Here is a 99,750-nt window from a genome sequence, read left to right on the forward strand (position 1 = left end):
TATGGTGGCGAAAATTAAGAAAGAACCTGGACAGTTTTACCAGGTTCTTTTACCTTGCACAAAAACAAACACGACGCTATAATCGGATTACGACTGCGCCTTCGTGTAATATCATAGATATCCTATCTTACATTCTAAATGTACCACGGCAGAAAGCTGGCTGTCAAATTTTTTTGAAGGAGAGATACTGAATGAGTTCTTTGGTTCTCAGTTTTCAGGAAATGGACAAAACACAACTTTTTCTCGTCGGCGGAAAAGGATTAAATTTAGGGAAATTATCAAGACTTGAAGGAATACAAGTACCAGAAGGATTTTGTGTGACAACAGTGGGATATCAAAAAGCCATCGAAAAAAACAAAACGTTTCAAGCACTGCTGGATCAACTAACACTGCTAAAAGCACAAGATCGAGATCAAATTGGTGAAATCAGCAGGAAGATTCGACAACTCATCATGGAAGCAGAAATTCCTTCCGAGGTTGTGAAAGCAGTTGCTCACTATCTCTCCCATTTTGGCGATGAACATGCTTATGCAGTGCGTTCTAGTGCGACTGCTGAAGATTTACCACATGCCTCTTTTGCAGGTCAACAAGATACCTATTTAAATGTCATCGGGAAAAGAGCTATCTTGCAGCATATTAGCAAATGCTGGGCTTCCCTGTTTACGGATCGTGCTGTAATTTACCGAATGCAAAACGGATTTGACCACCGCCAAATTTCTTTAGCTGTTATCGTTCAAAGGATGGTTTTCCCACAGGCTTCAGGGATTTTATTTACCGCCGATCCGATTACTTCACACAGAAAGTGGCTGTCAATCGATGCCAGTTTCGGACTTGGAGAAGCACTGGTCTCTGGCTTGGTATCTGCCGATTGTTATAAAGTACAGGAAGAGAACATCATCGATAAGAGGATAGCAACCAAAAAGTTGGCTATCTATGGACGAAAAGAAGGCGGAACAGAAACACAGCAGATCGCTCCTGAGCAGCAAAACACTCAGACACTTACTGACCGACAAATTTTACAACTGGCACGCATCGGAAGGCAAATCGAAGCTTTTTTTAGTTGCCCACAAGATATCGAATGGTGTTTGGCTGATGATACATTTTATATTGTCCAGAGTCGTCCAATCACTACTTTATACCCCATCCCTGAAGCGAATGATCAAGAAAATCACGTCTATGTATCTGTTGGTCATCAACAAATGATGACCGACCCCATGAAACCATTGGGATTGTCTTTTTGGCTTTTAACGACCCGGGCACCCATGCATACTGCTGGTGGAAGATTATTTATTGATATTACATCTATGTTGGCTTCACCTGCTGGCAGAGAAACTTTAGTAAATGTCACGCTGGGAAAATCCGATCCACTCATAAAAGACGCACTTACAACCATCATAGAGCGGGAAGATTTTATTAAATCGTTACCGGATGATAAAAAAGAATCCGGCCCGGGTGAAAGCAATAAAGCTGTGTCGCCTGCGAATTATCAAACACTAAACGAATACGATCCAACAATCGTTGCTGATTTGATCAAGCGAAGCCGAACGTCAATAGAGGAGTTAAAGCAAAATATCCAAACCAAATCGGGATTGGATCTGTTTGATTTTATCCTGGAAGATCTGCAGCAATTAAAGAAGATCGCATTTGACCCACAAAGTTTTGGTGTGCTTATGACGGGTATAAATGCTTCATTCTGGATCAATGAAAAAATGAACGAATGGTTAGGTGAAAAAAACGCTGCAGACATTCTTTCTCAATCTGTGCCTAACAATATTACTTCTGAAATGGGCCTGGCGCTGTTGAATGTCGCAGATGTGATTCGCCCTTATCCGGAAGTAACCGATTACTTGCAACACGTAAAAAATGATAACTTTTTGGGTGAACTTGTTCAATTTGAAGGTGGAAAGGAAACTCAGGACGCTATTTATGCTTACCTCGACAAATATGGAATGCGGTGTGCCGGTGAGATCGATATTACAAGAACCCGCTGGAGTGAGAAACCATTAACACTTGTCCCCGTGATTCTCAGCAACATCAAAAACTTTGAGCCTGATGCAGGCAACCGGAAATTTGAGCAGGGGCGACAGGAAGCTTTGAAAAAAGAACAAGAGTTACTGGATAGATTGAAGCAATTGCCGGATGGTGAACAAAAAGCCAAAGAAACAAAACGGATGATCGACCTGATCCGGAATCTCAGCGGTTATCGTGAATATCCCAAATACGGGTTTATTAATCGTTACTTCGTTTATAAGCAGGCTTTACTGAAAGAAGCCGAACAACTCGTACAAGCCAATGTTATTCATGAAAAAGAAGAGATCTACTACCTCAGTTTTGAAGAACTTCGCGAAGTAGTACGCACAAATAAACTGGATAACCAAATCATCAGCAAACGAAAAGATGAGTACAAATTATATGAAAAATTAACTCCCCCTCGTGTTATCACATCTGATGGTGAGATTATTGCCGGTAAGTACAATCGGGAAGGTCTCCCTGCCGAAGCTATTGCAGGTATCGCAGTTTCTTCCGGAGTTATAGAAGGACGGGCACGTGTTATTTTAAACATGGAAGATGCTGATATAGAAGATGGAGATATATTGGTTACCATCTTTACTGACCCCAGTTGGACAGCCTTGTTTGTTTCGATAAAAGGCCTGGTAACCGAAGTTGGCGGACTAATGACCCATGGAGCAGTTATCGCACGTGAATATGGCTTACCGGCAGTTGTGGGGGTGGAGCATGCTACCAAGCTGATCAAAGACGGACAGAAAATCCGGGTGAATGGAACGGACGGATGTGTAGAAATACTATAAATCACGGGGATAATCCAGACGGATTACTAATGCTTATATAATCTTTATGTTTAATTAATTCCTTTACGGGTCAAAGGTTGTTCACACATGAACATCTCTTGTGCCAAAAACGAAGGGCTTCGCATAGCTTTATTTGACTTAATAAATTGAAAATCAACTAATTAAAATGGTGGCAACGCATTTGTTACGATTTGTTAAATCTTTCTCTCATGATCACCAGTTATTTCAAAAGACGGGCCCGATAAGTATAGGTTGGCAGGCATTTTCTTGATTATAACGATCGTTTCATGGATATTGAGATACAAGAATAAGTTGGAATAGCGGTGTAACATATCCGGAATGGACTTGGTAGCGTTCTGATGCTTTCGGATAAAGCCGCACACCTGTTAAGGGCATTAATCAAGAGGGATCAGCCCTGGCTATATAATACCATTTTCAAATATACTGCAGCATTGCTTTTTCATGGTATTAGTTTTGTAATGAAAAACTGAACGCCCATGAAAATCATATTCATTGTTACACTATTTGCGGCATCTTTAGCAATTGCCCAAAACAAACCCATCGCTATGGAAAATAAAAATTCAGAACAACAGCAAAATATAGTCGCCGTGCGTTACATCGTCCATGATGTAGATTCCGCCATATCGTTTTACACCCGGCTATTAGACTTCAAAGTTAATCAGCACCCAGCTCCCGGCTTTGCCGATATTTATCGCGGGAACCTGCACCTGCTGCTTAATAAACCAGGCGCCGGAGGCGCGGGTCAAACTATGCCCGACGGCACAGTACCCGCTCCCGGTGGATGGAACCGGATTCAAATCCAGGTGGAAGACCTGACTGCTACGGTTGATAAATTAAAAGCTTTGGGCGCACAATTTCGAAATGATCTTGTTAATGGTATTGGCGGCCGGCAAATCCTGTTAAAAGATCCTTCAGGCAATTTGATCGAGTTGTTTCAACCCAAGTCTTAACGGGATGCATAAGGTACCGGTAAAGCAGCCGCGCAGTCAAAGTACAGCGTTGAACAGACGTAAAAAATTAATCCTATGAAAAGCAACGAAACCCAACAGCAGAAACAAGCGGGGAACCGCCGGGATTTTTTAACCAAAACCGGGATTTTAGTAGCTTCCGGGCTGGCCGTTACAGGCATTGTCTCGTCCTGCGGGTCGGAAAAAGGCGGCGACGAAGATGTCACGACGAATGAAGATCTGATGCGGGAGCATGGTATACTCAAACGGATATTATTAATCTATGATGAAGCTTCCAGCCGTTTAACGACCGGAAAAGACCTTAACCTCGCACTGGTGGGCCAGTCGGCTAACCTTATCAAGACGTTTATAGAAGAATACCATGAGAAACTGGGGAAGACCATTTGTTCCCGCGCTTTGAAAAAGCGGGGCAATTGACCGACCTGACCAAGGTTCTGCGCCTGCAACATCAAAAAGGGCGGTTGCTCACCCAGCGCATTATCGCCAATGCGCAAAAACCTAACCCGACTGATGATGAAAAAAAGTTAATGGTACTTGATATGCAGGCTTTTGTACGAATGTACAGCCCGCATGAAGCGAGGGAAGATACGATCCTTTTCCCGGCCCTGCACAAACTCATTTCCAGGCATGAATATGATTCACTTGGTGAGGACTTTGAGAAGAAAGAGAAACAACAATTTGGCGGGGACGGTTTTGATATGGCAGTTGACAAAGTGGCCGGTATTGAAAAGGCGATGAATATTTACGACCTGAATTTATTTACCCCTAATATTTAAGCGGATGAAAAATGCTGCATTCTAAGGATCGGTTTAGAAGAATTATAACTAAAAAAGCTTTCAAATTTCTTCAAGGGCTTTACCTTTTCCGCGGACCGGACGGGACTCGAGCCATTGTGCTATGTGCCTAATTATCAACAATTTGAAATTTTCAGAAATCCAAAGGCAACCGATCAGGTAGCCCAATAGTTTGATTTTTTTTAATTTAGTTTGAAAAAACTAAATTAAAAAAAATGAAAATTCAAATGAAATAATTAACGATTTTTCTATCGCATAAATTATTTATCTCTCACAATAAAAAATAAAAAATCCTGTTTTAATTTGAAATAAAACAAAAAGGTTTTAGTTTTACTTCACGTCCTAAACAAGTCACAGATATGAGAAAATCGACAAATAATTTTTTAACAATAAGATAAAATCAATCCCGCGTATGCCATGGGCTTGAGTATCTGTTAATTTTTTTTCATAAAATAGTTTTTTAAGAGAGAAAATTAATCATTGGGAAATGTTTAATTAACAAGAGAACCTGAACTTTGATAAGGCTTTCCGCCTTGGGGCTATAAACCTGAACTAAAATATTTAACCAATAAAACCTATTCCTTAATCATGGATTTAAGCGGCTTAACTTCGGTGACCAATAAAGACCAGCTTGCTGCCTGGATGGCAGAAAATTTAATTACGCCTGTATCGCCGGCTATATCGGCTTCAGACCTTGGGACCATTATGCAAAAAATGGTCGACATCCTTGGCTCAGGAAGCGGCGGGGGCGGAGGGCTGGTTATGTATGACGTAAAGAGCGGCAACTACACATTGGCGCTTACCGATAAGGCTATAGACATGAATTTGTCGGCCTTAAACATGGTGACTATACCTGCCAATTCGGCCGTAGCCTTTCCGGTTGGGACCCAGATACTGCTCACACAATCAGGCTCCGGCCAAACCACTGTCGGGGGCGATACCGGCGTAACCATCCACTCGGCCGGCGGAAAAGTAAGTTTACGTACCCAATATAGCTGGGCCAGCCTGGTAAAACGTGATACGGATGTATGGTGGTTAAGCGGCGATCTTGGAGACACTGAAGTGCCGCCGCCTGCGCCAGATGTCAAGATTAACCTCACCTACGGATCGGCTACCACAATCTCAGGATGGAATAATTTCTTGTTAGGTAGTTCCACAACCCCAATGTCGCTTGATACGGCCGCAGGCGGCGTCTCGGGACTGACTATTGTGCGGACATCTGACGGGACTGATGGCGCTAATGCCGCTACTATCTCAGGCAGTTTCGGAAATGCTGATTTTCCTGACGACGTCCTCGCTACACAATGGTACGTGCCTGGTCACACTGATACGCTTAGCCTTACAATTAGCGGGCTGACGGTAAGTAATCAATATACCGTAAAAGTGTGTACAGCGGAAACAGACGAAAGTAACAGCACCACCATAATAGTAGTTGGAACTTCACCAAACCAGTCGAGCCATCCGATGGAACCATACCCGGGAGCTTTTGAATATGATTTTACGCAGGTAGTCTCTGACGGTAGCGGGAACCTGCTCATACAATTTCATGGTGTGACGGACACAGTGAAGGCAGTGCTGAACGGCATCATCATTTCTGAAAGCTAATTAAAGAAATCATTTTAAGGAAAAACAGTGTTCAACACTATCTAATTATAAATAAATATGCCTCAAAGTCCAGCATTTACCATCAGCGGCAGGCGTGTCTTTGGCGACAATACAGCCAGTTTCCAGCTAACGTTTACCAACCCGGACGACCAGGCGCTGGTGCAGGCATATGAATGGTACCTTGACGGCATATTAATAATAGAAGCGGAGGACGATAGCTTTGCCGAGCAGGTAACTTGCGGTACACATACAATAAGCGTAAGGGTTTTAAGTAATAACACCTGGTCGGGTACGCAGGAGCTTGGGTTTGAAACCTGCAAGGGCGCCGGCATATTGGTAGTTGATTTATTTAATAATGCCACCCTGAACGTGATCGGGCTTATTGATAATGCAGAGGTGGCCTATAGTCACGTGGCGGCCTATGCCGGCGTAAATATTATCCCTGCCGGCGCGGAACCGGCTAATGCTTTGGTTCTTGCATCTGATTTTATTGATCAACCCACGTTAAACTGGCGGTTTGAATTTAACATTGCCAAACTGCTTACTAATTATCCCCAATCAACAAGTTTTGTATTTTATATTGATGGAAGGGCAAGCGCCCCGGTCGCCGTATTCGGCGCGTTTATATTAAAAACCTTTGCTTCGCAAATGACACTCATTGGGAGCGCAGGGAGTTATATCCCTTCAGTAAGTGGGAATAATTTGGGCTCGAGCGTAAGCTTCACAAGCGATCTTGTGGGAGGTGCCGACGGCAGCCATACGGAGGCCGACCTTACCATGATCATTAAGCTTGTTTATGACGTTGCCAGTGCCACCATATCCTATATCACCCGTAAAAGCATACCAATTGACAGCGATTTTGATTTTATGACCGTAAAGTATGCCTGGGATCATGGCGGAACAGACCTCGATATTATGGTAGGGTTTGAAAATAACGGGACGACGGACGACTTTATATACGTTGGATACGGACAGCCCAATGCTACTGTACCCGCAAATACAGTGCCTCAAACCGATGCCTATTTATGGTGGGGCTCGGATAACACCACAATTGCCGGGAACGAGAATGTTTTGATAGGGATAAACCAATTTGTAGCGGGCCATGGCGGGTTGCCCGATGTAGTTGAAGTGGGCTTGTATGCCGTTTGGTTTGGCCAGCCCGCAACGGGTGATTTTACCGTTCAGCTGGTTACTTATAAAGGCGGCACCATGAGCCAAAGCGGAACCGATTTCGTAAATACCGGCGGCACCCAGGTTTCATCCGTTACAATAAATGCAAATACGCAAATACATAACAGCTTGTCTACCCCGGCTAACGCTTATAAGGTAGGCACATTAAAATACACCAGATCGACGGCAACGGCGGTGATTGTGATTAATTGAGGGGAAGGGAAAAGACAGATAACTAGCTGGTGTTTTTTAGAAAAAACAATGGTAAAATTATATGAGCGAAGCTTCTGAATTAACCAATTTTTGAGATAAAGGGAAGAAAATAAATCTAAAAGCACTCATAAAAATAATTTAAAAATGGATGTTGAAAACGTCAATTAAGATTTAAGTCATGCCTCTATACTTTTTTACACAGCCAGATTTACTACAGGCTCAAGCGCCTGGTCAACAATTTGGGCCCATCGCTGGTCAAGAGCAAACTAATTATAGAGTTTGTAGCTTACATTCATTTTCCAATTCTGCCAATGCTTATGCTATTACAAATGGTGAGGTAAAAGTCCAGCCAATTGGGGGCGATGCTGGAACACTGGTGAATTTAATTTTAAAACCAGAAAATATCCAATTCCTTTCTGGATTCGAAATAAAATACATCATTTATCGGGGTATACTCAAGTCTTCAATTATTGTAAATAGCGCAATTGCGCCTGCCACAAATAACGCTTTGACCCAAAAAATCTGGACCCAACAAGCTAATTTGATTAAGGCGACTGCAAGTACATCTACCCCTATAACAGGCGATCCATCATCAGATATATTAGGTTATAATTTACAAACGCTTCCAGATACTGGCAGGATTGATCAACTATTCAATGTTAATCCGAATATGACCGCAGCAAATGTCGCAACAGGCGATACAATAGGCACTTTCACGGCTTCAGGGGGCGGTCTTGAAATCGTAATGGATGGTTACTTTCTTGATGACACCTTAGCATCAGTTCGAAAGCTCGATCATGTTATAACCGCGCCCAATTTCGACAATTCGTATACGAATAAGTCTATTAGGGAACAAGTGGTGAACTATTTAGACCCATGTGCATTTTATGGCGCGAGTGTGACTGGAAGCGTTCAGGTGATGGATTCCACCGGAACTCAAAACTCACCGATTAAAACAAACTTTTTTAAGGATGTTCTTTTTCCGAAATTTTTAAATAATGGCATCCTATACATTGACATCAGAAATGAGAATTATATTTCGTTTGTTTATAATAAAGATCAATACGGTTATAATATTTTAAACTTTGGTTTTAATTCACAAACAAAAACCCCATCCGCCAGTTACGCGGTAAATACATGGCCTATATTTAGTATACAGACCAAGGGTTTGTTCAATAGTTCTTCCCATATAGGCAGCGGGACTTCATTTGTTAAATTTCAATTTGGGTTTAGCAAGGAAACCTATGAGAAAGAGGTGGTGTTGTATTTTCCTAATGCACAGAATATTATCAATTCAAATAATATATTGGCTTTTTTCGATTCCACAACGAAATACAATGGGACTACTCCTGTTACGTTTTCCAGTAATAATGATAGTGTATTCTTTGGCGGTGACTGTTATGTAATGTTAGATTGCTATCCCGCAGATGGCCAATCTATTACAGACTACTATGTGATTTCAACTCTTTTATCCGTATCCTATTTAAAAAAAGTTGACAATAACGCAACCGGTGCGGGCAATGCTGTCTTTCCCACTATTTCTGCATTTGACAACTTATTTGTATATAGAGATTTACCTTTATCCGGGGTTATTCCTGCGAACGGACTGATTATTTATAAAACAGGTGTTACCAATTATCTTACTTATAGTTTCGATGTAAATCAAAATGGAAATGCGGACATAGGCAAAATCGTGGATCATCGTAAATTAACAGGAATTTTCGAATCATATATCGCCTTTGAAAATTCACGGGTTACACTTTTTGCTATGCTTAAGGCTGTAAATAACTACAAAGGAAACTTTATAGAACCCAACAATATTCCCGACGGTGAAAAAAGTATTGCGAGTATTTTTCAATTTATTCAGAGTAGATACAAATCACAGGTAATACTTGGCAAGCATCAGATAGAGATGAATACTTTTACAGCTACCTTCCTAAACTACAGTCAAGTTTTGGATAAGAAGACCTCTGTTGCAGAAGCATTTATCGTTTTTGGATTATCTTTAACAACATCCGAGTATCAGCAAATAGTTTCAAGTGTTTCTTCAAACAATTTAAATGAAGCTTTTTATCCGGTTTTTGTACAGCTTGGGAACATTACAAATACCCAAGACAACAACCAGGTTTATTTTAATCAATCACAGGTTAATTTGAGAGGTATTACAGGCTCTGGCAATGTGATAAATCAGCTTTCATCCCCTCTCAATATAAATGTTTATTCAGTGGACTATTTATTTTGCTCATCCGCAGCTGCGAACGCAGAGCCAGGTGATGTTACGACTTATGACACAAACTCTTTTCTTTCGATAGATGTTGTAATAAGTGATGAACTACAAACCGCTTTAACTGATCTGGGCCCGGTAAAGCAAGACGTATTTAATCAAATAACAAAATTGGATGCTTTTAAAGATTATCTTAAAATCATAGCGGCAGCTGCTGTTACGAAAAAGCCCGTTATTAAAGCCCACTCTTTAACATTCAGCGTTAAAGCACTTACCGGGGCTTTGGGTTTAACATCGCCGGATGTCAAGGGGCTTGTTAATGGATCAATAACAGGGTCTTTTAGTGTAACGATTTACTTAGACTCTACATTTTTGGTGGTGTGTTCCACGATAGCTTTAGTACATACGGTAATGCATGAACTTATTCATGCGGCAATTGCTTATCAGTCGGTTCAACTTGTTGGTGGGACTTTAGATTTCGTAAATCTAAAAATTGACAAACTCGTGGCGCAAAGATTGCGGGCCAGTAAAAACCCGCATGGAAAAGCCTTTGGTGATCTATTTTGCACATTTGGTAACGATGACGGGCCAAATCCGCCGCTTCCCCACGATAATGTTAACGAGCGACAGGCTGATCACAATTATATGTCACTGTACGGCCGACCAGCTATAAGCGGCGCTTGTAAACAATATGAAGAAAATAACCAAATCGTTAGATCTGATTTAAATGTTCTGATTACTGACGTTTTCGCACCAGACCCAACCGTCAAAGTTCCCCAAGTTATTACATCTCAAAAAATATATGACGCGCTTGCATGGCAGGGAATCGAACGTACACGCGAATGGCGTAGATTAGCCGGCATCGACAGTTCGTCTAAACAATTATTTCAATTATATGAGTTGATTTCTTCGGCAGAAAGTAATGGCACTCAAATTGTAGAACAACCATCCTTTTATCCCGCCATTAATGATAAAGAATATTATCTACCAGTAACGACACCAACAACACCGATATGTTAAATAAGCTCTCTATGTTGTTATTTTGTTGGCAGGCACTGTTTGCGTGCTATGGGCAGGTTTCTAATCGAAACTATTTCTATGAAAAAGAACAACAACAATTTGTTCTATCCGAAAAAAATAAAACTACTGGCTCCTTTGATAGCTTAAATAGCCTTTTTATTTGGAAAAAAGACACTGTTTATCGGATAATTTTCGAATACGAAAATAAAAAAGGCGTGAAGTTTAGCGAATATAATCGGAGTTGTCACTTTTTTTCACTGCTTAGTTTCCTTAATAAAGCAGGTCATATCAATTTATATGATAATTTAAACGAATTAAAAGACAGATACAACCAGTATAATGCTTATCGCCTCTTTGGCAAAAAATCCGACCTTGTTGAATTCACAAAAAAAGAAGTTGATGATGGTTGGGCATATACAGTTAAATTAAAAGTTCTGATCAATAATTGGAATATGAAACATAATGCCATGGCTGATAGACTGGCATCAATCATAGCGCTTGATGGAAATGGTGAAATTATGTTAAAAAATGCAAAAAGAAAATCCGCCTATCATAATGATTTCCCACTTGCCTTTAGCTTACCCGGCACTGATAGCCTTTATTTTACAAGAGTTTACCTAATAAATATTTATAAAGCCTCAGGCAATATTAGCTCCGGTTTGCAAAGCAAATATTTAAAGGAATATAGGTTAATCTCGTCGGTCAATTTTGATACTGGTGAATTTAGCTCGCCCAGTAATTCTAATCAAACTAGTTTAAGAGACAAAACATTAGCTTATATTTTTAAATCAACATTTCCGGGTGATACCACTCAGTTGTTTAGCCGACTTTCCTCATTCGGCCTCTCTAAATTCAATCAAGAATACGAAGAAGACTCAAATTTGGAAAGAGCAAAACCAATTGAAATAAGACCGTGGAATCAGTCTTCATACAATAAAGGCGACACATTAGTGCCTAAAAAGCAATTGATAATTCAAAATAAAAATCTGCAAGACGAAAACGGTTTAGCCGAATATTGCAAAGAATGCTATGACGCGGCGAAGTCAATAGTCTATCGAATATCAAACCACTGTCCGGTCAATATCAAAACGTCTGCCGATCTCCAATCTCAAAATTGGCGCTACAATTTCAGTGAACAAGGTTTACATTTTTTTAGCGTCGAAAATCCTATTCGACGATTTAATGAGCCATCTTGGACGAACAATCAAGAATTCGAACATCTTCAAAGTATCTGGAACTGGCAACTGATGAGCCCCGGAATAGGTTATTGGTTGTCAAGTTCTGAAATATTCGGGCTTAAATATAAGTTTTCGCCAACTGACTATTATATAAACGGTAGAAAAATTAATTGAGTAGTTATGGTCTCAACCTATTATTTCCCTGCACTTTCCTCAATATTTGATTTTGATGATTTGCCTGATTCATTATCTTTTCTAAAAGACATAGACCATGATCTTTTGGATGCTATTCTTCTCAAGAAGAAGCAGATCACAGTAAATAGCAGAGGGGATACATATAGCTACAACCTTGGAATAATTGTTTTTCAGAGGTTACAATGTCAATTATTTGACTCCGGATTATACCTTGTGCTGAATCCTCAGGAATATGAAAATCCGCCTGGTACCACAGAGTTTGACATTAATATCGATGTTAAATTTCCATTGCTATCTTATCTACGAGGCCTCAATATACAGAACCTTTCATTGAGTTCTTTACAAATTTTGGATTTTGGCCTTAGCTTGTTGAACGTTCAAATTGATGATCTCTTATTTACGGCCATACAGCAATTTGAATACTCAGATATACAGCGATGTGTTAGTAGAATAAACTCAACTTATAGCTTATCACCGGAAATTGCTTTAGATACATCGAGTTCATTGTCGCAAGATGATGTTGATACGCTAATTGGTATAATCGAGACTAATGAACAATTGATTGCTGACAGCATTGGGACACTTGAAATAATATATAACTTTTATTTAGACGGCTCTGACGGGGTAAATACTTTTGATGCGGTTGATATACTTTTACATCAGTGGCTTAATGGTTCAATAGTCGATCGGATAAAAGCTTCTCTATTGCCTACTATAACCGCCTCTCTGACAGTAGGATTTGGCTTGGAAATCCCGCGCTCGATGTTAATTCCCGTCGACAACACAACTTTTCAACCAATACCAATTACCGATCCGGATAATCCTCCAATAACCACGCTTCTATTCGATCGAAGTTCATTTACTTTCAGCACGAATGGAGGATTTGGTTTTGATACCGATGTTTCTTTAACACTAACGCCTACATATTCTCAAATCGGAAATACTGGTATAATAATTAGTTTCACAAATGCCAAATTGGATTTAAGTAGTGTGACTAACATTTTGGAAGCAGATGCAGCCGGTTACCCGGTTGATTTTGTCGGTGTGTACATCCAAAGCGCGTCAATCTCCTTTGGTAAATTCGGCGTACAGGACCCGGATCCGGCCAAGCCCAGCGCTTCCATAACCGCCACCAATATGCTCATCGGTACTGGCGGCATTTCCGGAAAAATTACCCTTGAAGATAATGGCATCCTCAACCGCAAGTTCAATAGTTTCTCCGTTGCACTTGATGCCTTTTCGTTAACATTTCTTCAAAATACAATTACAGACTGCAATATTACCGGCCACATCACCCTTGACAAATACACCACCAACAACCAGCCTTCAAAAATTGCTATTCAGGTACACATCAAGGACGCCGGCGATTTTTCAATAACGGCGTTGCCGTCGGCCAATTTTCCGCCGATCACGTTTCCGGGGGTTTTTACATTAAACATCCGGTCGTTAACTTTTGGCGAGCAACAGCCCAAAGGCTTTTATATAGAGGTTGCGGGAACGTTGGATTTTATTGCCAATATCCCGGTATTAGGGGAAGTGTTACCAAAAGGCATCAACATCACCAAACTGCGGATCTGGGACGATGGCGACATTGAGTTTGCCGGCGGCGGGCTGGTGTTGCCGAAAGCTTTCACGATAAAGATAGGCCCCGTAAAAATGGAAGTATCGCATCTTTCGGTTGGTAGTTATAGCAAAACATTAAATGGTGTGGAACGCCGCTACCGTTACATCGGTTTCGACGGTATGCTGAATACAGGGAGCGCGGGGGTATCTGTTGCCGGCAACGGGATAAAATATTATTTTACAACCGATGATGGCCCGGGTAAGCCGTTTGATAACTTCATCCGCATCGACGGTATCGACATCAATATCATCGAGCCGGGTAATGCCTCGCCTGAAGATGCCACGTTTATTTTAAAAGGGCACCTTAGCGTGAGTACCCCGGACCCGAATGTGTCGGATTCGACAGCCGGAACCGAATATTTTGGTTCAGTAGCGATGAGCCTTCCTAAGCTTGGCATATCCGGCAGCGCCGGCATGCGGCTCGATCCGGCTATACCGTCGTTTGTGGTGGATATCGGCCTGGAATTTTCGACGGCGCTACCGCTGGGGCCTACCGGCCTTGGTATTTATGGCTTCCGGGGCTTGCTGGGGAAACACTACCTGCCTTCAAAAAAGGCTGCGGGGCTCACCGACGATGCAAGCTGGTGGGATTATTATAAGGCGCCGAACCATCCGGATGGCCTGGAGGGGGTAGAGCTTGATAAATTTGCCATCAGGGACGGCCTGTCATTAGGCGCCGGTATAACCATTGCTACTGAATTCGACGCGGGCTTTACTTTTTCGTGCAAGCTTTTCCTGCTGCTGGGCCTGCCGGAAGTGTTCCTGCTACAGGGACAGGCAGGTGTCCTGCGAACCAGGATCGGGCTGTTTGATAAAACCGACCCGCCTTTCAGCGCGCTGATTGCAATCGACAGCAAGTCGTTTACCGGCAACCTGGGTGTAAATTACCACCTGCCGTCCGGCGGCTCCCTCGATGGCAAAATTTTCACGTTACAGGGAACGCTGGCGATGGCTTTCTTCTTTAATAATGCATCGGGCTGGTACCTTAACCTGGGCCAGGACCAGCCCGAAAGCCTGCGGATACAGGCAAAGATACTCACGCTGTTTAAGGGCTATGCCTATGTGATGATATCGGCCAAAGGCTTTAAAGCCGGGGCGGGGGCAGGGTTTAATTTCGATAAGTCGTTTGGCCCGGTTGGCGTAAAACTTGCCGCCAGCCTTGATTTGGGGGCCATGATCAGCTTTAAACCGATACAGATTGGCGGCTTTATCCAGTTTGGCGGTGAGGCAGGCCTGAAGATATTCTGGTTTAAAATAGGCCTTGCAGTACAGATTTACCTTGGGGTTGAGGCGCCGCACCCCTTCAACATTACAGGAAGCCTGAGTGTGAAGATCCATACGCCATGGCCGCTGCCAAACATCCATTTCACGCTTAGCGTAAGCTGGACCATCAGCAGTGATAACAGCCCGCTTTTGGCCCCCATAGCTGTTTTGGATGAGCCGGATGCAACTGCAGGGTATTTTCCGGCAACCGCCCTCAACATCATGTCGGGCGAAACCTTCCCTATTAACTATGTAACCACTAAATACCAGGGCAGCTACACCATCCCTGCGCCCAACTCATCTTTGTGGAAATACGACTTTACGAACGCTACTGCAGTGATGCAGGTGACCGTTCCGCTCGACAGTTATATCGATATTGAGCTGTTGAAACCGGTTGCGCCGGGCCAGGTGTTCCTGGGCGGTTCGGGCAGCCAGCTGCCAATGGGCAACACAGAGATGCTGCCGCCGGTAAAAGGCATCAGCAATCCGGTGAAGCACAGCTATTCGATCACGGAGCTCGACATTCACGCATGGAATGCCGGTTCAGGTTCGTGGGTTCCCTACCATGTTTACGAAGCAGTTACCGCTATCGTAAACAACAACACAGGCGATAACTTTACTGAACTTGACAAGCTGCCCCCGGGATACTGGCAATTTACGAAGCCGAACACCTACAACAAGATACGGCTGCTATCGCAAACGATGTTTGCCTTTACTAACAAGAGCGATAGCAATACCACCAATCTTGACGCGCTTAATTTTAAACGAAGAGATATTTTTTGCTTCGACGCAGTGACCAAATGGGCTTTTGTAACCTGGCTTTCCGAAGCGTCGGGCACCAACTATGACGAGGGTGATATGGTGATGGTCGGCGGGGTATCGTTTGGGTTTAACGGCCTGGCGGGCAGTGTAACAGATGGTCCGGGTTCCAAGGGTCTTTCCATATCAACTTTCAACGGCAAACTCCTGATCGAATTTCCGGAAGCTGTCACTATGTTCAAAATTCATTTGGGCGCCAATAAAAACAGCCTCGCTGTTCACCCGATAGCTGCTATCCATGAATTCCTGGGCGACCTTTTTGGCCGAACCATTTCGGTGGATGTTAAGCTTACGCCGATGCTGGTTTCGCCCTCGCAGGAAGAAATAATTATCAGCTACGACAATATTAACCAGCCCGTAAAAAAGGTGCAGATTGAATTTACTACCGGGCAGCCGCTCGATTTTAACGGGAACCTGGTGATGGGCGGCTATTGCCAATTACCCGACCAGTTTTTACCGGTAACTACACCACAGTTCCACCATGAATATGACGCCGGGAAAACACTGATGTATGTGTCACTGTTCAACAAAAGTTTCTCGCAGGAAGAAGTTTTGCAAAAGCAATACAGTGATATCGATGGCATAGTGGGCCAATGGCACCTGAATTCTAACCTGGATTCTGCCGGGACTTCCAATGCTATTATCAGTGGCAGCCCCGATCCGGTTCCGGGGTATTATCAGCGAAATGGCAGCCAGCCGCTTTCGCTGCAAAATATTTATTCATACACGTCAAATACCGATGGTCTGGTGACGCCCTTCAACTCCGTGCTAAAGGTGGAAAGCGGCAGCTTTGCATTTGAAGTGACGGCTATATTTAATCCATACCAGCCGGGTATCAGCACCCTGTTGTCAAAAGTTAATACCGATCCGGTTACCGGTTTCCGGAAAGGTTACGCCCTGCACTTTTACCAGCAAACACCAGGTGACCTGTCACAAAGCTATACCGACCCGGCTACTGTTCCCACTTTTGATATCTGGTTCACCTGTTACGATGGGCTCCAGGTTTCAGGGATAAAAGCATCAGCCCTTTATACCTTAGACTTCACCAGCTCCAAACTGCTTGCCAGCCAATACAAACATATATTGGTTTCGGTTGACCGCACTGCGGGCGTCGTGGAAATTTATGTCGACCGGCTGCTGATCGCCAGCGCGGCGATCCCGGCCGAGCTGGCCCCGCCTGATTTACAGCCGAAGGCCACCCAGATCATCGAGATCGATTATCTGACGGAAGCGCTGCAAGCCAGCCAGGAGGATAATAATATTACCGCGCAGGGTGTCGAAAATGAAGTGGAGATATTAGGTAATAACCTGAACAAAACCATCCAACCGGTTTGGAGGCCGGATACCACTTTTGCCATTACTATATCTACCACCGACACCGTTAATAGTAACCAGGGCAGTGCCATCAATTACACACAAATATTCGGGTTTCGCACAGCCGGACCGATCGGGCTTTTCCAGCAGCAAAGTGCGATTTATCAAAATCTTTTGCAGCAGGACCGCGCCGACGAATTTAAGGTGGCCAACCTACGCGGTTATATTGACTTTGACCGCTCTTTTCCCGATGCGCAGGGCAGATATAATTTAAGCAAGCCGGTGCTGTATCATAGTCCGCAAATCAGCCTGTTCTTTACCCTGCCTTACATCAACGCGATGTACTCCAATTGGGACAGCTACCAGGGGCTATCTGCCGTTCAAAGCAGCCTGCAGGTAACCCTGCTCGATCCTTTTGAAAACGCGATAACGCCCGAGCTGGTATGGAGCACAACCAGTGAAACGATAGACGATACAAATTATACTACCCTGCCGCAGGATCAGCAATTACTGTACCTGATGCAGGCGGCAACCGAGTATGGCTGCAATGAACACCAGCTACTCCTCACCCGGAACATCAAAAAGGGGGCCTGGCAGTTTCCTGACCTTTCCCCGGGGAAATTATATACCGCTATTTTTAATGCGGTGTACCAACCGGCGGGGCAGGATGAGCAGACCGCAGAGGTGCATAAATACACCTTCCTGTCGTCAATCTTCGCCACCTTCCAGGAACAGGCGGCCAGCTTTATTCTTGACGCCACGCCAGGGGCTGAAAAATATGCACTGTATCCGATCAATGTAGCCTTTACGGCCGATCAGATCAGCCAGGATTTAACCCCGCTGTTGAACAGCAACCCGGATGGTGATTCCCCTTTAATTGCGCAATATGCTGTTCAGTTCGACAGGATTATTTATGGCGGCTTGAAAATAAAGGCGTTTGAGCCATCTGCAAATACCATTATTAACCCTGTTATCAACACCGACCCTGAAAGCGGAAGTGTTACCATACTCGGAATTATCATCAGGAACCCGGAACCATTTAACGATCCTAAAATGCCGGCCGACAAATTGGCGGATACCATCCAGGCTACTATAACACTGCCCGACAGCACCGTTATTACCCCTGACCAGCTTATCAATATTTATTCGGGGGATACATCAGCCGTATTGATTACTAATGCTCAGATGCAACTAAGCACAGGAAGCCTGCAAGTTTATTTTCGCTACAAAATATACAACGGCACCGACTACGATACGGTTTACGAGGATTATAGGAGTGACGGAATTGAGATAACAGCAGGATAAGTGACGAAGAAGCGTAAGGAAAATTGATTTATAAATGAAATAACAATAGCAAAAATGCCACCGGAAACAAATTTTAATGCGTTGTTCGCTGACTATCGCGACATGGCCAAATGCCTGTTTGCAATCCAGGGATTATCCGACAGCGGGGCATTTTCCGGCCACCCGGAAGTGCAGCAGATGCTCCGCGTATTCGAGCAAAATACTTTGCTGAAGCTCTATATCCGTGCCATTACTATTTTGCAGAGAATAGATGGCATCGTGCTGCCCCCAAATTTTCCTTCCGGAGATTTTGACTATATCGATTTTGCGGATTACGATTTTAATGACGGTGATGTTAACGTGGCTGGCGATTTCTCGGCCCTTGAGTATACAAACGACTTTCTGCTCGCCTATTTCGATACCACCAATAACAGCTTTAGTTCCTTTTTTCAGACTATCCTGAATATTTTATACGAATTGCAGCGGAAGATTGATCAAATAACTCCTAATGAGCTCACCGGCCTTGATAATGCGCTGGTGGATGTCATCGATGCATTTGAAACCATTAAGGCCTATTTGATCACCATAGGATTAAGTCCCTGCCTTCCTTCCGGAACACTGTATGCGAATAACTCGCCAGAGCTTTACCTGCAAGCGGCCGGGTCTACCGGAGCTGACGGGGCCGCCCCGGGAATACTCCTGCGCTGGGCCCTTTCGGGTGAGCTGGGGTTAAACCATCTCCCGAAGGGAAGTGCGGACGATGCTATTGCAACACCGGCTCTTTTTAACCAGCCAGATGATTATGTAAGGTTATACCGGACCCCCTATGTTCAACCGGCGCCTTGCACACTGGATTTCACAGCCGTTAGGCCATCGATAAATTATGCATTAAAACGCTGGACCTACTTCATCAATACATCAGTTAATGGCAAAGCCCTTAGCAGCAAGTTAACGTTAACCTTTACCGATGCCGCCATATACGATCAACTGGCTGTTAGTGTAAATCCGGTAACCAATTATTTTAACTTTTTAAAGGCTTATTCCGGAATTATACAAATCGAGGTGGCCAACAAAACGCTGTTTGCTGCCAGCTTTGAGGTTGTCAATGATCTGGCGGCGCCAAGGGGGTACATCAAGATTGAGGCGCAATGCACGCCCGACCTGGATGATGCCGCAGCGGAAAAGGTTTATGCCAGGAAGAGCGATAAAGTTTCTACCGGCGCCACCAAACAGGTGAATATAACGGCCGAGAACATTCAGACACTAAAAGTGCTGATGTCGCCCGGTTGCTATTTCACGAGCTTTACTTACGAAACCTATAACGACTTCCAGGCCGTTACAAATGCCGGAGACTGGACAGAGGTTGGCAATGGCTTTGCTCTTTCGCTGACAACAGACGAGGTGTTTACACGGCTGGAATCTCCTGATTACCCGGTTGATCACCTGTGGCACCAGTACAAAGGCGGTACCACGGTAAATGTGGCCAACTATAAAGATAAGTGGAGCAATGGCGACGAGAACGACCCGTCAATCTCTTCGGTTGTAACCGACTATTTCTCGCGCAGCGAAACTGACCCGCGCGCAATGATAACTTTGCCGGATTCGAACACAGACCCGGGAGCGTCCGGGCTCCAGGTCAGTTTGGTTGACATGCTCAACATGGTCTCGACAGACTACCATATAGCACGAATGCTGGGACTGGGCTTTATCGACGCGACAGCACCAGATGAGTTTTATATTTACCGGGCGTCCTATACCAACCGGGCGGCCCTTAACAACCCAGGCGCTCTTACCCGGTCATATATGACATTGCCCACAGCGAGATTCAACGACCGGCTACCACTACAGCCTGAAATACGGCCGGTAAGCTATGGCTTGCCTGTGTTGGACAACCTGGTTTCCACCGCCTTTGACGTACACGGGTATGCCCGATATGCACAAACCAGGGCAATTAACATAGGGCGCCAGCTATTTAACGATGAGATAGACGGATATGACTTTTTTGCCGACCTGACCCAGTCCGACAATACCAATATTTTTATCAATAGCCGGCCAGTTAGTTACGGCATCAGATACCGGGCGGCGGCTGATCTTAATTTTCAGAAACCTGAAATTACTCAAAGCTTAGCGCCCGGACCATTATACTATGCCTACGACCCCGATTTTCCTGTAACAGGCGTTCCGGAAACCGTTCCCGTTCCCGACAATGAGGTTAGTCTCTACGTCCACCTGGAGACGAACCCCGGCGTTCACTATTATGCAATTTATGGGATAAACTGGTTTTCAAGAACCTCTGCGCCCAGCGTCGAGGTAGCCACGGATGATACAGAATTTTCGCCGCAAAACAGGCTGCTGTCGCCTACAGATGTTGCTGTACAATACATCCAGGATGAAGACACGCTGGTGTTCACAACCACGCAGGAACAGGAATGGCTCGCCGGTAGGGCAACCACATTTCCGGGACAGGACATCAATTTCACAAGGATAGTATTTAACTGGCTTGATATTGTCGACATCAGTTCATTGCCCGACATTCTTCCGGCTACGCTCGCCAAGGCGATCAGGCCGAATACCGTAAATGTATTTTTTGACCCGGATCTGCCAATAGAGGTACAGGGGATGGTCAAAAATATTGCCGCTGTTCCGGGCCAGGATGGCCAGCTACAATTATATACCGGTACTTACACCCAGATTGACGGGACTGTACTTTCGCCCGTGATTGACACTTCGGCATTTTTCCGGTTCAATAATAGTTTATTAAACACGCCGCAGGGGCAGTTTGTGGTAACAGGCATCACGGCGGGCACAGATGGTCCGGTTATTACGGTAAATAAGATTGTTCAGAATAATTTACAGGAGGACGCGCAGCTACAAGGAAGCTACGGATTGGTGCGGACTTATCAATCCCCGCTGATCGGCAGCCAGTTCTCTATGGTCGAGAACCTCAGTAACGCCGCCAACTGGCAGCCCGTTACCGAACAGATATCACTGCACAGTTTTGCCGATCCGGAGGCGGTAGTTATTGAAGATTTCACAGATTCCGGGGGAAATTACACTAAAAACTGGATCGGCGGCCTGTCTTGGGATGCTGTTATTACCCCGGTGCTGTCAAACGATAGCCCGCCAGCCATCCTCGCCGGATATTACCAGTTGGCCTTCACCCAATCATTGGCGCCAAATCCACAGATCAACACCCCGTTTGATTCTTTACACCCGGACAATAATGCACCCGGCACCCTTCATACTCCGCACGTGGAATGGTATAAAGGCTGGTGCAGGATTGATACCGTATCAGGCAGCGATAAAAAGCAGCTCGAAGTATTACGGATAGTACAGGCGGACCCGCTGGTGCTGATAATCTATGATCCGGCTTACCTTGATGATCCGATACCTGTTTCCTCGTCAGGGAGCGACGGCATTCTGGTAAACTTTCACCCGGGGTACCGGGCATATGTTTTTGCTGAACCGGCACCCCATGCATTTAACGGCTCAAACATTTTGCCCGCCGGCAACCAGATTAGCCTGAAGACAATGATAGGCCTGCAAACAGCAGACACCAGGCCCGGCGGCAGTGGCTTTACCTCCACTGTATCCTCACCGGCTATCCTGCTGGCGCGTTTGATTGTGCAACCAGTGAAATTGGCACCGCCGGTTATCTCCTTTTTTGTGGTAAGGCCCAACGCTACCGGTAAAGCCGCACTTACTTTTGATATTACAGTGCCCCCGACAGCGGACCAGTCGGCACGAAGCCCATTCGGATTTAAGTTTTGCCGGACATCAGAGGAAGATGTGTTGCACGCGTTGTATATACCTTCAACGGTTAGTGAGATACTGGCCAGCCTGGCTGGGTTGACGGATGATCCGAATTATAACCGGCGTTATTGGGAATTGGTTAACCTTGAATTTGATCCGGAGAATCCCGGGGCATTCAGGGTGTTTAATGCAACACCCAATTCTTATGGCTTCCCGGTTCCGGATAATTTCCCGCCGTCTGACCCGCCCGATTCACTGGATGAAAAAACACAGAAATACAGCCTGGCGATACAAGGAACAATTTTACCACTGACAGCTACTACACCGATTTTTATATTTATAAAAACAGGTTTCCAGACAGAGAACAGTCAGCCTGTGATAAGGGATGCTAACGGAAAACTGCTGGATCCTTCCGATCCCGCCTTTGACCCATTCCCCATGATCCGGCAGTATACAAAAAATGATGTTCCGAATACCTCCTATGTCAGGTTTACTGACTATACTTTAAATGCCTCTTCGAGAAGCTTATATTTTTACGCGGCTGCGGAAGTCACCAATCAGCTTGTTCCCGGACCCCTCAGTGGGTTTGCCGGGCCGGTTACCATAGTAGATACTACACCGCCCGAACCGCCCGTGGTAAGAACATTTTCGATAGTTCCTTCGGCTGCAGTCGTTACCAGCCCGATCAGTATTGTGTTCCAGGTATCGCCAACGGCTCCCTACGATAACATCGCCAAAATGCGTTTTTACAGGACTACCGATATCACGCTTACCGGTGCATTGGCAACCATGGGGATGCCGGCTGAAGTTGAAGTTTCAGATCCTGATCAAATGGGCTACGTGCTGACGGATACTTTATCGGACATTGTAAATATCCCTTTTGGCCAGCCGCTTTACTACAGGCTGGCCAGCGTCAGGGCGATCATCAACGAACTCAACCTCCCTGAAGAAGTGGTTTCGATCGGGGCTGAAGTTTTAACCATCAACCTTATCGATACGGTAAACCCTGCGGCGCCCCAACTTACTTATAACGGTTCAGACAATTCATTGAGCTGGACAACCAATGTGAATAAAGGAACTTATTACCTGTACCAGCAAAATGCCAAAGGGAACTGGACATTGCTGCATACTGACCACACATCGCAACCAGGCCAGGTGGTGCATTTTACACCTCCCGCGTTCGTTACAACTGATGGGGACGGCAACAGGATTTACAACCGGTTTAAAGTGCGCGTACAAAATGCGTCGGGGTTATTCAATTTGACAGACAATATATTAACCGTATGATATCTTATTAAAAACAATTAATCATTGAAGCCATGCCAACAGGACCAATAACAGACGCTTACATTGACAGCATTATCAATGCGAACGATCCCTATAATCCCAACCTGAATAAAACACAGGGTGTGCAGCTGCGTGCATTAGTGAAACTTTTACGGGATAGTTTGGAACAGCAGATAGCAGATTCGGCAGCTTTGCTGGCACCGCTGAATAGCCCGGCATTAACAGGAAGCCCAACTGCGCCAACGCAATCCACAACGGATAATAGCATTCTGTTAGCCAATACCAACTTTGTACAAAACGCAATAACGGATAATTTTCTTAAGCCCAATAATGGATTAAAAAAGATAACAACAGGAAGCGGACCGACAGCATTAAGGTATATCGAATTAGGAGAAGCGTTAAATGCTGCTACTGATATTGATACCGGCACATCCTATCGTTTCAGGGTTGGGAACATATCGGGCAGTGCTGCCCTGGTGAATGTTGACCCGGGCAACGCGCAAACACAAGTAATTGGAGGAGCAAGCCAATTAAACCTGCAACAAGATAATGTTGAACTTTTTATGGCATCGGCTGTTTACGGGGCCATAAAATCGCTATTGATTACCGATGCAGTGATGACCATCACCGATACTATCAATACTAAGGGTTTAGAAAATGCCGGTGATTATGAAGTGAATTTTACCCCGGGTTCATTGGCAACAAAACAGTACGTGGATGGCGTAAGAATTAACAGGGTATTAACCTTATCGTCTAATTCAGCAACGCCGGGCGTAAATACAGACGATTACAACGTTGTTCATATAACCGGGCAAACTGCAGCAATAACCGGGCTCATCATGTCGGGGACCCCGTTGGATGGCGATACGCTCCGCATTAGCATAACATGTTCCGCGTCGGTGCCATTCACCTTAGGGAGTTGGTTTGAGCCGAGCGCAGGGATAGCATTAAGCACAACAACCAACGGAACAAACAGGTTAGACATGGGCTTCGTGTGGAAAACAGAAACATCTAAATGGAGGCAAATAGCAGTAGCATAATGTGGGAAAGAGACAGCGGCGACCCGATTTATAACCGCTTCGGGATGCGAGTGCAAAATGCGCCAGGACTATTCAGCATAACAGATATATCTTATTAAAACAATTAATTATTGAAGCCATGCCAACAGGACCAGTAACAGACGCTTACATTGACAGTGTTATCAATGCGAACGAGCCCTATAATTCCAGCCTGAATAAAACACAGGGCGTGCAGCTGCGTGCCCTGGTGAAACTTTTGCGGGACAGCCTTGAACAGGAAATAACCGATTCGGCAGCTCTGCGGGCACCGCTGGATAGCCCGGCATTAACAGGAAGCCCAACTGCGCCAACGCAACCCGCAACGGATAATAGCACCCTGTTAGCCAATACCAACTTTGTAAAAAACGCAATAACCGCTAAATTTCTTACGCCCGGTAATGGGTTAAAAAAGGTAACAACAGGAAGCGGGCCGCATGCATTAAGTTATATCGAATTGGGAGGGGCGTTATTCGTTGCTACTGATATTGATGCCGGCACATTTTATCCTTTCAGGGTTGGGAACATATCGGGCAGTGCTGCCTTAATTAGTGTTGATCCGGCCAACGCGCAAACGCAAGTAATTGGAGGAGCAAGCCAATTAAACCTGCAACAAAGTAACGTAGAGCTCCTGATGGCAACGGACAATCCGCGCATGTTCAGATCGCTATTGATGAACGATGCAGTGATGGCCGTTACCGATGGTGTGAATAATAAGGGTTTTGAATATGCAGGAAATTATGAAGCTAACTTTACTGCGCGCTCGCTGGTAACCAAGCAATATGCGGATGCCTTGAAACACAAGCAGGTATTAGCCTTATCGTCAAATTCGCCAACACCGGGCGTAAATACCGACAATTACAATGTTGTACATATAACCGGGCAAACGGCAACTATAACCGGCTTCGTTATGTCGGGGACTCCACTGGACGGCGATACGCTCCGAATTACCATAACGGGTACTGCATCGGTACCATTCACATTGGGGAGTTCGTTTGAACCGAGCGGAGGGGTACCATTAAGCACAACTACCCATGGAACAAACAGATTAGACATGGGCTTCGTGTGGAACACCGAAACATCAAAATGGAGACAAATAGCAGTAGCATAACCAGATAATATTATGGCAGCAAGATTTTGGGTCGGCGGGACCGGCACTTGGGACAATTCAAGCACTACGCATTGGGCGGCAACAAGCGGCGGCACCGGGGGCGCGTCTGTACCAGGCGCTTTAGATACTGTTACTTTTGATGCAAGCAGCGGGGGAGGGATTGTTACCCCGAACTACGATATTTCGGTTGTCTCAATTACCATGGGCGCTTTTTCCGGTACTTTGGATTTTAGCGCGAATAATAACAATATTACGATTTCTATATTCAATGCGAGCGGCAGCGGGGTTAGAACATTAAAGATGGGCGGTGGCATATGGTCAATAACAGGTAATAATACGACGGTATGGGATACTACCAATTTTTTTAACCTAACAGTTAACGCCGGGACGTCCACGCTTCAATTTACCTATTCAGGTTCGACCGGTACGAGGACGATAGCTACCAGCACAAGTTCAATGACATTTAATAACGTTATCATCAGTGCCGGTTCAGATATTTTTAGTCAAACCGGTATTTTAAACATTATTGGCAATTTTTCTACTTTAGGTTTTACCGGAACTTACAGTAAAACAACAAACGACTTAAACATAGGCGGAAGTTTTACGTTAGGCACAGGTTCAACCTGGTCATCTACCGGAGGCACCGTTACATTAACTTCGTCGGACACCGTAAACATCAATACCAATGGCGTTAATTTTAATCAATCGCTTACAATAAATGGCACTGGTTCATTTACACTGCAGAATAACTTAGATTGCTCAGGAAGTATAGTAGCTACCTTAACAGTTACGCAAGGCACTTTTAACGCTAATAATTTTAATATAACAGTTGCGCTATTCAACTCGTCCAACGCTAATGCCCGGACGATAAATATGGGCAGCGGGACGTGGGCTATTACCGGCAACAGCGCCACTGTTTGGACCATTAGTACTGCAACGAATTTAACCCTTAACGCTGGAACATCTACCTTGCAATTTACTTATTCAGGCTCAGCCGGCACCAGGACAATTTCTACCGGTTCAAGCACAGTTGCATATAATAACGTTACTATTAGCGCCGGATCAGATACGGTTAGTCAATCTGGTGTTTTTACCATTAACGGTGATTTCTCTACTTCCGGTTTCACCGGCACTTACAGTAAAACAACAAGTACTTTAACCATAGGTGGAAGTTTCATTTTAGGCGGGGGGGCAACCTGGTCATCTACTGGAGGTATTGTTACTTTAACCTCATCGGGTTCTGTCAACATTAATACAAATGGGGTTAATCTCAACCAATCGCTTACTATAAATGGTACAGGTTCATTTACACTGCAAAATAACTTAAACTGTGCAGGAAGTGTAACCGCTGTGCTAACAATCACTCAAGGTACCTTTAATGCTAATAACTTTAACATAACTGTTGCAACCTTCAACTCATCTAACACTAATGTCAGAACGATAAATATGGGTAGCGGGACGTGGACTATTACAGGCAACAGTACTACTGTTTGGAACATTAGCACCGCAACTAATTTAACATTTAATGGAGGAACATCTACTGTACAGTTTACGTATTCAGGCTCCACAGGGACAAGAACTCTTAGTGCAGGCGTGGTGACTTATAATAATTGGATAATATCTGCTGGTTCTGATACTATATCACAGTCAGCTACTTTTGTTTGTACGGGAAATTTTTCCACTTCCGGTTTTTTAGGCATATTTAGTAAAGGCAGTGCGAGCCTAACAATAGGCGGTAACTTTATTTTAGGCTTAGGTTCAACCTGGGCATCTACAGCTGGTAGTATAATTTTGACCTCATCAAGTTCTGTTAACATTAATACCAATGGGGTTAAACTCAACCAATCCCTTACCATAAATGGTACAGGGTCATTTACACTGCAAAATAACTTAGCCTGCTCAGGAAGTATCATATCTACATTAACCGTTGCCCAAGGCACTTTTAATGCTAATAATTTTAATATAGCTGTTGCAATCTTCAACTCGTCTAACACTAATGTCAGAACGATAAATATGGGTAGCGGCACGTGGACTATTACAGGCAGCGGCACTACCGTTTGGACCATTAACATTGGCACAAATCTTACTTTTAACTGTAACACCTCTTCCCTTCAATTTACTTATTCCGGTTCAACCGGAACCCGGACTATAGGAACCGGGTCAACATTTGTTTATTATAATTTCTATATTACCGGCGGAGCAGATACAATTTCCATAGCTTCACTTTTTTGCAACAATTTCAATACCTCTGGTTTCACTGGCACCTATAGCAAAACTACCAGTAGTATAACTGCATCGGGAGATTTTGTAATAGGAGCTGGTTCCACCTGGTCGTCTACATCGGGCACAATAACATTAACATCGGCGGGAACAGCTAACATCAATACCAATGGCATTACTATTAATCAATCTATTACATGTAACGGAACCGGAACTTTCATCCTCCAAAATTCCCTGGATATCAGTGGCTCTGTCGTCGGCATATTGACATTGACGCAGGGCACTTTAACGGCAAACAATTATAATTTAACATGCGCAAGATTCGGCTCGTCAAATACTAACCCCAGAACACTTAATATGGGAAATGGCACATGGAGTATCACCGGGAATAATGCTGCTGTATGGAATATGGGAACCATTACGAACCTTACATTCAACGCAAACAGCTCTACCGTAAACTTTACCTATTCCGGGTCGGTAGGTACCCGAACTTTTACAAGTGGCAGCCTTACCTATAATAATTATTCCGTATCCGCAGGGTCTGATATATTTTCTTCCACAGGTACGTTAATGTTAAATGGCAACTTCTCAACAGTCGGTTTTACCGGGACATACAATAAAACAACCGGTTCAATTACTTGCAGGGGTAATTTTAGCCTCGGTGCGAATTCCTTATTTTCTTCTACCGCCGGTGGGATAACAATGGCCTCAACAGGCAGCGTAAACATTGCTACAAACGGTGTAAATATGAATATCAGCCTCACTATAAATGGAGTTGGAGGAACGTTTACCCTTCAGAATGACCTGGATCTATCCGGCAGTGTTAATACCACATTCATTATTACAGCCGGTACTTTTATTGCAAATAACTTCAACATAAGGGCTGTACTTTTTTCGAGCAGCAATAGCAACACCCGTACCATTAATATGGGCTCCGGCACCTGGACGCTAACCGGCACAGGTTCAGCCTGGAATTTAAGTACTATCACAAACCTGACCCTGGTTTCCGCAACTGCGCCTATTCTGTTTACAGGCAGCGCGGTCACCTTTACGGGCGGCTCAACTACGTACGGTAATGTTACTTTTACAGGCGGAGGCGTATGCAACGTGGCAGGTGTTAATACTTTTGCTATTTTAACTTATACTGGCATAGGGCCAACTGATGTTCTTATGATAGCCCAAACAGTTATTACAGGAACCCTTACCGTAACCGGATATTCACCTGCAAACAAAACAGCTGTAAAAACCGGCACTGCGGGCGCGTTGAAGTCCATTACCTTTGGAACTGCAAGTTTAAGCAACGTGACGTGGACGGATATTTCGCTCAGTCAAAACGGTTCGGGAGCATGGGACCTAACTGAGGATTTAATACTGAATAGCGCTACAAATATTCCCGTTCTTACTATTACCCAGGGAACTTTTTCAACAAACAGCTTTAATGTTAGTACCGGGAATTTCAACTCGACAGGGACGGCTACCCGCGCTATTAATATGGGAAGCGCAACCTGTACATTAACCGGTGCATCGGGGGGCGTCAGTTTAAGTGCTACAGGTTTGACCTTTAATGCCGGTACATCTTCTTTTATATTTACAAATGCCGGTTCAGGAACAGTAACAATAACTGCCGGCGGCGGAACAATATTGTTTAATACGATTTGGTTTAACAGGGGTGCCAGCACCGGTGCAAATGTGGTAGCAGGTAATCTAAACTGTAATAATTTTATTGATACAGGTACCGCAACACATACAATAATAGTAAATGGCTCAAATGCCCTAACGGTAACTACTACCTGGGATGTAACAGGATCGGCCGGCAACCTGACAACTCTCACAAGCTCGACGCCGACAACGGCTTCATTTCAACTAATCAACATGAGTGGAGCGCCTTTCAGTAGTGATTACCTGAATATACAGCATAGCGTAGCAACGCCGGGTAATTACTGGCTGGCCGGTTTAAATAGTGTAAACAATCAGGACGTGCTTTCACCGGGATATGGATGGGCCTTTAGCAACCAGGCAGTTATTCAGGCCAGTTTCTTTTCATGTATGTAATTAGCAGCAATGAATGAAATCGCAAGTCGACTTTGATCAAAAAAATGCTGAGAAACGTCAAAAATGATTGATAATGCTGGCGCCTTTATTCACGGCCTCATCAATTATGTCTGCTAAATATTCCGGTTTAGATAGCTCTGCCATCGGTGTTATTCCGCCCCCTTCGTCCACCGCATCCCCGGTTAATTTCCCGACCCGCTTTTGCCGAAGTTCAGCAACCGTTTGAACGATATACCTGGTTTCGGCGTTTGCGGCGCACAATACTTCCAGTTCGGCCAGATCCTGTAAACTGGCTTTGCCGGTCATCTTTTTTTCCAGCAAGATCCAGAGTTTGTATTCGGTTCCGTTTTTCTTTTCGAAAGCCATCCATTTTCAGCCGTCTTAGGTAAAGGGCAAACCTTCTGTCATAGGCTAGAGCGTTGAATTTCAATTCCATAGGGGCGTCATAAAATTAGCGGTGTTCGTTTCCGATACAAGCGATGTCCGTTTTAGAACGGGCATGAGTTCCATGACAAACGCCATTCAAAACCGGACAGGCGATGTCCGGTATCGTTACAGCAACTAGTGTAAGTAAAACGTAATTTGTTACATATCAGAAAGTTAGTAAATTGGAATAGGGATTGAAGCAATAAAATTACTTGAATGCATATACTTTCCATATCACCCCCTATGACCTGGCCTTCCTGGGAACGATATTTATCGGGCTGACTTTTACACTGCAGTTATGGTTCGCCAAAAGGATCAATCGGGCCGCAAACCGCTTTCTTAGCCTGGCCCTGTGCATCATCGTTTTGCGGATGGTTTGGGTGTTGGGCATTGACATCCGGCTGGGGAGTTACTTTCCCCGCTGGAGCTGGCTGCCACTGCAACTTTCGCTGGCACTTGGCCCCCTGATCTATTTTTATGTGCTTAAAATGACCCGGCCGGAATGTAAATTCCGCTGGAAAGACCTGCTGCATTTCAGCCCCTTACTACTGGAACAGGCTGTTTTGGTATTGGAAGTGAAGGAGAGTCTCAGGACAGGCGCTGCGACTTATGATACGCTGATCTTTCGGCAGTTGCACCCCGCAATGCAATTGCTGGCTTTTATTTCGGTCTTCATATACTTGTATTGGTCTTTCAGGTTAATAGAACGTTTTTACCAACGGCTGAAATTCAATGAGGTGAGTGACCGGTACAGGTACGAATTGCGCTGGCTGCAGCGTTTCCTGTTGAGTTTCGGCGGACTATGGTTATTGTGGGCGTTTTATTCAGCCGTTAATTATTTCGATGACTATCATCAGTCAGATGTTTACATGTGCTATCTTCTGTACCTGCTTTTGGCGATCGTACCGATCCGGATCGCAGTGAAGGCCCTTTTCAGGACGGAAGCCGGAGTTTCGGTCCAGGTGACGCCGGTTTTTAAACCGTTGGCTCCGGCGGTGCTGAAGCAAAAAGGTATCTGGCTGAAGAAAGCCATGGAAGCGGGGTTGTTTTACCAGGATGCGGAACTCAGTTTACGCTCCCTGGCGGAAACGCTGGACCTGCAGCCTAATGAATTGTCACGGATCATTAATACCGGACTGGGGAAAAGCTTCAATGATTTTATCAATGAATACCGTATCCGGGAGGTAACCCGGAAAATGCAGGACCCGGCTTATGACCGGATCACGCTGCTGGGTATGGCACTGGACGCCGGCTTCAATTCCAAATCCACCTTTAACCGCACTTTCCGGCAAATGACCGGGAAAAGCCCGGTGGAATACAAGAGCAGGCTGGAAAAAGAGCGCCCATCTTACACTTTGAGACCTTATTCTCCTGCTGCGGCGGTAATTTTACGTCACAAAGCCACTCCAAAGTGGTCTTATGAGAAATTAAACCGCAATTATATGTTTCGTAATTACCTGAAAATGGCGTGGCGCAACACGCTGCACAACAAAGTTTACAGCACGCTGAATATCGCAGGCCTGGCGGCCGGTATGGCCGTGGCGCTGCTCATCGGCTTATGGGCGGCTAATCAATATTCTTATGACCGTTTCCTGCCCGGATATCAGCAATTGTACCAGGTTGAGATGAACCTGACCTCGCAGCACAATGGCACAAGCACGCAGACATCTATAGCGCTGCCGCTGACCGACGTTTTGCGGAAAGAAATACCGGGCGTAAAATATGTGGCCGAAGCTGACAATATCGGCAAGATGAACCACGGCCTGTTGGTCGGTGATAAAAAGCTATACCTGGGCGGAGGGGCGGTTGGACCGGATTTCTTTAAGATATTTCAGTATCCGTTTGTAAAAGGCAATGCCAATTCGGCGCTGAAGGATATTTATTCGATAGTCATAACCGAATCGACAGCCAAAGCATTGTTTGGCGATGCCGACCCGATGGGGAAAAATGTGCGGGTTGATAATTCGCAGAACATGACGGTAACAGGTGTTATCCGCGATGTCCCTGCAAATGCTACGCTGCAATTCAATTACCTTGTGCCTTTTGCTTACTCAGAAGCGACCCAGGGCTGGATCAAAGATGGACGTACCAAGTGGACTTACAATTCATTCTCTGCCTACGTGGCGCTGGAGCCGGGCGTGACTTACGAGCAGATCGCTCCTAAGATCAGGGATATCGTCAATAAAAGAAGCCCGGAGATGCAGTCGTTAAAGCCCGAGGTGATCATGCATCCACTAGCGGACTGGCATTTATATAACGACTTTAAAAATGGCAAAGCTGTTGGCGGCTTTGTAGAATATGTGCGTTTGTTCAGCATTATCGGTATTTTGGTGCTGGCTATCGCCTGCATCAATTTCATGAACCTTTCGACAGCGAGGTCTGAGAAGCGGGCAAGGGAGGTTGGGGTGCGCAAGGCCATCGGCTCGGCTCGGATGGATTTGGTTTACCAATTTCTGACGGAGTCTGTCCTGGTCACTTTTATATCGTTCCTGCTGGGTTTGCTGCTGGTTCAGCTGGCTTTGCCGGCATTCAATACGCTGACGGGTTCTGATGTCCATATTCCTTATGGCAATATCGGTTTCTGGGGTATCATGATCGTGTTTGTGCTTTTCACGGGTTTGATAGCGGGGAGCCGGCCAGCGTTTTACCTGTCCTCGTTCAACCCTGTTAAGGTGCTGAAGGGCAGCATCCAGCTGGGCAGGTGGGCATCCATGCCGAGGAAGGTGCTGGTGGTGGTGCAGTTTACCTGTTCCATTGCATTGATCATTAGTACCGTGATCGTTTACCAGCAGATACAGTATGTGAAGAACCGGCCGACAGGTTACAACGCCGACAGGCTAATGATGACCGACATGAACAGTGACCTTTCCCACCAATATGAGGCTCTGAAAAACGATCTGCTATCTTCAGGACTAGTGGAGAGCGTGGCCTCATCAACTTCGCCGGCGACACAGGTGTACAGTCATTTTTCGCTGGAGAAATGGCCGGGCAAAAATGCGGGCGACGAAAATGTGAACATCGGCGCGATATGGGTGTCTGACGACTATTTTAAGACTTTGGGGATGACCTTTGCCGGGGGGCACAATTTCACGGGCGACTGGAAAAGCGACACGCTGAATGTGATAGTGAATGAAGCGATGGTCAGGCGTATCGGTTTGAAAGACCCTGTTAATCAACTAATAACCATCAATTTTAACAAAAAACCGGTAAGGATCATCGGCGTGGTGAAGGATGCGCTGATGGAATCGCCTTATAGCCCGGTGGAGCCTGCCGTTTTCGGACATAATCCCTTCGGGTTTGTGGTGACGTACCGACTGGCGAAAAACGCCGGTACGCATACCGCGATAGACAAGATTGGCAAGGTGTTTGGAAAATATAACCCGGCTTACCCCTACCAGTACAAGTTTGTGAACGACGAGTATGAGCACAAGTTTAACCTGGAGGTGCTTGTGGGCAAACTGGCGGGCGTGTTCGCCGGGCTGGCCATATTTATATCCTGCCTCGGGCTGTTCGGGCTGGCCGCTTACGTTGCCGAGCAGCGCACGAAGGAGATCGGCATCCGCAAAGTGCTGGGCGCATCTATAGCGCAGGTTTGGCTGCTGCTATCGCGTGATTTTATCGTGCTGGTGGTCATCAGCTGCGTTATCGCCTCGCCGGTGGCGTTTTATTACCTGCACAATTGGCTCCAAAAGTACACCTACCGCGTCAGCATCGGCGGAGGGGTATTTATAGCTTCGGGGATAGCGGCTATCGTGATCACCCTGCTCACCATCAGTTTCCAGGCTGTCAAGGCAGCGCTGGCAAGCCCGGTAAAGAGCCTGCGGAGTGAATGATCGAGCAACCTGCCAAAAGAACTTAGGTCCATCAACGTGCGATCTGAGGTTTAGTTGAAACACTTAGGTGGTGCGTTTCCGGGTGAGATACGGAACGCATTTTTATATCAATTACTTATGCCAATACGCCTTGCTGCAACAGCAAGATGAACCACTGCTCAACCTGTGCAAAGGGTTACGGGCCAAACTGCAAGGATTATTGCAGCAAAACCTGCAAGGCGTCCGGTAATTGCAAGATCCTATGAGAATCTCCACTAAATGAGCTGAAGCCACCCGCCGGGTTAAAAGAAAGCCTGGCAATTAAATATTTCTGGTAAGATTAATGTCAGAGTTTTAGCTCGATTACAATGTTTTTATTCCAACCCGGAATGAAGGTCTTTTAGGATGATGCGTTTCAATTCTTCTTGGTGGGTATCCCCCCATTCACCTAACATAGTAATTACCGGTATTAGCGATTGTCCAAGCTCAGTTAAATTATACTCTACTTTAGGAGGTATTACCGGATAAATGACCTTGGAGATCAACTGGTGCTCTTCCAGTTCCTTAAGCTGCGAATAGATGACCCGTTGCGAGGCATCTGGAATTTTCCGCATGATCGCACTTGGGCGTTTGTGACCCTTGCTGATAAAATATAAGATCCTGACTTTCCATTTCCCATACAGTACTTCGCCAACAACGTCCAGGCCGCAATCTAATGTTAATGGGATCTTTCTGTTGTTCATGTTCAAATTTACTTATATGTAGCTTGTTTATAAAGAACTAACCCACTGAAAGAGAAATAATCTTATCATTACTGATCTTAAAATGGAACCTGGCGGGCAACGGACTACCATCGAAAGTGCCGGACATTAGAATTGTCAGTATTATTTCCTGACCGTCTATAGCCAATTCCAAAGGTTCCATCTGTGTATGGCATTTTGCATTGGTTGCTTCATTCCATTGTTTGATCTGGACGGAGCCATAATAATTGTTGCCTTCATCATGAACAATGGCATCCGCTGCAAAAGCCTGCACAAATGCCTCTGTATCATACTTGTTTTGTGCTTTCAGGAATTCAGTCAGAACGGACGGCAGTTCTTTATCATTTAACATATCGCTTTATTTTATGGTAATGGTCTTAAACTGTAGGGATTGTTCCTCCGTCAATTACGAATTCAGTGCCGGTAAGGTACGCTGCACGGGGAGAAACCAGAAATACCACTAATTCCGCGACCTCTTCCGGCTCGGCAGGGCGGCCCATCGGGATACCACCAAGCGAGTCCATAACACCCTGAGTGGCCTGTTCGACTGTAATTTTTGAGGTTTCGGCTATCCTTTCCATCATCCTGACCGCAGCCGAAGTTTTGATCCAGCCGGGTGATACAGTAAGGACACGAACACCCTTTGGTGAAACTTCATTGGATAGACTTTTACTGTAATTGATCAGCCCCGCCTTTGCCGCAGCATAAGGCAAGGTAGCATCATATAAGGGAAGTTTTCCCTGGATAGAAGCGATGTGAATGATAACGCCCTCACCCTTTTTTATCATGCCAGGCAGCAATCCCCGGTCCAGTCGCGCCGGCGCCAGCAGATTGGTTTGGATAGTTTGCTCCCAATCATGATCTGTCAATGCCTCAAAACCACCACCTGGCGTTTCCGACCCGCCAAGATTGTTGACTAATATATCAATCCCGCCAAAAGCTTCCCTGATCTCATTCACTACTTTTTCCGTTCCGGCGGCGGTACTTAGGTCGGCGCTAATAAATTGCAGTTGTGAATTAAAATCATCAGGCTGGTTCCTGGCGGTTACAACTACCCGCGCTCCATATTCCAGCAGTTTTTCAGCCATTGCTTTTCCCGCGCCCTTTGTACCGCCTGTTACAAGGGCGACTTTTCCGGCCAATTCATTTTTTTGATCTGTCATATTTTCCTTCTTTATTCTTTGCAAAATTCAGCAGTATAATGTTTTACCGCAAGTACTGGCAACCGAATCAGATAGTGCTGAATATATCAGTATGCCGAAAATGCCACCATTGGTGCAAAAATTATTTTCAAGCGGACAATTCTTTCTATATTAGAACTCCCGTCGAATCAGTATGAATGCTATTGAAATAAAAAATCTGAGCAAATCTTACGGAAATATTCAGGCTTTAAATGGTATTGACCTGGAAGTTCCCGAAGGTTCTATATATGGTCTCATTGGTCCGAATGGATGCGGAAAAACAACCCTTATAAAAACCCTCGTTGGTACTTTAAAGCCCGATACCGGTGAAATAAAAGTTCTTGGGGTAAATCCCTTAGCAGGCAGATGGAAAATCAGAAAGCATATTGGTTATATGCCGCAGTCGCCAGCTATTTACGACGACCTTTCTGCCCGTGATGTTTAATGCACCTATCAAAATCGTATGGGAGGCCTGGACCCGGCCCGAACACATCGCCCAATGGTGGGGGCCGAAAGGCATGGAAACCAAGGTGGTTGAACACGACTTTCGCGTAGGAGGCCGCTGGAAATATACGATGCAAATGCCGGACGGAAACGAGTTCCTTTCTTTTGGCGTATATTCCGTTATCGTTGAGCCCCAAAAAGTGTTTTCATCAGCCAACTTCATACCCATGACCGAGGGGGTGGAAATACAGGCCTTGTTTGAAGAAAATGGTAATCAAACACAATTTACCTTTCATGTGATTCATCCAACGAAAGCCTGCCGCGATCAGCAGGAGCAAATGGGCATCTATAACGGCTGGGGTTCGGTTTTTGACCGGCTGCAGACGCTGGTAGCCACTTTAAACCATAAATAACGATAGCTATTTGTGCTGATCAACTAATGGTCATTGTCCTTTCCATTTTGTGTGAGGGCTGACCAATAGCCAACTTAATAAAAAATTGAACAGAATTTAACACATCATAGCATTACAAACGCCCTTGAATTAAACGCAAATCAGCCGGTATCGATACTGAAATAAATACCAGCGTAAACTGCGCCTCCCTGATTTAAAAAATGTGGTTCCAGTTCACCATCGGTTGCAGGTAACCGGTTTGATTTCATGAATTTAAAAAGACTTGATCACTGTTGTTTTACTGCTGACCGTTTGCGCGCTGAAATAACCGATACATCCTCCGGTGATATTGGAAGTTGGTGTCGCAGGCACCGCCAGGTTGGCGTTATCGTAGGCAACAGCCTCGGCCTCCTTCAGGAAATTAAATGCGCCCGCGTCGAGGCCGACCAAGTCAGCCTTGACCATGTCGCCATGGTGAAAAGTGCCCGTGTCGCAATCCAGCTTATCCCGAATATACCTGCCGCCAGACAGGCGGTCATCAAAGGTTTGAAAGTGGTGCACATGCACACCGTTCCTCTTCATTGAATATTTATAGTAATTCTTCTGATCCGCCGGATCCTGGTAATTGGCTACCGGCCTGAAGTTATTATTGACAGAGTAGTCTACAGTTACCGAATCCAGGGGCACCGGTTTCGGCATGGTAGACATTGCCGTGTACGTTTTCCCATCAAGCATCACCTTTAATTGGTACGCATGCCCTGGTGTGCCGGTAATGGCATGGGTAATATAGTCTCCTACCGAGGCTTCCGTTAAAACATCCGTTATGTTTGCCGTAACATCGGTGATCACTACGGTTGCCCCCGAAACTGTCGGATAAACATTATCCGAATAAAAATCTGCTGTTTTTGAAATATTGACATGGTAAGGGCCTGTTGTATCGCTGACCGCTCCTTCAATAACCAGCTGTGGCGTATTGTTAAGCGGAGGCGTAATGGTTTTTGTGCAGGACGAAAAAGCAACAATAAGGCTTGCTAATATTAAAAATGCGCGTATATTTTTCATTGGATTAAAATTTAAAGTTGTAAGTAACGGATGGAACCATTTTAAAAAGTGAGGTTTGCTGAACCTGTGTCCTGTTCATATTGTTTGGATCGGTCTGGAAAATGATGGAGTATGGATTAGACTGGCCATAAACATTATAGATGGAAAAATTCCAGCTGCTTTCTATCTTCCTCGTCTTTTTTACATACAATGTCGCGCCCAGGTCAAGGCGGTTATAAGCGGACAGCCGCTGGCTGTTCCGGTCACCATAGGCATATACCGGTGAGCCGTCTACCGAAAGTTTGCCGTCCGGGTAGGTTACCGGAGTGCCGGTGCTGTAAACAAAGTCCGCGGAAAATGTCCACTTTTTACTGGCCTGGTACATGCCGACTACGGAAAGGTGATGGGTTTGATCCTGTGATGAAGCGTAATAGTTATTGTTATTGATGCCGTTTATTTTACGTTCTGATCTGGAAAGCGTATAGCTGACCCAGCCGGTAAGTTTGCCATATTTCTTTTTGAGATAGGTCTCCCACCCATAGGCGCGCCCGGTTCCGAAAAGCAAGTCAGCTTCGATATTTTCATTGCCGACCAGATTGGCGCCATTCTTATAATCGATCTGGTTCTGCAGGCTCTTATAATAGATCTCTGAGCTGAACTCTATGCCATTCTGGTGAAAGGTGCGGTAATATCCCATAGAAACCTGGTCGGCAATTTCCGGCTTGACCACATTCGTGCTGGGCAGGTAAACGTTGGTGGGGGAAGTTGCTGAAGAATTGTTCAATAAATGGATATTCTGCACATTTCGGTCATAGGAAAGCTTAACAGCACTGCTGTCATTCAGCTGATAATTTAAGGCGATTCGCGGTTCAGGATTAATATAGCTTTTTACAACTTTCCCGCCGCTGTAATAGGTGTTACTCAATGTATTTCCGGCCGCGTCATACGTGTAGAAATTACCAGGTCCTAAAACCGCCAGGTCACTTACCCGTAAACCATAGGTCAGCTTCAATTTATCGGTTGCCGTCCATTCATGGGAAATATAAACTGCGCTTTCCAGGCTGTATTTTTTTTGCAGGACGACGCTGTTATAGTTCGAGGTTTGGCCGGCGGTTGCTGCCCCGGGCTGGGTCACATGGTAAATACTTTCCAAACCAATATCCAGCTTGTTGGTCGAGTTTAGGTAATAATTGAAATCCTGCTTCAGGTGGTAATCGGTAATGGCCGACCCTACATTGATATTATTGGTACTGCTTCTAAAATGCGTATTGTAATCGAAATTATTATAGATCAGCGAAGTATTGGAAAACAGGCTGTTGTTGAAGATATGGTTCCAGCGTAACGTACCTGTCGAGTTTCCATAATCAATCCCGTTATCCTGCTTTAGCTGCAGGTAGTCTTTTCCAAAATAACCAGAGAGAAATACACGGTCATTTTTACCCACCTGGTAATTCCCTTTCAGGTTAATATCATAAAAGTATATTTTGGTCTTTTTAATCGTGGTATCCGAGGCCAGCCCGGTAAACAGGTCTACGTAGGTCCTCCGGCCGCTCACGGTAAATGAGCCTTTATGATCAAACAAGGGGCCCTCTACGGTCAGCCTGGAGGCAATAAGTCCTATGCCGCCATTTACGCCGAATTTCTGATTATTGCCATCATTCATATGGATATCTTCGACAGAAGAAAGCCTGCCGCCGTAATTCGCGGGCATCCCGGCTTTATAGATCTGGATATCCTTGATCGCATCCGAATTGAAGACCGAAAAGAAGCCCAACAAGTGAGAGGCATTGTAAACGGTGGCCTCATCCAAAAGGATCAGGTTCTGGTCGGCATCGCCACCCCGTACCGAAAAACCGGCTTTCCCGTCACCCGCAGCCACGATCCCGGGCAGGAGCTGTATGGTTTTTAAGATATCTTTTTCCCCTAACAGGACCGGGACATTTTTGATATCATTGACGGTCAGTTTTTGAACACCGGGAGGCGCGGTTAAAACATTGCCACTCCGGGATGAGCTGCTGCTGATCTTGACTTCTTTCAACTGGCTGGAAGCAGCTTCCAGGTTGATGTTGTGCTGCAGGTTGCCTTTTAAGTCGATATGCAGCGTGTCTGTATGGTAACCGGTGTAGGTTGCTACCAGCGTATAGCTCCCTTCAGGAATGCTAACGGAGTAAAAACCGTAAGAATTGGCGGAAACGCCCACTCCCGATAATTGCAGAAAACTCACGGTTGCGCCCGGCAGGGTTTCCCCTGTCGCTTTGTCCTTTATGGTTCCTGATATCGTTAAGTGTTTGCTTTGCTGAGCCAAAGACAATCCGGGTAAAAGAAAGACTGACAGGATGATAAAGCAGTTTATTTTAAGCATTTTATGTGTTATAAAGGGTGTGGTAATCTGGAGTAATCACTGTTAATGGTTGCATTAATCAAAATATTAACGGATTTCCTTAATCACTTTAAAGAGATGGAAGGTTTGGGTTATTCCGTCATCTACCCGTTTAAACACCAGGTCCTGCTCTGTTAATTTGATAATTGTAACTGCTGATTTTTCGTTGGTACCGCTTATCAAACTCACTGTTTTGCCATCAGTGCCCGTTGACCATTTTACCTGGTGCCCTAAGTAGAATAAATTACCATCCGCACTAAAAATAAAAGTTGTTTTCTTTAATCGCCCGGCAAGCTCTTTCATGTCAGCTTCGGCAGCCGGCCTGGCTTTACCGGTCATTGTTGCAGGATATTCCGGGGTGAAACTTTTTAGCTTCCACGTGCCTGTTAAAAATTCAGAATGGTTTACCTGGAAAGCACCCAATAAGATAATTGCCACAATGGCGAGCATGTAATTGCTAATCTTTGTCTTCATTGCTTAATTTTTTAGTTAAGCAATGATAGGCCTGAAGACTTTAAATATCAGCCGGTTTGGAATGAAGCGGAAGTAAAGTGTTATGAAACGTCGTTTTACCTGTTTAAAGGAAATTACCTGTTAAGCCACAATTTGAGGTAATGTGCTTTTTCCTTACTAACAACAATTCCGTTTTCCATTTCAGGAGTCAGGTATACTTTAAGTTTACCATTGAAATAATTGTGAACGGACCCAATAGCGCTGAAGGAAGTGATATACTGCCTGTTCAGCCGGAAGAAAAGATAAGGATCGATCAGTTTTTCGAGTTCATCAAGCGTATGATCCAGCATATATCTTTTCAGTTTTGTAGTATATAAAAAGGTAAGTTTATCTTCAAAGCAAAACCAGGCAACTTCCGGGGTTTCAACCGAAACGAACTGAGCTCCGGACCGGATCAAAAACCTGCTTTTAAAAGTCGGCCGGGCATCCGTGTCCTTCATTTGGCTGAGCAGCAGGGATTCCATAATTTCCCGGAAATTTCCAGGTGACTGGCTGATAAAGCGATATTTGTTCAGCGCCTGTGCTAATAGCAATGGTTCTATAGGTTTTAACAGGTAATCAATACTGTTTACTTTAAAGGCCCGTATCGCATATTCGTCATAAGCGGTGGTGAATATGATGGGAACCCTGACTTCTACATGTTCAAATATTTCAAATGACTGCCCGTCTGCCAGCATAATGTCCATAAATATCAGTTCGGGGTGGCGGAAATTCTTTAACCACTGCACCGCGTCTTCTATGCTGTCAATGATACTGATGACTTGTATGGTCGGATCGTGGCTCTCTAATAACTGCTGCAACCTGCGTGCTGCAGGCGCCTCATCTTCAATAATCAATACTTTCATCATTCACTATCATAAATAAGGGGAAGCGATACGCTGAAATTTGCTGTATCCGCAACAACTTCAACCAGTTTGTTGGTCAGCAATTCGTACCGGTTAATGATATTCTGCAAGCCAGTGCCTGTGGATTCCACACCGGAGGTTTTTATCTGCAGGTTGTTTTTCACCACAATAAAATTTCCGGTTTTACTGATAATAATGGTAAGCGGTTTTTTACCGGAAACAATGTTATGCTTAATGGCATTTTCAACCAGCATTTGCAGGGTAAACGGGATCACTTTTAGCTGCTCCAGGTTTCCCGGGAGTTGGTACACAATATGTAAGTTTTCACCAAAACGCATTTTGTTCAAAAAAATATAATCATCCAGGAATTTTAATTCCGTTTCCAGGCCGATCACATTTTTTTCATTGTAGTTCAACACATGCCGGTATACATTGGAAAGCCGCTGGATGAACAGCACGGATAATTTAGGATCTTCAGGGACCAGGGTGATCAATGCATTTAAACTGTTAAATAGAAAATGCGGACTGATCTGATTTTTTAACAGTTCCAATTGAGAGATCAAGCTTTCCTTTTTTAAACGTTCCGACTCGTACAGGCTATGTTCCCAGCGCCCAAAAAAGTAAGCACATTCATAAATAACCGTCACGATCCCCAGCAAAACCAGGCTTTTCCGGATAATATCTTCGTACTCCGTTAAAAATGGTTCCCTGTTGCCGTTAGGATACGCATAATTGATCCCTCCTATAATCAAGCCGGCCAGCAAAATAAATACGGACATGACCACGCTTTGAACCACAATTCTTTTAGCCGTTTCTTTTAAATGCGGGAACCTGTTGCGCATATACAGAAATATAAAGCGGCTGCATTCCCAGTAAAAGGTAACGTACACCACATATTTGGCAATACTGACAACCAATATTTTGGATGAAGTACTGATTCCGCGGTTGTCACTCAGGAAGACCAATAAAACAACAATAACCGGTATCCCGATGAGTCTTGCCCATTTGTCATTCAATCCATTTTTCTTTGCAGCAATCATCAAATATTTCCCGGTTTCTGGTAAGCAGTTCAAATATCCGTTCCTTCTAAAGAAAGGTTATGCAATATTTATATAAACATCCTGAATTATATTTATGGAAACAACTGATGTGAAATGAAATGGAAAATTTAGCATTTAAAACGGCCATAAACCTGTTCTAAAGTTATACAATTCTATTTTGAGGGGAAAATCACATCGCCTTATTTTTGACTGGCCGCTACCTTATCCAGCAAAGCATGAGGGAAATGTCCGAACTGTTTTTTAAACGCGTAGGAAAAATGCGAGAGGTTTTCGAAACCTACTTCAAAATATACATCAGATGGTTTTCTCTTTTCCTCGAAGATCTGGTGATGCGCCAATTTCAGCCGTTTTTGCGTAAGCCATTGTCTTGGCGGAGCCTTAAAGGTTTTTTGGAAATCTTGCTTAAAGATAGTCAGGCTCCTGCCGGTTAAGTACCCAAAAAGCGCTCATTTAAATATTGTCTAGTCTATCATTATGTGAGGCAGAAAACGCAGGATTACAATATGGCACATCGTAATTTTGCTTATCGTTTTCTGCTTCAACACAGTGACTCGTCCGGAAAAAACTATACAGCGTTATAAAAGCGTCACCAACCGTTCAGTTCCGTACGATTAGCATAATTTTTAATAGTCTAATTTATTGATATGAACATATTTAAGTAAATGGCACGTAATTTATAGGCGTTGTCTTGTTAAAATTACTTCAAAGCAATTTATAGCCTATGAACACAGCGGATCGTGTTTGGGACCTTGCAACAAAAAAACTGATGAACGAGGCATCGGAAGAAGATCTGAAGGAATTAGATCTGCTACTGCTGGAAAATCTACACCTGAAAACTACAATAATGCCCCTGTGTGACTGGTGGGAAGATGAGCCGGCAAATCACCAACAGTTGCTTGCTTTGAAAAGTATAAAACCTGTAGACGAGGATACCAGGCAAAATACAATTAACGTTCAGTCTCACCCCCTGCCAGATTATATGAATACAAAGAAATCAATATATAAAATTACTCTTTAATTAGCACCGGTATGCTCAAAAGTTATATCAAAATCGCGCTCCGAAATCTGCAAAAATAGAAGGCAATCTCTTTTATAAACGTTTTCGGATTATCAGTAGGTATCACATGCGTTAGCCTGCTTTTATTGTGTACAGCAAATGAATTCAGCTTCGACAAATTCCATAAAAACGCTCCTGATATTTATAGGGTTTATGCCGTTTGGAATCAGTCAGCGTGGGGGAAAACCACCAATGAGCGCGAGATTGACTATACGGAATACAATTCACTGAATAAGCAGAAATTGGCAGAAGCGATGAAGCTACAGCTGCCGGATGTGGTGAACTATGTCCAATTGCAGTTACCCTGGGGGCAAAACCTGGTGCGGGCTAACAATAAAGTACTCTATGCAGAAGTTGGGTTTGCCGACCAGTCATTATTTGGTCCTTGATCTTCGCGTCTTCTTTGAATTTGTATTAACCGTACTGCTGTGATAATTTTGCTATTTCATTTGATATTGATTAGTCTTTTGATGTGTTTAAATTTGTTCTCCTGGTAAACAACGCTAGTAAAGTGCACAGGCCGGCCAATAAAGAAAAGGCGGCAGCAAATGCGAAAAAATAAATATATTCAATAATGGCCATCAATAACAGAAATACCGATAATAGCGGCAGTAACTTCGCCGACAGCCGGTTGTTTATTTCAGCAGCTAATAACCATAGCAGCACACTGATCAGCAGCAGCACCAGGATCATCGTGTAGCCGTATCCCTCGAAAAAGGATGCCAGCGTTGTTGACCGGCCCATAAACTCGAAATGGTTTTTCTGCATCCCGGAGATCACTTGCCCGACGGACGGATTAGGCGCGTTTTTCCAGCTAAGCGCGCCGAAAGTATGTCCGACAGTATGCAGGAACATCAGGATGGCGGAGATCCGCAATAAAAGTTTAGGTTTCATACGCTCTTTCTGTATAGTTCTAAAATATCTCCCCAGCCCTTGTCCATGCTTTCAATGGCCTTGCCTCCGCCAAGCCGGTTTAGGTTTTTATGTTCGAATTTTACTTTCGTTGTTTTAGGGCCTTCTGCTATAAAGTGTACCTCAACCTCCGTTATCAGATCAGGATCGTATTGAAAGTCGCCGTTGATCTGCCAGGCGAGAATGAGCAGGTCATGTGGCAGCCATTTCATTACATAACCGGCATCCGCTTTGCTGCCGTCCTCATGTTTGGAATACCAGCGGCCATTTAACATGGGCTCGAGTGCCATCTCAGTCATAGGTGACTTACCGATATGATGGGTACGCGGCCACCACAAATCCATTTTTTCGGTGAATACTTTAAAGGCTGTCGCTTGTGATGCTTCTACAAGGAGTTCTTTTTTAATTGATTCGATATTCATTGTTGATTCCATATTCAGTTGATTATTGTTCTTCCTTTTCTGTTTTTTCTGCGGTTGATTTGAATGCGGCCAGTGCTTTATCCCAAAACTTATCCAGGTAATTACGCATTGCCAAAACGCCTTCCCTATCAATCTGGCAAATGTTTTTAGTCCCGTGCTGATGTATGCTGATCAGTTTGGCCTCTCTTAAAACTTTAAGATGCTGTGAAACTGCCGGTCGGCTGACTGGTAGCCCGTCGGCAATGTCAACAACTGCCAGCGGGCGGTCACGGAGTTTTTCAAAGATCAATCTTCGTGTCGGATCCCCTAATGCATTAAAAGCTTTTTCGCAAACGCTCATATTTTAATAGTAAGCATAAACTTACCGTAAGTGCAAACTTACCATTAATTTTATAAATGCAAATAAAAATTTCCGGGTAGGATAACTTGATGCTTTATTCAAAAAATCCGGTATTTTTCTTCGAAAGTCCCCGTAAAAATCCCATAATAGAATCAGGGTTGTTGCAGCGTAACCTATTGGGTACTATTAGGGATAATAAATTTATATCACAACGAATTCCTGGAAGTAACTTTAAATGGAATGGCAATGTGCTCCTTGCCATTATTCAGTACCATTTCAGCCGCTTTTTCACCCATCAGCTTAAAATCTGTTGATATAGTTGTGATGCCATTCAGAATGATCTTTTTCAGCGGTGTTTCATTATAGCTTATTACGCCAATTTCCTCGCCTATTTTTAACTTATCACCAATAATTTTTTCTATCAGCTCAACCAGGTCGTCCTCCATTAAATTAATGTACACGGTACCGGGTTGCAAAGGCTCGTTTTTAAGGTGATGGATAATATCATACTCAAAAGCGTACTGGCCGCAAAAGTTTAAAAAACCGGTCAATATTTCTTTGGAATAATAGCTATTTTCGGGGAAGATGATCTTTAACGTGTGGTATTTGCTCAGCTGCTCTACCAGTTGTTCAAGCGCATAATAAATATCCTGTTCAAAATTTTCAAAAACAGCACCAAAATTGCCGGTCACTCCATCGGGCAGCTTATCCATTAAAATCAGCTTATCTTTAGGTAATTCGTTAATTACAGCGAAGGCATTTTCGGCGTTTTCTATAAAATGGGGGATAACTATTAACTTTGAGTAATGCGCTGTATTGTTAGCCAGCAGCTTTTTAAAAACATTAAAATCGTTATTGTAGATGTAAAAATCAATAGCCGCATTGCTTCCAAGGGTTTCGGCAAACGCATCATAAATGATCTTTTTATGGCTGCTTAGCTTATTAAACAGTAATAAAACTTTTACCGGCTGATTAAAGGATGTATTTGAAATAAAATAACCTTTGCCGGCTACTGAGGTGATAACATTATATTGCTTCAACTCTTTATAAGCGCGCTCAATAGTGTTGCGCGAAACGTCAAGGGCAACACTCAGGTCATTTATTGAGGGGAGGATATCATCCTTATTAATATTCCCATCCTCAATACCCCGTAAAATGGAATTGCTTATCTGCAGGTATTTAGGTGTGATAGAGTATTCATCTATTTTAATAATTTTTAAATAATTTTTCATCCTACCTAAAACCTGCTGCTATCTTAAAAAGTTAAAACTAAAAAAATTACGTGAAAAACCCTTTAGATAAGACAGTACAGGATAGTTAACTAAAAGCAATTTCATTATCTTGCCTAACCAATTTGAATATATCCACATCCTAATTAATAAAGATGAGAAAGATCCTTATTCTATTTTTTGCCCTCCTCCTGACAAGTACTTGTTTTGCGCAGGTTAAGGTGCAGTATTTATTAACAGAGAATGCTATTAACCCTATCAGCATAGATGCTATAAATCCGCGGCTCAGCTGGCAGTTAAATGCCGGCGATAAGCGTGGCGTAATGCAAACCGCCTATGAGGTAAAGGTAAGCAGCCTGGGTAAAGGTGCACAGGAAGTTTGGAAAACCGGGAAGGTAATGTCAGATCAGTCGATGTATATAACTTACAAAGGCAAGCCGCTGGCAGCGGGGAAAAAATATGTATGGCAGGTGCGGATTTGGGATAATACAGGCAAAGCTACCACCTGGAGTGAGCCTGCCAGCTGGCAGATGGGTTTGCTTACCCCTGGCGACTGGAAAGCCAAATGGATAACTCCCGGCTTTTCTGAAGATTCAGTAAACAGGCCAAGCCCGTTATTTCGTAAAGGGTTTTCATTAACAAAAAAGGTAAGGTCGGCGATGGCTTATATTACTTCTCATGGTTTATATGAGGCCCAGATAAATGGCCACAGGGTTGGCGATGCCTTTTTAACACCGGGCTGGACAAGCTTTAACAAACGCCTGCAATACCAGGTTTATGATGTTACCAATTTATTGCAGCCGGGGGCAAATGCAGTTGGTGCAACACTTGGCAGCGGTTGGTATCGTGGTTATTTCGGATATGATCCTAAGCCAAACCTTTATGGTAAAGATATTGCCTTATTATTTCAAATGGAGGTAACTTATACTGATGGTACAACGGAAACCATAACAACTGATGAGAGCTGGAAATCATCAACCGGGCCGGTTAGGTTTGCTGAGATCTATTATGGCGCAACTATTGACGACCGCATGCAGCAAAAAAGCTGGTCGACCGCCAACTTTGATGATAAGTCATGGTCTGGCGTAACCGTAAAAGACTTTGCAAAAGATATTTTAATTGCTACCTACAATGAGCCTGTTAAAAAGCATGAGGTTTTTAAACCGGTTAACATATTTAAAACACCAAAAGGCGAACAGGTAATTGATTTTGGGCAAAACCTGGTAGGTTGGGTACAAATGAAAGTTAAAGGTAAAGCAGGCGACACTATAAAGATCTCTCATGCCGAGGTAATTGACAAGCCGGGTAATTTTTATACCGAAAACTTGCGCACAGCAAGGTCCCAGGATATTTACATACTTAAAGGCGGAGAAGAGGAAACTTTTGAGCCGCAATTTACCTGGCAGGGGTTCAGGTACATAAAGGTTGAAGGTTATCCCGGCGATTTAAAACCTGAAAATTTCACAGCGGTTTCGTTGTACTCAGATATGAAACCGGCCGGAACATTCTCATGCTCCAACCCGCTCCTAAACCAGTTGCAGCATAATATTCAGTGGGGACAAAAAGGCAACTTTTTAGATGTGCCTACAGATTGTCCGCAGCGTGATGAGCGTTTAGGCTGGACAGGCGATGCGCAGGTTTTTTCGCGCACGGCATCATACAATATGAACGTGCATAACTTTTTTACCAAGTGGCTTAAAGATGTTGCCGCCGACCAATACCCCAGCGGGAGCATCCCTTTTGTAATACCTAATGTACTAAGGGCAGGCAGAGGCGAAATGGGTGGCAGTACAGGCTGGGCAGATGTTTCGACAATTATTCCGTGGAACATGTATTTGGCCTACGGCGATAAGCAGATCCTTGAAAATCAATATTCCAGCATGAAGGCCTGGGTTAAATACATGCAGGATAAAAGCAAAAACGACCTGTGGAACACCGGCAACCATTTTGGCGACTGGCTTTTTTACAGTGTAAACGATGATACCGATGGCAGCTCGGCCATTACTAACAAATATTTGATAGCTCAATGTTTTTATGCCTATTCAACCCAATTAATGATTAATACGGCTAAAGTTTTAGGTAAAAAAGATGATGAAGCTTATTATACTGATCTGCTGGCTAAAATCAAAAAAGCATATATCGGCGAATATGTAACGCCAAACGGGCTGATCTCTTCTGATACGCAAACCGCCTATGTACTGGCACTTGAATTTGATATGCTGCCCGAAAACCTAAGACAACAGGCCGCACAACGATTGGTGAATAATATCAGCAGATATGGCAACCACTTAACCACCGGATTTTTGGGGACACCGTATTTATGCCATGTGCTCAGCAGATTTGGGCATGCGGATGTAGCTTACAGGCTTTTGCTGCAGGAAACTTACCCGTCATGGTTATACCCTGTAAAAATGGGCGCCACAACTATTTGGGAAAGATGGGACGGCATCCGTACTGATGGCTCATTTGAAGCGCCATCAATGAATTCCTATAACCATTACGCCTACGGCGCTATTGGCGACTGGATGTACCGCGTTATAGCGGGCATTGACACCAAAGAGGATGCTCCGGGGTATAAACAGATCATAATAAAACCAACCATTGGCGGGAATTTGGATAATGTAGCCGCTGATTATGAAACAAATTATGGGAAGGTAAGCTCGCACTGGAAGCTGGATATCAGTAACCTGTTGCTTGATGTGGAGATTCCGGCCAATACAACGGCCACCATATATATCCCGGGCAATAGTAACAGCACTATTTTAGAAAGCGGTAAAGCAGTTGCAACAGTGCCGGGAATAAAAGTGGGCGAAGCAGCAGATGGCTATGTAGCATTAAATGTGGGGTCGGGAGTGTATCATTTTAGCACTGCAAGACAGTGAATTAAACAACCGTAGGGGCGTATCGCATACGCCCAGCGCTGATAGGAATTGATCGACAAGCGCGATTCATCAATTTTAATAAGGGTAAAATAGATACGCAATGCATTGTGTATCACGCCAGGAAGACATGAATAACAAAAATGTGATTAATGGTTAATTAAGCCGCGATGCATCGCGGCTCTACAAAACAAACCTAGTCAACTAATCCTATGGGCATAATCTTTGGCGTTTTTTTTCATTTCCTCGGGGGGTTTGCTTCAGGAAGTTTTTACATCCCGTATAAAAAAGTTAAAGGCTGGGCCTGGGAAAGCTTCTGGATTGTGGGGGGCATATTTTCGTGGCTCATTGTGCCGCCATTGGCAGCATGGCTTACAATCCCGGGCTTTGCAGAGATCATAAAAAGCACCGGAACTGATGTGTTGGGATGGACTTACCTGATGGGCCTTTTATGGGGAATTGGTGGCTTAACTTATGGCCTTGGCGTACGTTACCTCGGGGTATCACTAGGCAGCACCATTATTTTAGGGCTTTGTGCAGTTTTTGGTTCCCTTGTTCCATCACTTTATTATAACTTCTTTCCTAAAGAGGGCAAAGATACCTTCACCACGCTGCTTACCTCGCATTGGGGGCAATTGGTACTGCTTGGCATAACAATTTGCGTTATCGGCATCATTATATGCGGAAAGGCAGGCACTATGAAAGAAGCAGACCTCGCCAAAAATAGTTCTGCAAAAGCAGAGAATAAGGAATATCGCTTTGGGCTGGGGATCTTTGTGGCCATTGTATCAGGTATTTTAAGCGCCTGTTTCAACTTCGGGCTGGAGGCCGGCAAATCAATGGCCGATACGGCAAACGCCATTTGGGTAGTGGCGCATCCGGGCCAGGGCAACTTTCTGTTCAGGAACAATGTGGTTTATATTATAGTATTGTGGGGCGGCCTAACCACCAATTTTATATGGTGCATGATCCTGAATGCACGCAATAAAACCTTTGGTGATTATGTAAATCCGAAAACCCCGCTGCTGAAAAATTATTTATTTTCGGCCCTCGCCGGCACTACCTGGTTTTTGCAGTTCTTTTTTTATGGGATGGGCGAAAGCAAGCTTGGCAACGGCGCCAGCTCATGGATCCTGCACATGGCCTTTATTATTCTTATAGCCAACATTTGGGGGCTTATTTTAAAGGAGTGGAAGGGCGTAAGTAAAAAAGCTTTTACTACAGTTATTATAGGAATAGCTGTAATTATTTTATCAGTTCTTGTAGTTGGCTACGGGAACGCTATTAAATAAAGAGTCAGGATACAAGAGATCAAGAGTCAAGATAAGAGCGTTTATTCTTTCTTGATTCCTGGCTCTTGAATTCTTGATTCTCCTTAACAAAAACAATATGTCTGTCAGAGAAACAAATTTTAAGCATGTAAGCTATTTATGGGACGATGCCAAAGCCGCAGAGCTTGCGGGCGATGAGGTAGCATTGCTCATTTACCGTTCAAACCTTTTAGGCGCCGATTTGCGGCTTACCAATTATGGGGGTGGCAATACGTCATGCAAGGTTACAGCAAAAGATCCCTTAACAGGAGAAGATACCGAAGTAATGTGGGTAAAAGGATCAGGCGGTGATTTGGGCACCTTAAAGAAAAGCGGGCTTGCGGCATTATATGTAAACCGGCTGCGCAGTCTTACTAATGTTTACCGTGGCATTGAGCATGAGGATGAAATGGTTGAGCTTTTTAACCATTGCATTTTTGATCTGAGCTCAAAAGCGCCGTCAATAGATACGCCGCTTCATGGGTTTTTGCCCTTTAAGCATATCGATCACCTGCACCCTGATGCTGCAATTGCTATCGCGGCAGCAAAAGATGGTAAAAAAATTACGCAGGAGCTGTTTAAAGGAACAATAGGCTGGGTTGAATGGCAAAGGCCGGGTTTCGACCTTGGCTTAAAATTGAAGCAATGTCTTGATGAAAACCCAGGCATCCGCGGGATTATGCTGGGTTCACACGGCTTATTTACCTGGGGCGATACAGCTTATGAAAGCTATATGAATACCCTTGAGGTAATTGAGAAAAGCGCCGGATATCTTGAACAAAATTACGGAAAGAAAGACCCGGTGTTTGGTGGCAGTAAAATCACAAGTCCGGCAGAAAACACCCGCAGAAAACAGGCTATTGCAATAGCGCCAATACTTCGCGGTTTTTGCTCTGGCAATGTACGCATGGTTGGCCATTTTACCGATGACAGCCGTGTACTTGAATTTACCAACTCAAACGATTTGGATAGGTTAGCGCCAATGGGTACCAGTTGCCCCGATCATTTTTTGCGGACGAAGATTAGTCCGCTGGTTTTGGAGCTTAAGGCTGAAGATGACCTGAGCGACACCAAAGCAATAAAAGAAAAGCTGGCCCCGGCATTTGAGGCTTACCGCAAAATGTATGCAGCTTATTACGAAAGCTGCAAGCATTCAAACAGCCCCGCAATGCGCGATGCCAACCCGGTAGTTATCCTGTACCCCGGCATAGGTATGTTTACCTTTGCAAAAGATAAGCAAACTGCCCGCGTAGCAGCCGAGTTTTATATCAACGCCATCAATGTAATGAAGGGCGCAGAGGCCATCTCTGAATATACCTCATTGCCGCGCCAGGAGGCTTTTAATATTGAATACTGGCTGCTTGAAGAAGCCAAACTGCAGCGCATGCCAAAACCAAAATCGCTTTCGGGCCGTATAGCGCTGATAACAGGCAGCGCCGGCGGAATAGGAAAAGCAATAGCCAAAAAATTTGCTGATGAAGGTGCCTGCGTAGTTATAAATGATAATGATGCAAGTCGTTTAGCCCAAGCCAACGAAGAGTTTTTAAAACAATATGGCAAAGATGTTTACACAACTGCACTAGTGGATGTGACTGACAAGGCCGCTATTGCCAAAGCTTGTGAAGCTGCTGTTTTAGCATTTGCCGGGGTTGACCTGGTGGTTAATTGTGCAGGCTTATCTATCTCAAAACCAATTGAGGACCACACTGAAAAAGATTGGGACCTGCTTTATGATGTATTGGTAAAGGGCCAGTTTATGGTTACACAGGCTGGCGTAGAGGTTATGCGCAAGCAGGATACAGGTGGAGATGTAATAAACATAGTAAGCAAAAATGCATTGGTATCAGGCCCTAATAATGCGGGCTATGGATCTGCCAAAGCCGCACAGCTGCATTTAAGCAGGCTAAACGCTGCTGAGCTTGGTAAAGATAATATCCGGGTAAACGTGGTAAATCCTGATGCAGTAATATCCGACAGTAAGATCTGGGAGGGCGATTGGGCCGCAGGGCGTGCAAAAGCTTACGGCGTAACCGTTGAAGAACTGCCGGCCTATTATGCCAAAAGAACTTTATTAAATGAGATCATCCTGCCGGAAGACATTGCCAACGCCTGCTTTGCTTTAGTAGGCGGCTTACTTAATAAATCAACCGGAAATGTATTAAATGTGGATGGCGGAGTTGCGATGGCGTTTGTGAGGTAATAATATAGATATCCTTTTTCATTAGTGCTTATTTTGAAAATAAGCACTAATTGTCTCCTCTTCATCAAAACCAGACGGAAGTTTAATTACTCCCGCTATTTTTTTTATTTGGGAGAAAGTTGACCTTTTTTCATGATGCGTTTCAATAAGTGTTTCAAGGTGACTTTCAACTAACTCAGACAAATTTCTTTCCATATATTTAGCATAGGATTTAGCCTTTTTTATAGTGCTATCTTTTATCGTTACTGTCAGCCTTGTTTTCATAATAGGTGTGTTTTAATAAAAATACATGTTGATAAATAAAATTCAAAAGCAAATTTTTAAATCCTGCAAACAATTGTTAACCAATTTAAATTCTTTCTTTTATACTGTTTTGCAAAATAATGAGTATTAATAGTAGTTTATAATATTAAACCCCTTAATATTCATGAAAAAAAAGCTGGTCCTTTTAAATATATTCTTCTTTACCCTCTCTGCTGCAATGGCTCAAAGTAATTGGGAACTTAAGAGAAATGAAAATGGCATTGCTGTTTATACACGCAAGCCCGCAAGCGGAAATTTAAAGGAATTACGGGTTGTTTGCGAATTGAATGCAACAAAAGCTCAGTTGATAAGCACATTGCAGGATATTGGCAATTATAACGATTGGGTATATTCAAACAAAAAGTCTGAAATATTAAAAAGCTTTAATCCGCAGAAGATAATTTATTATACCGAATCGCGTTTACCCTGGCCCATTAAAGATCGTGATCTTATTGTACAGTTGGATATTAATTCAGGACCTGAAATTTTAGATATCCAGGCAAAAAGCCTCCCTGAATACCTGCCTCAAAATAATAAATTTGTACGTGTTCCTTATTCATTAGCAAAATGGAAAGTAACCCAGGCTGATGATAACAAATTAAAGGTCGACTATACCTTTAGCGTTGATCCGGGTGGCAGCATCCCATCATGGCTTGTTAATGCCACAATGGCTATAGGTCCGTATAATTCGTTTGTCAAGCTAAGGGAGTTGCTGAAGGAAAAGAATAGCAAATGAGTTTAGCCATAACTAATATTTGAAGCCTGGAAAAACTATATGAAAGATGCTCCACCAGCCATTTTCATTGGATAGATATAATTTAAAGCCTCCTTGTATAGCAACAGATTCTCCGTTTTCTAAAACAGCATCATATTTTACACCACCCTCGGCATGGCCTAAGCCACCGTTTTCATTCAGCTCAAATTTTATTTCTTTAATAAAATAATCCTCGTTAATAAAAGCTTTATAGGCATCAAAAATATTTTTCAGCTGGGCTATAATATCTTTTTTGCTCAATATTCTTCTGTCGGGTAATATAAAGCTATTTGCCAGTTCCCAGCTGTACTCATTAAAGCTTTGCTTAAACCATTCAGATAAAAACTCCAGCGCGCGATTTTCAATATCTTTTTTATGATTGGGATGAAATTCTTCATAATCAAAATTCACGGTCATCCCCGGGATCATAAAATCGTCGGTTTCCTTTTCAAACAATTCTTCAGTAATAAAATTATACCGGGTACTGATATCGCACTCTTCATCAAAATGCACTACGATATTTTTTTTTGATAGAAGATCTATTACTTCCTGCAGGGCGGCCTTAATTGAGCTATCATCTAAATCTTCGGCCTTTTTAAACACGGGCTTCCCAATAAAGTCGTAAATTTTAACGCGTTTGGCATTTGTGTAACTCTGCTCAAAAGCAAATATATTTTTAAGAAACTCGTTCTCAATTTCAGGGGGAAGATTGCCGGAACTATGTGATTGACCACCAAGCTCGGCCTGTAACTTTAGGCGCAGCAATTCATTTTCCATCCGCAGGTTTTCTTCGGGATCGTCGCTTAATGGTTGGTCGGGCATATCATCATTGTTATTAATCATATTGATAAGGTATTAGCAATCAGTACGTCAAATTTAATTTATATAGGTTTAATTACAAATATTAAAATTACCATTCATAAAAAGACAATGTACAACCGATGAAGGGTGTCCCTACGAATAATAGGTAGTTTTCATTGTGCACCCGCTTCATAAAGCACTATATTTGGCTATGTCCAATAATAGACCTCCTGCTATCGGAAGATATATCGATCCATTAGTTGACTTCGCTTTTAAGAAGATCTTTGGCAGTGAGCCTAATAAAGATCTGCTGATTGCTTTTTTAAATGAAGTATTCCGGGGTCGAAAACATATTGTCGATCTGGTGTACAATAAGAATGAGCATCATGGCGATTTGAAAGATGAAGGTGCTGCTATATTTGATTTGCTTTGTACCGGCGATAATGGCGAACAATTTTTAATTGAAGTGCAGCGTGGCAGGCAGGGCAATTTCAAAGAAAGGGCTTTATTTTATACATCCAGGCTTATAAGTGACCAGGCCCCAAAAGGCAGGCGCAGCGAATGGGCTTATAACCTTACCGAAGTTTATTTGGTTGCTTTACTGGAAGATTTTACCTTACAGATAAGCGATGGTAAAGAATACCTGCATGATATTTGTTTATGTAACAGGGAAACAGGTGAAATTTTTTACGATAAGCTAGGTTATATTTATTTAGAATTGAATAAATTTGTAAAAGCGGATACTGAACTGGACACTGATTTAGACAAATGGCTTTATGTATTAAAAAACATGAGCAAGATGGATAAGATTCCCATGTACCTGCGGAAACCCATATTTGAGAAACTGTTCAGTATTGCTGAATATACTAATTTGACAAAGGAGGAGAAAACCATGTACGATAGCAGCATGAAATATAAATGGGACAATAAAAATGTATTGGACTATGCAATAAAAGAAGGCATAGAAAAAGGCAAGTTAGAAGGGAAATTAGAGGAAGCGAAAGAAATCGCCCTTGAAATGAAAAAGGACGGACTGCCGTTTGAACAAATTTCAAAATTCACAAAACTAACTATCAAAGAGATAAAAAAGTTGTAGCTTCCATTTAACAATACCATCGTTAAACATACAGCTGAAGTAAAAATTTTGTTGTGTCCGGCAAGCCAGCGCTTATTGCATAAACACAATTTCACTTATTATCTAAATTGCCCCTTTTAAATCACCAGAACTTCCCGTAATAGCATAAACAGTGAATAAGGGAAAATCCCTCTTCTTGTAAAAAACTTGTTTCAATTATAGCAGGATAAAAAGTATTGATGTTAAATTCACATTTATTTGTTTAATTTTAACTTCTTATAAACCAATTATAACGCTCATTACTGTTTTATTTTATGCGGCGGAAATTATATTTACTGGGGGTGGTGTGTGTGGGAGGTGTTACAGCTATGTTTAATGCCTGTGGTAATTCTGCGTCAAATATTGAGGATCAGATCCCCGATACCATAAGCTATAATTTTAACATCCGCCCTATCCTTTCTGATAAATGCTACAAATGCCATGGGCCCGATGCCAGTAAAAGACAGGCAGGTTTAAGGCTTGACAAACCGGAGAGTGCTTTTAAAGCATTAAAGGATAACCCGGGTGCACATGTTTTAGTTCCCGGAAGTCCGGAAATGTCGGAGCTGTTCAGGCGGGTATCAACCAATGATACTTCCGAAATGATGCCTCCTGCAAATTCAAATTTGAAGCGTTTAACCCCGCATGAGGTTGACCTGATAAAAAAGTGGATAAAACAGGGAGCCAAATACGAAAAGCACTGGGCCTTTGTGCCACCAAAATTATTACCCGTACCTGATGTTAAAAACAAAGAATGGCCTAAAAATCCAATAGATAATTTTATCCTGAAAAAACAGGAACAATACGGCATTAAACCAAATCCCGAAGCAGATAAAGAACATCTTTTAAAACGTGTAAGCCTGGATTTGACCGGCCTGCCACCAAGTCTTGAGATGCAGAACAGGTTTTTGGCTGATAAAAGTCCGGATGCCTATAACAAAGTGGTTGATGAACTGATGAAAAGCCCTGCCTATGGCGAGAAGATGGCTTTGCATTGGATGGATGTTGCCCGCTATGCCGACTCGCACGGTTACCAGGATGACAATTACCGCACGCAATGGCCATGGCGCGACTGGGTGATCCATGCCTATAATGAAAATTTACCTTATGATAAATTTATATCCTGGCAGCTCGCCGGCGACCTGATGCCAAATGCTACCAAGGAACAATTGCTGGCAACCGGCTTTAACCGCAACCACAAAATTACCGAAGAGGGTGGGGTAATAGATGAAGAATATCGCGTGGCTTACGTTACTGACCGCACCAATACCTTTGGCAAAGCGCTGTTAGGAGTTACCATGGAGTGTGCACACTGCCACGATCACAAATATGATCCATTTTCGCAAAAGGAGTATTACCAGCTTTTTTCGTTTTTTAACAGCGTAAAAGAGCCCGGCATACAATCAACAGTTGGCGGCCCTGAAACCTATGCCAAACGGCCGATGATGCAGATTACCAATGATGATATAAAAAGCATTTTAAAATTTGTAAACAAGCAGGACACCGGTAAGCTCATTGTTTCCGTTATGGGCGATAGCGAGGCTTACCGAAAAACCTACGTACTCAGGCGCGGCAATTATGACACCCATGGTGATGAGGTAGAACCAGGTACTCCCAAGGCTATTTTGCCTTTTGACAACTCGCTCCCAAAAAACAGGCTTGGTTTGGCTGAATGGCTTTTTGATAAAAGAAACCCGCTTACCGCCAGGGTGTTTGTAAACCAAACATGGCAGGAATTATTCAGCAAGGGTATAGTAAAAAGCTCTGGCGATTTCGGTATGCAGGGCGACCTGCCTTCGCACCCCGAGCTGCTTGATTGGCTTGCCGTTGATTTTATGGATCATGGATGGGATATGAAAAGGCTTGTAAAACAAATGGTGATGTCAGCCACATATCGCCAATCGGCAGTTATTTCCCCCGATAAAGTGAAGATCGATCCGGATAATATTTTGCTCTCCCGTGGTCCGCGTTACAGGCTCCCCGCTGAATTAGTGAGGGACCTGGTTTTGGCAAGCAGCGGATTGTTAACTAAAACTATTGGCGGGCCAAGTGTAAATCCATACCAGCCACCGGGCTTATGGGAAAACGCTACATCGGGGCGCGGTATATTGGCCAGCTATAAGCAGGTGCATGGACCTGACCTTTACCGACGCGGCATGTACACGCTGATAAAGCGGACCGTTCCGCCTGTTGAAATGGCCATATTTGATGCCAGCAACCGCGACCAATGCGAAGTAAAAAGATTAAGGACCAATACTCCTTTACAGGCCTTGCTAATGGAAAACGACCCTACGGTATTGGAAGCTGCAAGGGTTTTGGCGGCCAAATTGTTAAGAGATAACAGCCCGGCAAATGATAAGATCAAAAAAGCCTTCCGGTTGATTATGTGCCGGATGCCAAATGAAAAGGAACTCGGGATCTTAACAGGATATTATAACGATCAGTTAAAAACGCTAAACATAAAGGATGCGCAAAAAGTGCTGAGCGTGGGTGAATATCCCATTCCTGAAAATATAGATAAAGTTACGCTGGCCGCTATAATGAAAACGGTTGATACAATTTATAACTTAGAGGAAGCGATTACAAAAACCTGATGGCAATGGAGAAAGATATTTTAGAGCATCGCCTCAATATAAACAGGCGAAGGTTTTTATCAAGATTAAGCCTGGGCATAGGAAGTATCGCTTTAGGCTCACTGCTTATACCCGATCTTTTTAGTGGCAGCGGCTCTGAAAGTGAAGCCGATTTTATACCTGGCATTCCCAATTTTGCGCCAAAGGCCAAACGGGTGATTTACCTCTTCCAGGATGGCGCGCCCTCACAATTGGAATCTTTTGACTATAAGCCGAAGTTACGGGAAATGATGGGCCAGGAATTGCCGCCGTCTGTTCGCGGCAGCCAGATCTTAACCGGGATGACTGCCAACCAGGCATCGTTCCCGCTGGTAGGCTCATTTTATGATTTTAAACAATACGGCGAGTCAAAGGCTTGGATCAGCGACCTGTTTCCACATATAGGAAAAATAGCTGATGATATTTGTATCATTAAATCCATGTACACAGAGGCTATTAATCATGACCCGGCATTAACATTTTTTCAAACCGGCGCACAACAGGGCAACCGGCCAAGTATGGGCTCGTGGGTGAGTTACGGTTTGGGCAGCGAAAATAAAAACCTGCCTGCGTTTACTGTGTTGCTCTCAAAGGGAAAAGGTAATGGGCAGGGCGTGTATTCAAAACTTTGGAGCAATGGCTTTTTAGATTCTATTCACCAGGGGGTACAGTTTAGCAGCGGTGAAAACCCCGTGCTTTACTTAAATGACCAGCCCGGAATTAACAGGCACGAACGCCGCAAAATGCTGGATAAGCTCGCGGAATTAAACGACATCAGCTATAAAGAATTTGGCGACCCTGAGATCTCGGCTAAGGTACAACAATATGAAATGGCATATAGAATGCAATCTGCTGTGCCTGAAATTATGGATGTTTCAAAAGAATCAGATGATATTGTAAAAATGTACGGGCCGGATTGCCTGGTACCCGGCACCTATGCCGCCAATTGCCTGCTGGCACGCAAGCTCTCGGAAAGCGGGGTTCGCTTTGTGCAGCTTTACCACCAGGGCTGGGACCAGCACAGCAACCTGCCGCAGGAAATGGCCGGCCAGGCTATGGATGTTGACCAGGCATCGGCAGCATTAGTAACCGATCTTAAACAACGCGGCCTGCTTGACGAAACTTTAGTAATTTGGGGTGGCGAATTTGGGCGAACCAACTACAGCCAGGGCAAACTGGAGAAGGCCAATTATGGCCGCGACCATCATCCGCGCTGCTTCAGTATCTGGATGGCAGGCGGTGGTATTAAGCCGGGGATAGTTTATGGAGAATCGGACGAGTTTGGGTATAATATAGTAAAGGATCCTGTTCACGTACATGATTTCCATGCAACCATATTAAACCAATTGGGACTCGATCATACAAAATTAACCTTTAAAAGCCAGGGCCGCAGGTACAGGCTAACAGATGTAGCCGGCAATGTGGTAAAAGGGATAATTTCTTGATTTTGATTTCACCGATTTCGGAATGATTTCACAGATTGATTTATGTTGACAAAAGATGTCTCTAATTCAACCCAAGTCGATGAAATCACTTAAGAATCGGTGTAATCAATTTTATAAAATCGGTGAAATCAAAAATAATAATATGGAAAGAAGAAAATTCATCAAGCAATCAGCCGTTTTTACAGGAAGCTTTTTTATAGCAAAAGATCTGTTGGCAAAAAATGATGGTCCTGTTTACGGGCATGGCAATATGCGCTACAAAATGGACAATAATTGGAGCAAAGCGGATCCGATGAAAAACCCGGTGAATGATTGCCATGAGATGGTTCAGGATTCAAAAGGCAGGATCTTGCTGCTCACCAATGAAACGAAGAACAATGTGCTTATCTATAATAAATCGGGCAAGCTGCTGGATACCTGGGGGCATGAGTTTCCGGGAGCACATGGGCTTACGTTAGTTAACGAAAATGGCACAGAGTTTTTGTTTATAACCGACACGGTAAAGCACCAGGTTTATAAAACTACCATGGATGGCAAGATCCTGATGACCATTGATGTACCGCTGGAAACTGGTGTTTACAAAAAGCCGGAAGATTTTATCCCTACTGAAACCACGGTTGATACAAACGGCGATTTTTTTATTGCTGATGGTTATGGGTCGCAATACATAATGCATTATGATAAAAACGGAAAGCTGAAAAGTTTTTTTGGCGGGCGTGGTGATGGCGACGAGCATTTGGATAATGCACACGGGATAACTATCGACAGGCGTAACGCAACACCAACTTTAATAATAACCGACCGTACCCGCAATTGCTTTAAACGCTTTAGCATGGATGGTAAGCTGATGGAAGTTATAAAGCTTCCCGGCGCCTGTGTATGCCGCCCTGTTATAAAAGGGGATCACTTATATGCAGCGGTGCTTCGCTCGCCCAGTCTGAACAATGAGAATACTGGTTTTACCACCATTTTGGATAAGAATAACAAGGTAGTATCAAACATTGGCGGTACCGAGCCTATATACAAGGACGGGATATTACAACCTATGGCACAGGCCGAAAAGATCTTTTTAAACCCGCATGATGTGCTGATTGATAATGATGAGAATTTGTATGTTGCACAATGGGCATCGGGCAAAGTTTATCCTTATAAATTTACGAGGGTGTAAATTGAATAAATCAAGCGTTTGGAGTTAAAAGTTTTACCACGGAGAGCACAAAGCAATGAACAGAGAACACTGAGATTTAAAATTGTTTTATATAGTTTGCATTGGAGAATAACTTAAGAAACTCCGTTCTCTCTGTGTATTCTCTGCGAACTCTGTGTTAAAAATCTGCCTTAAAGTTTGCAAAAAATAGAAGATTAATAAAAACCTAAAAATTAAACTATCCGAATAGATGATAAAAAGCAAGCACAAAGGCTTTGCCGAGAACCTGTTATTTGCCCTAAATATTTTTATCATCTTTTTCCTGTTATTTGGTTCGGGAATAGTTATTCCGCAATGGCTGCAGCCGGTTGGCAGGCTGCACCCCCTCATCCTCCATTTTCCAATCGTGGTGCTGATAATGGCCATGGTCCTGGAGTTTTTTCGCTTCAGAGAAAGGTTCAGCACAGAAAAACTATATCATGATTTCACTACGTATCTGTGGTTAACGGGAGCAATCTTCGCTGCACTCACAGCTATTATGGGCCTGTTTTTATCCAAAGAACCTGGCTATGAAGGCGGCACTTTGCAATGGCACAAATGGCTGGGCGCTGGTGTTGTTTTTGTGTCGACGGTTATTTACTGGTGTCGCAGCGCCGGGTGGTACAATGTAAAAGCAGCAAGGCTTGGAGCCACTGTTGTGGTGCTGTCGCTGGTATTTACAGGCCACTTTGGCGCTGATCTCACCCATGGCAACAACTTTGTTTTAGCCCCGGTTTGGCATCCTGAAAAAAAATTAGTCCCTGTTGATAAAGCCCTGGTTTTTAAGGATGTTATCCAGCCCATATTTGAAAGCAAATGTATCAGCTGTCACAATCCTGATAAAATAAAAGGCGGCCTGATGCTGATAAATGAAAAATCGATTTTAAAAGGCGGCAAAGATGGCAAGCTGATTGTTCCCGGGCAACCGCAAATCAGTATGCTGTTGAAGCGCATTCACCTTCCCGCTGAAGACAAAAAACATATGCCCCCATCCGGCAAACCACAGCTAACACCTGATGAGATGAACCTGCTTTACCTGTGGGTAAAAGAAAATGTGGATTTTAAGAAAAAGGTTATTGACTTGCCCGCAAAGGATTCATTACGGTTAATCGCGTCAACCTACTTAAAACCCGCTGAAGAAATAGAGGAGAAATATGATTTTGCTGCCGCTGATGATAAGCTTATTAAAAAGCTGAATAATAATTACCGGGTTATTTATTCGTATGCAAAAGAGTCGCCGGCGCTTGGTGTAAATATTTATAATAAAAGTGCGTATCAGCCTAAAGCTTTGGAAGAATTGAGTCCGATAAAAAAGCAGGTGATCTCGCTCGACCTGGATAAGATGCCCGTAAAGGATGCTGAACTAAAAACCATTGCCCAATTTGAAAACCTGCATGTGCTTAACCTCAACTTTACCGATGTTACGGGCAGCAGCCTAAAAGAACTTGCAAAGCTCAAATATTTAAAAATGATCTCGCTTGCAGGTACTCCGCTTAATGCTGCGGCAATTAAACAGATCAGCTCCATAAAAAGCCTTACAAAAATAACCTTGTGGAATACCGGCTTAACTGATGCCGAAATAAAAGACCTGCAAGCCCATAACAAAAACATTGAATTTGTTAAAAGCTTTAAGGATGATGGCAAAGCTATCAAGCTGAACGATCCGCAGCTAAAGAATACCACGCTGGTGTTTGCTAAGTCGATACCATTACAGTTAAGTCACCCGATAAAGGGGGTGGAGCTGCGATACTCCACCGATGGCACCAATCCCGATAGCATAAAATCTCCCGTTTATAAACCCGGCCTTGAACTAACGCAGAATACAGGCGTAAAGGTAAAAGCCTACAAAGCCGGCTGGCTCAGCAGTGATGTGATGCAGTTTAACGTATTTAAAAGTACCTACACGCCCGATAGCGTTAGTTTTATAGCGCCACCAGATACTAAATACAGCGCAGATGGTGCAAAGTCCTTAGTGGATAAGGATCTCGGCGGAACAAATTTTGGCAACAGTAAATGGATAGCGGCTCAAAAAAACATAGTAATCTATATGCAATTTACCAAACCGGTTGATCTGCACACCATCACCTTAAATTGTTTACGAAATATAGGCAGCCAGATCTTTTTGCCAATTGGAATTGAGATTTGGGGCGGCGCGGATGTAAATCACATGAAATTATTAAGTAATGTTATACCACCCGCTGCAAAAAAGAATGATCCTGCTATGGCGATGGGCATTGATTGTAAGTTGAATATAGCCAAACCAATTACCTGCTTAAAGATCGTAACAAAAAATATTCAGAAACTGCCATCGTGGGATCCGGTAAAAAAAGGACCGGAATGGGTGTTTATGGATGAGATATTCTTAAATTAGAAGATAATAAACCAAATATAAAAAATCGCGTCATTGCTTCGTTCCTCGCAAGGACGTTTAGATTATTGTTTTATGGATAATAAAAACACTTACGATGCCATTGTGGTAGGCTCTGGCATCAGCGGCGGCTGGGCTGCCAAGGAACTTTGTGAGCTTGGGGTAAAAACCCTCGTGCTTGAGCGTGGGCGCAATATTGAGCACCTGAAGGATTATCCAACGGCTACCAAAAACCCATGGGATTTCCCACACCGGATGCAGGAGCCAAAGGCTGTGCTGGATGAAAACCCCGTGATCAGCAAATGTTATGCCTTCGGCGAGGACACGCAGCACTTTTTTGTTAAAGATAAGGAGCATCCCTATATACAGGAAAAGCCTTTCGACTGGATCCGCGGATACCAGGTTGGCGGCAAATCAATTACCTGGGGGCGTGCCTGCCAGCGTTGGAGCAACTTTGAGTTCAGCGCCCCGCAGCGCTATGGCTACGCGGTTGACTGGCCCATACGATATGAAGATATTGCCCCATGGTACAGCCATGTTGAGAAATTTGCAGGGATCTGCGGTGGTAAAGACGGGCTGGAAGCTTTGCCGGATGGTGAATACCTGGAGCCTTTTGAAATGAGCGCTGTGGAGCAGGAGATCCAAAAGAAGATAAGTGCGCATTATAAAGACCGTTTTATGGTGCGTACCCGCTGGGCACATCTAACCAAGCCTGAGCCTATCCATCTGGAGCAGGGTCGTGGCCAATGCCAGGCGCGCGACCTTTGTACAAGGGGTTGTCCGTTTGGTGGTTATTTCAGCTCCGTATCATCAACCCTGCCCTGGGCAAAAAAGACCGGTAACCTTACCATCAGACCACATTCGGTAGTGCATTCCATTATTTACGATGAACAAAAAGGCAAGGCTGTAGGCGTAAAAATTATTGATGCACTGACCAACCAGGAAGTTGACTATTATGCCAAAGTGATATTTTTAAACGCGGCTTGCTTAAATACAAACCTAATATTGCTCAACTCAAAATCACACCGCTTTCCGAACGGATTAGGCAATGATAATGGCTTGCTGGGCAAGTATCTTGCCTTTCAAAATTACCGGGCGAGCGTACATGGCACTTATGATGGGCTGAAGGATAAATATTATTTCGGTAGAAATCCAACCAATCCCATCATTGCCAACTACCGTAACCTGCATAAGCAGGATACCGACTTTTTGGGCGGATACCTCACTTTTGTATATTCAAACCGGAGCCCGGAGTTCAGGAATGGGCTAAATGATGGAATTGGCGGCGATTATAAAGATTTGCTAACAGAACCCGGTCCATGGCGCGCAGGCATGTTTATGCAGGGCGAAACCATCCCGAAGGAAGAAAACCACGTACGTTTGAGCGCCGGCCATAAAGATCCATGGGGAATTCCGCAGCTTATAACCTCGGTTGGTTATGATGATAACGATGAAAAAATGGTTGCTGACTTCTTAACCCAAAGTGCTGAAATGCTTGAAATAGCCGGCGTAAGGGACATTCAAAAGATAGATACCAAACAGGCTCCGGGTCTTGACATTCACGAAATGGGCGGCTGCCGGATGGGTAACGATCCCAAAACATCATTACTAAACAAATGGAACCAGCTGCATTTGTGTAATAACGTGTTTGTAACAGATGGCGCCTGCATGACCAGCACCGGCAATCAAAGCCCATCAATTTTATATATGGCTTTTGCTGCAAGGGCAGCGCATCACGCGGTAGAGGAGATGAAGAAGGGAAATTTGAGTTAAATTTTAATTTTCAATCTCTGCGGACTCTACTGTTTTTTCTGTATCTCCGTTGTTAATTAACCACGGAGGGCGCTAAAAAAGCACAGAGGTTATAGAGGAAAAAAGAAAAACAGAAATATGATAAACCAGCGAATGAAATTTAGATTAAATTATCATGTTTCTGAAAAGACTATTCTGGAACCAGGTGTCATACTTCAAAATATTCAATTGCATCTAAATTATAAAAAGTACGATATCATTAGCGCTGCTGATAATATTGTAAAGTTTAAAACTAATCCTTGGGAATTAAGATGGCGTCATAGTCCAACAAAACTCGATGGAGGGGAATTTGAACTGAATACATCTAATGATTGCACTACGATAACATTAAATTATTATGATAATATTTTGCTGACGCTGCTTCTTGTCGTAGGAATGATGATTAGTTTAATTTCTGAGGGCGATTACGAACCCATCCCATTTTTTATCGCCTTTTTTTTAATTACAGGCCTTATCCATATTATCACGTTAAAAAGCAAAGCCAGGGAACTATTAAAGAATATATTAAAGGATATGAATCACGATATCTAAACTCAATTAATACCTATAATCAAACCATGACAGATAGAAGATCATTTCTAAAAAACACAAGCCTGTTAACCCTTTCCATCCCATTATTAAAAACCGGATTATTCGCCGCGCCATTTGCGCGTAAGCTCCCTGCATTAGGCATCCAGCTATACATGGTAAAGGAAGATATGGAAAAGGATCCATCGGGAACCTTAAAGCAAATAGGCAAAATGGGCTATACCCAAATTGAAAGCTATGGTGGCAACAAGGGTGTTTTTTGGGGGATGAGCAATAAGGAGTTCAGCAAGCTGGCAAAGGATAATGGTTTAGATGTAGTATCAACCCATTATGCAGGCAACAACGAAGGCTTTGAGAAACTGGCGGCCGAAGCGGTGGAGATTGGCATGAAATATTTGACCTACCCGTGGAAGGGTCCGCAAAAAAGTATTGATAACTTTAAAAGGATAGCCGATGAGTTTAACGGTTATGGCACCATCTGCAAAAAGAACGGACTGCGCTTCGCCTATCATCCGCATGATTATCCTTATAAACCGGTAGATGGACAGTTGCCTATTGATGTATTGCTTGCCGGTACAGATAAAGAACTGGTAGATTTCCAGATGGATTTTTATTACACGGTTACCGAGGGACAGGACCCCGAAGCATATATAAAAAAGCACAGCCCGCGTTTTCGCTTGTGCCATATGCGCGATGTGCTGAAAGTGCGTCTTCCAAAAGGCAGTGAAGATGAATCCGCCTGTGACCTTGGAACCGGGATCATTAACTACCCACACCTGCTCTCAACTGTTTTAGATAATGGGATGGAATACTTTTTTGTTGAGCAATCCCGATTTTATAATGAAACACCTCTGCAAAGCGCTGCAATTAATGCTGCCTATTTAGAGACGCTGAAACTTACGTAGCTTTACCCGCATGAACGAAGAACAACGATTACGCAAACGAATCAGGATTTGGGTGTGGATCTTTATAGTCGGCCTGGTGTTAAGCGGCGTAACAGCATTTCCTATTGAAACCGAACTCGCCTTTATGGTTAATCATTCATCCATATTTCCGGCATTTATGGCGCACTGGGTAGAAACTATTTATGCAGCGGTTAAAGATACCAATACCCGCTATCCATATTTAGCTTACGGAACAGACTGGCTGGCATTTGGGCATATAGTAATTGCTACCGCGTTTATTGGTCCGCTGCGCGATCCTGAAAAAAACATTTGGGTGATCCAGTTTGGCATGATAGCCTGTGTAATGGTTTTACCGCTGGCATTTATTGCCGGCCCAATCCGCCATATCCCTGTTTACTGGCGGTTGATTGATTGCTGCTTTGGTGTTTTCGGGATCATCCCGCTTTACGTTTGTTATAAAAGTATCAGGAAGCTGGAAGGATTGAAAGGCGTGTAAAATCACCCCGTCTTTACTTTTAAAGGAGGTTTTATGCATAAAAATCAACAATGACCCGGAGGGTTTACCCCTTTGTAGAAAAATATAATAACAAATAGATTGCCTCATTAGAGGCTACCCTTAGCCCGCAAGATCTTCAGATGGATGAAGGGTAGCCTCTAATGAGGCAAAAAAGATTGGACCTGGTGTTTCTACAAAGGGGTGGACCCTCCGGGTCATAGCTTAAGCAGGGATTATTAAAGGGATTCCGCCTTAATTACTGCCAACTGCCCACTCAAAACTGCCAGCTGATTTTCTACCTTTGCACACATGATTGAGGTTATATTAAAGAAGGGTAAAGAAAAAGCAGTTTTACACCGCCACCCCTGGGTGTTTTCGGGCGCCATTGAAAAGGTAAAAGGGAACCCCGCAAATGGCGATATTGTAAAGCTGATAGATGCCAAAGGCGCTTTTATGGCCTATGGCTTTTATAACGATCAATCGAGAGTTGCATTGCGTTTGTTGGAGTGGGATGAAGCTGTTGAAGTTAATGAGCAATGGTTCAGAGAAAAAGTAGCAGTGGCAGTAGAGGGTCGCAGTAGTTTGCTGGCAGATGGAATAATCAACACCTGCCGCTTAATATTCAGTGAGTCTGATTACCTGCCCGGCCTGATAGTTGATAAATATGCCGATCACCTGGCTGTGCAGGTGCTGACATCAGGCATAGAAAAAATGATGCCTTGTATTATTGATGAGTTGCAGCGTTTGCTAAAACCGGAAAGCATTTTTGATAAAAGCGATGCATCATCCCGGAACCACGAAGGATTGCAAACCCAAAATGTTGTACTTGCCGGCAATCACCCGCCTGAAAGAGTTGAGGTTATTGAAAACGGGATTATTTATAACATAAACATAGCCGAAGGGCAAAAATCCGGTTTTTATTGCGATCAGCGCGATAACCGAAAAATTGTGGCAGCATACGCTAAAGGGAAAAAAGTGCTGGATTGCTTTTGCTATACCGGCGGCTTTACATTAAACAGCTTGCAAAGTGGCGCTGCTGCGGTTACCACAGTCGATAGCTCGGTATTGGCAATTGATACCCTAAAAGAGAATGTGCTGCTGAATAAGTTTGATACAACTAAAGTAACCGCCATACCATCTGATGTAAATAAACAGCTCCGTAAATTCAGGGACGAGGGTGAAATGTTCGACATTATTGTGCTCGATCCGCCTAAATATGCGCCATCGCGGTCGGCATTGGATAAGGCATCACGTGCATATAAAGACCTTAATCGTTTAGGAATGCTATTGCTTAATAAGGGCGGTTTACTGGCAACCTATTCCTGTTCGGGTGCTATGGATATGGAAACCTTTAAACAGGTGCTGGCTTGGGCAGCGCTGGATGCCGGTAAACAGGTTCAGTTTATCCACCAGTTTTGCCAGCCTGAGGATCATCCAGTAAGATCATCATTTCCTGAGGGTGAGTATTTGAAGGGGCTGCTTTGCAGGGTGTTTTGAGGGACAGAACCAAGAGGTCAAGAATCAGGAATCAAGATATAAGAAGTAAGAATTTAGACTTCAATAAAATAATTTTCTATCCTTTGTCCTGTTCTTAAAACATTATTCGTCATTGGGGTATAAACATTAAAAAACTAAGTATCATGAAAGATTTCCTTCTCGTTTACAGAAACGATTACAAGAACCAGCCAGTTGGCTCACCAGAAGAAATGCAGGCTGTCACCAAAAAATGGATGGACTGGATCGGCGGTATTGCTGCCCAAAACAAATTAGCCAACCAGGGAAACCGTTTAGGCTCTGAAGGTAGGGTAGTTAGGCCAAACAATGTTGTTACTGATGGCCCTTACACCGAAATTAAAGAATTGATAGGCGGATATTCTATTATCAATGTTGAATCGTACGATGAAGCTGTTGAGATAGCAAAAGGCTGCCCGATTTTTGAATTTGGTGGAAACGTAGAAGTAAGGGACATTAACCCCATGTAAATGATTAATATCGAACCATGAATGATGAATAACGAAATGACTTCAGCGTTCGGGATCCGGCGTTCATGGTTCGATATTTAAACTTTTTTACTTAAGCCTTTGTATTATTGCAGAGGCTTTTTTTATTATGAAACAACAAGAACTTATACCGCATTTATTCAGAACGGAGTTTAGTAAAATTACGGCTGTACTGGGTAAACTATTTGGTTTTGAGCACATAGAAATTGCCGAAGATATTGCCAGCGATACTTTTTTATTGGCATCAGAAACCTGGAGCATAAAGGGCCTGCCCGAAAACCCGGTGGCCTGGCTTTATACCGTTGCAAAAAATAAGGCAAGAGACTATTTAAGGCGCAATAAGCTGTTTACCGAAAAGATTATAGCAGAGGTACAACATAATAATACCGAATTACACGAGATAGACATCGACTTATCCGATAATAATATTATTGACAGCCAGCTGCAAATGATGTTTGCCATCTGTCATCCATCCATTCCCGCCGAGGCACAGATCGGCTTGTCGCTGCGGATCCTATGTGGTTTTGGGATTGAGGAAATTGCAAATGCTTTTTTAAGCAATAAAGAAACGATCAATAAACGCCTGAGCAGGGCAAAGGGGACTTTACGGGAGGAGAAGGTAAAAATAGCCTTCCCTGCAAGTTCTGAGATTGATAAAAGATTGAAGAACGTGTTGACTACCTTATACCTGCTGTTTAACGAGGGTTATTATTCTCTCTCGCAAAATACAAGTTTGCGGAAAGATCTTTGCCTTGAGGCCATGCGTCTTAATTATTTGCTTACTGCAAATGAGGCTACAAATAAACCCATGGTAAATGCGCTGTTAGCTTTAATGTGTTTCCACGCATCTCGGTTTGACGCCAGGATAAACCAGGACGGCGAACAGGTTTTATATGATGACCAGGATACCAACCTTTGGGATAATGAACTGATAAAAAGAGGGAAATATTATTTAAATACCGCCGCAGAAGGTAACGAGGTATCAAAATACCATCTTGAAGCCGGCATAGCCTGGTGGCATACCAGTCGCAACGATACAGCTGAAAAATGGGAAGGTATTTTGCAGCTGTATAACAAGTTGCTTATAATTGAATATTCGCCAATGGCTGCATTAAACCGAACCTACGCCCTTGCCAAAGCAAACGGCAAACCAGCAGCTATTGCTGAAGCTGAAAAACTAAAGCTGGTGGATAATCATTTGTATTATTCCCTGCTGGGCTATTTGTATACCGGTGTTGATAATGAAAAAGCTGTTGAACATTTAAAAACAGCGTTGAAACTGGCCAAATCAGAAACGGACAAGGTGACGATAGAGAAGAGTATAAATAAGATATTGACTAAAAATTAAGATTTAGTCCATTAAAACGAGCTTCTTTAAATTCCTAAAATGATATTCTTGAACCCGTCTATTGTAACAATATTAATCTTTGGGAAGTCAATTGTTTTTAATGGATTAAAATGCTTGTCGTTCGTAACCAGGTAATCGGCACTTCCAGTATCAATAACAGCAATCATCAATCATTGCTGTTTAGCATTTCATCAAAGTCCATTTGCGTATATCCTTTTTTATCTAAAACATCAGTAACTTCTTCTTTCAATAGGTCAGAGAAATGGTTAACCAGTAGTCTTTTTAAGGTTAAAGTATTCTTTTCAGACATTGGCCGATTAAATAGCCTGAGCAAGCTAACCTGTATTGCATTAAGTTCCGTATGTGATTTCTGAGCTATTGCCATAATTTTATGTTAACTTATAACAGATTTACGGAATTAGTAATTACATATCAATAATTTCAATATACTGATATCTACAAACTTACAGTTAATGCAAGTAGATTTATTTAATGGATAAATAACATTAGAGCCTTAGAGAATTTAAAAACTTTTTAAGGCTCTAATGAAACGCCAATTCGTGAAAATTCGTCTTAATTCGTGAAATTAATGTTCATATCATTCAAAGTTCACTCCGCCATAGCTGGTATTAATAGTTACCCTTACATCTGAGTTGCCTTTACCAACATGGCCTTTATAATTACGGGTTGTGCCTATATGCTTGCTGCCGTCAGGCGGGTTTTTGCTGGTGATAAATACGTTGTTATCATTGTAGTTGAAGCCACCATAGCTTGTTGTAATATCAAACTCAAAGTTGCTGTTTGGCGAAACACCTATGGCCGCACCTGAATAGGAGCTATTTATATTCAGCCTTTTTAGCGAGCTTGCAGCTTCACCTATTTTGAAGCCACCTACATATGATAGGTCAAATTCGCCGATGCCCTTTAGTTTACCCAATTTAAATGAGCCGTAGCTCAGATCGGCCTTTAGGTTATTACATTCTTCCATATCAACGCTTCCGTACGAAAAATCAAGCCTTCCGCCATTCATCGAACCAACTTTTAAGCTGCCATAGCTTCCCTCAATCTCATTCGATGGGTTTGATAAGCTTTGTACCGAAGTGCTGCCATAAGATGTGCTTATTTTCACCTTCCCATCCAGGTCAGGCAATTCAATTGAACCATAGCTTGCCTCAACATTCAGATCTGTTTTGGCAGGCATGTAAACCACATAATTTATGGTGAGTTTTTGTTTTTTATTTCTTCCGCCAAAATTAAAGAGGCTCCAAAAACCATCATCATCCCGCGATATATTAGTTTTAAATGATACCTGGTCGCCAATTTTGTTGTCGCCTATATGTACACCGTTTATCAGTTTCTGGGCATCGTCGTCATTCCTGGCTTCGGCTTTAATCTGTATATCAACCTTAACTTCACGCCTGTCCCAGGTGTTAACGGTAATTTTACCGTACTGGTTGCTCAGTTTTATCCTGTCATTAGCATCAAGAGGGTAACTCTTACTGTAGTTTTTTACCTTTAAGCTTTGATTGCTGCTTTCATTTTCTTCATTATTATCAGAAACATTAATATCAAGGTTATTTAGCAGGTTGCCCAGATTAAGCTCAATTTTTGGATCAACATCAATTTCTTTAGTGTCATCAGAATCATTTACATTAATGCTTATGTTTGATGTAATGTTGTTGATTGTTGCAGACAGGTTTTTGCCAAAATCCTTCATTCCGGCCTCCAAACTTTTGCCAAGGCCATCCATTTTTACCTGGAAATCCTCATCATTAAAATTTGTTGTAATACTAATAACCGGCTTCTTTTTAGCTGAGGCAGATTTTTTTTGTGCAAAGCCGGCACTATTAACAACTAACAGCGCAGTTATTACAAGTAGTGCCGGTTTATATATTTTTGATCTCATTGTTTTGTTCTTTTTTTGATTTGTTCAACTGCTCAATAACATTCAATTGCTGATTAAGCACCTGTGTCTGAATCTGCAAGTTCCGGATCATCGCCCGTAAAACACGCTCCTGGTTAGGACTGCCGGCTAAATCGCTATTTAGTTTTTTATATGTTGAATCCATTTTAGCTATCTCGCCGCTAAACTCTTTATACAGCTCAGGGTCGGTTTTTGAAATTGCCTTTAGCTCGGTACGCTTTGTTTCAATTAATGAAGCGTACTGAATTTGTTGCTGTGCATATAGCGGGTTAATAGCAGCAAGGTCAATCGGTTTCTTTTCCTGGTTGTGCAGGTATGCAGCAAAACCTATCCCCATTACTACAATGACTGTTGCCGCTACCCTTAGCACAAAGCCAAGCGAAAAAGTTTTTGTTTCATGCTTTTTTAATTCGCTTTCCTGTGGTGGTAAATGTTTTTCAATCCTGCTCCACAAATCTGCCGATGGTTCAAGATCGTCAAACTCTTCCCTGTTCATTTTCATAAAATCCTCTAATCGCTTGCTCATGATGTTATCCCTTTTCTTTTTAAAATTTCCAGAAGTTTCCTTTTTGCCCTCAAAAACTGGGTCCGCGAGGTATTTTCCGAAATATTCAATATTTGTCCTATTTCCTCGTGGTCATACCCTTCAAGCAGGTATAGTGAGATCACTAACCTATAGCCATCAGGTAAATCCTTCATTGCTTCTTTAACCCTTGCCGCCTGGTATTGTGTTTCTTCTTCATCCTCAAATTCTTCGTCGGCAATATTTTCCAGTTGTTCGCCTTCCAGGTCTACCAGTTCAAGCTTACGTTTGCGCAGCAGGTTGATAGAGCGGTTAACTACTATTTGTTTAAGCCATAATCCAAAGGTGGTTTCCTGTCTAAAATCCTTCAGCTTGCTAAAAGCATCAACAAAAGCTTCCTGCAAAACATCTTCAGCTTCGGCAATATTTCCCACTATCCTAAAGGCAACGTTTAACATTGCTTTAGAATACAGTTTGTACAGCTCATAACAGGCTTTTTTACTGCCTTGTTTGCATTCAACCACCAGGTTATAATGCTTGTCAATATATACGGCTTCCAAATTTTGATCAGCTTGCATGTTATATGACGCAAAGGTTTTTACAACGTTGCATGAAGGAGGAATTTATTTCAGATTTCGGATGTTCGATTTCGGAATTATTATTTTCTGAGTCAGAATTTACAGAATTTTAGAATTTCCAAGATGCGCGTCAAATTCTGCTAATTCATTAATTCTGTAAATTCTGATTCAGACAAATTCCTCTACCGCCGCAACCGCACTTTCATACCTTTCTGGCCCTATGCCAGATATTATTACATAACGGGCATTCAATTCCTGCAGTTCTTTTTCCCATACTTCCATAAAATGTTCGCGCATATTGGGGAAATCACGGAGCGGGTCCTCTTCCCATGGAAGATCAATGTTTAGCAGCAGGTAAAGGTCATAGGGGTGTTTGGGCAATTCATCCAGTACTTCCTGCGGCGATTTGCCAAACACGTATTCGCTCCAGATCTTTACCGTGATAAACGTTGTATCACAAATAAGCAGTTTGTTTGCCTTTGGCAAAAGCTCCGCTTCAAGCGCTACCTGCCCGTAAAACATATTGATCTCATCCTGCCAGGTAGGCGGTTCGGTCAGCTTTTCGCAATAGCCCCGTGCGTATTCGGGCACCCAAATGGTATTATAATGAGCTGCCAGGTAAGCCGACATGGTTGATTTTCCGGTAGACTCAGGACCTACTACGGCTATTTTTATTATTTCGGATGTTTGATTTTCCATTTCGGATTTTCTTTACGCTGCTCAGAATCGACAAAAAAACTAATTTAATTATCATTTCCGCAATAAACATTCCGCACTCCGCATTTAATTACTCCGGCGGCATATAGGCTAACCGTTTTTTAAAATAGGCATCCCAGCTTTGCTGCTGGGTACGGTTTTGCATGTGCTGCGTATCTGCATCATAATCCAGGTTCAATTGCTTGTACTTGGCATCAATCCGGTTAAAAATATTTTGCGCAGCAGATTGATAATTGGCATAAAAAACAGTTTTTTCTACGGTTCTTAACAGTTCCTGCTGCTCCATGTAAGCAATAAGATAGTGTCCCTGTTCGTGTTTTAAAACCTCGGCAAGCATTCCGTCAGATGTAATTCGCTTTTTATCCATCCACGATACACAATCATTTAGCGTAAGATGGATATCAAAGTTCAGCAAGTAGTAGTTTCTTTCCCGATGTGCTTCGTACCGAAAGCTGATGGAGCAATTAGTATAGGCAACGGTATTTAAATTCGTATGCGGAACGCCCTTAAAATCGTTAGCAGTTAGCTGGCGGACAGCCTGGGCCGAAACATTATTTACAGCCAAAAGCCATAACACAGCAAGGCAAATCAAGCGCGCAAATCCAAATTTCATTAGCTGGTAAAAGTAAAATTTTACTTTTTGACTTGCACAGCATGCATTTGGTTTAACGCCATCATCTCTTTCATGGTTTGCTGCATGGCTTCGGTTGAGCCATCAAGGAAAATTACGTTGCCCTGCGAGTTCTCGGCAAAGTGCTTTATGGATTCAGTCCACATGGTAAATAATATTACCGAGGTATCCATGTTAGCTTCCTTCATTTCCTTAGCAGCTACAGTCATACCTTTTGCCACTTCCTCGCGGAATAAAGCGACACCTTGCCCGCGCAATTGCGATGCCTGGCGCTCAGCCTCCGCCGAAATTTTAATAGCATTACCTTCCGCTTCTGCGGCTTTTGTTTTAGTGATCAATAGCGCCTGACCTTCATTTTCGGCAGCGGCCTTAAGGTTATTTGAAGCCACTACCTGGCTCATTGATTTCATTATCACTTCATCAAAAGTGATGTCATTCAGCTGCAGATCCTGTAAATGATAACCCCAGCCTTCTAATATCACATCCAGCTGCTCTTTAACATGCTCAACAATGTCGCGCCTTAATATCAGCACCTCTGATTGTCTTTTGGTAGCAACAAATGCACGGATAGAGCCTTCAACCGTGCGGATAAGCGCCTGCATCAGGTTCCGCTCGTCAACAAACTTAAAGGCAACGTTTTTAATGGTTTCTTCCTGCTGGTCCAATACCGAATATAACAGCATCGCCTTAAAATATACATTGGCCTGGTCAAAAGTTACCGCCTGGAACTCCAGCTCAACCGAGCGGTTTTGGATAGATATTTTTGAATAGATATTTTCGATAAATGGAATTTTGAAATTTAAGCCCGGTGTTAATATGCGGCGGTACTTGCCAAACACTGTAATTACTACTATAGTGCCTTGTTTTACAGACACAAAAGAAGAAAGCAAAATCACCAGAAAAATAAAAGCAACAACTAAAAAGCCTATCTGAGGGGTCATAATCAATAAAGTTTAATAATCTAAATATATAATTAATTATTGGTGTGCTATTTGTTTTTTAGGAAATGCTTAACAAAAAAGCATTACAGCCATGAACTTAAAACGAACCTTCGGAGCTATACTTACCGTACTGGGTATTATAGGCTTAATTTACACCGGTGTTGAAATAATTAACCATAGCGGACAAATAACTACTCTTGTGGTGATAGGCATTATTGCCATCCTGTTTTTCTTTACAGGCATTAGTTTAGTACGCACTACTAAGGATGAGGTGTGACCGTTGATTTTAATGATTAAGTGGTTTCGCTGATGAATGCAAAATCCCAATCCAGGCGTCTTTGGCCCGGTGGATAGCGGTGGTGGGGAAGTTTTATACTATTGATTAACTAATGTAATCATCCCGTTATCACCAATCTTTAACCCCGATTCCGGGAAATCCGCTTCTGTTAGCTGTTTTATGCGGATGGCGGCTTTGTTTAAAGTATCAACCTTAATCCCGTCGTAATGGGTCTGCGTGGCCGAAATGATGCGTCCGCTTAAAAATTCGCCCTGTTTATTTACGTACACTTTAAGGATAGGGGCAAGGCCGCAAATACCGGCAACGCTCACGCTTTTGTAGGTGCAAAAATTACCCAAGCTATAGGCTATCAGCCTTTCTTTATATACTTCCATGGCACGGCAAACATGGGGACCGTTCCCGAAAACCAGGTCGGCACCGGCATCAATGGCAGCATGGGCAAAGGCATTTACATCGCCACGCTTTTCATTAACATACGTTTCCATTTCAAAGGGCACATGCTCAAAATCAATCCCCTCGCCACCACCGTGGAAAGACACGATAACTACATCACACCGCTTTTTAAGGTTTTGGATGACCCTGCCTGCGCCTTTCAGATCGAGGATAGATAATGTGTACCCGTTAGGTGCAAATGCACAAAACCCATAAGTTACACCGTTTACTTTAAAAATTGATGTGGGATGTGTTACCTGCCCGCCATAATAAATCCCCAGGCTGTCAAGCACCTTCATGGTACTGGTGCGGCCTGAATTATCAAAATCACCTATGTGATTATTTGCCAGGCTTAATACATTAAAGCCGGCATCTTTTAAAATGCCGCCATAACTTACAGGCATCCTGAAAAGATATGGCCGGCTCAGCTGGTGCAGCCTGTAATTAGCCGGGGCGCCTGTATCAAGCAATGTGCCTTCCAGGTTGCCCATAAGTATATCCGCACTGCGCAAATCATTCAAAACATTTTTAAAGCTTCCCTTTGCACTATCAGGAGGCAGGGTTTTATTATCCGGATAGGAAGTCCCCAGCATGATATCGCCAACGGCAGCAATACACAATGAATCTTGCTGCGCGGTATCTTGTTTTAGCTGTGCAGTATCATGCTTTATAGCTGCCTGCTTTTTTATTGGAGCATGATATACTGCCCGCTGCGATTCCTGCAGATTTTGACAGGCAGAAAATAACAGGATCACACCCATACAAAGCAATAAGGAGTTTCCTGCTAAATTCACTGATAATTTTGTGTGGCGCTTATTATTCAATGGGGCAATTGCTCTTTATGGTTACAACTAACATAAACAATTTTATTTATTTACAGGATGATTGCCGATAATGAAACAAAAAAATCCTTTCTGGTCAGGAAAGGACTTAGATTAATCAGGTTTATAATAAAGTTTTAGTTGTTGTCTGTACTTGTACTGCTATTATCCGTGCTTTGTTTCTCCAGCTCGGCCTTAAACGATTCCAGCATACGGCCTCCACGGTAAAAATATCTGCGGTAATAAGCATCGTCAAGGCTGCTGATGGCGACACCTCTTGATGACGCATGCGCAAATCTGTTGTTGCCTAAATAAATGCCTACATGCGAGATGCGGCGGCTGTGGATTTTAAAGAAAACCAGGTCCCCTTCTTTCAGGTCGTCCCTTCTAACGGGGCTAACCATGCTGAAAATATCGCGTGAGCTGCGCTGGATATCCATGTTGAATACCTCGCTGTATAATTCTTTTGTAAATGCTGAACAATCAATCCCTCTTCTTGAGCTTCCGCCAAAACGGTACGGGGTACCAATCCAGTCGTAAACAAAGTGAAAAAGTTTCATATTTGATGTTGCCGACATTGCAACACCCATTATCTGGGATAAATAATCTTTGGCTAATGATTCCTGATCGTCAGGATTTTTGTCGTCCGTTGGACCTGGACTGATTTTTGTTTGAGCTTGAACAGCTAATATGCTGAAAAATAACGCAATAACGATAGTAACTTTCTTCATTTAATCGATTAGTTTGTTGTATTAGGCCAACAAATTGTTTATTAAATTGGACACCCTGTCTATTGTCGGTTACAAAACTATTTAAATTTTTTAAAATTGCAACAGAATGACTATTTTTTTTCAACATTTGTCTGCAATTGTTAATTAGCAGGGGAATTATTTGCAAAATTTCAAATTCCGGAATTTTATATAATTCTTCTAATAAGAAAAAACGGCGTTAGTTTTACCCTCCATTTTGTTTTTTAACGGTAATATTAACAAGGATATTGAAAATATTACACATCTTTTTGATAAAATCATCATTTAACACCCTCATTGCAGTTTCTATATTTCATAGATATAATTAGATTTGCGCTTTATAATAATTGATCGTTTAATAATACATGAGTTCAATCGAAATAAATAAGGACACTTACCTGATGTGGTACGAGTCAATGCTTTTGATGCGAAAGTTCGAAGAAAAAGCCGGACAATTATACGGACAACAAAAAATAAGGGGTTTTTGCCACTTATATATAGGCCAGGAAGCTGTATTAGCCGGAGCAATGTCTGTACTTAAACAGGAAGACAGTATGATAACCGCTTATCGCGATCATGCACATGCCATTGCTAAAGGTGTTACCTCTAATTCTATAATGGCCGAACTGTATGGAAAAGCTACCGGATGCTCAAAAGGCAAAGGTGGATCTATGCACATGTTTGATAAAGAAAAACATTTTTATGGTGGTCACGGTATTGTTGGCGGACAGGTACCTTTGGGTGCAGGTATTGCCTTTGCCGAAAAATATAAGGGAACCGAGTTTGTGAACGTAGCCTACATGGGTGATGGCGCCGTGCGCCAGGGTGCATTAACTGAAACCTTTAATATGGCGGCCCTTTGGAAGCTGCCTGTAATATTTGTTTGCGAAAACAATGGTTATGCTATGGGTACTTCATTAGAGCGTACAACTGCACAAACCGATATCTATAAATTAGGCTTGCCTTACGGCATCCCTTCATCACCGGTTGATGGTATGGACCCTGCTGCTGTACATAAAGCTATGGACGAAGCTGTTCAGCGTGCGCGTGCAGGAGAAGGGCCAACCTTCCTTGAGATGCGTACCTATCGTTATAAAGGCCACTCCATGTCTGATCCGCAAAAATACCGCACTAAAGAAGAACTGGAATCATATAAGGCAAAAGATCCTTTGGAACTTACTAAGCATACTATACTTTCAGAAGGCTATGCTGATGAGAAATGGTTTGAAGAGATTGAAGCTAAAATAAAGGCTGAGGTAGATGAATCAGTAAAGTTTGCAGAAGAGTCGCCATGGCCGGAAGCGTCAGAACTGTATACCGATGTGTACGTTCAAAAAGATTACCCTTATATAATGAGCTAATCGTTATATTTAAATTGTATTTATAAGAACTATTGAATCAAATAATATATGGCCGAAGTAGTTAGAATGCCTAAAATGAGCGATACCATGACCGAAGGGGTATTGGCTAAATGGCATAAAAAAGTTGGTGATAAAGTAAAATCGGGCGATGTATTGGCCGAAATTGAAACTGATAAAGCCACAATGGATTTTGAATCGTACCAGGATGGCACTTTACTTTACATCGGTGTTGAAGAAGGCCAGGCTGTTCCGATTGATGCACTGATTGCTGTTTTAGGAGCCGAAGGCGAAGATTACCAGGCTGCTATTGATGCAAGCAAAGCTGAAGCACCTGCTGCAGAAGCTTCAACTGAAGCTGAAAAAGCCGAACCTGTTTCTGAAAAACCTGAAGTAGCTGCCGAAAACGGAAAAGCAAAAGCTCCAAAAGCAACTGAAGATAAAAAACCGGCTGAAGCTGTTGAAACCAAGCCTAAGGTTGATAAAAGCACTATCCCGGCAACGGTTATCCGCATGCCCGCCCTTAGCGACACCATGACCGAAGGTGTTATAAACAAATGGAACTTTAAAGTTGGCGACACTGTAAAAAGTGACGACTCACTGGCTGATGTAGAAACTGACAAAGCCACTATGGAAGTTGTTGGCTACGAAGCAGGCACCTTATTATATATAGGCCCTAAAGAAGGCGAAGCGGCACCTGTGAATGGTATTATTGCAATCGTAGGTAAAGCCGGAACTGATATTACACCATTGTTATCTGACGATGAAGCTGCCCCTGCTGCAAAAGCTGAAGAGGCTCCTGCTGCGGAAGCTAAAGCTGAAGAAACAGAGTCAGACAGTGCCGCAGATGCTACGTCGACAGACGACAGCCGGGTTAAAGCATCACCGCTTGCCCGAAAAATAGCAAAAGATAAAGGCATCAACCTTAATGATGTAAAAGGATCTGCCGAAGGCGGCCGTATTATTAAGAAAGATGTTGAAGAATATGTTCGGTCTGCTAAACCAGCTACAGTAGCAGCGGAAAGCAGCAGTAAAGAAGCTGCACCTTCACAACCTGCTACTGCCGCTCCTTCAGCGCCACTGCCGGAATATACAGGGGAAGAAAAATATACGGAAAGGAACGTTAGCCAGATGCGTAAGGCAATCAGCCGCCGTTTAAGCGAAAGCTTGTTCACTGCGCCGCATTTCTACGTAACCATGAGCATTGACATGGACCAGGCTATTGCAGCCCGTACCCGCATTAATGATGTTGCCCCGGTTAAGATCTCGTTTAATGATTTTGTATTAAAAGCCTGCGCTGTTGCCTTAAAACAACACCCGGCTATTAATTCATCATTCATGGGCGATAAGATCCGCACTAATGAGCATGTGCACATTGGTGTTGCCGTAGCCGTTGATGAAGGTTTACTGGTACCGGTTATAAAATTTGCCGATGGCAAATCATTAAGCCGCATCAGTGTTGAAGTAAAAGAGTTTGCCGGCAAAGCAAAAGCCAAAAAACTACAGCCAAACGAAATGGAAGGCTCAACTTTCACCATATCAAACCTTGGAATGTTTGGTGTTGATGAGTTTACCGCTATTATAAACACACCTAATGCCTGTATCCTCGCCGTTAGTGGCATCCAACAGGTTCCGGTTGTTAAAAACGGGGCAGTAGTACCAGGCAATGTAATGAAGGTAACCCTAAGCTGCGACCACCGTGTGGTTGATGGCGCAACAGGTGCCGCATTTCTGCAAACATTAAAATCAATGCTGGAAGAACCGGTAAGAATGCTTGTTTAAGGATTTCGGAAGTCGGATTTTCGATTTCGGAATTAGCATATTTAACAGCGATGAGTTTTAGGATTCGTCGCTGTTTTTGTTTGAAAAAGACTAATTTGTTACCATGACTAATAAGGATTATAAAGGAAAAACTTATAAGCAATTTGTATTTATTTATCGCTTTACACTTCTTTTATTAGTAGGGATGGGCATCTATTATAACTACACCGGTAAAACCACCGGAGGTGTACTATATGGAAAATATGGGGGTTCCACGACCGTTAGTTATGGGGGAAATGGCTTTTTTATAATGGCAGCAGCTCTGTTATTTGGACATTTTTTTATTTGGCTATTTACAAAAACACCCGGCCGTGATTCGTGATAAAAAATTACATCGTTATCTGCAAGTGTATCTAAATCAAGCCATCCCTTAATCAAGCGGATCATGGTTCAAAAAAGAGAATCTTAAGCAGCCCCCAGCCTTGGTAATTCCTTCCCCCTACGCATCATATACAAACCATAACATGATGTAGCCACAGCAAGCCCGATACCTATAAAAGCTAAAACGTTAGGTTGGGATAATGTATGATTTAAGCTGAATGTAATACCTAAAATGGCAATCACAGTGCTCCAGGTAGCCAGATAGTAATCAATTGTACGCTTAAATACGCGGGCCATAGGGTAAAAGTGCAGTCCTACTACCAGGGCAATCACCGGGATGGTTAACTCGGGGTGCCCGATGTTGGTTACAATGTTTATGGCTATAAAGATCAATAGTCCCTCGGCGCCAAAAATTATCCCGAACCACATGCCCGTCTTTTTCCCTTCGGTCTTGTCTTCTTCCGATTCAACTTTTGGGAAATATTTGGCTATCCGGAATAGTGAGATACCCTTAACTATAAAGGCTATAGCAAGTACAGGGAACACAATTAATGTCCATACCAGGATGCTGTTATATAAACCACCGTACGCAATACCCGCCCATATCAGGGTAAAAAAGGCCATCATCAGCAAGCCGCTTGCAATGCCTTTTACCGCTGCGGCGGGTATCAGGTGCGGTTGGTTATCCATTTCTTTAAGCTTAGGTTAGGTAATTATTTTTCAAGTTTGGGTACCCTTTTAGGCGTATCCTTACCCGAAACTATGCCTCTTGAGCTTAATGCAATAGCCCTGATAGTTGATGTGATATTTGCTACATCCAACGTGCTCAGTTCATCGCCAACGGTATGGTAAAACTTATCTATGTCTATCTGATCAGTTGAGATAGTGTGGGCCGGCACGCCTACTGCGGCCAATGAGGCATTGTCGCTGCGGTAAAACAGGTTTTGCTCCGGGTATGGATCCGGATAAAATTTAAAGGCTGTGCCTTCCAGGTTCTTTTGCAGGATGGTGCCAAAGTCCGACCGCTCAAAGCCGGTAATAAAGGCCGAGTTCTCGCCAAATTTTGAGGCCTTGCCTATCATCTCGATATTAAACATCGCCACTACCTTGTCAGGATCGACAGTTGTCGCAAAATGCTGCGAGCCATACTCGCCTATTTCTTCAGCAGTAAATGCAACAAAAATTAATGTGCGTGCATTGTTATTTAGTTTTTTATAGTATTTGGCAAGCGTGATAACTGCGGTGGTACCTGATGCATCATCATCGGCGCCATTGGCAATACTATCGCCTTTTACGGGTTTAATTATCCCCAGGTGATCATAATGCCCGCCAAATATTACATACTCGTCAGGTTTTGTTTTACCGGGGATCATGCCAGCTATATTAAACAACGGCAACTGCTCCGACTTGCCGGTATAGCTTACATCAAATGATTTTATATCATCGTGATTGCCCAGCACAAAAACTAGCGCCTGGTCGTCATTGGTATTCTTGGTAACCGTTCCTTTTGCCGAGCGGCCTTTCAAGCTTTGAAAAATGGCGGTAAACTGCGGATCAACGAGGATCAGTAGTTTCTTGCCGCTTTTTATATAGCTCATGTATTCTGTACGGAAATTTTTATCCGCACTTAGCTTAACAATTTGCACCTCGCTGTTGTTGCTCCAGTTTAATGATGTTGCGCTTGTGTTGGCAAAAACGCTATCCTGCGGAATTAACTTTCCATTAATATTTACTAGTGTTTTAACAGCAGTAATGCGGGTCATGGCAAAGTTTTGACGAAAATCCTTATTGCCTGCCAAAGGAACCAGGCCGGCTTGTTTGTACTGGCCCTCGATGTATTGTGCAGCTTTTTCAATGCCGGGTGTAAACGTTGCACGGCCCTGCATATCATCTGCAGATAAAGTTTTGATAACCTGCGCTACCTCGTCCTGGTTAATCAATTTATTTACATCCTGCCCAAAGCTGGAGATGGTTGCAGCCAATAAGGCTAATGCTAATATGGTTTTTTTCATGTTTGTTTTTATTTGACCTTTGATGAGAGCCAATTGTTACGGAATGTTTGCTGTTCTTTTGTTAACTCTTTACCCGCCTTTTCATAGGTAACCACTTCAAGTGCCGGGTTTTCTTCTAATATTATGGTAGTTTCATGCTCGCCGGTACGGTTTTTATAGTTAACCACCAGCTTATCGCCTATATTTTTTGTTGCGACGATATCAGTAAATGATTTTGCATCAGTAACATCTTTTCCATCCGCTTTTAAAATAATATCACCGGCATCCAGTCCTGCTTTGTAAACCGGGGTTCCCTGTACGGTGCTTGCCTGTATGGGTAGGCCAACAGTTCCGGTAGTGCGGGCTACGCCAGAGCGGCCGCGGTTTTGCGTAACAGCAAGCGGCCCTGCCCATGCTTTACCCGCATCGGCCTTGCGCAGTATCAATCCTGCTTTTGCCAGCAGTGCTTCGTAATCGTTTTTATCTAGCCCGTAAATAAATTTGCTGAAAAAATCAGCAGCAAATTTGGGATTCTTTGTTACCTGGGCAAGGTCGGCCTGCAGGTCGGGAATGGTATATGGTTTCATCACCTTGCCGCGGTTAAGCCAAACGGTACGCATATAGTCATCCAGCGCCAGGTTGAAATCGCTGCGCAAACGCAGGTCAAGCGCAAGGGCTATTGCACCGCCATAAAAATAGTAACTGGTGAAAACATTGTTGTTGTTATTTGGGTCGATAGAAACACCGGCATCAGCAAATACCGAGTAACGGCTCATTTGCGGCGCCGAATATTTTTTTGATGCTGGTTTATTCAACACCGAGTTAACCAGGCCTGCAATAACATCCGTATAGTCGTCAACATTCCGGAAGCCGGAGCGCATTAGCAGCAATTCGCCATAATATTGCGTAAATCCTTCGGCAAACCAAAGCTCGCTGCTCATATTGGCATGCTCAAAGTTAAACGGCTCCAGTGATTTTGGGCGGATGCGCTTCACATTCCAGCTATGGAAATACTCATGCGAGAATGTACCCAGAAGGTTAACTTCATTTCCTTCAACCTTAGGAGCCGGCTGTACAATACAAGTTGAGTTGCGGTGCTCCATGCCATCACCCGATACGGTTGGGTGTACATCATCCAAAAAAGTATATTCGCCATAATCATAGGTTGGCAGTTCGCCATATACCGCTTTTTCTTCGAGTACCATTTTTTGCACCATCTTGCTAAAATTATCAATCACGGCCTGGCTATCGTCTGAGTGCACGGTTAGGTTTATCTTTTCAGTTTTTCCATCCGTGTTCACCACATCCCAGCTGCTGATCTTATAGTCAGAAAGCTCCGTTGGGCTGTCCATCATGTATTGCATATCGGGTGCGCTATAAACTTTGCCACTCTCGTGTTTTAGCTGGGTGGCAACCCGCCATCCGTATTTATCAAGGTCATTAAACTCAAATTGTATCGGGCGCTTTTCAAGACCGGGGATCCACATAAAGGCGGCCGGCATGTTCAGGTGGGCATGGCTGGGATCTATGCCTGCATAAGTACCGTCGGTAAGGTTGGCAAACAAAGTATAGCTTATTTTAACCGTTTCGGGGTGTGAGCCAACTTCATATACATCGCCCTCAATTTGTTTTATTGGGAGGATTTTTCCCTTCGCATCCGTTGCTGTAACATTATAAACGTTTTTGCCAAACTCGTGAGTGGCATAACGGCCGGCTGATGAGCGGCTCATCCTCACCTTAAAATTTCCATCGGGAGCCTGAGGAACAAACATTACAATTTCTGCTTCGTGATGGGCCGCATTAGGGAACGAAACGGAATAAAATATAGGCCTTACAACCTGCTGGGCAATTGATGCGGATGTTATAAAACAGATCCCCGCTATTAGTAGTAATTTCTTCATGTATATAAATTAACAGCGATGAAATTACTATTAATATGGGAAAACTTGTGCAATAAAGTTGATTGGTTGATTAGGTTAGATTGGGTTGATTAGATTATGACCGCTATGGATATACGAGGTACGACGTAGGGGCTTATAGCATAAGCCCTCGCCGATATTCGAGCTGCAATAGTTCAATAGGGCTTATGCGATAAGCCCCTACAACATCTTTACAACTTCATCAAACTTAAATTCAACATTCCATAATCGGCATATTGGGCCTGCTCAATGCGAATAACATGTTTGCCATTTAGTTTAATAATAGCATCCTTATGATTATCCTCATCATATTTTAACTTAGCAGGATCCCAGTTTTCAATAACTAATTTGTCATCAATATAAAGCTTAACAATTTCTGATGCGCTTATTCCTACCCTGTACACGCCATCAGGCACATCAATTTCACTGGTTGAAATTGTTGCTATTTTTTCTTTGGCGATGTTTTTGCCAAATCCTTTTCCGAAAATGCTGCCTATTTCTTTCCCTTCCGTAACCTTAACCGGTGTGCCACTGATCAGCTTTTTAAATTGTACTTCGTTCTTTAAGGGGTCATTGGTTGAATCAAAAGCAAACCATTTCATTTGCCATTGATACGGGATCTCAAACTCACGGTAATGAAACGGATACGCACTGCCTGCCTTATATTTTATACCGAATGGTGAAGTAACCGCTTCCCCTTTATATTCCAGTTCAATATCAATATCTGCCAATGCGCCGGTACCTTTTTGTACAACCAATTGAGCCGGGAACTCACCTGACAATGCAGAAGGTTTTGATGCTCCCTTAATTTTAATAATCTTCCATTTACCTGCAGGACCCATCACGTCAAAATACATTTTACCGGTGCTATCAGTTTTTGTTAACCAAAGCATGGGGTATTTAAAACTGTATGGTCCCCACTGGGTCATCATAATATATTTTCTTCCTTTGGGATGATTAGCGGGCAGCATTGCATTTTGCCCGGCTGTCATTCCCTTCAGTTTCGGGAAACAGGTGCTGTCAGTAACAGGTTTTACCTGGTCGCCTGTTTTATCAAAATAAATATTGCTTACGGTCGAGTCAAGCTTTTGCTGCATGATGCTACCGGTAATTTTATTATTAACTATGCTGATATCGCTCGTGTTATTAATATTAAAAACATTTTTAACATTGGTAAAGGTGTTATTGCTAATAGTGTAATTCATGCTCCGGGTATCCCGTTTCTGAACAAAACCATAACTTTTAGCCATTTTAGGGTTCGACCATAGCTCAATACCAACTTTGTCACCATTAAGGGAATTCTGAGTAATAATATTGTCTTTACCATGCTCAATAGCAATGGTTGACATATTGCCCGAAAAATCATTGTTGGCAATAATGGTATCGTAACTAAAGCCCGCCCAGATGCCATGCCAGCAGTCGTGGATGATATTATTAATTATCTTATTGCGACTAAAAGTAAGCTCAACCCCATTGGTAGGCGCGTAAGAAAAATCATTAGCATAAAGCAGGTTATCATTACAGCCACCATCGCCGGTATCCATGGTGGTTTGCCCCGCCCAAAGGAAAAATCCATCGCCGGAATGGGTTACTGAATTCCAGGCAAACGTGTTGTTATTGCATTGCTCAAACACCAAAATCCCTGCCGAATCCTGACCGCGATAGTAAACGCCATCGCTGTAGCCGCGTACATTCCAGTCCAGCTTATTGTACATTACTCTGTTTCTGCTGCTGCGGTACATGCCAATGCCAAGTCCTGAATTAAAGGAAAAATCATTGTTATAGATCAATCCATCATTACAATTGGTCATCATTAACCCGCACTGGCCTTCGGTAATGGTGTTATTATAGATCTCAATATTATCGCAATCCCGCAAATAAATACCTGCACCATAACGGAGCCATTCATCCTTTTCGTTGTGGTGGTAGCTCTGCCAGTCGGCCAGATCTTCCCTGTCGCGGGTGCTGTTTAAATGTTGTCTGAAATTATTGCTGAAATTGCCTTCGGTTATATGTAAAGCTTTTATTCCGCGGGCCATTAATCCCACCTTAAATCCCTTCACTATAAGGTTTTTCAACGTTATATTTCTTCCGTTTTTTATGATGATGCCCGTCCCCTTGAATTTATCGGGGTTTTCGTAATCAATGCTGCCCTCAATAATCGCCCCGTTAAAATCCACTGTTATATTGTCACCTTCAATAATAATTGGCGCTGCGGATAAGGAGTCGGCGCCTTCAAAGTGATAAACCTTATTTTTAATAATTACAGACTGTTTAATAACTATCCCTTTGAAAAGAGAAATTGGTTTGCCTTGTGCCTGGGCGAATCCGGCCGTTGAAACGACGAGAAATAGAAAAATAAGCGAACAGTTGATGTAAAAGTCTTTCATTCTTGAAATAATAAATTGTGGCAATTTAGCTTAATCAGGACAATTTAAGGTAATCCACTTAATAAACTACCTGGCCCACGCTCCAACATTTTCAATAATCATAAAACTTAAAAAGCCCTTACAACTTTTTTAAGTTGTAAGGGCGTATCTTCTTTTATAGAGACTTATTCTCTATTATAATGTGATGTTGAAGCGCTGCTTGCTATGAATCACCAACTATTTCAATTTCGCCAGCGCTTCTTTTATCCTTGGAATAAGCTGCCGGATCTCTTCCTGTGTGCTTGCACCAACTGATACCCTGAACCATGGCATATCATCGTCAGTACCAAAGGCAGCGAATGGCACAAAGGCTACTTTCGCTTCTTTGATCAGGTAAAAGTTAATGTCTGCTGATGATTTTAAAACGACACCATCTGGTGTGGTTTTGCCGGCATAATCAACTTTTATAGTAAGGTAAATGGCACCCATCGGCTCAATGGAATCAACATTAAACCCTTCAGATTTTAATTGCTGAAAGCCCTGGTAGAGTGTATTAAGGCTGGTTTGAATATTGCCTTTTAATTTAGTAAGGTAAGCGTTTACATTATCGTCCTGCCTTAAAAATTTAGCCATAGCAACTTGCTCAGCCTTTGGCGACCATGCACCCATATGGCCCACAATAGCTTTCATGTGACTAATCACCTCCGTTGGGCCAAAGCCCCAGCCTACACGTACACCGGTTGCCGCAAAACATTTTGATGCGCCATCAACAAAAATGGTTACATCTTTTAATTCGGGGCGTAAACTAACCGGGTTAAAATGCTCGTGGTTACCAAACGTTAGTTGTGAGTAGATCTGATCGTACAATAGATAAAGCGGTTTTTCGCCTGCCTTCCGGGTTTTGTTCTCGGCAATTACCAGGTCGCAGATCTCTTCCAGGTCCTTTTTGGTGAACATGGTGCCCGTTGGGTTAAGCGGCGAGCATAATGCCAGCAAAGTAGCACCTTTTAAATGCGGAGCTATCTCATTTGCTGTAGGCATAAAATTATTCCCGGGCGAAGTAGGAATAATTACAGCCTCGGCTTTTAGCAGATCGCAATAATGATTGTTGTTCCATGACGGTGCCGGGAAAACAACCTTGTCGCCCGGGTCAACAACGGCTAAAAATATAGAGTAGATCAAAGGCCTTGATCCGCCTGATACCAGGATCTGATTTGCAGCATAATCCAGGTTAAACTTGCTTTTTAAAAATGAGGATACACTTTCGCGCAGGCTCAGCACGCCATCGGCAGGAGGATAATTTGTTTGATTATCACCATAGGCATCAACAATACCTTGTTTTAGCTGGGATGGAATAGGGTAAATATTAGAGTCAAAATCGCCGATGGTTAAATTGGCAATATTTTGTCCCTGGCGTTTAAGTTCGTTTATTTCACCTGCAATTTTTATAATTTCGGACCCATGCAGATTTTGGGCTAATAAAGAAACACTCATGTGGATGTGCGTATTAGATGTGCTAATTTTGAATGTGCAAAGTTAAGCTAAAAGCTGAAAGCAAAAAGATTAAAGCGAAAAAGGTCTTTCATATTTACTAAACCAAATTAAAAGCCGAAAAGCTTTCTGCTTTAGTCTTTTAGCTTCCAGCTAAACCCCCTTGTTTCTTTGCCATTAACTCCCTAAGTTTGCGCCTCAATTATATTGTTATGTCAAAAGCATCTGAAATTAAAAATGGCAATATCATTCGTTTTAACGGTGAATTGCTACAGGTAGAAGAATTTTTGCATCGTACGCCAGGCAACTTACGTGCTTTTTACCAGGCGCGCATGCGTAATGTTAAATCGGGCAAGCTGGTTGAATACCGTTTCCGTACCGATGAAGATGTAACCATAGCCCGCGTTGAAACTAATGACTATCAGTATTTGTATGAAGATGGCGATGCGTTAGTGATAATGGATAACGCTACTTTTGATCAGCATAACGTACCAAAAGCACTTTTTGGCCCGGCTGTAAAGTTTTTAAAGGAAGGCATGAATGTTATTGTTGCTTTTGAAAGCGACGAACCGATTATGGCCTCTATCCCCGGTTCTGCCGAGTTAGAGATCACCTATACTGAGCCCGCCGTTAAAGGCGATACCTCAACCGGTGCCTTAAAAAATGCTACCGTTGAAACCGGCGCTGAAATAAAAGTGCCGTTATTTATTAATATTGGTGATAAGGTAAAAGTTGATACTGCTACCGGCTCATATGTGGAAAGAGTAAAGGCGTAAAGTCAGCCCCTGGCCCCTAAAGGCGAGATTAATGATATTGAAAGCCTCCGTTAGGGGGCTTTTTTGTTTAAGGCGTCTTTACTTTCCAGCCTTCAAAAGGCTTTACTGTTGCACAATTTGGACCGCCGCCTTTTGCTGTACCCGGTACATATGTTTCAAGGCCGGAAGCTGCCTGGTCAATAAGATCCCACGTAATTCCGGTTAAGGGTATTTTAAGCCTGCGGCTCCAGAGTGATTCCTGGCCGGCAAAGGTGCCTATATCAATATAAATGAATTTGTTTAATGGTACGCCCTGTACAAAAGGCCCCGCAAAGCCAGGCAGATCATCTTTTTGCTTGTCGCCTTTAACTTCAATGGTTAAATTAAAATGCAGATCCTGCATGCCCGAACGCTGGATTTGAATAGTTTCATATTTACTTCCGTGCCCTTTTTGCAGCCCAAAATCGACATTAGCGGGTGGCTTTTGCAAAACAATATAAAGATCGAGGTTCATAGCTATATAAATAAAGTAAATCCAAAACGGCAAAGCCTTCCTGAACACCATTAAAAAATTAACAATCAGTAAAAAATCAAACCACTTGTTTTTTATAATCTTTTTTCCAATCAATATAGCCCAATAAGGCTATGGCTACATATATGGCATACATAATTGCAGTAAGATGTAAGTTCTTAAATATATAAATACCTACATAAATTATATCAACAAAAATCCATATCAGCCAGTTCTCTAAAACTTTACGGGCTAAAAACACCTGGGCAACCAAACTGCATGCCGTACAAAAACTGTCAAGGTAAGGGTACGATGCAGGCGTGTATTTTAACAATGAGCCCAATATAAAAGTGAATATAATAATAGCTATAACAGAAAAGATGATCTCTTTTTTTGTTATCAATACCACAGGCGTTTTCTTTTCAGTTGTTGTTTTGCGGCTCCAGTAGTACCAGCCATAAATATTCATGGCCATAAAATAAAATTGCAAACCCATATCGGCATATAGCCGGGCATCAAAAAAAATAAAGATGTATATGCCTACACTTACTATTGCAAATGGCCAGTTCAAAATGTTATTACGCGCAGCCAGGTAAACACACCAAAGACCTGTAATTACACCCAACGTTTCTAACAATGTTTGATGCTTCAGCCACTCAGTTACGGCATGGAAAGTTTCCATAGATCAAAGGTAAAAATTTTATAGCCCAAACGTTCGGTACTGAAGCTACCTGCTCTTTTGGACGCTGCAGACTTTTTCGGCTCCTACCAGATCTTTACACGCTTATCCGGATCCAGCCACATTTTATCGCCTTTTTTAATATGGAAGGCTTCATAAAACTCGGGCACATCGGTAAAGGGCCCGTTTACGCGCATAAAGCCGGGAGCATGTTCGTTTGTAAGGATCTGGCTTGATAGTGCTTCTTTCCTTTCCTGCCCAAGCCAGCCCAATGAATAGCCCAGGAAAAACCTTTGAACAGGTGTTAAGCCGTTTATTGATTTCCCTTCTTTGTACTGATCGGTTTTCTTAAAGGCATCCAGCCCTATAACAATCCCACCAAGGTCGGCAATATTTTCGCCCTGCGTAGCTTTACCATTTACATGCAGGCCGTAAGCGCTATAACCATTAAACTGGTTAATAAGCATCTGGGCGCGTTGGGTAAACTTAATCGAGTCCTGTGGCTGCCACCATTCTTTCAGGTTTCCCTTTGCATCAAACTGGCGGCCCTCATCGTCAAAGCCATGCGTCATTTCGTGGCCTATAGTTGATGCTGCTGCATAGCCATAAACTACAGCATCGTCAACATCCTCATCCTTAACACCCGGAATAAGGAACTGTGCAGCCGGCAATACGATCTCGTTATTTGACGGATTATAATAGGCATTATAAGTTTGCGGTGTAATACCCCATTCGGTACGGTCAACCGGTTTGCCCAATTTATTAGCTTCGTACCTGTGCCAAAAAGTATTTGCACGCATTACATTTAAGGCATAAGGTCCGCGGTCAATGGTCAGTGTCGAAAAATCTTTCCAGTGATCAGGGTATCCCACTTTAGGGCTAACTTTTGCCAGCTTATCAAAAGCCTTTTCCTTGGTTTGCCGGCTCATCCAGTCCAGCTTTTCAATATGTTCTTTAAAGCTGGCACGCATGGCTTCAACCAGGTTTACGTAGCGTTTCTTTGTTTTCTCCGGGAAATATTCTTTCACAAAAATTTGCCCTAACACTTCGCCCATTAAGCCATTTTCGGTATCCAATACGCGTTTCCAGCGGGGTAATTGTTCTTTATTGCCATATAATACTGTTCCGTAAAACCTGAAGTTCTCGTCGTCAAAGGGCTTGCTTAGGTACGATGCATATGAGATCACAAGATTTTTGCGCAGGTAATTTTTCCAGTCGGCAATGCTATAAGTATTCAGTGCTTTGTTTAATGCCCTGTAGTATTCAGGCTGACCAACAATAACCGTATCGACATTTTTATAATCCATTTTATCAAATGTACCTTGCCAGTCAATTGCCGGTGTAAGCTTGCTGAGTCCGGCCACGGTCATTTTGTTATAGTTATGATAAGGATCACGCAGGTCTTCCAATTTCCGGGAGCTGTCTGCCAAAAACTTTTCAAGGTTATATGTTTTTTTACTTGCAGCAATTGCCTCATCCGGACTTAAACCCGAAAGTTTAAAAATAACAGGCAAATGCTTTTGTTGGTAGTCGGTCCTTATCTCAACACTATGTGGATCCGTATTAAAATAGTAATCGCGACTTGGCAGCCCTATACCACCCTGGAAAAGCTGCAGCAAGTTTTTATTGCTGTTCTTTGCATCCTGGCCAACGCCGGCAGCAATGGGTGTTTCAACTCCGATGGTTTCAAGGTGCGCAAACTCATCAACCAAGCTTTTAACATCCTTTACCTGGTTAATTTTTTCCAATTCGGCTTTAAGCGGATTTAAACCCTGTTTTTCAATATTAACGGAATCTAATCCGCTAAAATAAAAATCCCCGATCTTTTGTGTATTACTGCCTTTTGCAGCGTTTGCGGTTAAAGCTTCTTCATTGATCTTTTTTAACCGGTCCCGTAATTCCTCTATAACCACGTTGCCAATACCCCATGACGAATATGCCGCCGGGATAGGGTTTTTTTTGAGCCAGCCATTATTAGCATATTTAAAAAAATCGTCGCCGGGCTTAACAGAGGCATCCAGATCCTTAAATATTACATCATTATCAGCATGGTTTTTTGTTTTATGATTACAGGCACACATAACTAAAGTGCCAATGATGCAAGCGAGCAGCGTTTGTATCGTAAATTTTTTAGTCATCAATTTTATTTTAATGTAGATAATATGATACAACAGGTGTATGAAATATCAGACAAGATATTTCAATAAATCTGAATTTCATCCCATCTGTTTGAAATTCAGAACAAATAAACATCAAAAAAGGATACATTTTATTGTTCAGCTTTATCAAGTTGATACTTTAGGGCCGCAACAGAGGTAACATTCGTGTTACGTTTTGAATTTCTTTTATAGCTAATAGGAATTAAGTTTCAGTGCTTTTCAAAGCTACTTATAGCTACAGGTTGTAAAATTAATAATTGAATTTGTTAACCGGTTTAAAATCAGCACGTACATACTAGTCTGAGTTTTTAATAAAAGTATTTAGCATCACTCAAATTTTTTATGCTGAATGGGGTTGGTGCCAAAAAAAATAAAAATTTTATGGCTTAACATTTGTTCTGAATTGAACAGCCCTGCATACAATCTGTGAAAAACGATAAAACATCTACCTATAGAAAAACTTTGTTTTTGAATTCTCAGACGCCCAAGCTGAGGTTTTTTTGTTCTTTGTTTTGGGTTTAATCAATAGTTTAAATTAATTAGGGGAAAGGGAGCTTCAAAAAAAGCTCTCTTTTTTTTGTATATATTTTTTACTATGCATGCATAATATTATTTTTGATGACCGAATTAATAGCAGATGAACTTTGAATTAACCGAAGAACAAATAATGATCCGCCAGGCAGCGCGTGATTTTGCGCAAACTGAACTTAAACCCGGTGTAATTGAGCGGGACGAGCATCAGAAATTCCCGGCAGAGCAGGTAAAAATGCTTGGCGAGCTTGGTTTTTTAGGGATGATGGTTTCGCCTAAATATGGCGGCAGCGGCATGGATGCCATTTCTTACGTGCTGGCTATGGAAGAATTATCAAAAATAGATGCATCCGCATCTGTAGTTGTTTCGGTAAATAATTCACTGGTATGTTACGGGCTTGAAAAGTATGGCAATGATTTTCAAAAAGAAAAATACCTGGTGCCATTGGCTAAAGGCGAAAAAATAGGCGCCTTTTGCTTATCAGAGCCGGAAGCAGGATCAGATGCTACCTCGCAAAAAACTACCGCTGTTGATATGGGCGACCATTACCTGCTTAACGGCGTAAAAAATTGGATCACTAACGGCAACTCTGCTTCAACCTACCTGGTTATAGCACAAACGCATCCGGAAAAAAGGCACCACGGCATTAATGCCCTGATTGTTGAAAAAGGCATGGAAGGCTTTGAAGTAGGTGCCAAAGAAAATAAGTTGGGGATCCGCGGGTCTGACACGCACTCACTGATGTTTACCGATGTTAAAGTTCCGAAAGAGAACAGGATAGGCGATGATGGTTTCGGGTTTAAATTTGCCATGAATACATTGGAAGGCGGACGGATAGGTATTGCCGCACAGGCATTGGGCATTGCATCAGGTGCTTATGAGCTGGCGCTTAATTATTCAAAGGAGCGGAAAGCTTTCGGAAAAACAATTGCCGATCTGCAAGCCACGCAGTTTAAGCTGGCCGATATGGCCACAGAAATTGAAGCTGCCCGCTTATTATGCCTTAAAGCAGCATGGTTAAAAGACCAGGGCCAGCCATATGCACAAGCCAGCTCAATGGCAAAGCTATTTGCAAGCGAAGTGGCTATGCGCACTACAGTTGAAGCAGTTCAGATCCACGGCGGGTACGGTTTTGTAAAGGAATACCATGTGGAACGCCTGATGCGCGACGCCAAGATAACCCAGATCTACGAGGGGACTTCTGAAATTCAAAGAATTGTCATTTCAAGGGAGGTGCTAAAATAATTTGGTAAAAATTTAATAGGTTTGGGTATGTTATTAAAATCACGACTCATCCTATCAACTTTATTGGCATTTTCCATATTAAGTTCTGCATCCGCCCAAACCAAGCTAAAGACCGGCATTTGGCGCGGAACATTAAAAAACGAAAGTAAGCATGAGCTGCCTTTCAATTTTGAAGTAACTAATGTTGCCGGTCATCAGCAAGTAACCATTATAAATGGCACAGAGCATTACAAAGTGCCTGATGTAAAAATCAAAGGCGATTCAGTATTTGTAAAAATGCCTTTGTTTGATTCCGAATTCAGGCTGAAGCTACTGGGTGATAACCTAAGCGGTAACTGGATAAGGCATTTGGGCGACCATGACTCAGCCCTCCCATTTAATGCTGTACCGAATACCCCCTGGCGATTTTTAAAAGATCCGCAGAAACCGGCATTTGATATTACCGGCAGGTGGGCGGCTGTTTTTGGCGAAGGCACTCCAGGCCGCGATGAGCTTGTTGGTGAATTTAAACAAACCGGCAATAAGCTAACCGGCACTTTTTTAAGCACCACCGGCGATTACCGGTACCTGGAAGGCTCAGTATCCGGCGACAGACTTTACCTTTCGTGCTTTGATGGCTGCCATGCCTTTTTATTTACTGCCAAAATTAATGATGGCAAAGTAATTAGTGATGGTGAAAATTATTCTGGCTACTCTGCCTTTACAAAATGGACTGCTGTAAAAAATGCTAATGCGAAATTACCCGACGCATACTCATTAACCGCCCTGAAACCGGGCCATAAAAAGATTGCTTTCACCTTTCCGGATGTTAACGGCCGCGAGGTTTCATTGAGCGATGCCCGTTTTAAAAACAAAGTTGTTATTGTACAGATGTTGGGATCATGGTGCCCCAACTGTATGGATGAAACCAACTTTATTATCAATAGCGGCTATTACAAAAAATATCACGCTAAAGGCGTTGAAGTAGTTGGCCTGGCTTATGAGCGCACCACCGATTTCAAAAAATCGCAAAAAACACTGGCACAGTTAAAAGATCATTTCAAGGTGCCATATCCTTTGCTGATAACAGGCTATACCCCTTCAAAAGGTGATCCTATGAAAAGTCTGCCCACGCTGGCTGATTTTAAAGGCTTCCCTACTACCATTATTATTGATAAAAAGGGTAACGTACGCAAAATCCATACAGGTTTTAATGGCCCTGGTACAGGCAAGCATTACACTGAATTTGTTGTAGAGTTTGATAAACTGACGGAAGATTTGCTGGCAGAGAAAGGGTAATAATGTGCGGATGTGCGGATTTTTGATGTGCGAATGAAAAAATTAAATTCGGACATCTGCATATCCGCACATCCGCACATCCGAAATCCGCACATCATTCCCGCTCCTCCCACACCATACATAAATGCAAAATGGTTTCAACGGCTTTTTGCATATCCTGTACCGACACCCATTCCTGCTTGCTGTGGAATGCATGTTCGCCGGCAAAAATATTAGGGCATGGCAGGCCCATAAATGAAAGGCGCGAGCCATCAGTACCGCCACGGATGCTGCATAGCTTTGCATTTAAGCCCGCCCTTTTCATTGCCTCCATACCATATTCAACTATTTGCGGATGCTTATCCAGCATACTTTTCATGTTACGATACTGCGGCTTTACCTGCAGTTCATAAGTTGATGAAGGGAATTGGCGCCATACATTATCCGCTATTTTACGGATCACATCTGCATGTGCGGTAAGCTTATCATCATCAAAATCGCGGATAATAAAATCAATGCTTGCTGTTTCCACATGGCCTTCAATTGCTACCGGATGTACAAAGCCTTGTTTGTTTTCCGTCCCTTCGGGCGATAGCTCAAAAGGCAGGGCAGCAATTATTTGCCCGGCAATTTTTATGGCGCTTTCCATTTTGCCCTTTGCAAAACCGGGATGCGCACTTATGCCGTTAATTATAAGCTTTGCCCCATCCGCAGAAAATGTTTCGTTTTCCATATTTCCGGCACTTTCGCCATCCATGGTATAACCTGCATAAGCGCCAAGCTTTTCAATGTCAACCTTGTCTACTCCCCGGCCAATCTCTTCATCTGGCGTAAACAGGATCCTGACTTTGCCATGCTTTATTTCATGATTATTGATCAGCTGGTAACAGGCATCCATGATCTCAGCGACCCCGGCTTTGTTATCAGCACCCAGTAGGGTTGTGCCGCTGGCGGTAACCACGTCGTTCCCCAGCTGATTTTTAAGATCCGGGTGATCCTTCAGCTTTATTACCTGTGATGGATCATCCGGCAAAATAATATCGGCACCCTGGTAGTTTTTATGAACAATTGGTTTTACGCCGGTGCCACTGCAATCAGGCGCGGTATCCATGTGCGAGCAAAAACAAATCACCGGCACATTCTCCTTATCAGTATTTGACGGTATGGTTGCATACACGTAGCCAAAATCGTCCAGGTGGGCATCAGAAACGCCCATGTCCAGTAATTCATTTACCAGCACGCGCGCAAGGTCTTTTTGTTTTTCTGTTGACGGGATAGATTCAGAAGCCGGATCCGACTGGGTATCGATGGTTACGTACCGCAAAAACCTGTCAGTAACGGTAAAGCTGAGCAATGATTTAACATTCATATTAAGCAATTATGTCACTAAAATTTTTAATTTTGAGGGAACAGAATAATTCAACCCCAAAATTGTAAATATTGATCAACATTTAACCTTTGAAAATATATATTTTATTTTTTTTTGGAGTAATTGCGGCAATTGGAGCAAAAGCCCAGGCTGGTTATAATTACTATCAATTTGGCATTGGGGCTGGCGCAAGCTACGAACGCGGTTATACCAATGTTCCCCGGCAAAACAATAGTATCGGTTTTAACGCAAACCTAACTTATAATTACAATCCCTATTTACCTATTGAGCTCGAAATTCAAAAGGGCAAATTATCCGGTGGCGGTTTAACTGTTGATAAAGACAGGTTTGGCCGGAAGTTTACCAATAATTTTATTGCGCTTTACCTGCATGCCGATGTTCAGTTAGGCTCTTTTATTGATTACGGAAATGGCTGGTTTTTAAATGTTGTAAAAAACTTTTATGTTGGATCAGGTATTGGACTGGTAAGAAACAACAATACCGTTCAGCGCACCAATGTGATTTTAGCTAACGGGCCACTTACTTATGTTTTCCCCGGGTCCGATCAAAGCACCAATTATGCAATTCCTTTAAGGTTTGGCTATGAATTTAAGATCTTTGATTCATATGACCAGCCGGGCTGGGCAATTGATATTGGCTATGTACATAACCTTGTTTTTGGCGAGGGTTTGGATGGGTACGATGACCCGACCTCGAAATTTAAAAACAATGCCACTAACCAATACCGGCAATTTACAATTGGGTTTAAATATTTCTTTGGCACAACGGTATCATACAACAAACTGGTTAAAGAGTACGGATTTTAAGATGAATATTGAAGAACTTCGCGATTACTGCCTTAAAAAGCCTGCAGCTACCGAAGGTTTACCTTTTGGAGAGGATACGCTGGTTTTTAAAGTTGCCGGTAAAATGTTTTTACTTACCGGCATTACTGCCGGCAATAACTTTAATGTAAAATGCGATCCGGAACTGGCAGTTGAATTACGGGAGCAATACACTGAGGTACAGCCCGGCTACCACATGAATAAAAAAATGTGGAACACGGTTTATATGGATGGCTCACTAACCAGCAAACAGCTCCACCAAATGATAGATCACTCCTACGATTTGGTATTTAAGGGCCTCCCTAAAAAACTGCAGGAGGAAATTGTTGAGGGTAATCAATAAGATAATTGGAGCAAAAACGATGGCCCGCCATGGTGAGCCTGTCGAACCGCGACATGCGCAGGGAAATGAAGATGCTTGTGGGAGCGATAACCGGCCTGTCATGGTGAGCTTGTCGAACCACGACGTGCGCGGGGAAATGAAGATGCTTTAATGGAGAACAATCATTACGATGAACCAATATTTTGTACACATATTGCTTTGCAGGGATAATTCCTATTATACAGGTATTACCAATAATTTGGAAAGTAGATTATATGATCATCAAACAGGTATTGACCCTAAAGCTTATACTTTTAAAAGAAGACCGGTAAAAAT

At 43.1% G+C, this 99,750-nt stretch carries 78 protein-coding genes; 44 read left to right on the forward strand and 34 right to left on the reverse strand.

Annotated elements, in window-relative coordinates:
- The first annotated feature begins 191 nt into the window (after positions 1 to 191).
- The 13 genes from ppsA (at position 192) to JWQ54_RS19905 (ending at position 29,979) form a co-directional block, all read left to right on the forward strand.
- Entirely contained in the window at positions 192 to 2,810 is a 2,619-nt protein-coding gene (gene ppsA, locus JWQ54_RS19845; protein WP_299588421.1) for a phosphoenolpyruvate synthase, read from the forward strand.
- 497 nt (positions 2,811 to 3,307) lie between these two features.
- On the forward strand, positions 3,308 to 3,781 hold the full coding sequence (locus JWQ54_RS19850; RefSeq protein WP_299588422.1) for a VOC family protein: 474 nt from the start codon (positions 3,308 to 3,310) through the stop codon (positions 3,779 to 3,781).
- A gap of 75 nt (positions 3,782 to 3,856) precedes the next feature.
- Positions 3,857 to 4,216: a hypothetical protein gene (locus tag JWQ54_RS19855; protein ID WP_299588424.1), complete on the forward strand. Its 360-nt coding sequence runs from the start codon at positions 3,857 to 3,859 to the stop codon at positions 4,214 to 4,216.
- Complete coding sequence (locus JWQ54_RS19860; protein ID WP_299588426.1) at positions 4,183 to 4,575, forward strand: hemerythrin domain-containing protein; 393 nt, start codon at positions 4,183 to 4,185, stop codon at positions 4,573 to 4,575. Before JWQ54_RS19855 ends, JWQ54_RS19860 begins: the two co-directional genes overlap by 34 nt.
- Before the next feature lie 606 nt (positions 4,576 to 5,181).
- Entirely contained in the window at positions 5,182 to 6,198 is a 1,017-nt protein-coding gene (locus JWQ54_RS19865) for a hypothetical protein (protein ID WP_299588428.1), read from the forward strand.
- Positions 6,199 to 6,255: 57 nt separating this feature from the next.
- Positions 6,256 to 7,581, forward strand: a complete 1,326-nt coding sequence (locus JWQ54_RS19870) for a hypothetical protein (protein ID WP_299588430.1) — start codon at positions 6,256 to 6,258, stop codon at positions 7,579 to 7,581.
- Between the two features lie 178 nt (positions 7,582 to 7,759).
- The gene (locus tag JWQ54_RS19875; RefSeq protein WP_299588433.1) at positions 7,760 to 10,825 is read left to right on the forward strand and encodes a hypothetical protein; all 3,066 of its coding nucleotides are present in this window, start codon (positions 7,760 to 7,762) and stop codon (positions 10,823 to 10,825) included.
- A complete protein-coding gene (locus tag JWQ54_RS19880; protein ID WP_299588434.1) occupies positions 10,819 to 12,177 on the forward strand; it encodes a hypothetical protein in 1,359 nt (452 codons plus the stop codon). The genes JWQ54_RS19875 and JWQ54_RS19880 overlap by 7 nt, the downstream gene beginning before the upstream one ends.
- Positions 12,178 to 12,183: 6 nt before the next feature.
- A complete protein-coding gene (locus JWQ54_RS19885) occupies positions 12,184 to 18,522 on the forward strand; it encodes a hypothetical protein (RefSeq protein WP_299588436.1) in 6,339 nt (2,112 codons plus the stop codon).
- A gap of 54 nt (positions 18,523 to 18,576) precedes the next feature.
- The gene (locus JWQ54_RS19890) at positions 18,577 to 23,541 is read left to right on the forward strand and encodes a hypothetical protein (protein ID WP_299588439.1); all 4,965 of its coding nucleotides are present in this window, start codon (positions 18,577 to 18,579) and stop codon (positions 23,539 to 23,541) included.
- Between the two features lie 32 nt (positions 23,542 to 23,573).
- The gene (locus tag JWQ54_RS19895; RefSeq protein WP_299588441.1) at positions 23,574 to 24,581 is read left to right on the forward strand and encodes a hypothetical protein; all 1,008 of its coding nucleotides are present in this window, start codon (positions 23,574 to 23,576) and stop codon (positions 24,579 to 24,581) included.
- A gap of 118 nt (positions 24,582 to 24,699) precedes the next feature.
- Positions 24,700 to 25,707 (forward strand): hypothetical protein, encoded by a 1,008-nt coding sequence (locus tag JWQ54_RS19900; protein ID WP_299588443.1) that lies wholly within the window; start codon positions 24,700 to 24,702, stop codon positions 25,705 to 25,707.
- Between the two features lie 12 nt (positions 25,708 to 25,719).
- Entirely contained in the window at positions 25,720 to 29,979 is a 4,260-nt protein-coding gene (locus JWQ54_RS19905; RefSeq protein ID WP_299588445.1) for a hypothetical protein, read from the forward strand.
- A 57-nt stretch (positions 29,980 to 30,036) separates the two neighbouring features.
- On the opposite strand, the gene JWQ54_RS19910 is transcribed toward JWQ54_RS19905, so the two are convergent.
- Positions 30,037 to 30,345: a hypothetical protein gene (locus tag JWQ54_RS19910; protein ID WP_299588446.1), complete on the reverse strand. Its 309-nt coding sequence runs from the start codon at positions 30,343 to 30,345 to the stop codon at positions 30,037 to 30,039.
- A gap of 272 nt (positions 30,346 to 30,617) precedes the next feature.
- Between JWQ54_RS19910 and JWQ54_RS19915 the strand changes: the two genes are divergently transcribed.
- On the forward strand, positions 30,618 to 34,238 hold the full coding sequence (locus JWQ54_RS19915) for an ABC transporter permease (protein WP_299588449.1): 3,621 nt from the start codon (positions 30,618 to 30,620) through the stop codon (positions 34,236 to 34,238).
- 353 nt (positions 34,239 to 34,591) lie between these two features.
- On the opposite strand, the gene JWQ54_RS19920 is transcribed toward JWQ54_RS19915, so the two are convergent.
- The 3 genes from JWQ54_RS19920 to JWQ54_RS19930 are packed head-to-tail and all read right to left on the reverse strand — an operon-like array spanning position 34,592 to position 36,141.
- Entirely contained in the window at positions 34,592 to 34,960 is a 369-nt protein-coding gene (locus tag JWQ54_RS19920) for a helix-turn-helix domain-containing protein (protein WP_299588451.1), read from the reverse strand.
- Between the two features lie 37 nt (positions 34,961 to 34,997).
- Positions 34,998 to 35,330 (reverse strand): nuclear transport factor 2 family protein, encoded by a 333-nt coding sequence (locus JWQ54_RS19925; RefSeq protein WP_299588454.1) that lies wholly within the window; start codon positions 35,328 to 35,330, stop codon positions 34,998 to 35,000.
- Positions 35,331 to 35,355: 25 nt separating this feature from the next.
- Positions 35,356 to 36,141: an SDR family oxidoreductase gene (locus tag JWQ54_RS19930; RefSeq protein ID WP_299588456.1), complete on the reverse strand. Its 786-nt coding sequence runs from the start codon at positions 36,139 to 36,141 to the stop codon at positions 35,356 to 35,358.
- Between the two features lie 172 nt (positions 36,142 to 36,313).
- Here JWQ54_RS19930 and JWQ54_RS19935 point away from each other — a divergent pair, with 172 nt between their 5' ends.
- Entirely contained in the window at positions 36,314 to 36,604 is a 291-nt protein-coding gene (locus JWQ54_RS19935; protein WP_299588459.1) for an ATP-binding cassette domain-containing protein, read from the forward strand.
- Complete coding sequence (locus JWQ54_RS19940; protein WP_299588460.1) at positions 36,597 to 37,016, forward strand: SRPBCC domain-containing protein; 420 nt, start codon at positions 36,597 to 36,599, stop codon at positions 37,014 to 37,016. The genes JWQ54_RS19935 and JWQ54_RS19940 overlap by 8 nt, the downstream gene beginning before the upstream one ends.
- 252 nt (positions 37,017 to 37,268) lie before the next feature.
- Here the strand turns inward: JWQ54_RS19940 and JWQ54_RS19945 are convergent, their stop codons facing one another.
- From JWQ54_RS19945 to JWQ54_RS19970, 6 genes are all read right to left on the reverse strand, one after another.
- Entirely contained in the window at positions 37,269 to 38,057 is a 789-nt protein-coding gene (locus tag JWQ54_RS19945; RefSeq protein WP_299588463.1) for a DUF4249 domain-containing protein, read from the reverse strand.
- A gap of 4 nt (positions 38,058 to 38,061) precedes the next feature.
- On the reverse strand, positions 38,062 to 40,398 hold the full coding sequence (locus JWQ54_RS19950; RefSeq protein WP_299588465.1) for a TonB-dependent receptor: 2,337 nt from the start codon (positions 40,396 to 40,398) through the stop codon (positions 38,062 to 38,064).
- Between the two features lie 66 nt (positions 40,399 to 40,464).
- Entirely contained in the window at positions 40,465 to 40,890 is a 426-nt protein-coding gene (locus tag JWQ54_RS19955; protein ID WP_299588466.1) for a hypothetical protein, read from the reverse strand.
- Between the two features lie 113 nt (positions 40,891 to 41,003).
- Complete coding sequence (locus JWQ54_RS19960) at positions 41,004 to 41,777, reverse strand: LytTR family DNA-binding domain-containing protein (protein ID WP_299588468.1); 774 nt, start codon at positions 41,775 to 41,777, stop codon at positions 41,004 to 41,006.
- Positions 41,774 to 42,847, reverse strand: coding sequence for a sensor histidine kinase (locus JWQ54_RS19965; protein WP_299588471.1), 1,074 nt, complete (start codon positions 42,845 to 42,847; stop codon positions 41,774 to 41,776). The genes JWQ54_RS19960 and JWQ54_RS19965 overlap by 4 nt, the downstream gene beginning before the upstream one ends.
- 167 nt (positions 42,848 to 43,014) lie before the next feature.
- The gene (locus JWQ54_RS19970) at positions 43,015 to 43,251 is read right to left on the reverse strand and encodes a helix-turn-helix domain-containing protein (RefSeq protein WP_367187121.1); all 237 of its coding nucleotides are present in this window, start codon (positions 43,249 to 43,251) and stop codon (positions 43,015 to 43,017) included.
- A gap of 305 nt (positions 43,252 to 43,556) precedes the next feature.
- Between JWQ54_RS19970 and JWQ54_RS19975 the strand changes: the two genes are divergently transcribed.
- A complete protein-coding gene (locus JWQ54_RS19975) occupies positions 43,557 to 43,853 on the forward strand; it encodes a hypothetical protein (RefSeq protein ID WP_299588472.1) in 297 nt (98 codons plus the stop codon).
- Between the two features lie 125 nt (positions 43,854 to 43,978).
- Positions 43,979 to 44,281 carry a hypothetical protein gene (locus tag JWQ54_RS19980; protein WP_299588474.1) on the forward strand — a complete coding sequence of 101 codons (303 nt, stop codon included), beginning with the start codon at positions 43,979 to 43,981 and terminating at the stop codon, positions 44,279 to 44,281.
- 70 nt (positions 44,282 to 44,351) lie between these two features.
- On the opposite strand, the gene JWQ54_RS19985 is transcribed toward JWQ54_RS19980, so the two are convergent.
- From JWQ54_RS19985 to JWQ54_RS20000, 4 genes are all read right to left on the reverse strand, one after another.
- Positions 44,352 to 44,786: a hypothetical protein gene (locus tag JWQ54_RS19985; RefSeq protein WP_299588476.1), complete on the reverse strand. Its 435-nt coding sequence runs from the start codon at positions 44,784 to 44,786 to the stop codon at positions 44,352 to 44,354.
- Positions 44,783 to 45,238 (reverse strand): SRPBCC family protein, encoded by a 456-nt coding sequence (locus JWQ54_RS19990; RefSeq protein ID WP_299588478.1) that lies wholly within the window; start codon positions 45,236 to 45,238, stop codon positions 44,783 to 44,785. The genes JWQ54_RS19985 and JWQ54_RS19990 overlap by 4 nt, the downstream gene beginning before the upstream one ends.
- A 10-nt stretch (positions 45,239 to 45,248) precedes the next feature.
- Complete coding sequence (locus tag JWQ54_RS19995) at positions 45,249 to 45,566, reverse strand: helix-turn-helix transcriptional regulator (protein WP_299588480.1); 318 nt, start codon at positions 45,564 to 45,566, stop codon at positions 45,249 to 45,251.
- 206 nt (positions 45,567 to 45,772) lie between these two features.
- Positions 45,773 to 46,798 carry a GntR family transcriptional regulator gene (locus JWQ54_RS20000; RefSeq protein ID WP_299588482.1) on the reverse strand — a complete coding sequence of 342 codons (1,026 nt, stop codon included), beginning with the start codon at positions 46,796 to 46,798 and terminating at the stop codon, positions 45,773 to 45,775.
- A 152-nt stretch (positions 46,799 to 46,950) separates the two neighbouring features.
- On the opposite strand from JWQ54_RS20000, the gene JWQ54_RS20005 reads away from it, so the two are divergent.
- The 3 genes from JWQ54_RS20005 to JWQ54_RS20015 all read left to right on the forward strand — a co-directional run bounded on the left by JWQ54_RS20005 (position 46,951) and on the right by JWQ54_RS20015 (position 53,184).
- Positions 46,951 to 49,677 carry an alpha-L-rhamnosidase gene (locus JWQ54_RS20005; RefSeq protein WP_299588484.1) on the forward strand — a complete coding sequence of 909 codons (2,727 nt, stop codon included), beginning with the start codon at positions 46,951 to 46,953 and terminating at the stop codon, positions 49,675 to 49,677.
- A 209-nt stretch (positions 49,678 to 49,886) separates the two neighbouring features.
- Positions 49,887 to 50,966 carry an L-rhamnose/proton symporter RhaT gene (gene rhaT, locus JWQ54_RS20010; protein ID WP_299588487.1) on the forward strand — a complete coding sequence of 360 codons (1,080 nt, stop codon included), beginning with the start codon at positions 49,887 to 49,889 and terminating at the stop codon, positions 50,964 to 50,966.
- 97 nt (positions 50,967 to 51,063) lie between these two features.
- Positions 51,064 to 53,184 (forward strand): bifunctional aldolase/short-chain dehydrogenase, encoded by a 2,121-nt coding sequence (locus tag JWQ54_RS20015; RefSeq protein WP_299588489.1) that lies wholly within the window; start codon positions 51,064 to 51,066, stop codon positions 53,182 to 53,184.
- Positions 53,185 to 53,205: 21 nt separating this feature from the next.
- Here the strand turns inward: JWQ54_RS20015 and JWQ54_RS20020 are convergent, their stop codons facing one another.
- Positions 53,206 to 53,448 carry a DUF6364 family protein gene (locus JWQ54_RS20020; RefSeq protein ID WP_299588492.1) on the reverse strand — a complete coding sequence of 81 codons (243 nt, stop codon included), beginning with the start codon at positions 53,446 to 53,448 and terminating at the stop codon, positions 53,206 to 53,208.
- A 163-nt stretch (positions 53,449 to 53,611) separates the two neighbouring features.
- On the opposite strand from JWQ54_RS20020, the gene JWQ54_RS20025 reads away from it, so the two are divergent.
- Positions 53,612 to 54,223, forward strand: coding sequence for an START domain-containing protein (locus tag JWQ54_RS20025; protein ID WP_299588495.1), 612 nt, complete (start codon positions 53,612 to 53,614; stop codon positions 54,221 to 54,223).
- A gap of 12 nt (positions 54,224 to 54,235) precedes the next feature.
- Here the strand turns inward: JWQ54_RS20025 and JWQ54_RS20030 are convergent, their stop codons facing one another.
- The gene (locus JWQ54_RS20030) at positions 54,236 to 55,084 is read right to left on the reverse strand and encodes a hypothetical protein (RefSeq protein WP_299588496.1); all 849 of its coding nucleotides are present in this window, start codon (positions 55,082 to 55,084) and stop codon (positions 54,236 to 54,238) included.
- A gap of 169 nt (positions 55,085 to 55,253) precedes the next feature.
- On the opposite strand from JWQ54_RS20030, the gene JWQ54_RS20035 reads away from it, so the two are divergent.
- The 12 genes from JWQ54_RS20035 to JWQ54_RS20090 all read left to right on the forward strand — a co-directional run bounded on the left by JWQ54_RS20035 (position 55,254) and on the right by JWQ54_RS20090 (position 70,856).
- Positions 55,254 to 56,138, forward strand: coding sequence for an Rpn family recombination-promoting nuclease/putative transposase (locus JWQ54_RS20035; protein ID WP_299588499.1), 885 nt, complete (start codon positions 55,254 to 55,256; stop codon positions 56,136 to 56,138).
- Between the two features lie 293 nt (positions 56,139 to 56,431).
- On the forward strand, positions 56,432 to 58,750 hold the full coding sequence (locus JWQ54_RS20040; RefSeq protein ID WP_299588502.1) for a PSD1 and planctomycete cytochrome C domain-containing protein: 2,319 nt from the start codon (positions 56,432 to 56,434) through the stop codon (positions 58,748 to 58,750).
- A 5-nt stretch (positions 58,751 to 58,755) separates the two neighbouring features.
- Positions 58,756 to 60,213, forward strand: a complete 1,458-nt coding sequence (locus JWQ54_RS20045; RefSeq protein WP_299588504.1) for a DUF1501 domain-containing protein — start codon at positions 58,756 to 58,758, stop codon at positions 60,211 to 60,213.
- A gap of 142 nt (positions 60,214 to 60,355) precedes the next feature.
- Positions 60,356 to 61,381: a hypothetical protein gene (locus JWQ54_RS20050; RefSeq protein ID WP_299588507.1), complete on the forward strand. Its 1,026-nt coding sequence runs from the start codon at positions 60,356 to 60,358 to the stop codon at positions 61,379 to 61,381.
- 229 nt (positions 61,382 to 61,610) lie between these two features.
- On the forward strand, positions 61,611 to 63,770 hold the full coding sequence (locus tag JWQ54_RS20055) for a c-type cytochrome domain-containing protein (RefSeq protein WP_299588509.1): 2,160 nt from the start codon (positions 61,611 to 61,613) through the stop codon (positions 63,768 to 63,770).
- A gap of 72 nt (positions 63,771 to 63,842) precedes the next feature.
- Positions 63,843 to 65,540 (forward strand): GMC family oxidoreductase, encoded by a 1,698-nt coding sequence (locus JWQ54_RS20060; RefSeq protein WP_299588512.1) that lies wholly within the window; start codon positions 63,843 to 63,845, stop codon positions 65,538 to 65,540.
- A 132-nt stretch (positions 65,541 to 65,672) separates the two neighbouring features.
- On the forward strand, positions 65,673 to 66,110 hold the full coding sequence (locus tag JWQ54_RS20065; RefSeq protein ID WP_299588516.1) for a hypothetical protein: 438 nt from the start codon (positions 65,673 to 65,675) through the stop codon (positions 66,108 to 66,110).
- A 26-nt stretch (positions 66,111 to 66,136) separates the two neighbouring features.
- On the forward strand, positions 66,137 to 67,012 hold the full coding sequence (locus JWQ54_RS20070) for a sugar phosphate isomerase/epimerase (protein WP_299588519.1): 876 nt from the start codon (positions 66,137 to 66,139) through the stop codon (positions 67,010 to 67,012).
- A 10-nt stretch (positions 67,013 to 67,022) separates the two neighbouring features.
- The gene (locus JWQ54_RS20075) at positions 67,023 to 67,508 is read left to right on the forward strand and encodes a hypothetical protein (protein WP_299588521.1); all 486 of its coding nucleotides are present in this window, start codon (positions 67,023 to 67,025) and stop codon (positions 67,506 to 67,508) included.
- Between the two features lie 309 nt (positions 67,509 to 67,817).
- Complete coding sequence (locus JWQ54_RS20080; protein WP_299588522.1) at positions 67,818 to 69,005, forward strand: class I SAM-dependent rRNA methyltransferase; 1,188 nt, start codon at positions 67,818 to 67,820, stop codon at positions 69,003 to 69,005.
- Between the two features lie 143 nt (positions 69,006 to 69,148).
- Complete coding sequence (locus JWQ54_RS20085; protein WP_299588524.1) at positions 69,149 to 69,490, forward strand: YciI family protein; 342 nt, start codon at positions 69,149 to 69,151, stop codon at positions 69,488 to 69,490.
- Between the two features lie 127 nt (positions 69,491 to 69,617).
- Positions 69,618 to 70,856 (forward strand): DUF6596 domain-containing protein, encoded by a 1,239-nt coding sequence (locus JWQ54_RS20090; RefSeq protein WP_299588527.1) that lies wholly within the window; start codon positions 69,618 to 69,620, stop codon positions 70,854 to 70,856.
- 166 nt (positions 70,857 to 71,022) lie between these two features.
- On the opposite strand, the gene JWQ54_RS20095 is transcribed toward JWQ54_RS20090, so the two are convergent.
- The 7 genes from JWQ54_RS20095 to JWQ54_RS20125 form a co-directional block, all read right to left on the reverse strand.
- On the reverse strand, positions 71,023 to 71,241 hold the full coding sequence (locus tag JWQ54_RS20095) for a hypothetical protein (protein WP_299588529.1): 219 nt from the start codon (positions 71,239 to 71,241) through the stop codon (positions 71,023 to 71,025).
- Between the two features lie 213 nt (positions 71,242 to 71,454).
- A complete protein-coding gene (locus JWQ54_RS20100) occupies positions 71,455 to 72,762 on the reverse strand; it encodes a hypothetical protein (RefSeq protein ID WP_299588532.1) in 1,308 nt (435 codons plus the stop codon).
- On the reverse strand, positions 72,743 to 73,306 hold the full coding sequence (locus JWQ54_RS20105; protein WP_299588535.1) for a hypothetical protein: 564 nt from the start codon (positions 73,304 to 73,306) through the stop codon (positions 72,743 to 72,745). The genes JWQ54_RS20100 and JWQ54_RS20105 overlap by 20 nt, the downstream gene beginning before the upstream one ends.
- A complete protein-coding gene (locus JWQ54_RS20110) occupies positions 73,303 to 73,881 on the reverse strand; it encodes a sigma-70 family RNA polymerase sigma factor (RefSeq protein WP_299588537.1) in 579 nt (192 codons plus the stop codon). The genes JWQ54_RS20105 and JWQ54_RS20110 overlap by 4 nt, the downstream gene beginning before the upstream one ends.
- A 168-nt stretch (positions 73,882 to 74,049) precedes the next feature.
- A complete protein-coding gene (locus JWQ54_RS20115) occupies positions 74,050 to 74,580 on the reverse strand; it encodes an ATP-binding protein (protein ID WP_299588540.1) in 531 nt (176 codons plus the stop codon).
- An 88-nt stretch (positions 74,581 to 74,668) separates the two neighbouring features.
- On the reverse strand, positions 74,669 to 75,211 hold the full coding sequence (locus JWQ54_RS20120; protein WP_299588542.1) for a DUF922 domain-containing protein: 543 nt from the start codon (positions 75,209 to 75,211) through the stop codon (positions 74,669 to 74,671).
- Positions 75,212 to 75,231: 20 nt separating this feature from the next.
- Positions 75,232 to 76,170 (reverse strand): SPFH domain-containing protein, encoded by a 939-nt coding sequence (locus tag JWQ54_RS20125; RefSeq protein WP_299588544.1) that lies wholly within the window; start codon positions 76,168 to 76,170, stop codon positions 75,232 to 75,234.
- Positions 76,171 to 76,261: 91 nt separating this feature from the next.
- On the opposite strand from JWQ54_RS20125, the gene JWQ54_RS20130 reads away from it, so the two are divergent.
- Complete coding sequence (locus JWQ54_RS20130) at positions 76,262 to 76,447, forward strand: hypothetical protein (RefSeq protein ID WP_299588547.1); 186 nt, start codon at positions 76,262 to 76,264, stop codon at positions 76,445 to 76,447.
- 98 nt (positions 76,448 to 76,545) lie between these two features.
- Here JWQ54_RS20130 and JWQ54_RS20135 read toward each other — a convergent pair whose 3' ends face one another.
- Together JWQ54_RS20135 and JWQ54_RS20140 are read right to left on the reverse strand one after the other, a co-directional pair.
- Positions 76,546 to 77,694, reverse strand: coding sequence for a CapA family protein (locus JWQ54_RS20135; RefSeq protein WP_299588550.1), 1,149 nt, complete (start codon positions 77,692 to 77,694; stop codon positions 76,546 to 76,548).
- A 164-nt stretch (positions 77,695 to 77,858) separates the two neighbouring features.
- Positions 77,859 to 78,452, reverse strand: coding sequence for an NlpC/P60 family protein (locus tag JWQ54_RS20140; RefSeq protein WP_299588553.1), 594 nt, complete (start codon positions 78,450 to 78,452; stop codon positions 77,859 to 77,861).
- A gap of 383 nt (positions 78,453 to 78,835) precedes the next feature.
- On the opposite strand from JWQ54_RS20140, the gene pdhA reads away from it, so the two are divergent.
- From pdhA to JWQ54_RS20155, 3 genes are all read left to right on the forward strand, one after another.
- Positions 78,836 to 79,831: a pyruvate dehydrogenase (acetyl-transferring) E1 component subunit alpha gene (gene pdhA, locus JWQ54_RS20145; protein WP_299588555.1), complete on the forward strand. Its 996-nt coding sequence runs from the start codon at positions 78,836 to 78,838 to the stop codon at positions 79,829 to 79,831.
- Between the two features lie 48 nt (positions 79,832 to 79,879).
- Positions 79,880 to 81,610, forward strand: a complete 1,731-nt coding sequence (locus JWQ54_RS20150; protein WP_299588557.1) for a pyruvate dehydrogenase complex dihydrolipoamide acetyltransferase — start codon at positions 79,880 to 79,882, stop codon at positions 81,608 to 81,610.
- A gap of 103 nt (positions 81,611 to 81,713) precedes the next feature.
- Positions 81,714 to 81,971: a hypothetical protein gene (locus tag JWQ54_RS20155; RefSeq protein WP_299588560.1), complete on the forward strand. Its 258-nt coding sequence runs from the start codon at positions 81,714 to 81,716 to the stop codon at positions 81,969 to 81,971.
- Between the two features lie 83 nt (positions 81,972 to 82,054).
- Here JWQ54_RS20155 and JWQ54_RS20160 read toward each other — a convergent pair whose 3' ends face one another.
- The 5 genes from JWQ54_RS20160 to JWQ54_RS20180 form a co-directional block, all read right to left on the reverse strand.
- Positions 82,055 to 82,660 carry a hypothetical protein gene (locus JWQ54_RS20160; RefSeq protein ID WP_299588563.1) on the reverse strand — a complete coding sequence of 202 codons (606 nt, stop codon included), beginning with the start codon at positions 82,658 to 82,660 and terminating at the stop codon, positions 82,055 to 82,057.
- Between the two features lie 23 nt (positions 82,661 to 82,683).
- Positions 82,684 to 83,982, reverse strand: a complete 1,299-nt coding sequence (locus tag JWQ54_RS20165; RefSeq protein WP_299588566.1) for a M20/M25/M40 family metallo-hydrolase — start codon at positions 83,980 to 83,982, stop codon at positions 82,684 to 82,686.
- Positions 83,983 to 83,990: 8 nt separating this feature from the next.
- Entirely contained in the window at positions 83,991 to 85,862 is a 1,872-nt protein-coding gene (locus tag JWQ54_RS20170; protein WP_299588569.1) for a M61 family metallopeptidase, read from the reverse strand.
- Between the two features lie 209 nt (positions 85,863 to 86,071).
- Entirely contained in the window at positions 86,072 to 88,270 is a 2,199-nt protein-coding gene (locus tag JWQ54_RS20175; RefSeq protein WP_299588571.1) for a right-handed parallel beta-helix repeat-containing protein, read from the reverse strand.
- A gap of 216 nt (positions 88,271 to 88,486) precedes the next feature.
- A complete protein-coding gene (locus JWQ54_RS20180) occupies positions 88,487 to 89,743 on the reverse strand; it encodes an aminotransferase class I/II-fold pyridoxal phosphate-dependent enzyme (RefSeq protein WP_299588574.1) in 1,257 nt (418 codons plus the stop codon).
- A 209-nt stretch (positions 89,744 to 89,952) separates the two neighbouring features.
- On the opposite strand from JWQ54_RS20180, the gene efp reads away from it, so the two are divergent.
- Positions 89,953 to 90,516 (forward strand): elongation factor P, encoded by a 564-nt coding sequence (efp, locus tag JWQ54_RS20185; RefSeq protein ID WP_299588577.1) that lies wholly within the window; start codon positions 89,953 to 89,955, stop codon positions 90,514 to 90,516.
- A 67-nt stretch (positions 90,517 to 90,583) separates the two neighbouring features.
- Here efp and JWQ54_RS20190 read toward each other — a convergent pair whose 3' ends face one another.
- The 3 genes from JWQ54_RS20190 to JWQ54_RS20200 form a co-directional block, all read right to left on the reverse strand.
- Positions 90,584 to 91,009 carry a DUF5990 family protein gene (locus JWQ54_RS20190; RefSeq protein ID WP_299588578.1) on the reverse strand — a complete coding sequence of 142 codons (426 nt, stop codon included), beginning with the start codon at positions 91,007 to 91,009 and terminating at the stop codon, positions 90,584 to 90,586.
- A 76-nt stretch (positions 91,010 to 91,085) separates the two neighbouring features.
- Positions 91,086 to 91,688 (reverse strand): nicotinamide riboside transporter PnuC, encoded by a 603-nt coding sequence (gene pnuC, locus JWQ54_RS20195; RefSeq protein ID WP_299588581.1) that lies wholly within the window; start codon positions 91,686 to 91,688, stop codon positions 91,086 to 91,088.
- A gap of 83 nt (positions 91,689 to 91,771) precedes the next feature.
- Complete coding sequence (locus JWQ54_RS20200; protein ID WP_299588584.1) at positions 91,772 to 93,823, reverse strand: M13 family metallopeptidase; 2,052 nt, start codon at positions 93,821 to 93,823, stop codon at positions 91,772 to 91,774.
- Between the two features lie 658 nt (positions 93,824 to 94,481).
- On the opposite strand from JWQ54_RS20200, the gene JWQ54_RS20205 reads away from it, so the two are divergent.
- Both JWQ54_RS20205 and JWQ54_RS20210 read left to right on the forward strand, forming a co-directional pair.
- A complete protein-coding gene (locus tag JWQ54_RS20205) occupies positions 94,482 to 95,621 on the forward strand; it encodes an acyl-CoA dehydrogenase (RefSeq protein WP_299588586.1) in 1,140 nt (379 codons plus the stop codon).
- Between the two features lie 27 nt (positions 95,622 to 95,648).
- Complete coding sequence (locus JWQ54_RS20210; protein WP_299588589.1) at positions 95,649 to 96,899, forward strand: peroxiredoxin; 1,251 nt, start codon at positions 95,649 to 95,651, stop codon at positions 96,897 to 96,899.
- Positions 96,900 to 96,993: 94 nt separating this feature from the next.
- Here JWQ54_RS20210 and pepT read toward each other — a convergent pair whose 3' ends face one another.
- Positions 96,994 to 98,247 (reverse strand): peptidase T, encoded by a 1,254-nt coding sequence (pepT, locus tag JWQ54_RS20215; RefSeq protein WP_299588592.1) that lies wholly within the window; start codon positions 98,245 to 98,247, stop codon positions 96,994 to 96,996.
- Positions 98,248 to 98,336: 89 nt separating this feature from the next.
- Between pepT and JWQ54_RS20220 the strand changes: the two genes are divergently transcribed.
- The 3 genes from JWQ54_RS20220 to JWQ54_RS20230 all read left to right on the forward strand — a co-directional run.
- A complete protein-coding gene (locus JWQ54_RS20220) occupies positions 98,337 to 99,074 on the forward strand; it encodes a hypothetical protein (protein WP_299588595.1) in 738 nt (245 codons plus the stop codon).
- 1 nt (position 99,075) lies between these two features.
- Complete coding sequence (locus JWQ54_RS20225) at positions 99,076 to 99,435, forward strand: MmcQ/YjbR family DNA-binding protein (protein WP_299588596.1); 360 nt, start codon at positions 99,076 to 99,078, stop codon at positions 99,433 to 99,435.
- A gap of 169 nt (positions 99,436 to 99,604) precedes the next feature.
- A partial coding sequence (locus tag JWQ54_RS20230) for a GIY-YIG nuclease family protein (protein WP_299588601.1) occupies positions 99,605 to 99,750 on the forward strand: 146 nt, incomplete at its 3' end.

The organism is Mucilaginibacter sp. (assembly GCF_028288225.1).
GTDB lineage: Bacteria > Bacteroidota > Bacteroidia > Sphingobacteriales > Sphingobacteriaceae > Mucilaginibacter.

What these genes read in the sequence shown, in the direction of transcription:
- ppsA (WP_299588421.1), top strand. Translation starts at nt 192, where the DNA reads ATGAGTTCTTTGGTTCTCAGTTTTCAGGAAATGGACAAAACACAACTT.
- JWQ54_RS19850 (WP_299588422.1), top strand. Translation starts at nt 3,308, where the DNA reads ATGAAAATCATATTCATTGTTACACTATTTGCGGCATCTTTAGCAATT.
- JWQ54_RS19855 (WP_299588424.1), top strand. Translation starts at nt 3,857, where the DNA reads ATGAAAAGCAACGAAACCCAACAGCAGAAACAAGCGGGGAACCGCCGG.
- JWQ54_RS19865 (WP_299588428.1), top strand. Translation starts at nt 5,182, where the DNA reads ATGGATTTAAGCGGCTTAACTTCGGTGACCAATAAAGACCAGCTTGCT.
- JWQ54_RS19870 (WP_299588430.1), top strand. Translation starts at nt 6,256, where the DNA reads ATGCCTCAAAGTCCAGCATTTACCATCAGCGGCAGGCGTGTCTTTGGC.
- JWQ54_RS19875 (WP_299588433.1), top strand. Translation starts at nt 7,760, where the DNA reads ATGCCTCTATACTTTTTTACACAGCCAGATTTACTACAGGCTCAAGCG.
- JWQ54_RS19880 (WP_299588434.1), top strand. Translation starts at nt 10,819, where the DNA reads ATGTTAAATAAGCTCTCTATGTTGTTATTTTGTTGGCAGGCACTGTTT.
- JWQ54_RS19885 (WP_299588436.1), top strand. Translation starts at nt 12,184, where the DNA reads ATGGTCTCAACCTATTATTTCCCTGCACTTTCCTCAATATTTGATTTT.
- JWQ54_RS19890 (WP_299588439.1), top strand. Translation starts at nt 18,577, where the DNA reads ATGCCACCGGAAACAAATTTTAATGCGTTGTTCGCTGACTATCGCGAC.
- JWQ54_RS19895 (WP_299588441.1), top strand. Translation starts at nt 23,574, where the DNA reads ATGCCAACAGGACCAATAACAGACGCTTACATTGACAGCATTATCAAT.
- JWQ54_RS19900 (WP_299588443.1), top strand. Translation starts at nt 24,700, where the DNA reads ATGCCAACAGGACCAGTAACAGACGCTTACATTGACAGTGTTATCAAT.
- JWQ54_RS19905 (WP_299588445.1), top strand. Translation starts at nt 25,720, where the DNA reads ATGGCAGCAAGATTTTGGGTCGGCGGGACCGGCACTTGGGACAATTCA.
- JWQ54_RS19910 (WP_299588446.1), bottom strand. Translation starts at nt 30,345, where the DNA reads ATGGCTTTCGAAAAGAAAAACGGAACCGAATACAAACTCTGGATCTTG.
- JWQ54_RS19920 (WP_299588451.1), bottom strand. Translation starts at nt 34,960, where the DNA reads ATGAACAACAGAAAGATCCCATTAACATTAGATTGCGGCCTGGACGTT.
- JWQ54_RS19925 (WP_299588454.1), bottom strand. Translation starts at nt 35,330, where the DNA reads ATGTTAAATGATAAAGAACTGCCGTCCGTTCTGACTGAATTCCTGAAA.
- JWQ54_RS19930 (WP_299588456.1), bottom strand. Translation starts at nt 36,141, where the DNA reads ATGACAGATCAAAAAAATGAATTGGCCGGAAAAGTCGCCCTTGTAACA.
- JWQ54_RS19935 (WP_299588459.1), top strand. Translation starts at nt 36,314, where the DNA reads ATGAATGCTATTGAAATAAAAAATCTGAGCAAATCTTACGGAAATATT.
- JWQ54_RS19940 (WP_299588460.1), top strand. Translation starts at nt 36,597, where the DNA reads ATGTTTAATGCACCTATCAAAATCGTATGGGAGGCCTGGACCCGGCCC.
- JWQ54_RS19945 (WP_299588463.1), bottom strand. Translation starts at nt 38,057, where the DNA reads ATGAAAAATATACGCGCATTTTTAATATTAGCAAGCCTTATTGTTGCT.
- JWQ54_RS19950 (WP_299588465.1), bottom strand. Translation starts at nt 40,398, where the DNA reads ATGCTTAAAATAAACTGCTTTATCATCCTGTCAGTCTTTCTTTTACCC.
- JWQ54_RS19955 (WP_299588466.1), bottom strand. Translation starts at nt 40,890, where the DNA reads ATGAAGACAAAGATTAGCAATTACATGCTCGCCATTGTGGCAATTATC.
- JWQ54_RS19960 (WP_299588468.1), bottom strand. Translation starts at nt 41,777, where the DNA reads ATGATGAAAGTATTGATTATTGAAGATGAGGCGCCTGCAGCACGCAGG.
- JWQ54_RS19975 (WP_299588472.1), top strand. Translation starts at nt 43,557, where the DNA reads ATGAACACAGCGGATCGTGTTTGGGACCTTGCAACAAAAAAACTGATG.
- JWQ54_RS19985 (WP_299588476.1), bottom strand. Translation starts at nt 44,786, where the DNA reads ATGAAACCTAAACTTTTATTGCGGATCTCCGCCATCCTGATGTTCCTG.
- JWQ54_RS19990 (WP_299588478.1), bottom strand. Translation starts at nt 45,238, where the DNA reads ATGGAATCAACAATGAATATCGAATCAATTAAAAAAGAACTCCTTGTA.
- JWQ54_RS19995 (WP_299588480.1), bottom strand. Translation starts at nt 45,566, where the DNA reads ATGAGCGTTTGCGAAAAAGCTTTTAATGCATTAGGGGATCCGACACGA.
- JWQ54_RS20000 (WP_299588482.1), bottom strand. Translation starts at nt 46,798, where the DNA reads ATGAAAAATTATTTAAAAATTATTAAAATAGATGAATACTCTATCACA.
- JWQ54_RS20005 (WP_299588484.1), top strand. Translation starts at nt 46,951, where the DNA reads ATGAGAAAGATCCTTATTCTATTTTTTGCCCTCCTCCTGACAAGTACT.
- rhaT (WP_299588487.1), top strand. Translation starts at nt 49,887, where the DNA reads ATGGGCATAATCTTTGGCGTTTTTTTTCATTTCCTCGGGGGGTTTGCT.
- JWQ54_RS20015 (WP_299588489.1), top strand. Translation starts at nt 51,064, where the DNA reads ATGTCTGTCAGAGAAACAAATTTTAAGCATGTAAGCTATTTATGGGAC.
- JWQ54_RS20020 (WP_299588492.1), bottom strand. Translation starts at nt 53,448, where the DNA reads ATGAAAACAAGGCTGACAGTAACGATAAAAGATAGCACTATAAAAAAG.
- JWQ54_RS20025 (WP_299588495.1), top strand. Translation starts at nt 53,612, where the DNA reads ATGAAAAAAAAGCTGGTCCTTTTAAATATATTCTTCTTTACCCTCTCT.
- JWQ54_RS20030 (WP_299588496.1), bottom strand. Translation starts at nt 55,084, where the DNA reads ATGATTAATAACAATGATGATATGCCCGACCAACCATTAAGCGACGAT.
- JWQ54_RS20035 (WP_299588499.1), top strand. Translation starts at nt 55,254, where the DNA reads ATGTCCAATAATAGACCTCCTGCTATCGGAAGATATATCGATCCATTA.
- JWQ54_RS20040 (WP_299588502.1), top strand. Translation starts at nt 56,432, where the DNA reads ATGCGGCGGAAATTATATTTACTGGGGGTGGTGTGTGTGGGAGGTGTT.
- JWQ54_RS20045 (WP_299588504.1), top strand. Translation starts at nt 58,756, where the DNA reads ATGGAGAAAGATATTTTAGAGCATCGCCTCAATATAAACAGGCGAAGG.
- JWQ54_RS20050 (WP_299588507.1), top strand. Translation starts at nt 60,356, where the DNA reads ATGGAAAGAAGAAAATTCATCAAGCAATCAGCCGTTTTTACAGGAAGC.
- JWQ54_RS20055 (WP_299588509.1), top strand. Translation starts at nt 61,611, where the DNA reads ATGATAAAAAGCAAGCACAAAGGCTTTGCCGAGAACCTGTTATTTGCC.
- JWQ54_RS20060 (WP_299588512.1), top strand. Translation starts at nt 63,843, where the DNA reads ATGGATAATAAAAACACTTACGATGCCATTGTGGTAGGCTCTGGCATC.
- JWQ54_RS20065 (WP_299588516.1), top strand. Translation starts at nt 65,673, where the DNA reads ATGAAATTTAGATTAAATTATCATGTTTCTGAAAAGACTATTCTGGAA.
- JWQ54_RS20070 (WP_299588519.1), top strand. Translation starts at nt 66,137, where the DNA reads ATGACAGATAGAAGATCATTTCTAAAAAACACAAGCCTGTTAACCCTT.
- JWQ54_RS20075 (WP_299588521.1), top strand. Translation starts at nt 67,023, where the DNA reads ATGAACGAAGAACAACGATTACGCAAACGAATCAGGATTTGGGTGTGG.
- JWQ54_RS20080 (WP_299588522.1), top strand. Translation starts at nt 67,818, where the DNA reads ATGATTGAGGTTATATTAAAGAAGGGTAAAGAAAAAGCAGTTTTACAC.
- JWQ54_RS20085 (WP_299588524.1), top strand. Translation starts at nt 69,149, where the DNA reads ATGAAAGATTTCCTTCTCGTTTACAGAAACGATTACAAGAACCAGCCA.
- JWQ54_RS20090 (WP_299588527.1), top strand. Translation starts at nt 69,618, where the DNA reads ATGAAACAACAAGAACTTATACCGCATTTATTCAGAACGGAGTTTAGT.
- JWQ54_RS20095 (WP_299588529.1), bottom strand. Translation starts at nt 71,241, where the DNA reads ATGGCAATAGCTCAGAAATCACATACGGAACTTAATGCAATACAGGTT.
- JWQ54_RS20100 (WP_299588532.1), bottom strand. Translation starts at nt 72,762, where the DNA reads ATGAGATCAAAAATATATAAACCGGCACTACTTGTAATAACTGCGCTG.
- JWQ54_RS20105 (WP_299588535.1), bottom strand. Translation starts at nt 73,306, where the DNA reads ATGAGCAAGCGATTAGAGGATTTTATGAAAATGAACAGGGAAGAGTTT.
- JWQ54_RS20110 (WP_299588537.1), bottom strand. Translation starts at nt 73,881, where the DNA reads ATGCAAGCTGATCAAAATTTGGAAGCCGTATATATTGACAAGCATTAT.
- JWQ54_RS20115 (WP_299588540.1), bottom strand. Translation starts at nt 74,580, where the DNA reads ATGGAAAATCAAACATCCGAAATAATAAAAATAGCCGTAGTAGGTCCT.
- JWQ54_RS20120 (WP_299588542.1), bottom strand. Translation starts at nt 75,211, where the DNA reads ATGAAATTTGGATTTGCGCGCTTGATTTGCCTTGCTGTGTTATGGCTT.
- JWQ54_RS20125 (WP_299588544.1), bottom strand. Translation starts at nt 76,170, where the DNA reads ATGACCCCTCAGATAGGCTTTTTAGTTGTTGCTTTTATTTTTCTGGTG.
- JWQ54_RS20130 (WP_299588547.1), top strand. Translation starts at nt 76,262, where the DNA reads ATGAACTTAAAACGAACCTTCGGAGCTATACTTACCGTACTGGGTATT.
- JWQ54_RS20140 (WP_299588553.1), bottom strand. Translation starts at nt 78,452, where the DNA reads ATGAAGAAAGTTACTATCGTTATTGCGTTATTTTTCAGCATATTAGCT.
- pdhA (WP_299588555.1), top strand. Translation starts at nt 78,836, where the DNA reads ATGAGTTCAATCGAAATAAATAAGGACACTTACCTGATGTGGTACGAG.
- JWQ54_RS20150 (WP_299588557.1), top strand. Translation starts at nt 79,880, where the DNA reads ATGGCCGAAGTAGTTAGAATGCCTAAAATGAGCGATACCATGACCGAA.
- JWQ54_RS20155 (WP_299588560.1), top strand. Translation starts at nt 81,714, where the DNA reads ATGACTAATAAGGATTATAAAGGAAAAACTTATAAGCAATTTGTATTT.
- JWQ54_RS20160 (WP_299588563.1), bottom strand. Translation starts at nt 82,660, where the DNA reads ATGGATAACCAACCGCACCTGATACCCGCCGCAGCGGTAAAAGGCATT.
- JWQ54_RS20165 (WP_299588566.1), bottom strand. Translation starts at nt 83,982, where the DNA reads ATGAAAAAAACCATATTAGCATTAGCCTTATTGGCTGCAACCATCTCC.
- JWQ54_RS20170 (WP_299588569.1), bottom strand. Translation starts at nt 85,862, where the DNA reads ATGAAGAAATTACTACTAATAGCGGGGATCTGTTTTATAACATCCGCA.
- JWQ54_RS20175 (WP_299588571.1), bottom strand. Translation starts at nt 88,270, where the DNA reads ATGAAAGACTTTTACATCAACTGTTCGCTTATTTTTCTATTTCTCGTC.
- JWQ54_RS20180 (WP_299588574.1), bottom strand. Translation starts at nt 89,743, where the DNA reads ATGAGTGTTTCTTTATTAGCCCAAAATCTGCATGGGTCCGAAATTATA.
- efp (WP_299588577.1), top strand. Translation starts at nt 89,953, where the DNA reads ATGTCAAAAGCATCTGAAATTAAAAATGGCAATATCATTCGTTTTAAC.
- JWQ54_RS20190 (WP_299588578.1), bottom strand. Translation starts at nt 91,009, where the DNA reads ATGAACCTCGATCTTTATATTGTTTTGCAAAAGCCACCCGCTAATGTC.
- pnuC (WP_299588581.1), bottom strand. Translation starts at nt 91,688, where the DNA reads ATGGAAACTTTCCATGCCGTAACTGAGTGGCTGAAGCATCAAACATTG.
- JWQ54_RS20200 (WP_299588584.1), bottom strand. Translation starts at nt 93,823, where the DNA reads ATGACTAAAAAATTTACGATACAAACGCTGCTCGCTTGCATCATTGGC.
- JWQ54_RS20205 (WP_299588586.1), top strand. Translation starts at nt 94,482, where the DNA reads ATGAACTTTGAATTAACCGAAGAACAAATAATGATCCGCCAGGCAGCG.
- JWQ54_RS20210 (WP_299588589.1), top strand. Translation starts at nt 95,649, where the DNA reads ATGTTATTAAAATCACGACTCATCCTATCAACTTTATTGGCATTTTCC.
- pepT (WP_299588592.1), bottom strand. Translation starts at nt 98,247, where the DNA reads ATGAATGTTAAATCATTGCTCAGCTTTACCGTTACTGACAGGTTTTTG.
- JWQ54_RS20225 (WP_299588596.1), top strand. Translation starts at nt 99,076, where the DNA reads ATGAATATTGAAGAACTTCGCGATTACTGCCTTAAAAAGCCTGCAGCT.